Here is a 113,337-nt window from a genome sequence, read left to right on the forward strand (position 1 = left end):
GGCAAAGCGACTTGTCCACCGTAGCTCGAAGAGCGAAGGCGGAAGCGTGCCCACCATTGCGTGCCGAGGCAGCGGAGAGATGGTGGGCACGGCGCGCTGCGCCTTTGCCCACCCTACGCCCCCTACTCCGTCCGCCTGAGAAACGCGCCGAACGCGCGCGGGCCGTCGCCGGTCTTGACCTCGCCAATCACCTTCAGCTCGGTGGCATCGATGATGCTCAATGTGTTGCTCTCCCAGCAGGCGACGATGATGCGCTTGCCGTCGGCGGTCGCATTGATGCCTTCGGGATAGTCGCCGACATTGATCCGCTTGACCGGCTTCAGCGTCGCCAGGTCGAACACGCTGACGGTGCCGCCATACTGGTCGGTGACGAAGCCGCGCCCTTGCGTCAGCGCTACCGCATAGGGACGCATCCCGACCGGCACGCGGCCGATCTCGTGGCTCGCGGCGATGTCGATCACCGAGACGTCGTTGGAGCCGACATTGGCGGTGTAGGCGCGTTTTCCCTCGGCATCGATGGTGACGCCGAACGGACGGGTGCCGACCTTGATAATCGCCCTGCGCTCACGCGTCGCGGTATCGACCACCGAGACGCTGTCGTCGTCGCGGTCCGCCGAGAGCAGCAGCCTGCCATCAGGCGTCACAGCAAGGCCGGACGGGGATGCGCCGACCGCGATGCTGGCCGTGATACTGCGCGAGGCCGTATCGATCACCCGCACCGCCGCCGCATACCAGTCCGCGACGTAGACCGTCTTGCCATCGGGCGTCACGGCAATGCCGAGCGGCCCGCCGCCGACCTCGATCCGCCCCGAGACCTGCCGCGTTGCGGCGTCGACCACGGTCACCGCCTTGGCGTCGGGGCTCGTCACATAGGCAAAGCGCCCGTCCGCGCTGACGGCCACGCCGGCCGGCTTGCCCCCGATCGGGATGGTCGCGACGCTGCGCGATGTCGCGAGGTCCACGACCATCAGATCGTCGCTGAGCTGGTTGGTGACGAATGCCTCTTCGGCGGACGCGCCGCCAATACTGGCAGCGCAGAGGCTGGCGGCGAGCGCCGCCAGGATCCCCGCCCGCACGGTCAGCTTCCGCTCTCGATCTTCTTCTTCAGCGCTTCGAGCCCAGCCTGATAGAGCCCCTTCACCGCCTTCACCGCGGCCTCGTCGCTCAGCTCAGGCGGCGGATCGTTGTTGGGGAAGCCGCGGTAGAACGCGCCCGCCCATTCCAGCGTCGCGCCCTTGCCGTCGGCGCTCGGCGTCACCGTCAGCGTCGAGGAATAATTGGTGACCGGCAGCACCTTCACGTCCACCTTGGTGATCCGGTAGGAATAGGTCATCGCGGCAGCGTCGAACTTGTAGAGTTCCTCATCGACGGTGGCGCCTCCCGTCAGGGTCAGCCGCCGCGTCGCTTCGATCTCATTGCCCTTCTCGCCCTCGGTCTTGGTAACAGGCGGGAGCCAGCTCATGTCCTGGAAATTGCCGATCGCGGCCCACACCTTGGCCGGCGGCGCATTGATCTCGATGGATTCGCGCACCTTCTGCCGGGTCGGCCCATGTGCCCAGGCCGGGCCAAACGCCGCCGTCAAAGCCACCGCGCCCGCGGCAGTCAGCACCGCGCCCATGACCATGCGCCGTCCAATCGTCACCCTCATCTCGTTTCCTCATGCGTCTCGTGGATCGTGCGCGACTTGAGGCGCGCTGAGATCATGGTAGCGCATTTTGCGGCCGAGGGGAGACCTGTTCGTGGCGGCGTTGCGGCGCGCGCTCGCGCGTCCCACAACCACCCATTGCGCTGCCCGGCGAGCAAAACACCCAATGGGCGGGTCAACCACACCACGCAGAAATAATTCTCTTTATCCGTATTTCGGATTATCGTATAGAAAGCCACCCCGAGCCGAGGGGCGTTATCGCGATCGTCACGACACGCGGGATGGGACGTGGTGGACGCAGCCAGCATCGGCGCGAAGGTGGTTTGCAGGGCGGGCAACCGTGAGCGAACGCCGCGCGCACACGACCGGTGCAGCCTGTGTACGGTAAAACCGTGCCGTCCTGGCGCCCGGAGCCTGTGCGCCAAGTCTTGCGGTGATGTGGCGGCCCGACCGGGCGCGCACATCGGTCATCCGCAAGGTGACGGGGGCAATAGTGCATCGCTCCCCGGGGAGAGCTCGGCATAAGCCGTAAAACCACTGCGCAGGGAAGGCCGGATGTTTGGCTTCACCTGTATGCCACTGTGCAAACTTCGTAGCGCAATTTCCGCACAGTGGACCGCGGGTGCCAGCCGGCACCCGGCCTTCCCTGCGCCCTCGGCACTTTTGGGGGCGGTGACCACAGCAAAGCTCGGGCGCAGTAGGCCGCGAGAACGAGAAGCCGCGTGTGCGATCTGGATAGGATGCGAGATGAATTCAGCTCTCGTGCCCCGGACGCAGCGCAGCGCCCCTTCGGCGATGCGCTGCAGAGCCGGGGCCCATGCATCAGCGAGTGCCGTGGGAGCGCGCCCTCGCCTACTCCGCCAGTGTCGCCTCCACGAACCCGCGCGGATCGTCACAGAATTCGCGCATCACCCGGTAATAATCGGTTTGCTCCACCGTCGTCGGCTCCAGGCCGTATTTGCCCAACCGCAACAGTCTCGCGTTTGGATAGGCCATCAGCAGAGGCGCATGGGTTGCCATGATGACCTGGCAGATGCGGGACTCGTCCATGCGTCGCAAGAGCTTCAGGAATTCGATCTGACGCGCCGGCGACAGCGCCGATTCCGGTTCGTCGAAGATGAAGATGCCCTGGCGCTGGCAGCGCTCTTCGAAGAAGCGCAGAAAACCTTCGCCATGGGAATGCGACAGGAAGTCGGGGCCGGCCTGGCCGGCATCACGTGCGGCCTTGTCGAGATATCGCGCCACCGAGAAAAAACTCTCGGCGCGAAAAAACCAGCCGTTGGTGATCTTCGGCAGCCAGCTTGCGCGCAAAGCCCTGGAGAGCTGGCCGCCCATCTTCTCCCGCGCTTCGGAATGGTCGACGGGCATGTAGCCCTTGCCTCCACCCGCATCGTCGTAGCCGGCAAGCGCTGCGATACCCTCGAGGATCGTCGACTTCCCGGTGCCATTCTCTCCGACGACGATCGTGACGGCGGCGTCGAAGTTGAGCTCGAAATCATCCGGAAAAATGGGCAGGCAAAACGGATAAGCCTCGCGATCGCGAACTTGCGACGGATCGAGCCAGACCCGCTTCAGATACGGCGCCGGCAGGTTGATGGTGCGATTGCTTCGTCGGCTCATGCTCTGCTTCCAACCCACTCCGGTCGATATTTCGACTGGAACATATCAGGAACACAATCCTCGCGAAAGCAGCACCTGAGAAACATACAGCAACAAAACCCGGCACGCGTCACTTGGACGCAAATTAAAACCTAAGATTGCAGAAAAGAATCGCCTTAAGAAAACGTTGCTGCGAGACAGCTTGCTGGCATGAGGCCAGCCCCCACCCCGCGACCCGGCAATGATTGACGGAAGTCCAGGACCGTAGAGCCGCGAGGAATGCGCGATGGTATCAACGTATTTCAGCTACAACTACATTGCGCACCATCTCAAGCAGTCCCTGACGCGGGTTGAACAGCAACCCGATGTCGCGCGAGAATCCGCCTATTACAAAGCCAACATTGGCAAGGTGCGGACCGTCGATGATCTTATGAAAGATTATCGCCTGTATCATTATGCGATGAAGGCATATGGCCTGGAAGACATGGCCTACGCCAAGGCTTTCATGAAGAAGGTGCTGGAGAGCGACCTCTCCGACCCAAAGAGCTTCGTCAACAAGTTGGTAGACAAGCGCTACCGGGAGTTTGCCGCGGCATTCTCCTTCAATGGCAGTGCCACGCCAGTTGCGCAATCGGGAGACCAGACCGACGAGATGATCGGTCTGTACACGACGACCAAGAAGAGCCAGGTCGATGCGCTTGCCGTAGACTCGAATTACTACAGCGCTGAAATCGGCAAGATCAGCAGTGCAGACCAACTCCTGAACAACGACCGTCTTCGCAACTATGTCTACTCGGCATACGGGATCGATCAAAGCAAGTGGCCGGGTGACACGATAAGTCAGGTCTTGCGCAGCGATCCGTCCGATCCAAACAGCTACGTCAACACCACCTTCGCTTCTCAGTTGACCGGCCTCAATGCCCAGCTTGTTCAAGCCAAATCGGACGCCAGCGCCGCTGATCTAAAGATAACCGGTTACAAGGCCCAACTATCGCAACCGGGCGCCGACGTGACCCAGTTGAACATCCAGATCCTGGTCGAAAAAAGTCACCTGGAGTCATATACGAAAAGCATTTCTAGCCTCAGTGACCAGATAGCGACGATTGGCGGGTTTGTAGACCTGGCCGGCGCGTTCGAGTTCTCGCCCGACGGGTCGCTTCCGTCAGGCGTGTCCGCCCAGACTGCCGCAAATGTCGCGATCACGAAAAAGCGGTTCGACGACAGCAAGGCCGCCGTCTATTCGGCGGCAAGCCCGATATACGAAGCTTTGGCGATCAAGCAATTCAGAACGGACCTCAGCAAGATCAATTCAGTCCAGGCGTTCGTATCGACACCTGGCGTGTATGATTTTGCGCTGGGCGCCGTCGGCCTCGATCCCGGAATGGTCTCGAAGGCGACGATCAAGGCAGTCCTCGAAAGCGACGTCAACGACCCCAAGAGCTACGTCTATACCCTCAAGGACAATCGGTACGTAGAGCTCGCACGCGCCTTCAACTTCGACGCAAAAGGCAATCTGACGACCCCCTTGGTGGCTCAAGACTCGGCTCAGGTCCTCCAGATCGCGAGGGAATACGTCATTGCCGCGCTGAAACAGGCAAGCCCTCAGCAGGAGAAGGCAATTCGGGCACTAGCCACGAAAGATGCGACGGCTTATCAAGAGGCAATCGCAGGCATCGACAGCGTTTCCGAGCTTCTCGCAAACAGGCCGATGGTCGATTTCATTCTCTTGGCCAAGGGTTTGGACCCTAAGAAGGTCAGCACCGAATTTCTCAAGAAGATCTTCAGCTCCGACCTGAACAACCCAAAGAGCTTCGCGAACACGCAGAGCGATCCTCGCTTTGCCGAAATCGTTGCGTCGTTCAACTTCGACAGCAAGGGCAACGTCGCGCGCCTCCCGATGATGGGTCCTCAGAAGAGAGATCAATTCCGGGAAACACAGGCGAACTATCTCCAGCAAAGCCTGGAGCAGCAGCAGGGGGATACGAATCCCGGCGTACGCCTTGCGCTCTATTTCCAGCGAAAGGCGGGAGAAATCACGTCCGCATACGACATCCTTGCCGACAAGGCTCTTTCAGAGGTGTTCAGAACCACCTTCGATTTGCCTGACTCGATGGCCTCGATGCAGATCGATCAGCAAGCCAAGGTCGTGGACAAATTCATGAAGATCAAGGATCTTTCCGATCCGGCGAAGGTTGAAAAACTGTTGAGCCGGTTCTCCGCCATGTATGACGTCAGAAACGGCGAGAGCATCGGCCAGGGTCAATCTCCCTTGCTCAACCTCTTTCAAGGATCGAGCTCGGGCATATCAGGGATAAGTGAATCCACGTTCTTGGCCATCGCCAAGCTGCGTGCTCACTGATGATCGCTCGCCGGTACTAGCCCAACACCTCGAGCACCAGTTCCATGGTCATCAGCACGGGATTATCCCCACGGATCAGACGGCCCTCCGCAATGCCGCCAGTGTAGTCGATCAGGGCAATGTCGAGCGCCGCCTCCGGTGCGCCCGAACTGCCCTGTACGATCGTCCCCGCTGTCACGGCGAGCTCGGTCGCGAACGGCTCGGTCACCCCGCCATGGGTGAAGCGCGCGCCGATGGTCGAACCGACGCCGCCGTGAATCTTCGCGCGTGCGATGCCGTTAGCGCGGCAAAAGCCTTCGAGGCAGCCGGCAAAATCCTGGTTGGGCCGCAGTCGCAGCGCAAAGGCGCGGCTTGTCGTATGTGTTCCGGCGCTCGCAGCGGGCACCGGTCCGAACAGTTTGAAATTGGTCTCGGGATCGGGCTCCGCGGTGAACATCGCACCGTCGATGCCGAACGCTTCGACCTCGAACGGCTCGGCGACAACAGTCTCGTCCGGCAGCATGTGGCCGCCGCTTGCCTTGCCGTCCGCCTCCGTCCAGAACCCGTGGCAATGAAAGAACGGGGCGCCATCGCGCATTCCGAGCGTCATGCAGCCGAGTTTCGTCCGCGTCACGCCGCTGGGGCGAAAAGTGTCACTGTAGAACGCCGCGTTCTCACCTGTCTTCGACAGCGCCGGCATCACGTATGCGAATGGTCCGAGTGCAGCGCTCCCAAAATCCAGCACGCCACTGGCAAACCCCTCTGCCGCAAAACCACGCCGCGCGGCTTCGAGCAGCGGCAGACCCGCTTCGAGCCTGAACGAGAACGCGCGCCCCCTCGCCTCGACCCATTGGATGCGTTCGGCGACAGGCGCGCCCGGCTGCTTGATACTTCGCATCGCGTATGCTCAGCCCGCCTGCTTGTTGTCGAGATCGAGCAGCCCGCGCGCCTCGAGCTCATCGCGCACCATGCGCTTCGGGATCTTGCCATAGCCGGACTTCGGCAAGGCTTCCCAGAAGAAGAACCGCTTCGGCATCTTGTAGCGCGGCACCTTCTGCAGGAGGAACGCCGCCATCTCAGCTTCGCTCACCGGCGTCTCGCCTTCGCGCGCGACGCAGACGGCGACGCCGACCTCGCCCCAGGTCGCATCGGGCACGCCGAGCACGGCGACCTCGCCGACCGCGGGATGCGTCAAGATCTTCTCCTCGATCTCGCGCGGATAGATGTTGGAGCCCCCCGAGATGTACATGTCGGAGGCCCGTCCCGTGATGTAGACGAACCCCTCCTCGTCCATGTGCCCGAGGTCGCCGGTGCGGAACCAGCCGTCGCGGAACGCCTTCGCATTGGCCTCGGGGTTGTCGTAGTAGCCGGCGAGCACGGCAGGCCCGATCACGCAGATCTCGCCACTCTGGTTGGCGGCCAGCTCGCGGCCCTCGTCGTCCTGGATCGAGACCTGCATGGCCGTGCGCTCGAAGCCGCAGGTGCCGATCTTCGCATAGGGCCCGTCCTCGGGATCATGCAGCGCAGCCGGCAGCACGGTGATGTTGCCGGTGACCTCGCCGAGGCCAAAATACTGCACGATGACCTTGCCGAGCTTCTTCAGCGCGGCCTTCTGGTCCTCGCGGTACATCGGCGCGCCGGCATAGATCACGTGACGCAGCGAGGAATGATCGTATTTGTCGGCGGCCGGATGCTCGACCATCATCTTCAGGATCGTCGGCACCGTGAAGAGATTGCTGACCCGATGCGCCTCGATCAGGCGGAACGCCTCGTCGATGTCGAATTTCTCCGCCGGCAGCAGCACGGTGCATACGCCGCGGGCGGTCTGCACCAGCTGATGCACGCCGGCGCCATGCGACAGCGGCGCCACCACCAGCGACGCATCCGCTTCCGTGACGCCGGGGGTGAGATCGGCGAGATGGTTGGTGACGACAAAACCCATCTGGCCGTGGGTCAGCACCGCGGCCTTGGAGCGGCCGGTGGTGCCGGAGGTGAAGAAGAACCAGCAGGGATCGTCGTGCTCGACGGCGACGTTCGCAACGCTTGCACCGGCCTGCGAGGCCATGGCTTCCGCCATCGAGCGCTCGCCGAACGAGCCCTTGCCGTCGACGCTCCAGGTGAACTCCAGCGCACCGCCCTTCACGGCTGCAGCGTGCTCGGGAAAATCGACGTGGCACAGGAACGCCTTCGCGCCGGAGGCCTGCGCGAGATAGGTGACCTCATCCGGCATCAGGCGGAAATTGGTGGGCACCCAGACCGCACCGAGCCGGAACGCGGCGAACATCGAGAAGAACATCTCGTCGCCATTCTTGGAATGGACGAGGATGCGGTCGCCCTTGGCGATGCCGCGCGCGGCGAGTGCGGCGGCCAGCGCCGAGACCTGTGCATCGATCTCGTGCCAGGTCCAGGATTTGTCACCCCAGACGAAACCAGGACGCGACCCATGCCGCCGCGCATTCTGGGTCAGCATGTGAGCGAGATTCATGACGCGGCGGGACATGCGCAGGGGCTGCATCGGGCTTCCTCTTCGACGGCGGGCGGCGCACGAGCCGCCCGCTCCTTGCAGCCCATTTATCGCCATCGAACGCGACGTAGCAAGGCCGCCGGTCGCGCATCTGCCCTACGGCTGCTTGAACGCAAACGGCGTCGCCGTGATGGCCTTCTCCTTCCAGCAGGCCTGCGCACCGAAACCGCCGCAATAGCTGCCGTGCAGTTCGAAACGAATGGTGTGCGCCGCGCCACGCTTCATCGGCGGCGGCAAAATCCTGTAGCTGCGGACATAGCCGTCGAACACGGGGCGCACGCTGCCATCGGGCAGAGACACCAGGACGTTCATGACGCAGCCGCCGGTTCCGCAATAGGTGGTCTCGCGCTCCCCGCATTTGGTGTCGCGGAAATCGACGATGTAGTCCTCACGGCCGTCCCCGGTCAGATCGATCTTGCGCACGGTGTCCGGCGCGAAGGTCACCAGACTACCATCCTGACTGTCGCATTCCTCATTGGCGTAGCGCAACGCCTGCTGCACGGCGGGCGGATAATCGGAGGGATCGAACGGTCTTGCATCATCGGCGCGCGCAGCGGTGGTGAGCAGTGTGAGCAGGAGGATCAGATATCGCATTCGCGTTTGTCGCCGGCGCAGCCGCGACCGTTCAGGGAATTTTAAACATGATCGGCGCAACCTCAGCCAGTTCTCGCGTACAGAGTGCCGCATCATGGTCAAAGCGCCCGCCTTCCTCCTGTTGTCGCTGGCGCTCGCCGGATGTGCCGTGGCGCCTCAGGCGCACCTCTCCGCCGACCCCGCCTTCAAGCCTGCGCGCTATGCCTGGGACGGCGCCGGCGAGGATCCCAACCAGCCACGTTCCGGGGCTCCGCGTGCCACGCGCGCCGACGCCGGCTCCGAGCGCAACAGGTCGCAAGCCGGACTTCAGCCCTATTCGAAGGAATGGTGGCAGGCCCAGGACGGCATCGAGGCCGAGCAGGACGCCAAGGTCACCCGCTCCCTCGTCATCTGCCAGGGTTGCCTCCGTCCGCAGCCGCAATCTGAAGATTCCAGGCTCGCCAAAGCGACCGATTGAATCGAGCGGCCGCTCCATCGGTCTACAGAGATACGCGCTCACGCCGGCCGCTCCGGCCCTGCGGTCGCACGGCATTATCTCAGGGACATTTCATGCTCACCCGTCGGACCTTCGTCGCCGCCTCTCTGCTTGCCACCGCCTCCCCGGCATCCGCCGTGATGCCTGTCTCCAGCGATCCCGTCGCGATCCTGACCGCCATCTACACGCGCGCAGCCAAGGGCAAAGGCGATGGCGGCGCCTTCGTCATCGAGAACAAGGCGGCCAAAACAAAATATCTCTCCAGGGCGCTGGTCGCGCTGTGGGCCAAGGCGGATGCGCATACGCCGAGAGGTGACGTCGGGCCGGTCGATTTCGATCCTGTCACCAACTCGCAGGAACCGGACGTGAAATCCTTCAAGGTTGACGCGGAGAAGGTGGAGGCCGACAAGGCGACGATCGCGGTGACCATCACCGGCCACCGCAACGACCGCAAACCCGCCGACCAGATCGTGCGTTATGACTTCGTGCGCGAGGCCAACAGCTGGCGGATCGACGACATCAAGGGCTCGTCCGACGGCGAGGCCTGGTCGATCCGCAAGATGCTGGCGGACTCGTTGAAGACCTGACGGGAGACACCATGAGCGACGTCATCGATAACAAGGCCGGTCATCGCTTCGTGCTGGAGGTGGAGGGCCATCTCGCGACTGAACACTACAAGCTCGACGGCAACGTCATCACCTTCGAGCATACCGACGTGCCGAAGGAGCTCGGTGGCAAGGGCGTCGGCTCGAAGCTGGTGCAAGGCGCGCTCGACCAGGTCCGCGCGGCCGGCTTGAAACTGATCCCGCAATGTCCGTTCGTGAAGGCGTGGATCGAGAAACATCCGGAGTATGCGGATCTGGTGAAGAGCTAAGCGAGCGCAGGCCCACCGAGCGCGCGGCGGGCCTGTTCAAATCTACCGCCTATTGCCCATGCTTCAGCATATCCTGGTCACTAAGATCCCAGTCCTGCCACAGCTGGAGCACGCCGAGGATCACCGCTACCGCTCCCAGACTCGTATGGTAGATCCGGAGAAAACCTTCGCCGGAATAACCGAACACATAGGGCGAGACGATAAGCCACAGCCCGACCAGGATCGTCGCCACCTCCTGCCAGCGCTGCAACGCGACATATTCGAGCTGGCTGAGGCCGAATACGACGAGGCCGATTGCGACCGTGTTCAGGATCATCGTCTGGCGTTCGACGATCGGCGAGTGATCCTGGATGGGGAACCACGGCGATGCGACAATCAGCGCGCCGAGCAGCATCCCGCACCAATCTTCCCATGTTCGATGAGTCTTGATGAAACTAAAGTCCGACATCGTACCCTCCTCCAAAAGAGGCATACGTCAGCGGCTGGCGATCATGACACTCCGAATGTCTAGCGACCGTGCCGGCCGCATTCGGGCGTATGTCCTGTAACGAGACGTGGGGAACCGGGTGCACGATTGCAAGACGGACTGATGTTTTTTGCCAGCGAGGCGGCATTAGCGAATTATGGCTCACGCGTTGATCGAACGCTCGCTACAGAGCCCCAAGCTTCTGCAGTGCATCATGGGCGGACGGCAGGCCTGGACGCAATTCCAGCGCCTTCCGAAAATCGGCAATCGCGCCCTGCCTATCGCCGAGGCGCAGCCTGGCCTGGCCGCGGTTGTTCCAGGAGAACACGTCGGAGGGATCGTATTGCAGCGCCTTGTCGTAGTCGGCGAGGCCGCCCTTGTTGTCGCCCCGATAGAGCCGGATCATGCCGCGATTGCGCCAGCCGCGTGCGTCGGTCGGCGCGACGCGGATCGCCTCGCCGTAGTCGGCGGCGGCCCGATCGAGCTGCTCGCTGTCGCGGTAGACGTTGCCGCGGTCGATATAGGCAATCAGATCCGGTGCCAGCTTGATCCGCATGCTGTAGTCGGCGAGCGCATGCGCCGTGTCGTGCTTGCGGGCATAGACGAAGCCACGGTTGGCGTAGGCGGTGACATAGTTGGGATCGCGCTTGATCGCCGCGTCGAAATCGGCAATGGCGCCGTCGAGGTCGCCCTTGTTGAAACGAGCCTCGCCGCGATTGCTGTAGGCCTGCACCAGCGACGGATCGAGCTTGATGGCCTGGTCGTATTCGGCGATGGCGCGATCGTAATCGCGCTTGAAGCTGTAGACGCGGCCGCGATTGTTGTAGGCGCAGGCATAGCCGGGATCGAGCCGGACTGCCTCGTCGAGATCGGACAGCGCAGCGTCGAGTTCGCGTTTCTCGGTGAGCCCATGGCCGCGATTGCAATAGGCGCCGGCGAGCCTCTGCCCGCTCTCGCTCCTGGTATCGATCACGGTCGAGCAGGCTTTGATGCGCTCGTCCGGCGTGCTGGCCCGCCCGACGCAGGCCTCCCAGGCCGGACCGCCTTCGGCCGCAGCCGACACCGGCGCGGTCGAGGCGAGCGCCGCAAGCAGCGCCAAGAGGCTGAGCGGGACACGCATTTTCCGGATATCTCCCCTGCGGCAACCTCCCTTGGTCGCACCTTGGCAAGGGCCGGTTCAGGCGCCTAGATCAGAGAACACGCAGCGCTTCGAAGGGATCTGGCATGGCGGTACGGGACAACAAGGACAGGAGTCGCTTCGAGCTCGATGCGGGCAACGAAATCGCCTTCGCCAATTACCGGCTGACGCCGTCGGCCGTGATCATCACCCATACCGAGACGCCGCGCGCGCTACGCGGCCGCGGCATTGCATCCGAGCTGGTCAAGGGCGCGCTGGACTTGATCCGCCGTGACGGCAAGAAGGTGATCGCCGGCTGCGGCTTCGTCGTCGACTATCTCGACAGGCATCCGGAGGAAGCAGACCTCGTCGCCTGAATGCAAAAGGGGCCCGCGAGATCGCGGCCCCCCCTGGCTTACGACCGAGCCATCGGTCAGTGCTTGATCTCCGGCGGCAGCTTGCCGCCATTGGCGGCGAGCTTGGACATCACCTGCTTGTGCAGCCAGACGTTCATGCTCGCCGAGTCGTTCATGTCACCGCTGTAGCCGAGCTCCTTGGCGAGGTCCTTACGCGCAGCAAGGCTGGAGTCGATGTCGAGCGCCTTCATGAGGTCGACGATCGAGGTGCGCCATTCCAGCTTCTCCTTCTGGGCAGCGACCAGCTTGTCGACGATGGCCGCAACGTCAACGGTTGCCATCGGCGCGGCAGCAGGCGCCGATCCGCCCGGCGCGGCGCTGGCGGGCGCGCTACCCGAGGGTGCGCCACCTGCGGGCGCGGCGGAAGCCGGATGGCTGCCGAAGATCGCGCCCATGATTTTCCCGAAAATGCTCATGTCTTCTCCCCGAAAAGGATCCGTTGGAAGGGCCTTGAGTGGCACTTATAAACGAAGTTACTGCGTTGCGCCCGCGAAGTTCTGCGAACCGACAACCAGCATCAGCTTATCTGCGGCGAAATGACGACCGAATGACATAGTTGAGGTTGCGGTGCGGCATCGAATCTCAACCAAGCGTGTGGGACAGGACTCGGAAATGGGCGTACGCTCCACTTTCAGTTCGCGATGACGTCCGGAATTCGCGTCTGGCCGGAATCGCGAAACTCAGAAAAGCGGCCGCTTGCGCCGTTGCCGGCGCCGAATTCGGCTGCATGGCAAGGGAGCTAGCGACCATGGCCACACTCTACCCGGGCAATGTCCCCACTGTGGCCCAGCCCGCGGATGCGGCTGGACCGGTGATTCGAACCATCCAACTGTCCGATCTGCACGACGCGCTCAGGCGCGGCTGGGAAGATTTCAAGGCGGTGCCGAGCCACGCCATCATCCTCTGCGTGATCTATCCGGTGCTGGGCCTCGTGCTCGCCCGCGCGGTGATGGGCTATTCGGTGCTGCCGCTGTTGTTCCCACTGGCCGCAGGCTTCGCGCTGATCGGCCCGTTCGCCGCGCTCGGTCTCTATGAGCTCTCCAGCCGGCGCGAACGTTATGAGGAGGCCAGCGCCTGGAATGCCATGGAGGTGCTGCGCTCGCCTTCGTTCGGCGCCATGCTCGGTCTCGGCACCCTGCTGTTCGCTCTGTTCGTGACCTGGGTTGCGACCGCTCAGGCGATCTATGTCGCGGCGTTCGGCTATGAGGGCGCGACCGGGATCTCTGATTTCATGACGCGCGTGCTGACGACCCAGCAAGGCTGGTGGCTGATCGTGGTCGGCTGCGGCACCGGCTTCCTGTTTGCGCTTGCCGCGCTCTGCATCAGCGCCGTGTCGTTCTCCTTGATGCTCGACCGCCATGCCGGCGCGTTCGAGGCGATGGTGACGTCGCTGCGCGTCGTCGCCAAGAACCCGGTGCCGATGGCGGCCTGGGGCCTGTTCGTCGCGGTGCTGCTGGCGCTCGGGACGATTCCGGCGTTCCTTGGCCTTGCCGTGGTGATCCCCCTGCTCGGCCACGCCACCTGGCACCTCTACCGCAAGGTGATCGTCTCGGAGCCCGGTGCACGTCCGGTGCCGCCCCCGCCGCATCGCCCGCGCAAGCCGGCCGCCGACTTCCCCGCCAACCTCTTCCCCTGGCGCAATCGGACGGACGCCTGACGATATCGTGACATGCGATCCTGCCCGGGCTCGGCTCGGGCAGGATTGCGCGCTTGTCATACGCCTTGCTTTGGCCGCGGTTACAATCGAAATTGCGCCCGCCGGTCAGATCACTTCACGGAATCCATTTCATCTGATGACCCCGACGATTTCTCGTCTCGCTCTCGCGGCCCTCGCCCTCTCCGCGTCAATCCTAACCGCCCAGCCAGCCCTCGCCGCTGTTGCCTGCGGCTCGGGCAATTTCGACGCCTGGCTCGCGGACTTCAAAGCCGACGCCACGGCCAAGGGCGTCTCGCAGCAGGCCGTTGCCGCCGGGCTTGCCGGCGTGACGCTCGATCAGAGCGTGCTCAACCGGGACCGCTCGCAAAAAGTCTTCACCCAGACCTTCGAGGAGTTCTCCGGCCGCATGGTGCCGCCGCGCATGCAGCGCGGCTCCAACATGATGAAGCAGTACGGCTCGGTGCTGTCCCGCATCGAACAGACTTATGGCGTGCCCGGCGAGGTGCTGGTCGCGATCTGGGGTCTCGAGACCGATTTCGGCGTCAACACCGGCAAGTTCGCCACCATCCGCTCGCTGGCAACGCTGGCCTATGATTGCCGTCGCTCCGACCAGTTTCGTGCCGAGCTGCTGGATGCGCTGCGCATCGTCCAGCGCGGCGACCTCGCCCCCGCCGACATGAAGGGCGCATGGGCCGGCGAGCTCGGCCAGACCCAGTTCATGCCGTCGTCCTGGATGAAATACGCCGTCGATTTCGACGGCAATGGCAAACGCGACCTCTTGCACAACGCGCCCGACGTGCTCGCCTCCACCGCCAATTATCTCGCGGGCTACGGCTGGCAGCGCGGCAAGGATTGGCAGCCGGGCAGTCCGAATTTTACGGTATTGCAGCAGTGGAACAAGAGCGAAGTCTACTCCAAGACCGTCGCCTATTTCGCGACCCAGCTCGCACGTGCCCCTTAAATAGCGCCCGACAGGACGCGTAGGGCCGATCGCCCGGCGATCGGCCCTCTCTTGGTGCGTTTACTTCCCCATGGTGGCGTTCATCGCCTTGTTCAGGTGCGCGCCGCACACACCCATTTTGCCGTTGAGAAGCGCGTCCTGCGCAGCCGCGATCTCCTTCTGCGCCACGAACTTGCTGTCGCCGTCGGCCATGTTCTCGATCGCGGTCTCCGTCTTCTCCAGATTGGCCGAGCTGCAGCCGCCCATGGCGTGCTTGGCAGCCTGGGCCGGCGCGACGGCGAACGCGACGGCGGCAATTGCGATAACCCCGAGTAACTTCGTCATGATGTTACTTTCCTTCTCTTGTTCTTGTGACAGAACCAGCGACATTGCCGGAATCTGCGACATGACTTTCCTCCGGGCGCGGCAACTTGCCGCAATAAATTTCTCGCGAGAATTGCGTGATGTTGCGCGCGGCGCAGAGGCACCATGCGAAATTTCTGATTTTCATTACACCCTTGCAATGAACGCCACACGTTCGGCGTGTGTGCACCGCACCAAGGAGGCGGCTGCGGTCTGAAACGAGGCAGGGTGAGTTTCGGCAGGCTCCATGGCCGGTCGCCTGGTGATCCGCCAGCCCTGAGCGAGTCGGATCGGCAGGATCCGGTCGCGTGGCATCTCTCATTTAATGAATTTATATTCATCTCTATAGTTCCGCTAGCATGCGATTCGCGCATGCGAGACTTGGGTGCAGACGCTGACTGATCGCCTTGAGAACAGTTGGAACCCTACCTATTTCCATTTCACCGGTAAAGAGTGGTTGCAGTAAACACGTGAATTCACGGTGATTTACGGCAAAGCATTCCCTATTTCGCCTACCCTTTGGGCGAGAGTGCTCCCGGGTTAATCGTCCGTTACCACCGCTATGCACCTCGCGCTTAGCTGCATCGCAACATCGGAACTTTCGCACTGCACCACTCTCACATATATTCATTTCAACGATGAGGCCCGGGCAAGGGCTGAATCGAACTACAGGAGACTACCAATGCTGCTCTCGCTCATCCGCATGATCCAGGCTTTCCGGGACTATCAGCGCAATGTTGCCGAGCTGTCCCAGCTCAGCGATCGCGAACTGGCCGACATCGGCCTCGATCGCTCGGACATCCCGCGCGTTGCCGCCGGTCAGTATCAGGGCTGATTTCGTTCAGCCCTTCACCGGACGAACCGATAGCGCCCGCCTCGTGCGGGCGTTGTCGTTTCTGATGGCAGAAAACTCCATCTCGGCGATTCCACTGACCGCTGAAAAGCGCTACCTGTCCGCCCCATGACAGGACCCCAATCCAACCTTGTGCACGTGATCGGCGCTGGCCTTGCCGGTTCCGAAGCTGCCTGGCAGGTCGCCAAATCCGGCGTGCCCGTGGTGCTGCACGAGATGCGGCCGGACCGCATGACCGAGGCGCACCGCACCGATGGGCTCGCCGAGCTCGTCTGCTCCAATTCGTTCCGCTCGGACGACGCCGCCAACAACGCCGTCGGCCTGCTGCACGCTGAAATGCGCCGGCTCGGCTCGCTGATCATGCGCGCGGCCGACGCCAACCAGGTGCCCGCCGGCGGCGCGCTCGCGGTCGACCGCGACGGCTTCTCGGCGGCCGTCACCAAGGCGCTCAACGACCACCCCCTGATCGAGATCGCCCGCGGCGAGGTTTCAGGCCTGCCGCCGGCCGACTGGAGTAACGTCATCGTTGCGACCGGCCCCCTCACCTCCGCGCCACTCGCCGACGCTATTCGCGAGCTGACCGACGAGAACGCGCTCGCTTTCTTCGACGCGATCGCGCCGATCGTGCATCGCGAGTCCATCGACATGTCAGTGGCCTGGTTCCAGTCGCGCTATGACAAGGTCGGTCCCGGCGGCACCGGCGCCGACTACATCAACTGCCCCATGACCAAGGAGCAGTATGACGGCTTCGTCGCCGCGCTGATCGCGGGCGAGAAGACCGAGTTCAAGCAATGGGAGACCAACACCCCCTATTTCGACGGCTGCCTGCCGATCGAGGTGATGGCGGAGCGTGGCCCCGAGACGTTGCGCCACGGCCCGATGAAGCCGGTCGGCCTCACCAATCCGCACGATCCCACCACGAAGGCCTACGCGATCGTGCAGCTGCGCCAGGACAACAAGCTCGGCACGCTCTACAATATCGTCGGATTCCAGACGAAGCTGAAATACGGCGAGCAGCAACGCGTCTTCCGCAGCATTCCGGGGCTGGAGAAGGCCGAATTCGCCCGCCTCGGCGGCTTGCATCGCAACACCTTCCTCAATTCGCCAAAGCTGCTCGACGGCCAGCTGCGCCTGCGCGCGCAGCCGCGGCTGCGCTTTGCCGGTCAAATGACCGGCTGCGAGGGCTATGTGGAATCCGCCAGCGTCGGCCTGATCGCCGGTCTCTATGCGGCAGCGGATGCGCGCGGCGAAACGCTGGCGAGCCCGCCTGCTACGACGGCACTGGGATCGCTGCTCGGTCACATCACCGGTGGCCATATCGAAACCATCGAGCCCGGCACGCGCTCGTTCCAGCCGATGAACATCAATTTTGGCCTGTTCCCGCCGCTCGCGAGCGCTCCGACGAAGAAACCCGACGGCACCCGCCTGCGCGGCAACGAGAAGACGGTGGCCAAGAAGCAGGCGATGAGCGCACTGGCGCTCGCCGATCTCGATCGCTGGATCGCCGATCACCTGCGCATCGCCGCAGCCGCGTGAGTTTTTCGATGAGTCTTCCCAAAGACGACGCCGCGACACTGTCGGCGCGCTGGACCGAGGGCGTGCTGCTCAAGCGCGACGTGTTCTCGACCGTCGAGCGCGGCCGCTTCCGCGGCGACAGCGGCGAGGTCGACGCCGTGCTGCGCCGGCTCGACGAAGTGCCGTGGTGGTCATTTCCCTTGGCGCGCCACCTGTTCGCGCGTGAGAAGCACGCGCTGGCGCTGGCCAAAGGTCTCAATGTCGGCCCCGATTTGCTGTGGGCCGGTCGCCGGGCGCTCGTGCGCGGCTTTGTCGACGGCGTCGCGCTGCATCTCGCCAAGCCACATGGCGACCTCGCCTATTTCCGCTCGGCCAAGGCGGCGCTACGCCGGCTGCGCCGCGCCGGCATCTGCCACAACGATCTCGCCAAGGAGCAGAACTGGCTGGTCGGCCGCGACGGCCGCGCCTATGTGACCGACTTCCAGCTCGCGGCCTGCTTCAACCGACGTGGCCGGCTCTACCGCATCCTCGCCTATGAGGACCTGCGGCATCTGCTCAAGCACAAGCGCTCCTACGCGCCCGAGGCGCTGACGCCGCGCGAGCGAAAAATCCTGGCGAAGAAATCATTCGCCGCCAGCCTGTGGCTCGCGACCGGCAAGAAGGTCTATCGCGCGATCACGCGCGGCCTGTTCAACTTCACCGACCGCGAGGGCGGCGGCCGCCGGCTGGTCAACGACGCGCCGGTGCTGGCCGAGCTGATCCGCAAGAACCCGGCCGTGCGCGACACCGCCATCGTCGCCTTCGCCGACCGCCGCTCCGGCGTCGGGCTCTATGCCTTCGTCGAGGCCGATCAGGCCACGCTTGAAGGCGAGCTTCGCAGCGAGCTTTCGGCCGCCAAGGGTCCCAAGCCGCCGGAGCACATCCAGATCGTACACGCGCTGCCCCGCGATACCAGCGGCAAGCCGCGGACCGAGATCCTGCAACTGGTCGCGATGAACCAGCTCGACCTGATCGAGCCGATGATGAAGAACGACCAGGACCGCGCCTTCCTCAAGGACATCCTGGAACAGCGGAAGAACCTGCGGGACCGTTTCAACTTCGAGGCCGACCTGCCGGCGAGCTGACGGGTTGCTCGCGCCTTGAAGCGTCCACATTGGCGATAGAGAAGCGATCGGATCATTCGGGCGGCGGGTCATGGGCATTCGGGGGATGATGATGCATCGTGTGGTTGTGGGCGTGATCGCTGGCCTTGTGCTGCTCGCGGCCGCGCCCGCGATGGCCGACTCCCCGGCCGATCTGATCTCCAGCTTTCGCCTCAAGCACGGCGAGATCCGCGTCGCCCGCGATTCGACCCTCGACCGCATCGCCATGGACCAGGCCCGCGCGATGGCGGCGAAGGACGACCTCAGCCACGACGCGCTCGGCCCGTTCAACCGGCGCGTCGCACCGGCCGGCGCGGGCCGCGCGGCCGAGAACATCGCCTATGGCTACGACAATTTCGAGAAGACGCTGGGACAGTGGATCGACTCGTCCGGGCATCGCAAGAACCTGCTGCTGCACAACGCCTCCCGCGTCGGTATCGCCAGCGCCAAGAATGCCAGCGGCAAGCGAACCTATTGGGCCATGGTCATCGCGGGCGACTACGAGCCGAAGGGCAAGGGCAAAGGTAAAGGCAAGAAGGACGAGGAGCCGCTGGTTGCCGTGAAGCGCGAGGCCGCGCCCGCCAGCAAGCCCAAATCCAGCGGCTGCCACGTCAAGCTGCTCGGCCTCTGTATCTGAGGCGAGATAATTTCAGCCGCGGCGCGCGGCCTCGATCGCGGCGACATCGATCTTCGTCATCCCCATCATTGCATCGAAGGCGCGCTTTGCCTCGGCACCGCCGGCCGCCAGTGCCTCGGTCAACACCCGCGGCGTGATCTGCCAGGAGAGGCCCCATCTGTCCTTGCACCAGCCGCAGGCGCTCTCCTGCCCGCCATTGCCGATGATGGCGTTCCAGTAGCGGTCGGTCTCCTCCTGATCGTCGGTCGCGATCTGGAACGAGAAAGCCTCGTTGTGCTTGAAAATCGGACCGCCGTTGAGGCCGAGACAGGCAACGCCGGCAACCGTAAACTCGACGGTCAGCACATCGCCCGCCCTGCCGGAGGGGTAATCGCTGGGCGCGTGATGGACGGCGCTTACGGCGCTATCGGGAAATGTTTCGGCATAGAAGCGGGCGGCCGCCTCGGCGTCCTTGTCGTACCAGAGGCAAATCGTGTTCTTCGCCATTGCGCGTCCCCTTCGGTTCCGGGCCATCACACCGCCATCTATTGAGAATGGACGGCGGTGTGATGTCTTTCGCCTAGATACCCTCTTGAATGCGCCTCACCAAGGCGCGCCAATGCCGCGGCCTATGCGACCCGGGGTTCCGCCACGTCCCTGGCTTTCAGGTCTCGCGGAAGCACCGTCAGCAGCAGCAACGCACAGAGCACGCACATGCCGCCGATGACATAGAGCGCGGGTGTCGTGCTGCCGGTCACATCCTTGACCGAGCCAACCATGACCGGGCTGACGATGCCGCCGACCTGCCCCAGCGTGTTGATGAGCGCGATCCCGCTCGCTGCCCCCGCCGGTGAGAATTTTCGGAGGCAGCGTCCAGAATGTCGGAATGGCCGCAACCACGCCGGCACCAAGAATGGCGAGCGCGCCAACCAGCGTGACGACGTTCCTGTCGAATACGCCCGAGGCGAAGAAGCCCACCGCCGCCGTCAGCACCAGACCCGCGACGAATTTGGGGCGCTCCCCCGATGCATCCGACAATCGGCCTACGACGATCATGCAGATGGCGCCGCAGATATAGGGAACGGCGGTCAGGAAGCCGATCGCAGCCGCGCTTCCGCCCCCGGCCGCCTTGATCAGGTCGGGCGCCCAGAAATTGAGGCCGTAGGAGGCGATCTGGATCAGGAAGTAGATGAATCCGAGCAGCAGCACGCCGGGCATGAGCAGCGAGCGCCATGCCGAATGCTCGCCGATCTCGCTCTTCTGGCGGTCCAGCTGAACCGAGATCAACCGGCGCTCGTCGTCGCTCAACCATTCGGCGTGCTCGATCCCGTCGTCGAAGCGCAGCAGCACGACGAAGCCCAGCGCAACGCAGGGAATGCCGCCGGCCAGAAACAGCCATTGCCAACCGGCCAGACCGTGCAGCCCGTTCAGGTAGTTGAGGATGAGACCCGAGATCGGCGCGCCGATGATCCCCGAGAACGCAGTGGCGAGAAAGAACACCGACGTCATGCGGCCGCGATGCGATTTTGGAAACCAGAGTGTCAGGTAATAGAGAATGCCAGGCGCAAATCCCGCCTCCATGGCGCCAATCACGAAGCGCAGCGCATAGAACTGCCACTCGCTATGAACGAAGACCATCGCCGCCGTCGCCAGCCCCCAGGAAATCATGATGCGGGCGATCCAGCGCCGCGCGCCGAAGCGATAGAGCAGCATGTTGCTCGGTACTTCCAGCAAGACGTAACCAACGACGAACAGGCTGGCGCCAAATCCGTAGGCGGTGTTGCTGAGGCCGAGATCGGCCTGGAGCGCAGCCTTGGCGAAGCTGATGTTGACGCGGTCGAAGAACGCAAAGAAGTAGCAGACGATGATCAGCGGCATCAGTCGCCACGCAATCTTCTTGATGACCTGATGCTCTGTGAGCCCAGTATCGAGGTCGGCCGTCGTCGCCGTGGCAATCGTCATGGTTTCCTCCAATGTGTTTTGAATTTTGATCGTGGTCGCTCAGCCCGAGCGTCGCAGCCGCTCGGGTATGGGATGCAGATCGAGAGGACGGCCGGCCTTGGCGACCTGTCCCGGCACCTCATGTCCGACCAGTCCAGGCAATCGGAACGAGAGATCGATCAAGCGCTGCAGGTCGAGACCGGTCCGCAAGCCCGTCTCGTGGCAGAGATTGACGAGGTCTTCGGTACAGACATTGCCGGTGGCACCCGGCGCAAATGGACATCCGCCGAGGCCGCCCAGTGCAGCGTCAAAGCGGCGAACGCCGTTGTCATAGGCCGCGAGGACGTTAACCAGCCCAAGACCGCGCGTGTTGTGGAAGTGAAGCGTGAGCATGTCCGCAGGGATCAGCATCAAGACCTCGGCAACCAGCTGCGAAACCTGATTGGGATTGGCCATGCCCGTGGTATCGGCGAGCGTGACGCCGTCGACCCCGAGATCGAGATAGCGCTTGACGATATCGAGCACCTTCTCGAGAGGCTGCAGGCCTTCGAACGGACAGCCGAACGCGGTCGCAACCGTCGCGTTGACCAACGCGCCGCCTGCATGGGCCGGCTTCACGATCTCGCCGAGCGACGCCAGCGACACCGCATGCGTCATGTTCATGTTGGCGCGGTTGTGCGTTTCACTCGCCGACATCACGAAATTGAGCTCGTCGGCACGCGCCGCCAGGGCCAGTTCGGCGCCCTTCCGGTTCGGGATCAGCGCCGCATAGATCGTGCCGGGCCGCCGCTCGATGCCAGCGAAGACGTCCGCGGCGTCGCGCAGCGACGGCACGGCCGCCGCTGACACGAACGACGAGACCTCAATGCGGCCGAAGCCGATCGCAGAGAGCGAATTGATCAGCCGGATTTTTTCGCTGGTTTCGACCCATTTCGCTTCGATCTGAAGGCCGTCGCGCGGAGCGACCTCCTGGATCAGGATGTCGGGTGGCGGCGTCGTCATTGCACCGCTCCGCTGCGGCGCAGCTGCGCGATATCGCCTGCCTGCAAGCCGAGGCCCGCGAGCACCTCGTCGGTATGCTGTCCCAGCGTCGGGCCAGGCCATTTGACTGCGCCCGGGGTGTCGGAGAGTTTTGGCGCGATGCCCGGCATCTTTACGGTGACGTCGCCCGGCAGTTCGGTCGGCAGGATCATCTCGCGGGCGGCGTAATGGGGATCGTCGACAATATCGGCGACGGAATAGATCCGGCCCGCGGGAACGTCGGCCGTATCGAGGCGTGCGAGGATCTCGTCCATCGTTCGCTGCGAGGTCCATGCCGTGATGGCCGCATCGAGCAAGGCGTTGCTGCGGACGCGTCCGTCATTGCTGGCAAGGGCCGGATCGTCGGCAAGGTCCGGCCGCCCGATGACCAGCATCAAGCGCTTGAAGATCGCGTCGCTGTTGCCGGCGATCACGACATGGCGCCCGTCGGAGCTTGGATATGTATTGGATGGACTGATGCCCGGCAGGGCGCCACCGGTGCGGGTCCTGACATGACCCATGAGGTCATATTCGGGGACGAGACTCTCCATCAGGTTGAACACGCTCTCATAGAGCGAGACGTCGACCACCTGCCCTCGTCCCTGCCCTGTCTTGACACGAAGCAGCGACATCAGCGCGCCGATCACGCCATGAAGCGACGCAAGGCCGTCGCCGATGCTGATGCCGACCCGGGCCGGCGGGCTGTCGGGATCGCCGGTAGTGAAGCGCAGCCCGCCCATGGCCTCTCCGATCGCGCCGAACCCGGAGCGGTCGCGGTAAGGGCCGGTCTGCCCGTAGCCGGAGATGCGGACCAGTGTCAGGTCCGGATTGAGCTTTGAGAGCACGTCCCAGCCGAGGCCAAGCTTCTCGAGGCTTCCTGGCTTGAAATTCTCGATCACGACATCGGCTTGCGCGGCCAGCCGCAGCGCGACGTCGCGGCCGTCAGGCGATTTCAGATCGATCGCGATCGACTTCTTGTTGCGCGATTGCAGGTACCACCAGAGCGAGGTGCCCTGATGCAGCTTGCGCCATCTGCGCAACGGATCCCCGCTGCCCGGCTGTTCGATCTTGATGACTTCGGCGCCGAACTCGGCAAAGAGCCGCGCGGCAAATGGTGCCGCGATCAAAGTTCCGAACTCGACGACTCTTATTCCGGATAATGGTCCGTCCACGTCTGGCGCTCCTCGATCGTCTTTGATCGTGGTGTCGCCGAGCGCAGGGCCTTAAGTCCAATATCCTTTGATGAACACGCGTTCGCGGATGACGAACGACACGAAGGCCGCCATCAGTGAGGTTTGGTTCCGGGCAATCGCAGATGATCGAGCATCAACTGGCTTGTCGCCGACAATCCCGCGGGATCCCTAGCCACCAGCACCAGTTCGCGATCGGCCCAGTCGTCGCTCAACTCGACGGCCGTCAGGTTCATGCCGTGACTGAGGACCTCGAACGCACGATCGGGAATGAGGCCGATGCCCATGCCGGCCTGCACCATCCGGCACACCGCATCAAAACCCGGGACGTGGACCCGCAACCGGATCGACTTGCCGATCTGCTGCGCGGTGTATTGCGAGCGCAGATAGATCGAGCTGGTCGCAAACAGGCCGACATGGTCGTAGTCGAGTGTGTCGGCGAACGATACGTCTCTTGCCGACGCAAGCGGATGATCGGATCGCACCACGATAACGAGGCGGTCCCGCCGATAGGTGAACCGCTCCAGCCCGCGCGTCGACACGTCGGCCGAGCAGATGCCGATTTCGGCCACGCCCTCCTCGACGCCCCGAACGACATCGGCGCTCGGACGCTCCTGCAGATCGAGCCGCACCAGCTCGTGGGAGCGAAAGAAGCCGGGCAGATCGTCGGGAAGGAATTCGACGATCGACGACAGATTGGCCAGCATCCGTACATGCCCGCGCACGCCGCGTGCATGCTCGGCCATGTCGACGGCGATCTTCTCGACGTTGAGCAGCGTCACGCGCGCATGATGCAGCAGCGATTCACCGGCCGGCGTCAGCGCCATGCCGTTCGGATGCCGCTCGAACAGCGCGACCTCGAGTACCTCCTCGAGGTCATGCATGCGTTTGCTGACAGCGGAGGGCGCGATCGCCTCGCGCTGCGAGGCGCGCGTCAAATTGCCCTCCTCACAGATGGCGATGAACAGCCTGAGGGTCGTGAGGTCGATCCGTCGGGTGATGTTGGTCCTGGGCGTCCCGGTCATTGAGCGGGATTGCGTCTTCTCTTGCATGGTCTGTTTCCCGATCCGGGAAGATATATCGTCCGAAGTCACCGGGTTTCTCAAAATCCGGGGAGAATGGCCGCCGATTTGGAATCCAGTACCAACACGACGAAATAATCCGCCATTTTGTTCCAAGCTGCACATAAGCTTGCTCGCGCTCGTCAACGCGCCTAATTCATGGGATCGGGATAGCAGAGGCGGAGACCAGCACTTGATCGACATCGACCGGATACGTTCCGACACCCCGGCCGCCTCCCGCCTCGCTTATCTCCACAATGCCGGCGCGGCCCTCATGCCAACTGCCGTCGTCGCGGCAATGAAGGACCACATCGATCTGGAGGGCGAGATCGGAGGTTATGCCGCTGCCGACCGCGAGTCCGATCGGCTCGATGCGGTCTACGGCTCCGTAGCGCGCCTTCTGAATGCCGCCCCCGATGAGATCGCCCTCATGGAGAACGCGACAATTGCCTGGCAGATGGCGTTCTACGCGCTTCCGTTTCGCCAGGGCGATCGGATCCTGACCGCCGAAGCGGAATACGCTGCCAACTACGTCGCGTTCCTTCAGGTCGCAAGGCGCACGGGCGCGATCATCGATGTCGTGCCGAGCGATGCCAGCGGCGAGCTCGACGTCCACGCGCTCGAACGCATGATCGACGAGCGCGTGAAGCTGATCGCCGTCACCTGGGTTCCGACCAATGGCGGATTGGTCAATCCCGCGGCGGCGATCGGCAGGATCGCGCGGGCGCACGGGATTCCCTATCTGCTCGACGCCTGCCAGGCGGTCGGCCAGATGACGGTCGACGTCGAAGCCATCGGCTGTGACATGCTGTCGGCGACGGGGCGCAAATTCCTCCGCGGCCCGCGCGGCACGGGCTTTCTCTACGTCCGCCGCGGGATGCTGCAACGGCTCGAGCCGCCGATGATCGATCACTTCGCCGCGCCCTGGGTCTCGCGCGATGAATATCGGCTGCGTGACGACGCGCGCCGCTTCGAGACCTGGGAGAACAATTACGCAGCGCGGCTCGGTCTCGGAGCCGCCGTCGATTACGCGCTCGATATCGGTCTCGGCCCGATCGAACAGCGCTGCCGTCTGCTTGCGGACCGTCTTCGCGGCGGCCTCGCCTCCGTTCGCGGCGTGACCATTCGCGACCTCGGACGCGCACCGGGCGCCATCGTCAGCTTCACGCTGGATGGGTATGAGGCGGACACGATCGTCGGCAGCGCCGCTGCGGCGGGCATCACCATCGGCGCTTCAGATCCGGCGAGCACCCGCATCGATGCCGAAGTCCGCTCGCTGCCGCCGGTCGTGCGGGCCTCACCGCATTACTACAACACGGAAGCCGAGATCGATCGGCTGATCGGCCACCTCGCGGGTTTGGCGCCGCGATAGCGGCGCGCGCCACTCAGGTGCAGCGCGCGCTCAAGGCGGATGCACCGAGCTTGGCCATGACCTCGTCGAGATGCGCGCTGTCGCGGGTCTCGATGACGAGCTGAAGCAGCGTCGCCTTGGCCGGCAGATCGGAGAAGGTCCGCTGATGCGAGACCTCGATAATGTTGGCGCCGGCCTCGGCCAGCAGTGAGGCCACGGCAGCCAATTGCCCCGGCCGATCGGGGATATCGAGCGACAGCTGGGTCAGCCGACCCTCGCGCGCCAGCTCACGCGTCAGAACGGAGGCGATCAGCCGCGTGTCGATGTTGCCGCCGCTCAGGACGAGGCCGACTTTCTGGCCGGCGAAGCGGGACGTATCGGACATCAGCGCGGCAAGCCCGGCGGCGCCGGCGCCCTCGACGACGGTCTTCTCGATCGAGATCAGGGTCGCGACCGCACGCTCGAGCTCGGCTTCGTTCACCAGCGCGATGTCGTCGACGAGGCGGCGGACGATCTCGGTCGTGATCTTGCCCGGCGATTTCACCGCGATGCCTTCGGCGAGCGTGTCGCCGCGCGCCGGCAGATTGCCGTCATGGATGGCGTTGTACATCGAGGGGTAGAGCCAGGCCTCGACGCCGAGAATCCGCACTGTCGGCTTGATCGATTTCGCGGCAATACCGATACCGCTGATCAGGCCGCCGCCGCCGATCGGGACCACCAGCGTATCGAGCTCCGGCACCGCCTTCAGCATCTCGAGCCCGACAGTGCCCTGCCCCGCGATGACGAGCGGGTCGTCGTAGGGGTGGACGAAGATCATGCCGCGGGCCTCGCCATGGCTGCGCGCATAGACGGCCGCCTCCTCCAGCGTCGCGCCCGTCACCACCACCTCGGCGCCGTGGTGCTTGGTGTTCTCGACCTTCACCATGGGCGTGCCGACCGGCATGACGATGGTGGCGGGAATGCCGAGCCGCTTGGCGTGATAGGCGACGCCCTGCGCGTGGTTGCCCGCCGACATCGCGATGACGCCGCGCGCACGCTCCTCCGGCGTCAGCGCGGTGAGCCGGTTGAGCGCCCCCCGCTCCTTGAACGAGGAGGTGAACTGGAGGTTTTCGAATTTCAGCCAGATGTCGCAGCCGCAGATGTTGCTCAGCGTGCGGCTGTAGCTGCACGGCGTCTCGACGACGGCACCGCGGATGGTGTCGGCGGCGGCATGAATGTCGCCCAGAGCGACCGGCAAGCCACTGAGATCGGGGGATGTATTTTGGGACAACTCAGCCATAGGACAGCATAGGGCATTTGGCCGTTTGAGGCGATAAGCCGGCCGCTATTTGGTAAATTCCCGGGAACGTGAAGCCCGCCACAGCGTCCATAGCGTGCGCAGCCTCGACGGGGGCTGCGGCGCAAACGGATTGCGCCCGGGTTGCGACAGGCGCTTGAGGTCACCCCGCACCTGGCTCAGCAGCAGAAACGCTGGCCGTGCCGGCGCCGGCACCTCCGGCAACAACGACAAGGCCGTCGTCAAATGCTGCTCGGCTTCGCCCACGAGCTGGTCCAGCACCGCATGCAGATTTGGCGTCTCCTTGCCGGCGAACACGTCCTCCATCTGGCAGCCATGGGCCGCCAGCAGCTGCTGCGGCAGGAACAGTTGCCGGTGCGCCGAGTCGCGCGGCAGATTCGCGATCACCTGCGCGATGCCCTGGGCGAGCCCGGCATGCCTTGCGACATGCTCGGCCGCCTCCGAAGGTGGCGCCATGACCCCCGCCGCGAGGGCAAACAATGCCGAACAGGTCGCGTCCAGATAGCCCTCCAGAGCCGCCATGGTCGGCATCGGATCGTTGTAGAGATCGAACTGATGCTCGTCGGCGAGCAGCGACAACGGCTCGACCGGCAGGTCGAAATCGCTGATCGCACGCAATAGCTCCGCCGCCACCGGGTTGCCCTCGGCGCTGCCGTGGACGTGGCCCGACAGCATGTCGGTCCACCATTGCAGGCGGACTTCGCCGGGCAAGGGCTGGCTCACCTGGTCGCGGACGCGGACGATCTCGACATTGAAGGCATAGAGCGCCAGCAGCGCCTGGCGCTCGGCGGCCGGCGCAAACAGCGTTGCTGCATAGCGCGGAAAGTCATGGCTGCGCACGAGGCCGGCGCAGAAGGCGACGGAATCGGCCGGAGGCGCAGCGCTGCTCATGGCACGGCGATCAGCGCGGCCGCGACGCGGCGCCGCTCGCCGATCATGATGTTGTAGGTGCGCACGGCGGGACCGGTCTGCATCGTATCCAGCACCACCCTCACCGCCTTCAGCGCTTGCCGCAGGTCCGGCGGCGGCAGCCAGACGCCGGTTCCGGTGCCGATCAGGAGCGTGTCGATGCTGTTGGCCGCCGTGAAGACGCGATCCAGCGAATAGCGGTCGATCTTCGTCGGGTCCGTCACGTCCCAGGCCCAGATCGCGTCGGGCAGGCAGAGCAGCGATCCCCGATGCGACATGCCGGCAAAGGCGAAGCCGCCCTTGCCATAGGCTTCGATCGGCGCCGAGCGGGGAAAATGCGGTGCGTTGGGATCGCCGGCCATGTGCTTCGTCCGAATGAGCTTACTGCCCTCGCAAACGCCCGCGAGGGCATGCGGTTCGGATCATGCCTTGTTTTTCTTCGCCGGCGTAGCCGTATCGGGCGCATCTTCGCGATGCTCGCCGACGCCGAGATAGATCAGGATCGGGGCCGCGATGAAGATCGAGGTATAGGTGCCGACCAGCACCACGCCGAACATCATCACCGCGGTGAAGCTGTGGATGGCATGGCCGCCGAACAGCAGCAGAGCCAGCAGCGCCAGCGTCACGGTGAAGTGGGTGATGATCGAGCGCGACAGGGTCGAATTGATCGACTCGTTGAGCAGCTGCGGCATCGGCATCTTCTTGTAGCGGCGCAGCATTTCGCGGATACGGTCGTAGATGACGACGGTGTCGTTGAGCGAATAGCCCAGAATGGTCAGAAGGGCCGCGATGCTGGTCAGGTCGAAATCGACCTGGCTGATCGACATGAAGCCGATCGTCAGCACGATGTCGTGCACGTTGGCGATCATGGCGCCGAGCGCGAACTGCCATTCGAAGCGGAACCAGAGGTAGATCAGGATCGAGACGATCGCGAGCATCAGGCCGAGCATGCCATAGGCCAGCAGTTCGCCGGACACGCGCGGTCCCACCACCTCGACGCGGCGATATTCGACGGAATCGCCGAGCGCGCCGCGCACCTTCTGCACGGCTTCCTGCTGGGCAGCGTCGCCGCCCGGCTGCTCCGCGACGCGGATCAGGACGTTCTCGGGGCCGCCGAACTGCTGCAACTGGACTTCGCCGAGATGCAAGGCATCGAGCGTCGTCCGCATCGCGGCGATGTCGGCGGCGCCGGACTTGGCCTGCACTTCCAGCAGCGTGCCGCCGCGGAAGTCGATGCCGAAATTCAGGCCATGGGTGAAGAACAGCGTGATCGCGACGATCGACAGCGCCGCCGAGATCGGGAAGCTGATCCGGCGGAAGCGCGTGAAGTCGAAATGCGTATCGTCCGGGACGATGCGCAGCGACGGCAGCAGCCCGAGCGCTGCGACCACGGTGAGAACGGCAATGAGAATGCCAAGCCCGATGAGAACGTAGTGAGTCACGGTCTTAGCTCCTAGATCGGCACGCTCTGCGGCCGCTTCCACCGCACCCACCAGGCTACGATCAGCCGGGTCAGCGTGAAGGCGGTGAACACCGTGGTGATGATGCCGATGCCGAGCGTCACGGCAAAGCCGCGCACCGGGCCGGTGCCGATGTAGAACAGCACGGCGGCGGCAATGAAAGTGGTGATGTTGGAATCGAGGATGGTCGCAAGCGCCCGCTTGAATCCGGCGTCGATCGCCGAAATCGCATTGCGGCCACCCCGCAGCTCCTCACGGATGCGCTCGTAGATCAGCACGTTGGAGTCGACCGCGATGCCGACGGTGAGCACGATGCCGGCGATGCCGGGCAGCGTCAGCGTGGCGTTGAGCAGCGACAACAGGCCGAAGATCATGGCGACGTTGATCGCCACCGCGATGTTCGCGAACACGCCGAACAGCCGGTAGGTCAGCAGCATGAAGATGATGACGAGGATCGAGCCGACGTAAGCCGCAAGCTCACCCTTCTCGATCGAGTCCTGGCCGAGGCCCGGACCGACGGTGCGTTCCTCGACCACCGTGAGCGGCGCCGGCAGCGCGCCGGCGCGCAACAGGATCGCGAGATCGTTGGCCGATTGCACCGTGAAATTGCCGGAGATCTGGCCCTGGCCGCCGGTGATGGGCTCGCGGATGACGGGCGCCGAGATCACCTTGTTGTCGAGCACGATCGCGAAGGGCAGTCCGACGTTTTCCTGCGTGGCCTGCGCGAACTTGCGCGCGCCCGAGGTGTTGAACTTGAAGCTGACGACCGGCTCACCCGTCCGCTGGTCGAAGCTCGCCTGGGCGTCGGTCAGGTCGCCACCGGCGACCAGCACCTGCTTCTTGACCACATAGGGCGTGGGCGGCGGCGAGGCGCTCATCAGCAGCTCGGATTCCGGCGGCAACCTGCCCTGCTGAGCCTGATCCGGCGGCACGGACGCATCGACCATGCGGAATTCCATCTTCGCGGTCTTGCCGAGCAATTCCTTCAGGCGGGTCGGATCCTGAAGACCTGGGACCTGCACCAGGATGCGGTCGTTGCCCTGGCGCTGGATGACCGGCTCGACGGTGCCGAGCTCGTTGACGCGGCGCTCGACGATCTGAATCGACTGCTCGATGGTCTTGCGCATGCGGTCGAGCATCGCAGCCTGCGGAATCGCCAGGCGGATCACGCCGCCGCCGGCATCGGTCACCTCAAGGTCGCGCTGACCGCTGGATCCCATCAGTCCGCCCAGTGGCTGGGACAGCTCGCGAAGCTTGGCGAGCGCCGGCTGCACGTCGGATTCCTTGGTGATGCGAACCTCGGCCGCGTCGTTGCGCACGGTCACGCCGCCGGTGAATCCGATCTTGGCATCGCGCAGCGTCCGGCGGACGTCGTCGCGGACCTGGTCCAGCCTCTCCTTCTTCACATAGCTCGAATCGACCTCGAGCAGCAGATAGGAGCCGCCCTGGAGGTCGAGGCCGAGCACGAGCCGGCGCTGCGCCCAGGCGGGCCAGGTCTTGACCTGCGCTTCGGGGAAGACGTTCGGCACCGCGCAGAGGCACACGATCAGCGCCGTCAGGATAATCCCGAGCGCCTTCCACCGCGTGAAATACAACATCGACTGGACCTGTCAGATCAGGAGATTGGGATGCTCGCGGAAGCGCTCACTTCGACGCGGCGTCGTCCTTGGCGGCTTCCTTGCTATCCTTGGATTCCTTGGCCGGCTCGCCCTTCGCGCGCACGCCCGAGATCATCTGGCGCATCTGCCGCACGCGCACGCCGTCGGAAATCTCGAACTCGATCTGGTCGTCGTCGACGACCTTGGTGACCTTGCCGACGAGGCCGCCCGAGGTCACGACGGTGTCGCCGCGGCGGATGTTCTTCACGAGGTCGGCATGGTCGCGCACCTTCTTCTGCTGCGGGCGCAGAATCAGGAAGTACATGATCACGAAGATCAGGGCGAACGGCAGCAGCGACATCAACATGCTGTTGGTGTCGCCGGCGCCCGCGGCCTGGGCATACGCAGGGGTAATGAACATTCGGACGATCCTCGTGGAAACGGGGGAAAACCGGTCAGGCCCTCAAAGGCGACCGGTTCGGTCAAATTCGCGCGGACTATAGCGGCCATTGCCCCAATTGCAACGCTGCCAGACCGTCGATTTGGCCACCTTGCGGCGCGCCCTCAGGCCCGATAAGGCTGCGTTCTCAGGAACTTCGGACATGCCCAAAAAACCAAGCAAAAGCCCGGCCGGCAAAGGCCCCCGCACCCCTGCCAGGACGCCTGCCCGCGTCGCGGCAAAACGTCCCAAGGCCCCCCCCAAGGCAGTCGCTAGCCCTGCCCCGGACCTCCCCCAGGATCGCATCGTCCGCGCGCTGGAGACGATCGCGGCGCACCTCGCCGCCCAGGGCAAGCCGGCCGTCGAACGCGAATCGTTCGAGCGGGCGGACGCCTATGTCTGGCACCCCGACGGCCGCCTCGCTGCGGTGCCGCGGGTCAGCCGCGTCGAGCTGTTCCTGCTGAAGGGAGTCGACCGGATGCGCGACATCCTGATGGAGAACACCGAGCGTTTCGCCAACGGCCTGCCGGCCAACAATGCCCTGCTCTGGGGCGCGCGCGGCATGGGCAAGTCGTCGCTGGTGAAGGCGGCGCATGCCAGCATCAACGCGGAGCGCAAGGCCGCCGATAAGCTGAAGCTGATCGAGATCCATCGCGAGGACATCGAGAGCCTGCCCGCGCTGATGGAGCAGCTGCGCGCCTCGTCCTTCTACTTCATCGTGTTCTGCGACGACCTCTCCTTCGACGGCAATGATGCGTCCTACAAGTCGCTCAAGGCGGTGCTCGAAGGCGGCATCGAGGGCCGGCCCGAGAACGTCATCCTCTACGCCACTTCCAACCGCCGCCATCTGCTGGCGCGCGAGATGATCGAGAACGAGCGTTCGACCGCGATCAATCCCGGCGAAGCGGTCGAGGAGAAGGTCTCGTTGTCGGATCGCTTCGGCCTGTGGCTCGGCTTCCACCGCTGCAGCCAGGACGAATATCTCGCCATGGTGCGGGGCTATTGCAGCCATTTCGGCATTGAGGTCGACGACGAGGCGCTGGAGCGCGAGGCGCTGGAATGGTCGACCACGCGCGGCTCGCGCTCGGGCCGTGTTGCCTGGCAGTTCGTGCAGGAGCTTGCGGGGCGGCTCGGCGTGAAGCTGACGGTGAATTAGCGGTCGGATCGCCACCCGGCTACGTGCCGCCCTTCCCCGAAGGCGGAGGGTCAAGGGCGCGTGCCTCGCTTCGTCACCATGTGCCGGGTCGGCGTGGCGGTACTTTCAGGCGCGGCGGGCGAGATCGCAAAGGAATCGCGCGCGAAGGCGACGCCTGCTACGCGCCGGCACTACGGCCTCGGTGGTGGTCACCGGAGCGAGCTTCGACGGGGACCAGGTGCCACCGGTTGCCCGCGTGTTGCAAAGAATGATCAGCAAACTGACAAGCCGCAGCTTGATTGCTGCTAGTATTTTCTGACGATGGGCTTTGTCGTCGGAGGTGCTCCGGGCGCGGGCGGCGAGATAGAGAAGGTGACCCAGGTATTCCAGCCTGATGGCCGGTTTTCCGCAGCGAACTCACCGTAGGCCTTTAAATTGAGATAGCCCTGCATGTCGCCGACCGGAAACAGGAATCCAATCTGGGGGCCGATGCCGACCACTTGGGACTGGAAGCAGCCGACGCGGTCGCCTGAACCGCTGTCGCAGCCGAGCTCCTTGTAGACATACCCCACGAGTCCAACCATGACCTGCTTCGACAGGAATTGCGATGCACCCCAGTCGAAGTGCATGTCGACGCCATTCTGATACTGCGTTGCAGTGTTCTTGAAATTGTAGGTGAAGCCGAGCACGCCGGAGAATTCGTGGCCGGTCTGCGGATTGAAATAGGTGTAGCCGCCGCCGACGTCGATCGCGCTGTGTCCGATGCCTATATTCGACAGGCGATCGGATTGGTAAGCGCCAACCGGGATGTCGCCCATGATATAGGTCATGTAGTTGTGGACCCCGGCGTTCCAGCGCAATTGGAATACCGGCGCGACATCCCCAAAGCCCCATGTGGTGTCGCTGATGGTGTCGGACCGCGCGAAGGGGACGTTGTTGCCGAGAGGGCCCGTGAGCACGCCTGACAAGGTGCCTGCCAGGCTGGTGCCGACGACGCCGTAGGCTGCTAACAGGGACACGGACGCCTGGCCGCCGAGAACCGGCGTCGCGAATACATAGGTTGGGATCACAAAGCCAAGATCGCCCGTGGCGTTGACGTTCAAATTCAGTTTTGCGTCGAGGGTAACATTGGCCGGAACCCTGTTGAGCGTGAACTCGCGCGCACGCGCGACGTCGGCGCCGGCGGAGACAGAGGTGTGATAGTAAATGTTTGCCAGCGACCAACCCGGCTGCTGCGGCGTGGCCGCCAGACTTCCAAAGAAACCGGGGACCCAGAAGCTGACGCCGCCTTCATCGGCCAACGCACAATGGTAAAAACCAACGATCGCGGACGTCAAGACGAATGCAGCAACGCCAAGTCTGCGTCGACGTGCTGATTTCGATCGCTCACTCTGCCCCGCCGCCAGTGCAATGCTCACCGTCATGTCGTGCCTCGTAAGATGTGTTACCTCCGAATACAATCCGGCGACAGCGTACCCCCGAGGCGATCGGGGCTCATCATGTAAAATTCAACGGGGATAGATCTGTCGCAAGAAAGATCAATGCTGCGACCAAAGAGCCACATGCGATAACCCAAGTCCGATCGGGTGCCACGGCAGACCTGCTGCAACCCTCTCAGCTGGAATTGTTGAGTATGCAGTTTGTGCCACTGATTCTATTTTCGGACCCCACCAACGAGTGAAAAAAAAGCAAGCTCGCATCGCCGTTCGCCGGCGTCTCTTGCTGCAACGCGATGCCAGCCGTTGCTAGGTCGCATATTGAGCCTCACGACTGCTTATTGGTAATCGAGTGTGACCAAGAGCAAAGTTGCCAGACGGTGAACCTCAAGCTCACGCTCGTCTGCGTCATTCTAGCGTAAGTCTTCGCCGCACCTGTGGCCGCTGGCCCATTCGAGGATACCGTCGATGCTCACGCCAGAAGCGATTACGCCAAGGCCCTGTACGGCCAAAGCGTGGGGAAGCCGGCTAGGCAGCAACCTCCTCGTTAGCCGAAACTTCTATTGCGGTGCTGATGACCGCCTTGGGCACAAATTCCAATGCTTCACTGCCAGATCGCCCAGCGCGTTCTCAAACAGGAGACGATCGCAAAGTCAGACAACGATGTTCACTTAAAGAACACGAAGCGGCACGAAGACTCAATTTCGTTGTGGCCGAAATGTCACCTGCATCGACATAGCAAGCTAGGCTTGATGCATATCAAACAAGTTGATTGGTCAGAGACCTTCTTGGTCATATGTTTGCGAGTTGTGGCCGACCTTGAGGAGGCGACAGTGCAGAGAGTTTTCCTCATTTGCATCGCGGCAGGATTGTTGAGCGGACCCGCTCTTGCGTCCGACCTGCCCATCAAAGCTCCGATATACAAAGCACCAATCGCGGCACCATTGTATAATTGGGGAGGGTTTTATGTTGGTGCCAACTTCGGTGGAGGATGGTCCAACGGCAGCCTGAACATTCCCGGCAACAATCTGTATGGCGGCCTGACCGAATTCGTTGGAGGCGTGCAGGCGGGCTATAACTTCCAGGCCGGCCACTTTCTGTTTGGTGTCGAAGGTGAGTTCGATGGAGCCGGCTTCGGTCATCCGGTCTTTCCTGCTCCGACATTAGCCTTTGTAGACCAGCACTGGATCGGCACCGTGGCGGGCCGTGTCGGCCTCGTGGATGATCGATGGCTCGTATTCGCCAAGCTTGGCGGCGGCTGGGTCAACAGCAGCGCTACTTTGAACCTCCCCGGCGCCGCTTGGAACGGGACCAGCACGAACACCGGCTGGTTGGCGGGCGCTGGCATCGAATACGGCTTCAAGTCGCATTGGACCGTCAAACTCGAATACGATTATCTTGGGCTATCGAACTGGCGTTCTCCCACCGTCCCCTCGGTCGCTTTGAACCGCGACCTACAAATGGTCAAAGCTGGCATCAATTATAAATTCGAAAGCGGCCTTCCTGCGGTGGCCGAGGCGCCGAAGCATTCCCACGAGCCTTCGGACGACGAAGATCTACAGAAGAAATCACAAAACCCGATCGCGGATTTGGTCAGCGTGCCGTTTCAGAGCAACACCAATTTCAATACCGGACCATTCAATCGCACTCAGGAAGTACTCAACATTCAACCCGTCGTGCCCATGCATTTAAACGATGACTGGAACGTAATCTCACGTACGATCATTCCGCTGGTGAGCCAGCCGAGTCCGTTCTTCGACAGTAGCACCAACGGGATTGGCGACGTTACTCAATCGTTGTTTGTGTCCCCCGTGCATCCCGGGCCGCTGATCTGGGGCGTGGGACCAGTCTTCACCGTTCCGTCCGCAAACGATCCCATCCTCGGGACCGGTAAATTTTTGTTCGGCCCAACGGCCGTGTTAGTGGTCACGCCGCCACATTGGGTGATCGGTGTATTGCTCAATAACCAGTGGTCGGTCGGCGGCAATCCGCTGCGACCGCCTGTCAACGCCTTCCTCGCCCAGCCCTTCGCCAACTACAACATGGCGCACGGCTGGTACCTGAACACGTCACCCATCATCACCGCGGATTGGCTCGCGGCGTCGGGGGAGCGGTGGACAGTGCCGGTCGGCGGCGGTATCGGTCGGGTTTTCAGAGTGGGTGATCAACCGATCAACGCATCGATTCAAGCCTATTACAACGTGATACGTCCGACTGGCGCTCCGGCCTGGTCACTGCGAACTACTGTCGCGTTGCTGTTCCCGGTTAATTGACACGGCAACCTGGCGCGCAACGAGACTTGTGTCTCGGTGTCCGAAGTGGATGATCGCGTCCTTTGTACTGTGGGCGGACAATTTCCCGACGCCGCGTAATACGGTCCACCTTGGACTCGGTTCGGTTCAGAACAAATCTCCGATTGGCAGAATACATCCGAGGTCAAGATCGCTCCGGAATTTGCGTGGCGCCACCAACAGCTAGTTCAACGCAGAATCGTCACACCATGCGTCTGCAATGCCTCAATGATACCGTCGAAGATCAGCGCAACGCCCATCGCAGAGACGAAGAAGCCAACTATTCGGGTGATAGCATCGATCCCCATTGCGCCGAGCTTGTCGAAAAGTTTCCCGGCATATGCCAGACACAGGTAGGTGACGACCATCGTCGCGAAAATAGCCACGACGATCGCTACGAAAGAGGCCAGTTCCGCTGATGATCGCTTAATCGTGGCAGTCATGCCGAGGATGGTGGCGATAGCGCCTGGTCCGCACATGAGCGGCATCGCAAGCGGCACGAAAGCTATGTTACCGCTCTGATCCGCGCCGCTGGCCGGAATCACGCCACCGGAAGCGGATGGTGAAAATAGTTCAAAGCCGATCTTCATCAGGATGATCCCGCCGACGATGCGGACCATGCTCAGCGGCACGCCGAACAAGCGTAGGATCAGCGTTCCGAAGATCAAGAAAAAGAGAGATAGAAGCAGCGCATAGAGGCAAGCTTTCCATGCCACCTTGCGATGTGTGGCGGCGTCCTTGCCTTCCAGCATCTTCAGATAGACCGGCAGGACCTCGAACGGATTTATTATCGCGAGCAAAGTCGCGAACGTACCCACGAACAGCGAGAGTTCATGACCCATTATGCCTGCGCCTCACCCTTTCTCCGGGTGCTCGACTTCGGTGAAAAGGCTCCCCTGTGCCGCACCTGAGCCTGCGCGGCCGCCGCCGGCACCGCGGAGCACCCATGCTGCACCCACTGCGAGAACTGCACCCACGAGTGGACCTGCGACATACACCCAATAGCTCGTGAAGTCGGTCGCGATTAAGTTCGGGCCGAACGTGCGCGCTGGGTTCATCGACGCTCCCGAGATAGGGCTCCCCCACAGCCCGGCGAGTGCAATGTACGCGCCGACGCCGATCGCGCCGATGATCCCGATGTTCTGAGCGCCTGACGCCGTGCCGAGAATGACACTGACGAGACCGAGGGTCAGCACGGCCTCCATCAGGAACGCATCGGACGCGGAGTATCCCGACGCGGGATAGTTCGACCCGTAGCTGGCCGACACGTTGATCACGGCGTGCAGGAACAGTGCCGCGAGCGTCGCCCCGATCAACTGCACGACGATATATCCCGGTACGCGACGCCATGGGAAGTCGCCACGCACCGAGAACGCGATACTGACCGCGGGATTGAGATGAGCGCCGGACACCTTGCCCATGAAGAGGATGATCGCCATCACCATCAGACCGGGTGCGACGACCGCAGCGGCACGGCTGATCGTGCCGGGAAAGGCCTGCCCCATCATGCCGCCACCGGCGGCCACGAGGACGAGGAAGAACGTTCCGAGCAGCTCCGAGAAGAGGCGGCGCCACTCTTGGTTCGGATCGTGGAAGTCGTTTAGCGACGCGACAAGCTCGTGATCCAGATGGCTCAGTGTTCTATCGGCCACTGTTTGCGCCATGAGCTACTCTTTCCTCTGGTCGATGCCGCTGTCCGTTAGCCTCTCGCACCAAGCCTGCACGGCTCGTCGGGTCATCGGCGCGCTTGCGGATTTTTCGAGCGGGATAGGCATGCCTTCAATCCTCCAAGACGGGACCACACCAGCCGGGCAGGTAGCTCGCCTCCTCGTTTTTGGACAATTCCAGGGCTTGCTCGAGGGCTTCCTCGAAGTGGGTGTCTACGGTTTTGCGCTTGACCCGGCGACGCAAAAAATCCGCCCACAAGAACTCGCTGAACGGCGTCGTGTCCTTGGCGTCCCCGCCGGCGCGCCGCAGTTCGCCCGCCAACGAGCGGAACGGATCGTCAATAAGCCCGGCCACGGTCTTCGGCAAATCCTTGTAAGGGCGCAGACGGCCCTCGTCGTCGTACGAATGCATCCAGCTTTGATTGTCCAAGACGAACCAGAACGAATCGGGCTCCAGCGTCCTGAGGTTTTTCACCACGGTAACCAATACCTCTTCGACCCCTTCTTCATGGAGCGCACGCGCCAGGTGGTGATGATCGATGACGTAGTGGCGGTCCTTCGGGCCAAGCACGACCGGGATCATGTGCTTGCCCAAGAACTCGGCTCCTTTCTCTTTGCTCTCGTCGCGCCAGCGCTTGCGCTTCTCCTTGACCTCCCGAATGCCGACCGTCATCTGGGTCGGGCGCAGGTCTGCGATCGCAACGGGCTTGAGAATGGGTTCACGGTCCGACATCGTGCAGACTTCTTTGATCACTAGTCCGGAAATGTTCGCTTTTAGAAGACGTCATCGCCTCGTCAGCAACCGACCGCGAGGCCAGCCGCGTCCGGTTCGGTCCCGATCACCGGACATTCTCAGCGCCCGTCGGCAAAGCCCGCCTTTATAACAACGACCCTTCGTCGTGCTCACGGTGGACTATTCCATTGATCTGGATCAACGGTCGGCCAAGACTCTTGGCGCACGCCCGTACCGGGGCTACACGGACATGATGGCGCTTCGTGATTGTGGTCGATGACGATGCGGCCATCCTGAAGCGTGTGGCGCATGCTGTTCGCAGGTTTAGCTTCGAATAGTCAATTCGAGGGAGTCTGACCGTGAACATCACTCCCACCATGCGCGCATTGGTATGGTCGACCTCCGTTCTGGCTCTCACAATTGGTCCGACCTTCGCCCAGCAGATCTCGGGAACGCCGGCTGATGTCCTCCTTGCGTTAACAGCGGACGTCCGCGCCTCGAACGCGGTGCCGCCGGCGACAAAGATGGTCGGTGTGCAAGTCCGGAATGCGTTGGGTGCCTCTTGCCGGTAACCATGTCCGCTGGCTATTGCCGTCCAGATGGCACTTATGGGTCCTTAGAGGATGTCAGTCGAAGGCAAAGATGCGCTTCCAGTCCTTCTTCATGTCGACAACCGCCCACTTGTTGACGGCCGCGGCGTCGAGCGCGACGTCGAGTTTCCCGAAATGCGAGTCGCGGTCATAGGCATATTCGCGTTCCGCATCGGTATGGTGGACGATCAGGCCGAACCGCGCGCCACTGGCGCCGAGCGTCGTCCATTGCAGCATTTCGAGATCGCCGTCGGAGTTGCCGAAGGCGGCGATCGGACGCCGGCCAATGTGCTCGTTGATGCCGATCGGCTTGCCCGCCTTGTCGTCGATGAAATTGATGTCGGGCAGCCGGAATAGCGTTGGCGCACCGTCCTTGATCTCAAATCGGGTTTTGATCGACGATCCGACCACCTGTTCCGACGGCACCCCGTAGATCCGCTCGGTCCAGGGCCGCATGAACTCGATGCCGCCACCCGACACGATGAAGGTCTTGAAGCCGTTGGCCCTGAGGTAGGCAAGCAGTTCCAGCATCGGCTGATAGACGAGCTCAGTATAAGGGCGCTTGAAGCGACGGTCGCGCGCGGTCGCGAGCCAGTCGGTCACGATTTTTTCGAACTCTGCCGTCGTCATGCCGGCATGAGTTACCGCGATGATCTCGACCAATCCTTTTTCGCCTGAAGCCGCAAGCGCCTTCAGGTCGCCGTCCAGCACCGCCGCGAACGGCTGCTTGGTCTTCCATTCCGGATGCATTGGCGCCATGGCCTTCACGCGGTCGAGGGCGAAGGCCAGTTGCACATACATCGGCTGCTCGACCCATAGTGTGCCGTCATTGTCGAAGGTCGCGATGCGCTGCTCGACCGGCACGAAGAAAGGCCCGCCTTGCGTCGTGACCCGCGCGACGAAATCGAGGATCGAAGCCTTGGTCGCCCCCTCGTTCCAGGACGGGAGTGGATCGCGTGCCTGTGCCAGCGCGGAGGTGGAGCGGAGTGAGGCGGAGAGCAAGGGAAGGACGGCCAGTGACGAGAGCAGGATGCGGCGATCGATAGCAGGAAAACGGATGATCGGTTTCAAGGTCGACTCCTTTCCGTTGCCAAGCGGGCGCACAGGAGTTCGGTGCGCCCGCCATGAAACCAGTCGATGCCAGGCGCTACTTGCCCACCGCCGCCCGGGCCGCCTCGATTTTCGCCTTCACGGCATCGAGGTTGAAACTCGCGCCCTTTTGCATCGGCGGAAACTCGATCGCCGTCATCGCCAGCTTTTCCACCTGCTGCTGAACAAATACAAAGCGCCAGAATTCGTATTTGAACCAGTCGAAGTATTGCTGCGCGCCTTCTTTACTCCCGTTATCGGGCCAGCCGGTGCGCTCGAATGGATCGAGGCGAAGATTGGTCAAATAGGGCACGTCAACCTTGGTTTTTTCGCCGAGCCAGCCTTTTGGCTGGTCGATAAAGCGATACTTGAAGTCGTCGATGCGCACGGCACCGAGTTCGCTCTCTCCGAAGTAAAAGATTTCGTGCCGGTTCGACGGCCCCTTGCCGGTAATCATGTCCATCTGGTTATAGCCGTCCAGATAGCACTTATAGGTCGTGTCACCGATCTGTTTGCCCTTCTGCAGCTCCTCTGCAATGTTCGGGTTGCCGGCGGCCGCCAGCAAGGTCGGAAACCAGTCCAGACCGGAAATGATGCCGTTCTCGACCTTGCCGGCCGGCACCTTGCCCGGCCAACGGATCATGCAGGGCACGCGGAAGCCACCTTCCATGACGGTGCCTTTGCTCTGCGCGAAAGGCGTCTGCCCGCCATCAGGCCAGGTGAAGACCTCGGTGCCGTTGTCGGTGGTGAAGACCACGATGGTGTTGTCGTCCACGCCCATATCCTTGAGCTTCTGCATCACCATGCCGACGTCGTCATCGAGCTGCGCCATGCCGGCTTCATGTATCGACCAGCCGTTCTTGGAGTTGCGCGTTGCCTCGTACTTTGGTGAAAGATGCGTGACGATGTGCATCCGGGTCGGGTTGAGCCATAGAAAGAACGGCTTGTTGTCGGCCTTGGCCTTCTCGATGAACTTGATCGCCAGGTCGCGGATTTCGTCGTCCACGGTCTCCATTCGCTTGGGATAGAGCGTTCCAGCATCCTCGATCTTCTGCTTGCCAACCTTGCCCCAACGCGGGTCCACCGTGGGGTCATCCACGTTGGTCGCATAAGTATGAAGCATGTTGCGTGGACCGACGACGTTCAGCAGATCCTGCGGGTAGTTTGGGTGCGCGGGGTCTTCCATTGCGTCGAGGTGATAGAGGTAACCGAAGAACTCGTCGAAGCCGTGCACTGTCGGCAAGAATTCATTCTTGTCGCCAAGGTGATTCTTGCCAAACTGGCCGGTGGCGTAACCCATTCCTTTCAACGCCGTGGCGATGGTCACGGCCTGCGCCGGTATGCCTATGGCAGCGCCGGCCTGACCGACCGTGGTCATACCAGTGCGGATCGGCAGCTCGCCGGTAATGAAGTTGGCGCGACCTGCCGTGCAACTCGCCTCCGCGTAGTAATCCGTGAACAGCATGCCTTCGGCGGCGAGCTTGTCGAGATTGGGCGTCCGGCCGGCCATCAGGCCGCGGTGATATGCGCCGATATTCCACATGCCGATGTCGTCACCCATGATGAATACGATGTTCGGCCGCTGCCCGGCTGGCGCTGGTGACGGTGTTGGTTGCTGCGCATGCGCAGAACTTGTTAGCCCGACCGCGGTGAGTGCCGAAGCGGCGACAAGAGAACTCCCGCTCAGCAAAAGATCGCGGCGTTTCATTCCGTTGCCCGATTGCGGAGTAGCGTCGTGGGAATCTCCAGGCGGAAGCTTATTGCTCATGACGTACTCCTCCCGTTGTTACGCAATTGGCTCTGTTCGCTTGACGCATCGGAAGCCGGCGTGGCTTGTGGAGGTGGCGACCGGCCCGACGCGGCCTCTTTGATCACTTGCTCGCTATTCCGTGGGCGGGCGCCCCAACGCGGAGCGCCCGCCCACCGCACATTCTACTTGCCAGCGTGCGACTGCATGGCCTTCTCGATCTGTTCCTTGACGGCTTCGAGGTTGAAGCTCGCGCCCTTCTGCATCGGCGGAAACTCGATCGCCGTCTGGGCGAGCTTGCCGACCTCCTGCTGCACGAACTGGAACCGCCAGAACTCGAAAACAAACCAGTTATAGAATGCCAACGACCCCTGCGCGCCGTTGGGCAAGTTCGTGCGTTCGAACGGATCAAGCCGAATGTTGGTGAGGATCGGCCAATCAACCTTGACCGTGCCGCCTAACCAGCCGCTCGGCTGATCGGTGAAGCGATATTTGAAGTCGTCGATGCGTACCGCGCTCAGTGTGCCCTCGGTGAAATAGAAGACCGAGTGGCGGGCAGACGGGCCCTTTCCGGTAATCAGGTCCATCTGGTTGAACCCGTCGAGGTAGACCTTGTAGGTCTTGCCGGCGAGTTGCTTTCCTTTCCTCAACTCGTCGGCAATATTCGGATTGCCCGCTGCGGCGACGAAGGTCGGGAACCAGTCGAGTCCGGAGATAATGCCGTTCTCGACCTTTCCCGCCGGCACCTTGCCCGGCCAGCGGATCATGCAGGGCACGCGGAAGCCACCTTCCAGGGCCGTTCCCTTGCCGCCCGCAAATGGCGTCTGTCCACCATCCGGCCATGTAAAGTTCTCCGCGCCGTTGTCGGTCGTGAACGCGACGATCGTGTTGTCGTCGAAGCCCTCGTCCTTGAGCTTCTTCATGACGGCGCCGACGATATCGTCCAGTTGGGCGAATCCGCCCTCCGAAACCGACCAGCCGTTGTCGGAGTTGCGCATGTTCTCGTACTTCTCGGAGAGGTGGGTGACGACGTGCATGCGCGTCGGGTTGAGCCAGACGAAGAACGGCTTGTTGTCCCGCTTGGCCTTGTCGATGAAGTCGAACGTGATCTTCAGGATTTCGTCATCCACCGTCTCCATCCGCTTTGGATAAAGCGGTCCGGAGTCCTCGATCTTTTGCTTGCCGATCTTGCCCCAGCGCGTCTGCACCGTCGGATCGTCGACGTCGGTCGCCCAGGAATGAACCATATTGCGCGGACCGACGGTGGCCAAGAGCGCTTGCGGGTAGTTGCGGTGGGCCGGGTCTTCCATCGCGTCGAGGTGGTACAGATAGCCGAAGAACTCGTCGAAGCCGTGCATGGTCGGCAGGAATTCGTTGAGGTCGCCGAGGTGGTTCTTGCCGAACTGCCCCGTGGTGTACCCCATGGATTTCAATGCGGTCGCGATCGTCGGCGCCTGCGCCGGCATTCCGATCGGGGAGCCGGCCTGGCCGACCGTGGTTAGCCCGGTGCGGATTGGCAGTTCGCCTGTGATGAAATTGGCGCGGCCCGCCGTGCAACTCGCCTCGGCGTAATAGTCGGTGAAGCGCATGCCTTCTGCGGCGAGCTTGTCGAGGTTTGGTGTCCGGCTCGCCATGATACCCTGATAGGCACCTATATTGAACCAGCCGATGTCGTCACCCATGATGAAGACGATATTCGGCCGCTGGCCGGCCGCTGCGGGGGCTGGAGCGGGCTGCTGCGCGTGTGCCGGCGTTGTCAGCCCGACGGCCGAGAGCGCCGAAGCGGCCACAAGCGAACTGCCGCTCAGCAGCAGATCGCGGCGTTTCATTCCGCCGCCCGATTGCGGCGCAACGTCGTGCGATTCTTCTGGCGGAAGCTTGCTACTCATGACGTGCTCCTCCTGTTGTTATGCAATTGGCTCTGTTCGCTTGATGCATCGGAAGCGGACGTGGCTTGTGGAGGTGCCGACCGGTCGGGCGCGGCCTCCTTGATCACTTTGCTCGCTATTCCGTTGGCGGGCGCCCTATGTCGGGCGCCCGCATCACCCGCAAGCATCCGAGCTACTGGCTCGGGTGCCCCTGACCCTTCTTGAGCTGTTCCATGACCTGATCCAGGTTGTAGCTCGCGGGATCCTGAAGGGGGGGAAACTCCCTGTAGGATTCCAGCTCCTTCAGCCAAAGCACCTGCCCGATGGGCAGCAGGTTCCAGTCGTATATGTAAGCTGTGACCGGCCCGGCGAGCGCGCCGCTGAACCAGAAGCTCGCCTTTTTCTCATCGCCCCACGACGTCTCGAATGGATCGCGCTTGAGGTTTACCATGCCGGCTGCGAACTGGGTCTGGACTCCCGGGGAGAGGAAGCCCGTCGCGGTTTCGGGCGCGATCGCGAAATACATCTTCCAATTCTTGTAGCGCACAGCCGACGGGTGGCTGCTTGAATAGTAGAAGAAGGTGTCGCGCGCCGACTTTTCCGAACGTCCGGAAAGGTACTCGGTCTGATCGACGCCATCGAGCTTGGTCTTGACGATGCCCGGATAGGCGCCGGCCATGATCCGCTTGTTCAGCGCATCGCCCTTGGCTCCGCCGGCAATGTTGACAAGCGTGGGCAGCCAGTCGAGCGACGCGAAGATGTCGTTCTTGACGGTCCCGGGCTTGATGACGCCCGGCCAGCGGATGACACAGGGAGCGCGCATGCCGCCTTCCCAGGTGTTCATCTTCGAGCCCTTGAACGGGGTCGTGCCGCCGTCCGGGTAGGTGAACGTCTCGGCACCATTGTCGGTGGTGAACACGACGATCGTGTTGTCGAGCTGGCCCATGTCCTGGAGCTTCTTCAGCACGTAGCCAATGTTGTCATCCATCTGCTTCATGCCGGCTTCGTTGACGCCCCAGTCCTTGCCGCCGGGCTCGCCGACCATGGCCATGTACTTGTCGTTCAGCACGGTTGTGACGTGCATGCGCGCCGGGTTGTACCAGACGAAGAAAGGCTTGCCCGTCGTCTTCGGGTCGTTGCGATCGATGAAGTCGATGACCTTGGCCGAGATTTCCTCGTCGACCCCCTTCGATCGCTCGAGCGTCAGCGGGCCCTGGTCGATGCACTGCTGAGTCCTGGATGTACCATCCGACTTGCACGCCAGCACGTTGCGCGGAGGCGTCAGGCAAACCGTCGTTTGCGGATCGACCGCGCCCGGTACTTCCGGGATGCCGGGGATCGGCGTATTCTTGCAGGGCGGGGCAACCGTCTGCTGGGTGGGGGACTTGTTGATGTCCGGGAAGCTCACGCCCTGCATCGCATCGAGGTGATACAGGTAGCCCCAGAATTCCTGGAAGCCGTGCGCGGTCGGCAGCGCGTCGGTGTGATCGCCGAGATGGTTCTTGCCGAACTCGCCGGTGTTGTAGCCGAGATCGAGCAGGAATTTGGCGAGCGCCGGGGTGCCGGGCCGCAGATAGGACGGGCTGCCGGGCAGTTGCGGGGGGATCATGCCGGTGCGCAGCGGATTCATGCCGGTGAAGAAGGCATTGCGACCGGCCGTGCAGCTCTGCTCGGCGTAATAGTGCATGAAGATCGCGCCTTCGTTGCCGATGCGATCGATGTTGGGCGTTTCGCCGACCATCAGGCCGCGGTGGTAGATGCTCGGCTGCATCCAGCCGATGTCGTCGCCCATGATGAAGAGGATATTGGGTTTCGGTGCCGGCTGTGCGGTCGCCGGCGTGCTGGCTGCCCCGGACAGCGACATCAATATCGTCGCGCCAAGCAGCGAGGCGCAGGACCTCTTGTGGCAACGGGACGTCTTGAACGGTGGAATTGCGGCAAAGGGTGGCTTGTCATTGAATATGCAATTCAACATGGCCTCGCTCTCCCATTATGATGCGTTAGAGACACCTCGCCTGATGCACCGAAATCCAAGGTGACTCGTGGATGTGTCGATCGGCTCCGCATGCCGCGCAGCCGGCCGGTAGCGTCTGCAGTAGTTCGGCGCGCACAAATGCGAGCCGCCTTTGATGACCTTGCGTGGAATCTTGACGTTGGTCGTTCTGGGGTCGTAGCTGTCGGCCTCGCGGCCGCCGCGCGGGTTCTCTGGAATGCAGCAGGCTTTTGCAGCGTCGGCCTCATGCCGAGGCGAGTACCAGTCGGACGTCCATTCCCAGACGTTGCCGATCAGATCGTGCAGCCCGTAACCGTTCGGCGGAAATGCGTTGACCGGCGATGTCCGTTCGTATCCGTCGTCCCTGGTGTTCTGGCGTGGAAATTCGCCCTGCCAGGTGTTGGCCATGTGACGGCCCTCGGGCGCAAATTCATCTCCCCATGCGAACTCGGCGCCGTCCAGTCCGCCGCGCGCCGCGAACTCCCATTCCGCTTCGGTTGGCAAATCCTTGCCGGCCCATTTTGCGTAGGCGAGCGCATCGCTGAAGGCCACATGCACGACGGGATGATCGTCCAGCCCACGGATGTCGCTGCCCGGCCCGTAGGGATGCCGCCAGTTCGCGCCTTTGGCGAAGGTCCACCACTGGCTGAAGTCCCGGAGACTGACCGGATGCGCGGGCGGAGAGAACATCAGCGAGCCCGCATAGACCATGTGCGGGAGTATTCCCGGATAGTCCTTTGGATCGGGCGCGATCTCGGCAACGGTGACGTGGCCGGTAGCCTTCGCGAACGCCTTGAATTGCCGGTTGGTCACTGGATGGCAATCCATCCAGAACGCATCCACGGTGACACGGTGGACCGGCGCTTCTTCCGGATAGTGCCGATCCGAACCCATGCGAAACGTGCCACCCGGCACGAACAGCATCCCCTCACCTGTTGGATGCTGGTACGATTGTCCGGAATCAGGCGGCGATTTCGTATCAGCCAGCTTCATGCCGAACTCCGGACCCGTGCGTCATTGGCCTGCGCTGCTACGGACACGGAACGCGAGGCTTCCAGGTTGATCTAAATCAAAGGGTGTCCCGGTCGGGTTATTCGCGATGTTGCCGGGTCCGGCCTGCCATGTCCGCTGCGCCATCGAAACCGAAGCAGCTTCAGGACATTAGGACATTTCACCGGCAGCCATCGGCTACTTTGCATGGGGTTGTTTTTCGAAAATTGATTGTCCGGACACAAAGGCCTCAGTACGCCACGATTCGAGGCAGCTTCTCGGCTTGGCAACCGCCGCCTCTGGAATACTGGATCGCCCGCACCAGTGCGCAATGCGCACAAGGCGGGCGATGACAGCATACTCGTGGTGATTGCGTGCCCTACTCTGCGGGCCCGCGCCTCACGCCCCGTTCAGGAATTGAAGCGGGTCAACCGGGCTCGATCCCTTACGGATCTCGAAGTGGAGCTGCGGCGACGCCACCTCCCCGGATTGACCCGACTTGGCAATGACCTGACCGCGCTTGATGGTATCGCCGCGCTTCACCATCAGCTCACTCGCATGGGCATATGCGGTGACGTAGCCGTTGGAGTGCCGAACCAGGACCAGATTGCCGTAACCTTTGAGCTCGTTGCCTGAATAGGCGACGACGCCGTCTTCTGCCGCCTTGACCGGCGTACCCTCGGGTACCGCGAGATTGATGCCGTCATTGGACTTGCCATTGGTCTTGGCGCCGTAACTCGTGACCACCTTGCCGCGCACCGGCCAGCGGAAGGTCGGCAGCGCGCTCGTGGTCTCCGCAGCTTTCGCCGGAGCCTCGGCGGCCTTCTCCTCGACATTGGCCGTGGCCTGGGCCAGACGCGCGCTTTGCACGGGTGCGGCGACAGCGGCCATCTTGGTGGCGGGCGCGGGAGCAACTGCAACGGGCTGCAGCGTGCCCGCGACAGGAGCCGCAGCAACCGGCGCCGCGACGGCGGCGGTCTTGGCACCCGGCACGGTCAGCCTGGTGCCGAGCTTGAGCTTGGCCGACGGAGCAAGACCGTTGGCGCGGGCGAGTTCGACAGGCGAGATATGGTTTTTGCGGGCAATGCTGGCGAGCGTGTCGCCGTGGTTGACGAAGTGCGTGCTCGGCGGCGCGGCGACAGCTGCAACCGGCTTCGCAGCTGGTGCCATCGCGGGAGCCGCCGCGACAGGAGCCATCGCCGGTGCGGGCGCAGCCGCTGTGGCCGGATGCGGGATGATCAATTGCTGGCCGGGCGAGAGCGCGCGCGGGCCCTTGTAGCCGTTGGCGGCGAGGATCGCCTGCGGCGTGACGCGATAGCGCTTGGCGAGCACGTCGAGCGTGTCGCTGGTGCCGACGATGATCTTGGTCCCGCCGGGCGGCTGGGCGGCCGCGACCGAGCGCGGCGGCACGGTGGCCGTGGTCTCCAGATGCGGCTGTGCCGGGGGCGCGTAGGAGCTGACGCCGCGACCGCCTCCGGACACCCCGCCACCCGCCGCAACCGGATAGGATTGCGGCGCGGAGACCGCCGGCGGCGGCAAGGGCTGCGACTGATAATAACCGGGCTGCGTCTGCGGCCGCGAATATTGCGGCAGCTCACGCTGCGGCGGCGGTGCCTGCTGCACCGAGCCGGTCTGCTCAGACGCGAAAGGATTGGAGAAATTCGACTGGGACAGCCGCGACTGCATGTCGGCGCTGCACCCTGCGAAGCTGAACGAGATCAGCGCCAAGACCGCAACCTGCGGCACGCGGCGCGAGTAAAGCAACTCGGCGACTACAGACATGGTTACTCACTCGTACGCAACAGAACTGGTCTTTTAAGTAAACACGTCGCGAGTAAATAACGGCTTAACCCTCCCAATAAGATGTTGGCGGCACAGCCGATCCGGAAATCTACAGCTCCCGCGCCACCCCGGGCAGCGCCGGCACGAAGCGGACCTCGACGAGTTCCTTGCGCTCGATCCCGGCTTCGGTCCGGCTGAGACGGACCAGCGTCTGCACACCATGGTGCGGGCCGATGGGCGCGATCAGGATGCCGCCGACCTCCAGCCGCTCGACCAGGTTCTCCGGAAGCTGCTCCATCGCGGCGGTCACGATGATGCGGTCGAACGGGCCGATATTGGCCGGCAGGTTGAGGCCGTCGCCGAGCATCACCTCGACATTGTGACAGTTTAGCTTTTCGAGCCGGGCGCGTGCCGCCTCCGCGAGCTTGCGGTAGCGCTCGACGGTCAGCACCTGGCCTGCGAGACGCGACAGCACGGCGGCCTGATAGCCCGAGCCGGCGCCGATCTCGAGCACGCGGTGCTTCTTCTGGAGCTGCAGCTGCTCGGTCATGTAGGCGACGACGAAGGGCTGGCTGATGGTCTGCCCGCAGGCGATCGGCAGCGCGCTGTCACGATAGGCGGCGTCGCGATCGGTCTCCTCGACGAACAGATCGCGCGGCACCTCCTCCATGGTTCGCAGCACCGCCTGATCGCTGATGCCCCGGCGCCTCAGCGAGAGCTGAAACATCATCTTTTCCGGCGGGTGCTGATCGGAGGTCATCGCTGCTTATCGTCTCGTCGGGTCCGGGGCCACGTGTCTCGTTAAGACCCGGGGCAGGAATCCTGTTCCTACCCAGGAACCCATGATAGCCGTTCGGGCGCGGTATTGGACCATAAATCGGCTTGCAACGGGTTGGCTGCAAAGACCATTTTCGGGTGTCCGCTCGCTGAAACGCGCATTGCGTCGATTCGCGTTATCTGCGAACGTTTTCCGCAAATGGGCAAGGACTCAACGACTATGACCGCGACCGGACCTTCGGGCCGCTCTGTATTCCTCGTCGAGGACGAGGTGATGATCAGGATGATGGTCGCGGATATGCTCGAAGAGCTCGGCTACAAGGTGGCTGCCGAGGCCGGCGATATCACCGAGGCCCTGCGGCTCGCCCAGGCGACCGAGTTCGACATCGCCATCCTCGACGTCAACGTCAACGGCAAGGTCATCTCTCCGGTCGCCGATGTTATCAGGGCGAAGGGCTGCCCGTTCATCTTCGCCACCGGCTACGGCTCCTCCGGCCTGCCCGAGCAGTACCGTGACCGGCCGGCCTTGCAGAAGCCGTTCCAGCTCGACGCGCTCGGCAAGACCATCGAAGCCGCCCTTCGCGGCGGCTAGCGATTACTTCAGCGTCGCGCTCAACGCTTCGGAAAACGCCTCATTGGTGCGGTCGAGCCGGAGCGGCGTGACGGAGACATAGCGCTCGCGCAGCGCCGCCAGATCGGTGCCTTCGGCAGGCGTATCCATCATCGCGGCGCGCTCGAAGCCGATCCAGAAATAGGGATTGTTGCGGCCGTCCCTGCGCTCGTCGATCCTGAGGAAGCCGAGATTGCGTTTGCCCTGGCGCGTGACGCGAATGCCGAGCACCTCTTCCGGCGTACAGGCCGGGAAATTGACGTTGATGACGGTGTCCTTCGGGATGCCGGCGGCGATCACCTTGCGCAGGATGTCGGGTCCGAATTTGAGCGCGGTGTCCCAAAGCGGGCGCTCGCGCGTCTCGACGCTGAACTCCTGCGACAGGGCGAAAGACGGCAGCCCCAGGATGGTGCCCTCCAGCGCGCCGGCGATGGTGCCGGAATAGACCACGTCCTCGGCGACGTTGCGGCCCTTGTTGACGCCGGACAGTACGAGGTCCGGTGGCTTGGTGCCGAGGATATGGCGCGCGCCCATGATGACGCAGTCGGTCGGCGTGCCGCGCACGGCGAAGTGCTTTGGTCCGACCTCGCGCAGGCGCAGCGGATCGTTCAGCGAGAGCGAATGCGACACGCCGGACTGGTCGAGCTCGGGCGCAACGACCCAGACGTCGTCGGACAATGCGCGCGCGATCTCCTCCACGACCTTGAGGCCGGGGGCGTGAATGCCGTCGTCATTGGTGCAGAGAATGCGCATATTAAAAATCGTTCCTGAAGCGGATCTGAGCCGTCTTATCCGGCCGGCGCCGATCAGGCAAACCGGCCGACTGGGTCCGGCGGCGGGTTCCCAGCCTGGTCCTGCTACCTGCGGATGCGCCATTGCGGCAGGAAGCGTGCGAGCCTGCCTTCCGCACGCAGCTTCATCGCCGGCACCACCAGGCTCACGACCGGAGCCTCGATCACCCCGAGCGCCTCCAATTGCGCGAGGATCGGGTCCGGGTCCGGCTCCGGCGTCTGCGGAAAGCGTTCGCGCGCCACGGTCAGCGCCTTGTCGAAATCCGCAGCATTCACGCCGGGCTTGGCCCGCCGGCTGCACACGAGATCGTCATCCCAGAGCCGCGCGATCGCGATGTCGAACACACCACGCAGACGCTGATCGACGGCCTGGATACCGGCACCTGTCACCGCCCATTGTCTGCCGACCCAGAAGATGTCGCGGTGCAAGGCCATGAACAGTGAGTTCGTGTTGTCGGGTGGCGGGCAGAATAACCAGCCGCCCGATCTTCGCAACCAAACGTTTCTGCGTGACAGCCGGGCAACACGCCCCGGACTCCCGTTCCGATAGAATCGGAACGGGACTTCAGATTTTTATCTTGTTTGACGCGCTTTCTCGACGCGAACCGGTATCCACTTCGCTCGAAAACGCCCTACTCGCGCGCGACCACCTTCAGTCCGCCCATATAGGGCTGGAGCACGCTGGGGACGGCGATCGAGCCGTCCTCCTGTTGATAAGTCTCCATCACGGCGATCAGCGCGCGGCCGAGCGCGGTGCCGGAGCCGTTCAGCGTGTGCACGAATCGTGGCTTGCCGTCCGGACCGCGCGAGCGGGCGTCCATGCGACGGGCCTGGAAGTCACCGCAGACCGAGCAGCTCGAGATCTCGCGGAACGCGCCGCCCTCGCCCTGCCCGGGCATCCAGACCTCGATGTCATAGGTTTTTTGCGACGAAAAGCCCATGTCTCCGGTGCAAAGCGTCATCACACGGTAGTGCAGATCGAGCCGGCGCAGCACTTCCTCGGCACATGCCAGCATCCGCTCATGCTCGTCCTTGCTGGTCTCCGGCGTCGTGATCGACACCAGCTCGACCTTGGTGAACTGGTGCTGGCGGATCATGCCTCGGGTATCACGTCCTGCGGCGCCCGCCTCCGCGCGAAAACACGGCGTCAGCGCAGTCAAGCGCATCGGCAGCTGCTTCTCATCGAGGATGGATTCGCGAACGAGGTTGGTGAGCGCCACCTCCGCTGTCGGAATGATGCCGAGACGCTCGGTCCGCAGCCGCTCCAGTTCGGGTGCGGCGAGCAATTCGCCCTTGATCGCCCAGAACTGGTCGTCCTCGAATTTCGGCAATTGTCCCGTGCCGAACATGATCTCGTTGCGGACCAGCAGCGGCGGATTGATCTCCGTATAACCGTGCTCGTCGATGTGCAGATTCAGCATGAACTGGCCGAGCGCGCGTTCGAGCCGCGCCAGCCCCTTCTTCAGCACGACGAAGCGCGCGCCGGAGAGCTTGGCCGCCGTCTCGAAATCCATGTCACCGAGCGCGCCGCCGAGATCATCATGGGGCTTGGGCGCAAACGCGTAGTTGCGCCGGTTGCCGAAGACATGGCGTTGCACGTTGCCGTGCTCGTCGACGCCGTCGGGCACTTCGCCGAGCGGCAAATTGGGGATCGCCGACAGCGCCGTGGCAAGCTCCTCGTCGGCGGCTTTCGCAACGGCCTCGAGCTGCGGCATCGTTGTCTTGAGCTCGGCGACCTCCGCCATGAGCTTGGCGGCACGCGCGTCATCCTTCGCCTTCTTGGCGTCGCCGATCTCCTTGGAGGCCGCATTGCGCCGCGCCTGCGCCTGCTCCGAGGCCAGGATCGCCGCCCGCCGCTTCTCGTCGATCGCGAGTAGCGACGCCGACAACGGCTTCAGGCCACGCCTGGCGAGGCCGGCGTCGAAGGCTTGCGGATTGTCGCGGATCGATTTGATGTCGTGCATGGCGGTGGTCCTGGATCAGCGCATAAACCTACAACGGCGAACGTTGTACGTCAGCGCGTTCCCCCTAGCACAGCTGTCATCGCCCGCGAAAGCGGGCGATCCAGTATTCCAGAGGCGCCCGTGATTCCCCGAGAGGCTGCGGCGTACTGGATTCCCCGCCTTCGCGGGGAATGACACCGGTGGACGTGGCGCCCTACTCCGCCGGATTAGCCGGCGTCGACACGTCGGTCCCGGTGGCGGCCTTCGACGCCGCCGCCTTCTTCTCCACCATCCCGACCGCGATGATCGAGCCCTCGTAGAGCAGGAGCAGGGGGATCGCCAGCGAGCACTGGCTCAGCACGTCGGGCGGCGTCAGAACGGCCGCGATGACGAAGGCGATGACGATGAAATAGCGGCGCTTCTCGCGCAGCATCTTCGAGGTCACGATCCCAATACGCCCGAGCAGCGTCAGGATCACCGGAAGCTGGAAGGCGATGCCGAAGGCGAAGATCAGCGACATCATCAGCGACAGATATTCGCCGACCTTGGGCAGCAGCTGGATCTGCGCGGTCTCGTCGCTGCCGGCCTGCTGCATGCCGAGCGAGAAGCGGACCAGCATCGGCAGCACCACGAAATAGACCAGCGCCGCGCCCAGCACGAAGAAGAACGGGGTCGCGACCAGATACGGCAGGAAGGCCTGCTTCTCGTGCTTGTAGAGCCCGGGCGCGACGAACTTGTAGATCTGCGTCGCGATGATCGGGAACGAGATGAAGCCGGCGCCGAACAACGCGAGCTTGAGCTGGGTGATGAAATATTCCAGCAGCGCCGTGTAGATGAACTTCGAATTCTCGGGACCCGCGACCCACACGAACGGCCAGACCAGCACGTTGTAGATCTGCTTGGCGAAGAAGAAGCAGAAGATGAAGGCCACGCCAAAGCCAAGCAGCGCCTTGATCAGCCGCGACCGCAGCTCGATCAGGTGGTCCATCAGAGGGGCTTTGCTGGCCTCGATATCGGCGTCGCTCATGACGCTTTGACGTCCTTGATCGCCTCGGGTGGCGCAGTGTCTTGAATGACCTGGGCCTGCTCGACCTCGCGGGTGATCGCGAGCGGCCCGTTCGCAGCCGCATGCGCCTCGGCTTCCACGAAAGTCTCGGGCGTCGGCGCTTCCGGCGTGGTTGGTGTCGCCGGCGTTTCGCTTGAAATCGCCAGCGCTTCACTTGAAGTCGCTTCGACGGCGGTGGTCGTGGAGGTCTCGGCCGGCTTGTCCAGCGCATCGACGCGAAGCGCGTCGCTCACGTCCTTCTGGAGCGAGGTCATCAGATTGTTGCCGGCAAAGCCGGAAGCGGCTTCCTTGACCTCGTCAAAGCTCTTCTTGAGGTCGGCCATTTCGGCCTCGCGCATCGCTTCCTGGAACTGGCCCTGGAATTCGGCAGCCATCTTGCGGGCCTTGCCCATCCACTGCCCGACCATGCGCAGCACGCCCGGCAGCTCTTTCGGGCCGATGGCAACCAGGGCCACGACCCCGATCAGGACCAGTTCACTCCACCCGATGTCGAACATGAGGTCTTCCGTTCACGCCAGCCGCGACCGGCCCAATCCTTCGCGCTTAGGATCGGCGCCGTCACCCGCGTCTCGCGTACGCTTACTCAGACGGCCTTGCTGCCGACGTCGGACCGGGCCGCGGTCGGCGGCGCGGCGGCGTGCTCGATCGACTTGGCCGGCTCGGGCTTGTCGGCGACCTTGTCGTCGTCCTGCATGCCCTTCTTGAAGGCCTTGATGCCCTGGGCCACGTCGCCCATCAGATCCGAAATCTTGCCGCGGCCGAACAGCAGCAGGACGACTGCGATCACCAGGATCCAGTGCCAAATGCTAAGCGAACCCATCCTGCAACCCTCCAAACACACTTGGCCGGGGACCCGGCCGATCTTCCCCGAAACCTAGGCTCGGCAGGCCTCAAAAACAAGGACCAAGGCAGCGCCAATTCGCTGTTGGCGCTACGTAATCTTGCCAGTGTTAACTGGTCGCAGGGAGCCTCTAAACGACCGGGACGTCAGTCCTCGCTGCCACCCTCGCCGCCCTCATTGCCGCCTTCCGGCGTCTCGGGCTCGACCGCAGGCGCCAGCGCCAGATCCAGGTCCTCGCCCGGTTCCAACGGATCCTCGTCCTCGCGCAGCTGCGGATCATCCGAGGGGGTCGGCACGCTGAATCCGGTCGGCAGGCGCGAATCCAGCAGGCCCGTGCCCTTCAGCTCTTCCAGGCCCGGCAGATCGCCAAGCTGTTCCAGGGTGAACTGCGACAGGAAGTCCTCGGTGGTTCCGAACGTCAGGGGGCGGCCGGGCGTCTTGCGACGACCGCGCGGCTTGATCCAGCCGGTCTCCAGGAGCACGTCGAGCGTACCCTTCGAGGTGACGACGCCGCGGATCTCTTCGATCTCGGCGCGCGTCACCGGCTGGTGATAGGCGATGATCGCCAGCACCTCGATCGCAGCGCGCGACAGGCGGCGGGTCTCGGTGCTCTCCCGCGTCATCAGCCAGGCGAGATCGCCGGCGGTGCGGAAGGTCCATTTGTTGGCGACGCGCACGAGATTGACGCCGCGCAAGGCATAGTCGGCCTGGAGCTGTTCGAGCGCAGCCTTGACGTCGACCCCATCAGGCATGCGCTTGGCCAGCGTCGCGGTGTCCAGCGGTTCATTCGAAGCAAACAGCAGCGCTTCCAGCAGCCGCAGCTCTTCGGGACGCGCCTGGGACTCGTTCTCCATCGGCTCGGCCTCTTCTACCCGCACTTCAGCCAGGCTTGCCATGGTAGCTTCTCCTTCTTGCACTTAACCGACCGGCGCATCAGGCGCAGGAGCTGCGTCCACGACCGGTTTCGGGCGCCCCTTCCGGAAATAGATGGGCGCGAACGCCTCTTTCTGGTTCAACTCGAGCTGACCCTCACGCACCAGTTCGAGCGCAGCCGCAAAGCTCGAGGCGAGCACCGTCGCGCGCTGCGTCGGATCGGCAACGTGCCGGAGCAGAAAGTCGTCGAGAACGCCCCAGTCGTCCTGTTCGCTGATGCTGCCGACAAGCCGCTCCAGCGTGGCGCGCGCCTCAGCGAGCGACCACACCGTGCGCTTGGCCAGATGCACGCTCGCAAGCACGCGCGACTGGCGCTGCGCGGCATAGGCGGTGAGCAGGTCGTACAGCGTCGCGGTGTATTTCGGGTGCTTGATCTCCGCGATCTGCTCAGGCTCGCCGCGCGGAAAGATGTCGCGCAGCAATTGCTGCCTGTTCATCAGCCGGTTGGCGGCTTCGCGAATGGCTTCCAGCCGGCGCAGGCGGTTGGCGAGCGCGGTCGCCATCTCTTCTGCGCTCGGGCCTTCCGCACTGGGCGGCTCCGGCAGCAGCAGGCGCGACTTCAGGAAGGCAAGCCAGGCCGCCATCACGAGATAATCGGCAGCAAGCTCCAGCCGGATCTTTCGCGCGGCTTCGATGAAGTGGAGGTACTGGTCGGCCAGCGCCAGGATCGAGATCTTGGCGAGATCGACCTTCTGCTGCCGCGCCAGCGCGAGCAACAGGTCGAGCGGGCCCTCATAGCCCTCGACGTCCACAACCAACGCCGGCTCACCCTCGGCGAGCTCTGCAGGCCGCCCGGTTTCAAACGATAGGATTTCTGCGGTCATGCGGATGCCGTGTTTGCCCGTGCGATCAATGCGTCCAGTTCGGCGCGTGCGGCCGCCCGGTCGAACGGCTGCGGTACCCTGCGCGACGCAAGTGCGGCCTTCGCGCGCGCCAGCGCCGTGCCGGACAGCTCAGGTGTCTGGCCGGCGACCTCGCGCATCTCCTCGATGTTGCCGTTGCAATGCAGGGCCATGTCGCAGCCGGCCGCGAAGATGGCGCGGGTCCGTTCGGCGATATTCCCCGACAGCGCGTTCATCGACACGTCATCACTCATTAACAAACCCTGGAACCCGATCACGCCGCGAATCACCTGAGTGATCATTGTCGCAGAAGTCGTCGCCGGATGGGCGGGGTCGACCGCGCTAAACACAACATGTGCAGTCATGGCCATCGGCAGGTCGGCCAGCGGCTTGAATGCCGCAAAGTCGGTCCGGTCGAGTTCGTCCCTCGGAGCATCGACCGTCGGCAGTTTGAAATGGGTGTCGGCGGTGGCGCGTCCATGTCCGGGAATGTGCTTCAGAACCGGCAGCACGCCGCCCTGCTCCAGGCCCTCAGTGACCGCGCGCGCGATCGCGGCGACCTTGCCGGGCTCAGTGCCGTAAGCCCTGTTCCCAATGACGGCATCGGCACCCGGCACCGGCACGTCAGCCAGCGGCAGGCAATCCACGGTAATGCCGAGATCGGCAAGATCAGACGCAATCAGCCGGGCGCTGAGGCGCGCAGCCGTCAATCCAAGTGCCGAATCAGCGTCGTACAAGGTCGAGAAAATCGCGCCCGGCGGATAGACCGGCCAGTGCGGCGGGCCCAGCCGCTGCACCCGGCCACCCTCCTGGTCGATCAGGACAGGCGCGTCAGCTGCGCCAGCAGCCGCCCGCAATTCCTCAACCAGCGCAGCAACTTGAGCCGGCGCCTCGACATTGCGCTTGAAGAGGATGATGCCCCATGGGCGTTCGGCACGGATAAACTCCCGCTCGACGGCGGTTAGTTCCGTTCCGGATACACCGGTAATGAAGGCCCGCGTGCTCATAACGGCCGATTAACCCTGCCCCGCGAGGGGGTCAAGGAAACGGCCGTTAATTCCTCTGGACGAAGCAGGCGGACAGGCCAGCGGACTTCAGGCTGTTGCAAGCCTGCGTCGCTTCCTCGGCCGAACCATAGGGTCCGGCGAAAGCGCGATAGACGACCCCCTTGCCCTTGTCGGTCAGATCGACCCGCTTGATCACCGGCGAGCGCGATCCAAGCACGCTGCCATATTTGCTCTGAAGCACCCGGTAGGACGCGGCCGCGCTGTCCTCGCTCTGCTGCGAGGAGACCTGCACGACGTAGCCGCCGCCACCATTGCTGGCGGGCGTGATTTGCGTCGGGTTGGTCGCAGCCATCCGCTGCGGCACCTCCGCAACCGGCGTCGATTGCGGCGCAAGCGAGAGCGGCTGGTTGGCACTGGCATTGGCCGAAGTCGGCGGATTGCGCGGCGCTGGCGGTGCGGCGGGCGCGGCAACGGGCTTCGGCGCGGCTGCCGCCGGCTTGGCGGCCGCGGATTGCGGCGCGGTGCTATCGGTCTGATCGGCCCTCACGGCCACAGTCCTGATCGAGCGCGGCGTGTTGGCCGGCAGCGTGCCGTTGCTCGGGATCGGACCCGCGCTTGGCGGCGGGATCGTGGACGGCGCGACGCTCGCCACCGACGGCGGGTTCGCGTTCTGGTTCAGTGGCGGGAACACCACGCGCGGACCGCCCGCCTTGGCAGCGACGTCGACAGGCGCCTCTTCACGCGGCACGATCCTCTCGGAGCCATCGCCGCTCGCCATGCGATCCGGCACCTTCGCCGAGGAGTCGGTCGGCGCCGGCACGATCTTGGTTGGCGTGTTGTCCGCCTTGATGATCGGCGGCTCGCCGCTGCGGGGCGAACCGACATAGGTCTTGTAGGCGAAGGCCGCGCCAGTGCCGACCACGGCAAGCGCGAGGATCGCTGCGACCGTCATCATGCCGCCGCGCGGCTTCTTCGGCTCGTCGAGATCGGCCTCGGGATAGTCGCTCTGGAACGCGTAAGGATCGTCTGGATAGGCGGGGTCGCGCTGATAATCCTGCTCGCCGCCCTCCAGCCGTCCATAGAGCGCGTCGTCGTAGCGTGCCGGATCGGGCGGCTGATGCGGCTCCTGATAGGCTTGCTCCTGGTAAGCCTGATCATGCTGCTGGTGAGCGCGGCCCTGATGGGCCTGATCCTGATAGGCCTGCGCTTGATGGGCCTGATCCTGGTAAGCGTGGTCCTGATAGGCCTGCGGCTGATGGAAATCAGGCTCGGGCGCGGTCGGCTGGGCTGAATAGCGGTGCAATGGATGAACCGGGTTCACAGAAACGGGATAGTCGGGCTGCTCGGGCGCGGGCTGCGGCTGCACGTTGGCGCGCCGCATCCATGAGGGCGGCCCGGGCGGAGCCGGCGGCGCCTGCTCGGCATAATCCTGCCGATAGTCGTCCTGCGGATAGTCGTGGTCCTGATAGCTCTGCGTTGGCGGTGCCGGCGGCTGAGCGCTCGGCCGTCCCTGCGCTGCGAATGGATCGGTCTGTCCGATCAGGCGGGCGAGTTCGGCCAAGGGATCGTTGTCCGCCTTCCCATGCTGATCGCCACCGCGACCATAGCCATCGGAAGGAAACGTTCTGTCCTGATATCGTTCGGCCATCGTGATGATGCGTCCCTTCGGGAAAGCCGCGCGCCCCTCGACCAAGGCGCGGCTTTCGACCCACAAGGCATTCAACCAAGTCTAAGCGGTCCGGCTTCTGCCGGTTACCCCCAAAATTCCCCTTAAGTAGTTCGCCCCAAACTACCGCATCTCGTCCGGAGCATGGACGCCGAGGATGGCGAGGCCCGATGCCAGGACAGAGACGACGCCCTGGACCATGGCCAGTCGCGCCTTTGTAAGATCTGCATCATTATTGATAATGAAGCGTAAATAGGGCAAATCGCGCCCCTTCGTCCAAAGTGCGTGAAATTCGCTCGCTAAGTCATAGAGATAGAAGGCAATTCGGTGCGGCTCATGGGCTGCGGCGGCGGCCTCCAGCATGCGCGGAAAAATTGCGAGGCGCTTGAGCAGCTCGAGCTCGACCGGGTCCGATAGTCGTTCCACCGCCGACTCGCCGAGCCACGCGATGCGCTTGCCGGTATCCTCAGGCAGTTCCGGGAACACTTCGGCCCGGGCGTTGCGGAAGATCGAGTGGCCGCGGGCGTGGCCGTACTGGACGTAGAATACCGGGTTGTCGCGCGACTGCTCCATGACCTTGGCGAGGTCGAAGTCGAGCACCGCATCGTTCTTGCGGTAGAGCATCATGAAGCGGACGGCGTCCTGGCCGACCTCATCCACCACTTCGCGCAAGGTGACGAAGTCCCCGCTCCGCTTCGACATTTTCACCGGCTCGCCGTTGCGCAGCAACTTCACGAGTTGGACGATCTTGACGTCGAGCGCGCCCTTGCCTGATGTCGTCGCCTTCACCGCCGCCTGCATGCGCTTGATGTAGCCGCCATGGTCGGCGCCCCACACGTCGATCATCTCGGCAAAGCCGCGATCGAACTTGTTCTTGTGGTAGGCGATATCCGAGGCGAAGTAGGTGTAGGAATTGTCCGACTTGATCAGCGGACGATCGACATCGTCGCCGTAAGCGGTCGCCTTGAACAGGAGCTGCTCGCGGTCTTCCCAATCCTCGACCGGCGCGCCCTTCGGCGGCGGCAGGCGGCCTTCATAGATGTCGCCCTTGGCCTTCAGGAAGTCGATGGTCTCGGCGACCTTGTTGTTGCCGGTCTCGATCAGCGAGCGCTCCGAGAAAAACACGTCGTGGCGGATGTTGAGGGCGGCGAGATCGTCCTTGATCTCGTCCATCATCATCGCGATTGCCTTGGCGCGCACCGTCGGCAGCCACTCGGCCTCGCTCATCGCGAGCAGCTTGTCGCCGTGCTCCTTCGCCAGCGCCGCGCCCACCGGCTTCAGATAGTCGCCGGGATACAGCCCTTCCGGGATCGCGCCGATGTTTTCGCCAAGTGCCTCGCGGTACCGCAGGAAGGCAGAACGCGCGAGCACGTCGACCTGGGCGCCGGCATCGTTGATGTAGTATTCGCGGGTGACGTCGTGGCCGCCGAACTGGAGCAGGCTTGCGAGCGCGTCGCCAAACACGGCGCCGCGGCAATGGCCAACATGCATCGGTCCGGTCGGGTTCGCCGAGACGTATTCGACATTGACTTTGGAGCCACCGCGGACGCGGCCGTAGTCAGCCCCCTCGCGCAGCACCGTCCGCAGCGCCTCGGCCCAGGCGGTCGGCTTCAGCGTCAAATTGATGAAGCCGGGGCCGGCGACGTCGACCTTGGCAATCAGCGCGTCGGCACGGAGCCGCTCGGCGATCTGCTCGGCGAGGTCGCGGGGCTTTGCCTTTGCCTCTTTCGCAAGCACCATGGCGGCGTTGGTCGCCATGTCGCCATGGGAGGCGTCGCGCGGCGGCTCGACCACCACGCGCGAGAAATCGATACCCTCGGGCCAGTTGGCGTCCGCTGCGAGCGCGCGGCAGGCGGCGTGCACGCGTGCGAGCACGTCGGCGAACAGGTGCAGTGCTGAGGATGTGTCGGGCATGGCCGCCGCCTAACGCAAATCCGGGGTCGAGTCAAAGAGCCGCTGGTGCTCGGTCAGGGCGAAACGGTCGGTCATTCCGGCAATGAAATTGCCGATCCGGCGGGCCCGGTCGCCCTCATTGTCCGCCTCCGCCCCCAGCAGCCATTCCGGTGGCAGCTCTCCGGGCGATGTCAGGTATTTTGCGAACAGGTCGAACAGGATCTGTTCCGCCTCCCCCATCACCCGCATCACCCGCTTGTGGCGGTACATGTGCTGATAGAGAAAGCGCTTGATGGCGGCCTCCTCCTCGGCAACCGCCGCCGGGAACGTGACCAGCGCCCGGCTCTGCCGGCGCACGTCCTGGGCCGACTGCGGTTTCACGGCGGCGAGGTTCTTCTGCGCCTCCGAATACACCGCACCGATCAGGTGTGAGATCAGCTCGCGCACCAGCTCGGCGCCGCGCCGGACGTCTTCGAGATCGGGATAATGCGCTGAGGTCTCGGCGATGATCTCCGCGGTCAGCGGCATCACCTTGAGATCATCGAGATGGAACAGGCCGGCGCGCAGACCGTCATCGATGTCGTGGGCGTCATAGGCGATGTCGTCGGCGATCGCGGCGACCTGCGCCTCCAGCGAGGCGAAGCTCCACAATTCAAGATCGTAGGTCTTGATGTAGTCGGCGATGCCGACCGGAATGCCATGCTCGCGATAGGGCCCGACCGGCGTGCCGCTGCGATCCGTCAGCGGGCCGTTGTGCTTGACGATGCCCTCCAGCGACTCCCAGGTCAGGTTGAGACCGTCGAACTCCGGATAGCGGTGCTCGAGCGACGCGACGACCCGCAAGGTCTGGGCGTTGTGGTCGAAGCCGCCAAAATCCTTCAGGCAGGCATCCAGCGCCCGCTCGCCGGCGTGCCCGAACGGCGGATGGCCGAGATCATGAGCCAGCGCCAACGTTTCCGTGAGGTCCTCGTCCAACCCGAGCTGCCGGGCTAGGGCGCGAGCGATCTGCGCCACCTCCAGCGAATGGGTCAGCCGGGTGCGGTAGTGGTCGCCCTCGTGGAACACGAAGACCTGGGTCTTGTACTTCAGGCGGCGGAACGCGGTGGAGTGGATCACCCGGTCGCAATCCCGCCGGAACGGGCTGCGGGTCCGGCTCGGCGGCTCCACGACCAGCCGGCCGCGGCTGCGGTCGGGGTCGCAGGCATAGGGCGCACGGGGGGCTGCCATTCCGACGGACACGACGAATTTAGTCCCTATCCATTTGATTCTGCGTATGCTTGCACTTAACTATGCCGGACGCGGGATACCAAATGAATTGGGCAAGTGAACTTGGTATGACCGCGGGACTATCGGAGACGAGCTATGACGACTGACGTGACCATCAGTGACCGCGCCGCACGCCGGATTGGGGAGATCCTCAAGGGCGAAGGTTCTGGCGCGATGCTGCGCATCTCCGTCGAGGGCGGCGGCTGCTCGGGCTTCCAGTACAAGTTCGACATCGACCGCGACCGCACCGACGACGATCTCGTGATCGAGCAGGAGAATGCGGTCGTGCTGGTCGATTCCGCCTCCCAGCCGTTCCTGGCGGGCTCGCAGGTCGATTTCGTCGACGATCTGATCGGCGCCTCGTTCCGCGTCAACAATCCCAATGCCACCGCCTCGTGCGGCTGCGGGACCAGCTTCTCGATCTAGCCCGACTTAAAATCTGAAAAACAACCCCATGCAAAGTAGCCGGGAGCCGGCACAATGCATTTCGGACTTCACGAAAATCGTTTGACGCGTCGGGCAAATCAGGGGTAATTTGTGATCATCGCGAGGTCCCCAAGGGGGCTCGGCGGGTCCGATACAGTCTGACGCCGAAGCGGCCCCTGCCGCAGTCCAATCATTCTAGAAAGTTCGAATCTCGTCAGCGGCGCCATTTTACGACAGGGCACGCTACTACGCCCTTCCCGCGGTGGCGCCCGCGTCACGAATGATTCCGGCGTCGTGCGGCTCGCCAGGGCGTGAGCCGCGGAATCCAGCGCGGGACATTGGCCCGGAAATCCTCGTACTCCGTTCCGAAGCTACGAACGAGCGCCGGCTCCTCGTACCCCACGACAAACGCGTGGAAGGCGAGCCACACCAACACACCGTACACAAGAAGGCGCTGGTCGCCGAACAAGGCCGCTTGGCCCAGAATGACGGCGACAAGGGCAACGTAAATAGGATTGCGCACATAGCGATAGAGACCCGTCACCACGAGGTTCTGCGTCGGTGCGATCGGCGCCGGCGTGCCCAATCCTTGCAGCGCAAAGCGTGCAAACGAGTCGACAAGCCCGGGTAGACCGGCGACGATCAACAGGATCCCGACGGCGCGTGTCGCGTCGAGATCGAAGAAGGGCGGCCGAAACTCCCAACGCGTAATCCACCAGGGAACGAGCCCCGCCACTGTGGTGGGCGCAACCGCAAAGAAGAGGGCGGAGCCCAATATCGCGATCGTTTTCGGCATGGCACCTCCTTCCAGTCCTGTCGCAATGTTAATGCAGCCATGTCCGGTCAGCGCGTTCAGCGGAAGTAGGCGGTGGCCCATCCAAAATCCGGTTGCTCATCATAGCAGCATCGGCGGCTCACGCCCGCCCTGGGCAGCAGTCGAGCAAAATTGAACGTTGCATCATAGCGCCACGACGAAGCAATAGTGCCCATCTTCATCTGCCGTGGCATCTGCCGTGGCGCGCCAATAGCGGTAGTAAATTATCCAATGCGAGTTATTGATCGTCTGTTCTCTTGCCTCGCTCTATTCCTTGCAATCGCAGCCGTCCCGGTGCTTCACGCGCGCGCGGCCGAAACCTGCCCGTTCATCAGCGCCCAGGAGCTCGCCCGCGCGATGCCGGCGCTCAAATGGTCACTGATTTCAAATCAGGACGGCCGCGGCTGCATCTACCAGGGCGGGCGCGGCGACACGATGATGTTGACCGTGTTCCGCAATCCCGACAAGGACCGCGCCAGGGAATTGTACGCGACCTTCGTCAAGACGCTTGGTGAGCGCATGCCGCTGAACGCGGTCGCGGGGATCGGCGACGAAGGCCAGGGCGGAACGAGCGCCGCCGGCGCGGAACGCCAGGAAGCCTCGGTCGTCGCCTTGTCCGGCGATTACATTCTGCAGATCAGCGTCTATCCGATCGGCCGCCGTGCCGACGACGCGCTGCTCGGACCGCTCACAGATGCCGCGCGCGTTGCCATCGCCAACGTGAGCAAGAGCAGCGAGCGGTTTGGCAATTGCGAGTGGCTCACGGCCGCCGATGCCGACGGCTTTCTCGACAAGAGCACGCTGACGGTCCAGCGGACCGGCGCCGGCAGCTGCATGATGTTCGATCGCGAGGCCAATACCATGACCGTCGCGGTGATCGCGATGTCGCGCGACACGGTCATCGGCATGATGAAGCGCGCGGGCCCCTGCAAACATTTGACGATACCCGAGCTCGGCAGTGAAGCGTTCGGCGAGCATTCCTGCACCAAGGGCAACGGCAACGCCGTCAACATCTATGTCTGGAAGAACGGCAGGCAGGCTTCGATCCTGTTTGCGCCGGTCAAGCCGCATCCCGAGTCCGGCTCGGTCGAGCGCCTGAGGGCGGTCGCCGGGCGCGTCTATGGAAAACTGTAACGGCGCCGCGTTACATTGCCGGCGCACGCGCCCGTAGCCGTCCTGCGGCTGCGGGACCAGCTTCTCGATCTGACCGGCTAGACGCCGGTCATCTGCCTTTCCTCGTCCGTCCACGCGACGTCGATCGGCGTCAGCTCCGGCTGAAGCGGCGCGTCCTCCGACATCGTGTGGCCGTCGAGCGCGCGCAGCAAGGCGGCGGCAAGCGCGGGCTTACGTAGCGGCTTTGCCAAAAAGTCAGACATGCCGGCCTCGCGGCAAATCTTGACGTCCTCGGGGAAGGCGTTGGCGGTCAGCGCGACGATCGGCAAGGCTTCGAAGCGCCCGCCTTGCGCGCGGATCGCCCGCGTCGCGGCAAGGCCGTCCATGTCCGGCATGCGCACATCCATCAGCACGACATCGTAATCGCTCTCCGAGGCAGCCTCGACCGCCTGGACGCCGTCGGTGACGACGCGCAGCTCGACGTCGAACGCCCCCAACATCTTGGTCACGACCATGCGGTTGACGGCATCGTCCTCGGCAACCAGCACCCTCAGCGGCCGGTCGAGTCCCGCGATCCGCGCCTTGAGCTCGTCGGCTTCATCGCTGCCCGCGGCCTGGTCGGAGGCCTGCGCCTGGCTCCAGGGCAGCACCAGCGTGAAGCGGAAGGTCGAGCCCTCGCCCGGCGTCGAGGTGACGCCGATGGTGCCGCCCATCTGCTCGATGATGCGCCGGGAGATTGCAAGCCCAAGCCCGGTGCCGCCGAAGCGGCGACTGATCGAGGCGTCGGCCTGCGCGAAGTCGGAGAACAGCTCCCCGAGCTTCTCGGGCGCGATGCCGATGCCGCTGTCGGTCACGGTCCATTCGACGGTCGCAAGCAGATCGCGGCGCGCCTGGCAGGTGGCCTTGATCGTCACCTCGCCTTCGTCGGTGAACTTTACCGCGTTGGAGGCGAGGTTGAGCAGCACCTGCCGGATCCGCGCGACATCACCGCGCAGCGTCGGCGGCAGGTTCGGGTCGAGCTCGACCTTGACGGCGAGCCCCTTGCTCTTGGCGCCTGCGCGCACGACGGTCGCAACCGTCTCGACCAGCGCCTGCGGCGCAAAGTCGATCGCCTCGAACGCGAAGCGTCCGGCCTCGAGCTTGGACAGATCAAGGATATCGTTGAGGATGCGCTGGAGATTGTCGCCGGACTCGCGGATCGAAGTGACGGCCTCGTGCTGCTCCGGATCGAGCTTGGTTTCCAGCAGCATGCTGGCAAGCCCGAGCACGCCGTTCATGGGCGTGCGGATCTCGTGGCTCATCACCGCGAGGAAGTCGGACTTCGCGCGGCTCTCGGCTTCGGCCTTTTCCGCGCGCCAGCGCTCGGTGACGTCGCGGCCGAAGCCGCGATAGCCGAGGAACTGGCCGTCGCGGTCGTAGGCCGGCTTCGCAGTCAGCGACCACAGCCGCGCCTCGCCGCCGGCGACGACCTTGAGGTTCATCTCGTGCAGCGGCTCGCTCTGCTCCATCAGGCCGACGACGTTGTAGGCTGCGCTCTTGTCGTCGGGACAGAGCATGTCGAGCACGTCGACGAAATGCGAGCCCTTCAGCAGCGGAAGCGGAAGCTGCGCCACTTCGGCGAAGCGTTGGGGCACGTCGACGAGATGCCCTTCGGCGTCGGTCTGCCACAACCAGTCGCTGGCGTTCTCCTGAAAGTCCTTCAGCAGCAGCGAGATGATCTCGGTCTGACGTTCGAGCTCGAGCCGGGCCTTGAGATTGCCGAGGAACAGATTGCCCTGCGAGACGATGTTACGCGCCATGAAGAACGCGAACAGCAGCAGGAACACCGCGGTTAGCAGATACGGCCCGGTGCCGCACAGGAACAGCGCGCCGGCGCAGGCCATCGTCACGGTCGCGAGATAGACGAGGCCCGCGCGCGGGAAGGTCGACAGCGTGACGGCGCCGCCGGACATCATGCCGACCATCAGGCAGGCCAGGATGAGCTGACTGGTCGGCTCGACCCGGCTGAACAGCGCGAGCGGCAGCGTGCCCCAGATCGCCGCGAGGAAGAACGCCTGCCGCAGCATCTGCCGCGCGGCGCGCGGTGATGCTTCCTGCGGCGGGTTTTGATGCGACCGCCGCCACGCGCGCACGGCAAGCGAAGCGGTGACGGCGAGGGTCATGCCCCAGATTGCGAGGAAATCGTTCCAGCCCCTGCCCCAGAACAGGATCAGCACGATGGCGACGTTGAGCATGGTGACAGCCATGGTCACCGGGATCGCGCGCATCACCGCGTCGATCTGCTTGGCGCGGATGCGGCGCAGCTCGCGCTCGCTGAGATTGGCAGTCAGGCCGTCCTCGATCTCGAAGCCGCCGAGCCAGTACAGGAACGCGCCGATCAGGCCGTCGCGCGGCTCAGCTTGCTTCATGGATTTGTCCGGCCATCCCATTCGAAAAACCTTTTCGGTATCAATGGCCCGAGCCCGGCTTAAGCCGGGTTAATTTTGTGGGAGATTTTGCGGCGTCCTTGACGGGCGCGTTTGCAGTTTGTTCTAACCATGACCCCTGCCCGGAGCCCCACCAATGCCCATCAGAGTTGCTACCTGGAACGTGAACTCGGTCCGGCAGCGGATCGACCTGCTGCTGACCTGGCTGAAGGAATGCCAGCCGGACATCGTCTGCCTCCAGGAGATCAAATGCATCGACGAGGCCTTCCCGCGGCTGGAGATCGAGGCGCTGGGCTACAACGTGGTCACCCACGGTCAGAAGACCTTCAACGGCGTCGCTTTGCTTTCGAAGCTCCGCTTCGACGAGACCAAGTCGGGCCTCGCCGGCGACGACGAGGACGCCCATGCCCGTTTCCTCGAGGGTGTGGTCACGCTCAAGCACGGCGTGCTGCGCATTGCCTGCCTCTATCTGCCCAATGGCAACCCGGTCGGGACCGAGAAATATCCCTACAAGCTCAAATGGATGTCGCGGCTTCTTGAGTATTCGAGGGAGCGCCTCAAGGCCGAGGAGCCGCTGATCCTCGCAGGCGACTTCAACGTCATCCCGCATGCCCGCGACGTCCATAATCCCGCCGCCTGGACCGAGGACGCCCTGTTCAAGGCCGAGACGCGGGAGAGCTTTCAGTCCCTGCTGGGCCTCGGCCTCACCGACGCCCTGCGCGCGGTCACCGACGAGCCCGGGCTCTACACCTTCTGGGACTACCAGGCCGGCGCCTGGCAGAAAAACCATGGCTTGAGGATCGACCATCTGCTGCTGTCGCCGCAGGCCAGCGACCGGCTCGCCAATGTCGGCATCGACAGCTATGTGCGGGCCTGGGAGAAGCCGTCGGACCACGTGCCGGTATGGGCGGATCTGGATCTGGAGGCGGCTTGAGCAGATGGCGCCGGCGGACTGCGCTTCGCGCAGCCGCGGGCTAACCTACCCGGCGGGGTACCTACTACCGGCGGCCCTGAACGCCCTGCACCCACTGTTCCAGCATTTGCAGGCACATGGCGCGGTCGTCGTCCGAGGCCTTGGCGAAAGCGCGATTGTAGCTTTCCTTGATCCAGGTTTCCTCAATACCGGCGCTGTCACGCGCCAGCGTCAGCCACATCAGGCCACGCGCGGCCTGCCGCGGCAGGCGGTCGCCATTGAACAGCATCTGGCCGAGCAGCGCCTGCGCCTCGTGCTGGCCCTTCTGGGCGGCAAGGCCGAGCCAGCGCGCGCCATAGCGGAAATCCTCGCGCGAGGCGTCCGGGGTCTTCAGATACAGCCGGGCGAGATCGTACTGCGCATCCGCATTGCCGAAATAGGAGGCCGCATAGGAGAACATCTCCCGCGCCCGGTCCGGATCCGACTTGATCTTCGAGTTCGGGATACCGCTCAGATAGTAGCGGCCGAGCGCGACGAAGGCGTTGGCCACGACCTGCGCCTGCGGCGCCGACGGGCTGTCCTCGGCATGCGCATTGGCGATGCGGCTGAAATATTCGAAGGCGCGCACATCGTCCTGGGCGACGCCGTCGCCATCGGCATACATGCGGCCGAGCTTGAACTGAGCGCCGGGATGACCGCCTTCGGCGGCATATTGCAGGGCGCTGAGCGAGGTTTCCTGGGGCGTGGTCGCCGGTGCCGCCACCTTGCTGCGCACGGCACCCGCGGCGCCCGGCAAGGTGGTCACGACCGGGAGGGCCGCATCCTTGCTGGCCGAGCCGTCAAAGGCGAGCGCCGGCGCGGCCAGTGCACCGACCCCCAACACAAACGCAACTATGGCACGCCTAGATGTCCGCATAGCACTGTTTCTCGTGCGCGCCGCCCGGATGGGTCACTGCCCCACCGACCGCTGGTCCAACCTGCTGAGCATACTTCCAGAGCGCACCCGACGTGTGGTTAGTCGCGCGAGCGCTCCATTTGGTCTTGCGCTGGGCGAGCTCTTGGTCGCTCAATTTTACGTTAAGGGTACCTGCGACCGCGTCGATCTCGATGATGTCGCCATCCTCGAGCAGCCCGATCGGGCCGCCGATGGCGGCTTCCGGCCCAACATGACCGATGCAGAAGCCGCGGGTGGCGCCGGAGAAGCGGCCGTCGGTGATGAGCGCGATCTTGCCGCCCATGCCCTGGCCGGTCAGCGCCGCGGTGGTCTGGAGCATTTCCCGCATGCCGGGACCGCCCTTGGGGCCCTCGTAGCGGATCACGATGACTTCGCCTTCCCTGTAGGTGCGGTTCTGGACGGCCTCGAAGGCGTCCTCCTCCCGGTCGAAGCATCGCGCCGGACCGGTGAACCTCAGGTTAGACATTCCCGCGACTTTCACGATCGCACCTTCTGGCGCCAGATTGCCCTTCAGACCAACCACACCACCAGTGACGGTGATCGGCTTGTCTGCCGGGTGCACCACATCCTGGTGCGGATTCCATTTAACGCTTTTGAGGTTTTCGGCGATCGTTCGACCGGTGACCGTAATGCAGTCGCCGTGGAGAAATCCGTTGTCGAGCAGCGTCTTCATCAGAAGCGGTATGCCACCTACTTCAAACATGTCTTTGGCGACATAACGGCCACCCGGCTTCAAATCCGCGACATATGGTGTCTTTTTGAAGATTTCGGCGACGTCGAACAGGTCGAACTTAATGCCGCACTCATGCGCGATTGCCGGCAGGTGCAGTGCAGCATTAGTCGAGCCGCCGGACGCCGCGACCACGGCGGCGGCGTTCTCCAGCGCCTTCCGTGTCACGATGTCGCGCGGCCGGAGGTTGGAGGCAATCAGGTCCATGACCTTCTCGCCCGCGGTCATGCAGAAAGCGTCGCGGATTTCATACGGCGCCGGGGCGCCGGCCGAGTACGGCAGCGCCAGGCCGATCGCCTCGGAGACGGTCGCCATAGTGTTGGCGGTGAACTGCGCACCGCAGGCGCCCGCCGAGGGGCAGGCCACGCGCTCGATCTCGTCGAGGTCCTCGTCCGACATGGCGCCGACCGAGTGCTTGCCGACAGCCTCGAACATGTCCTGCACGGTGACCTGCTGTCCGCGGAAATTGCCGGGCAGGATCGAGCCACCGTAGATGAAGATCGAGGGCACGTTGAGACGGACCATCGCCATCATCATGCCCGGCAGCGACTTGTCGCAACCGGCAAGGCCCACGAGCGCATCATAGGCGTGGCCGCGCACGGTCAGCTCGACGGAATCGGCGATGCACTCGCGCGACGGCAGCGACGAGCGCATGCCGTCATGGCCCATGGCGATGCCGTCGGTGACGGTGATGGTGCAGAATTCACGGGGGGTGCCGCCGGCCGACGCGACGCCCTTCTTCACCGCCTGCGCCTGGCGCATCAGGGAGATGTTGCAGGGGGCGGCCTCGTTCCAGCAGGAGGCGACGCCGACGAAGGGCTGGTGGATCTGCTCGGTGGTCAGACCCATGGCGTAGAAATAGGACCGGTGCGGCGCGCGCGTCGGGCCTTCCGTCACGTGACGGCTCGGCAGCCTCTGCTTGATGTCGGTCTTTGCGTCCATCGCAAACCAGTTTCCCCGGCCAACCCTTTCAGACCCGAAAAATCAGAGCCAAGATTTGAATCGACCTTGGGATTTTCCGTCCTTCGAAGACCGCCGATGCCCTTCAAACTTTAGAGCGATTTTATTCATGTTCGGGTGTGGCTAAAAAGCGGCGCTGATGCGAACGGACGGAGATAAGGGTTTAATCCAAGATGAGTGTTGCAGAGACAGCACAATCGTTACCGGGAAGACACGGGTTGGCTTACTGCAATACCCTCGTGATTATGACAATCCACAACTTGAGATTTCAAAGCCGCTCCGGCGCGCCCCAGCGCGGGTCTCGGGAACGGAGCGTGCCTCACCTGAGTCGCGGCGGCCCGCAGTACCAACCCCGTCATCCTGAGGCAGGAGTGATGAGCGCGAAGCGCCCAGCTCAATCCGTCAGGTCGAGCCGCATGAACTGGTTGTGCGGGCTTGCCTCATAGTCAGCGAACGGCGCGCAGGAGACAAAACCGGCGCTGCGGTAGAGCGAGATGGCGGGCGCGTGCAGGGCTGCCGTGCCGGTCTCCAGGCTGAGGTGCACGTAACCCCGCCTGCGGGCTTCAGCGATGATATGGCCCAGCAGTGCGCGCCCTACCCCGGTGCCCCGTGCAGCCGGCGCGGCACGCATCGACTTCACCTCGCCATGCGTATGATCCAGCTCCTTCAGCGCACCGAACCCGAGCAGGACATCGTCCTGCCAAGCCGTCCAGAAGGTCACGGTGGCAGCCGAAAGGCCGGTGGCATCGAGAGCGAAGGCGCGCTCGGCCATGAGGCTGCGCAGCTCCTCGAGATGATGTGCCAACAAGTCGGCGACATAGGGCGCCGTCGGATCGTCTCGTCTGATCTCCACCTCATCCCCCTGCTGTCGCACGCGTGCCACCGTTTAAGCACAGGTGACACGCCCGCGGCATAGCCATGACCGGTGCTATTCCCAAGTCAGCGCACCACCATTCTGGTATTCGATGACGCGGGTCTCGAAGAAGTTCTTCTCCTTCTTCAGATCCATTGCCTCGGACATCCACGGGAACGGGTTCTCGACCTCGGCGAACACCGGAGCCAGCCCGATCTGCGCACAGCGCCGGTTGGCGATGAAGTGCATGTACTGCTCGCACAGCGCCGCGTTGAGCCCAAGAAAGCCGCGCGGCATCGTATCGCGTCCGTAGGCGGCTTCGAGCTCGGCGGCATCCCGGATCATGCCGCGGATCTCGTCCTGGAACGCTGCCGTCCACAGATGTGGGTTCTCGATCTTGATCTGGTTGATCACGTCGATGCCGAAGTTGAGATGGATGCTCTCGTCGCGCAGGATGTATTGATACTGCTCGGCGATGCCGACCATCTTGTTGCGGCGGCCGAGCGATAGGATCTGCGCGAAGCCGGTGTAGAACCACATGCCCTCGAACACGACGTAGAAGGCGACGAGATCGCGCAGGAAGGCGCGGTCGCTATCCGGCGTCCCCGTCTGGAACGACGGATCGTCCAGGTGCTGCGTGTGCTTGAGCGCCCAGGCCGCCTTGTCCGTGATCGACGGCACCTCGCGGTACATGTTGAACAGCTCGCCCTCGTCGAGGCCGAGGCTTTCGACGATATACTGGAAGGTGTGGGTGTGCACCGCCTCCTCGAAGGCCTGCCGAAGGAGGTACTGCCGGCACTCCGGATTGGTGAGGTGTCGGTAGATCGCCAGCACGATGTTGTTGGCGACGAGCGATTCAGAGGCTGCGAAGAAGCCGAGATTGCGCTTGATCGCGCGCCGCTCGTCCTCCGTCAGCCCGTCCCGCGACTTCCATAGCGCGATGTCGGCCTGCATCGAGACTTCGGTCGGCATCCAGTGATTGTTGCAGCCTGAGAGATACTTCTCCCAGGCCCATTTATACTTCAGCGGAAGCAGCTGGTTGACGTCGGCGCGGCAGTTGATCATCCGCTTCTCGTCGACCGAGACGCGGCCGCCGGCGCGATCGATCGCACCTAAGCCGGTCGGGTCGGTCGGCTCGAGCTTGAGTTGGGTCTGCGGACGCAGTGCGGTGGCGAGACTTGAGACGGCAGGAGCGGCTGCTGTGGTTTCGGTATCGGACCAGTCGAGCATCGTCATCTCCTCACTGGCACGCTTCGCATTCGGGATCGTCGATCCGGCAGGCCTTGATGCCGTCGAGGTCCGGTGCCGCTGCGGTCGGGATCACGATCGGCGCGTGCGACACCGCCACTGACGCGGACACCGCATTGAGCTTTCCGTCGGTGCCCTTCAACGTCGATTTCTCGACATGCGTGGCGCTGCGCGAGCGCAAATAGTAGGTCGTCTTCAAGCCGCGCCGCCAGGCCAGCCGGTAGAGCGCATCGAGCTTCTTGCCGGAGGGATTGGCGATGTAGAGGTTGAGCGACTGCGACTGGTCGATCCATTTCTGCCGGCGCGCGGCCGCCTCGATCAGCCAGGCGCTGTCGATCTCGAAGGCGGTGGCGTAGAGCGCCTTCAGATCGTCAGGAACGCGGTCGATCTGGCCCACGCTGCCGTCGAAATATTTGAGGTCGGAGACCATCACCTCGTCCCAAAGCCCCCTCGCCTTGAGGTCGCGCACCAGGAACTCGTTCACGACCGTGAAGTCGCCGGACATGTTCGATTTCACGAACAGGTTTTGGTAGTTCGGCTCGATCGACTGCGAGACGCAGCAGATGTTGGAGATCGTCGCCGTCGGCGCGATCGCCATGACGTTCGAGTTGCGCATGCCGCTGGACGTGACCTTCTTGCGCAGGCGATCCCAGTCGAGCGTTGCGGAGCGATCGACGTCGAGACCACCGCGCGCGTCGGCGAGAAGCTGGATGGAGTCGAGCGGCAAGACGCCCTTCGACCACAGCGAGCCCTCGAAGCTCGGATAGCGTCCGCGCTCCGCGGCGAGATCGGACGACGCTTCGATCGCGTGGAACGAGATTGCCTCCATGCTGGTGTCGGCAAACGCCACGGCCGCGTCGGACGCGGTCGGAATGCGCTGGACCTGAAGCGCTTCCTGAAAGCCCATCAGGCCGAGCCCGACGGGACGATGACGCATGTTGGAGCGGCGCGCTTCGGGGATCGTGTAGAAATTGATGTCGATGACGTTGTCGAGCATCCGTACTGATGTCGTCACCGTCCGCTTCAGCTTGGCATGGTCGAGTCCATTGGGACCGACATGGTTGAGCATGTTGATGGAGCCGAGATTGCAGACCGCGACCTCGTCGGCCGAGGTGTTGAGCGTGATCTCGGTGCAGAGGTTCGAAGAATGGATCACGCCCACGTGGCGTTGCGGCGAACGCAGATTGCAGGGGTCCTTGAAGGTGATCCAGGGATGACCGGTCTCGAACAGCATGGTCAGCATGCGACGCCAGAGGTCGCTCGCACGCACGGTCTTGAAGACGCGCATGCCGCCGGCTTTCGCCTTGGCCTCATAGGCCTCGTAAGCCGACTTGAACGCCTCGCCGTAGAGATCGTGCAAATCGGGCGTCTCGTCCGGCGAAAACAGCGTCCATTCGCCGTCGATATCGACGCGCTGCATGAACAGGTCCGGCACCCAATTGGCCGTGTTCATGTCGTGGGTACGACGGCGGTCGTCGCCGGTGTTCTTGCGCAGGTCGAGGAATTCCTCGATGTCGACGTGCCAGGTCTCCAGATAGGCGCAGACGGCGCCCTTGCGCTTGCCGCCCTGGTTGACGGCAATCGCGGTGTCGTTGGCAACCTTCAGGAACGGGATGATGCCCTGGCTCTCGCCGTTGGTGCCCTTGATGTGGGCGCCGAGACCACGCACCGGCGTCCAGTCGTTGCCGAGACCGCCGGAATACTTTGCCAGCAGTGCGTTGTCCTTGATCGACTTGAAGATGCCGTCGAGGTCGTCGGACACCGTCGTGAGGAAGCAGGACGACAATTGCGGACGCAGCGTACCCGAATTGAACAGCGTCGGCGTCGAGGCCATGAAGTCGAACGATGACAGCAGATCGTAGAACTCGATCGCCTTGGCCTCTCGGTCGATCTCGCGAACCGCAAGACCCATCGCGACGCGCATGAAGAAGGCTTGCGGCAATTCGATCCGCTTGCCGCGGACGTGCAGGAAGTAGCGGTCGTACAGCGTCTGGAGGCCGAGGAACTGGAAGTTCAGGTCGCGCTCGGGCTTGAGTGCAGCCGCGATCCGGCCGAGGTCGAAGCGGGTCAGTTCAGGATCGAGCAGTTCGGCAGCGATGCCGGTCTTCACATAGGCCGGGAAATATTCGGCATAGCGCACAGCCATATCGGCCTGCGAGGCGGAGATCGGCACGGCATGGACATAGGACAGCACCTCGCCGCGCAGCTTGTCGAGCAGCAGGCGCGCGCTGACATAGGCGTAATTCGGCTCCTGCTCGACCAGCGTGCGCGAGGCCATGATCGAGGCCAGCGCCAGTTCGTCCTGGCTGATGCCGTCGTAGAGATTGCGGGTGGTCTCGGTGAGCACGGGTGCCGCGGAGACGCCGTCGAGACCGGCGCAGGCTTCGCCGATAATCAGCGCGAGCCGCTTGGTGTCGAGACCAACGCGCGAACCGTCGGCGAGCGTGACATGAAGTGCCGGCGCGACAGCGGGCGTCGCTTCCGCGGCCGCCTCCTCGGCTCGCTGGCGCGACCGCTCCTCGCGGTACAGCACATAGGCGCGTGCGACCTTGTGATGCTCGCTCCGCATCAAGGCGAGCTCGACCTGGTCCTGCACGTCCTCGATATGGAAGGTGCGTCCCTCGCCTGCCCGCCGCATCAGCGCAGCGACGACTTCGGCCGTGAGCTGCTCCACGCTCTCATGGACGCGACGCGAGGCGACCGCGCTGGTGCCTTCGACCGCAAGGAAAGCCTTGGTCATGGCGACCGCGATCTTGGCGGAATCGAACGGCGAGACCTTGCCGTTGCGACGGATGATCTGCATGGCCGGCTCGCTCGAAGCAGGCGCAAGCGATTGTGGACGCAAATGAACGATGGGTGCGGAAGCGGTGTCCGCGTCGTGCAGGTTGAGTAACATCAAAGGGCCCCGTGATGCGCGCGTTGTGTTTGAACGGGGCTGTAAGGAAGGACGCTGCAGAAACGCCGGCGGCAGAGTTGCCGGGCGGTGCATGCAAGCGACCGCCGGACACCCCGCCCGTGGACGTTCAGATCGTCGCGGCAGGTCTCCTGGCTCGCAGGTCATCGCCCACTTCCCGTCTTCCCGGCGCGAAAGGCACCAGTGACGATTGTTCGGAAGCAGCTCGCTGCTGACAGTTGCGGGGGCAGCGCCGGAATTCCACGCTCTCGCGCGGTTCACCGGCTTCCCTCTTAGCCACTAAATCTTGCGATCCAGCGGAACCGTGACGCCCACATGTGGTGACATATGCAGCCGGGTGTCAACGATTCGTTGGCAGGCTTGGCGCGGATTTCCTGTGGAATGCGGTGATGGCGGGCGTGAAGCCAGGCAGGATTCTAGGCACGCACATCCGTACTATGATCGAAGCGCGCGAAGATCGCACTTGTCACAGCACCGAGCAGGCTCCAGAAAATCAAGCTCGTCACCGTGACCGCGGTGACGAACTGATGCGACAGCGAGGACGGCACGTTGGTCTCGACGTGCGCCAGCTCGGGCGCGCCGATCATATGGGGCAAGATCAGCAGGATGACGCCCGCAATTGCCGCCGGCACCGAGTGGCGAAAGACGATCAACGCCAAGCCAGCAGCCGTCGCAAATATGGCGGCCAGCCACCAGATCTGGCGCGACAGCAGCGGTGCAGCCGGCACGCCCGGCAGCTCCGGCGGCAAGCCGAGGCCGGGGGCAATGGTGAACACGGCAAAACCTGCCAATCCCCACATCAGGCCTTCATGCCAGGAGACGCCCGCGCCGGTCGCGCCGCTGCGAACAGCAAAGAAGCCAGCCAGGAGCAGTGCGAAGCCGATCGCGGTCAGCACGTTCGCGGCCGCCGTATAGGCGTTGCGCTCGAATCCGTCTCGCGGCTCCCACGCCTCGGCGCCATGATCATGGTCGGCGTGATCATGGCTTGCATGGTCATGGCCAGCCGCAGCCGCCTGCGGCGCGTCGTGCTGATGGGTCTCCGCCGCCTTCTCGAAGACCTCGGCTTTCAGGATCAGGGGAACGGTGCCGAACTGCTGGGCGACCGTGACGATGAGACCAACGATGAAACCGGCAATGACCGACGAGAAAACGATCGAACGAAACGTACTCATGCCGCCCCGGTTAGTGGCAGGGGAATGCGTTCGAGTGGCGCACGTCGTGCGCGGCATTGTGAACGATGTCGATATGCGAGAATCCCACGACGCCGACGATGAACAAGCCGAGCACCATGGCCATCAGGGCTTGCGAAAGCCGTCCCGCCTGTCCGACTGCGATCGGAAGATGTGCGACATGGGACTGGCTCATAGCTATTCTCCGTTAGCGATTTGGTCGTTTTCTAACAGCTTCCGGGTGATATCGCGACTGGTAAGATGCAGGCTCGTCCCTGCCGAAATGCCTTTACGGGCGATCTTGGCGCCAGCGGCCTCCCGAAATACAGCCTCAAAACGCCGGAAATAGCTGAGGCAATCCTCCGCAGAGGGCTCCACGCCGATCAAAGTCCGGAATGCGCCGCGATGCACGGCGCAAATCGCGCCGTGTCCCCTGACTGCAAAGACAAGGGACGTGATGTCATCACGCCAATGGGCCTCGTCGTTCAAGCCGACATCGCGCGTCCGCGCCCGAACGGATCGACCAGGCGGACAATCTCGCAGGCGGCGACGAGGCCGGCGAGCCAGACGGCGCTGGTCAGCCCGATGCGCGTCACGATGGCCGCAGTGAACGCGCCCTCTCCGCCAAGGAACGGCGTCGCGGCAAGCAGCGCGAGCTCATAGGCGGCGTAGGCGGCGACGAGCGCGATGGCCAGCATCAGCGGCGTGCGGCCCTGCGGCAGCAGGCGGAGAACGGTCGATGCCGCTGCCGTCGACAGCAACGCGGCAGCACCGATGACAAAGCCCCAGGCGATGGTGCTGCCATCGATGGGATAGTGCAGCACGCCGAAGCCGATGGTCTGGTTCACGAGCCAGGCGCCGGTGACGACGAGCAGCGCCGGACGCATCGGCAGCATCGCGGCGGCGACGACGGCGAACGCCGCAAACGGCGTCGCGCAGGCAAGCGCGAAGCTCGCGAGCGCGCATGACATCGTCAGCAGTGCAAAGCAGAACATCTGCGCGAGGCGCGAGGTGACCGGATGAAGGCGGAAACGGTCGGCGTGGGGCGGCAGGATGGTTACAGTCATGGAACGATCTCCTTGTGGGATTTGTAGCACAATTTTGCTGGAACGCGGCAGCACGTCTGACTCAGTGAAGAGCCTCCATGGGATCTTCAGTCTCGGCTGGATCGCGCCGGTCGTAGGCGGCAAGCCAGGCGGCGAGTGTCGCGGTGTGCGGCTCCATGGCCGCCAATTGGCGCAAGGCCACGCGAACGGTGGCGCGCGCTGTGCGATCGGGCGGAAGCGTCACTATCTCAGGTCCCCGCCCCTTCGCGACCGCCTCGACCACGGCCCTCTTGCACGCCATCAGCTCCGGCAGCCCATAGAGTTCGAGCAGCGCCTGGAAGGCTGCGTGATGATCCGGCCGAAAAGCGCGCTTGCGGCCGAGCTGATCGCGGAGCGGATGGGCCGGATAGAGATGCGCGCAGGGGATCCACCCCTCAGGCAGCGGCTCGGTGGCGGCATGGGTGCGGCGATGCGCGAGCAGCTTTGGCAGGACGTGGGTGTGCGGGCCGTCAGGGCTTCGCCCACCCGGCGGCGGGATCGGCTGGAATACCTCGGCGCGCCCGATGCGGCTGGTGAAGACGCGGTGCGGATTGGCGGCCAGAATGATCCGCATGGCGTCGCTTTCGGGTGCGAACACGGATTGGCCCGTGCGGCTCCTGAGCGCGGCGACGGCATCGGCATCGCTGACGCGGATGCAGGCGTCGATCTGCAACGTTCCGAGACCAAGGTCGAACAGGATGCCGCTGCGATCCCTCGTCAGGAGCGCCTCGATATCCGGACCGAGCTCGGTCAGCACGGTACGACCACTCATGGCGCTGGCTTCATGCGGAAGGCACAGCGCGATGCGGTGGCTCCAGCTATCCGTGGTCGGCGATTCCGACGCGATCAGGCGCAGATCCGGGTGGGAGACAACGCGCATCCCACCCTTCTGCGTCACGACGCTGATCCCGTTGCGCGACTGCTCCATATCGAAGGCCTCACCGGGCTCGCGTGTGAACTCGGCAATGGCACCGAACGTGCCGACGCTCCAGCCGGCCTCAGCGTCGGCAAGCTGGCTTGCGATCAGGTCCATGAGCGGATCGGCCGTCGTCATGAGGCTTCTCTCTCTCGCTATCTGGCGTCGTAATTCGCCAGGCGAATGCCGCCATAGACGCCCAGTCCCGGCTGCAGAAAGCCAGTCGGATTTTGATAGTGCACATTGGCGAGATTATCGACCCGGCCGAACACCTTCACCTGGTCGGTGACCAGATATTCGGCTGCGACGTTGACGACAGTGTAGGCCGGAGCCAGCAGACGCAGAATGCTGAAGTCGCGGTTACCATCGACGAAACTCCCGACGTGCAACACGGTTGCGGAAAGTGTCAGCGGATCGATCGGAAGAGCTGGCCCCGCAAATTCGGACAGTAGCTTGAGTGGATTTTCTGCCTGACAGCGGCGAGGATTCTTGCTGCGAATCAGGAGCGAAGATGACGAAGAAGAGCCGCCGGACGCATTCTCCGGCATTCAAGGCGAAGGTTGCTTTGGCTGCGGTCAAAGGCGACAAGACACTGGCGGAGCTGGCGCAACTGTTTGATGTTCATCCGAACCAGATCACGATCTGGAAAAACCAGCTCCTGGAAGGCGCCGCCGGCGTGTTTGGGCATGACAAGACATCGGCCGAGACGCCGGTCGATTTGAAGGCGTTACATGCCAAGATCGGCGAGCTGGCGTTGGAAAACGATTTTTTGTCCGGCGCGCTCACCAAGGCGGGCCTGCTGAGCGCAAAGCGATGATCGACCGCGATCATGATCTTTCTATCGTGCGCCAGGCGAAGGTCCTGAAGCTGGCTCGCAGCACGGTCTACTATGAACCTCGGCCAGTTTCGGCCGAGGACCTTGCCTTGATGCGTCGGCTCGATGAGCTGCATCTCGATTATCCCTTCGCGGGAGCGCGTATGCTGCGATCGTTGCTGCGGCGGGAGGGCGTATACGCCGGTCGCCGCCACATCGCGACGCTGATGAAGCGCATGGGGATCGAGGCGGTCTATCGTCGCCCGAACACGAGCAAGCCGGCTCCGGGTCACAAGATCTACCCGTACCTGTTGCGCGGATTGAAGATCGAGCGGCCCGACCATGCGTGGGCAATGGACATCACCTACATTCCGATGCGGCGTGGCTTCGTCTATCTCGCGGCGGTCGTCGATGTGTTCAGCCGACGGGTCCTGGCCCATCGCGTCTCGATCACAATGGAGGCGGCCTTCTGCGTCGAAGCGGTCCAGGAGGCGTTGGCGAAGCACGGCAGGCCCGAGATTTTCAACACGGATCAGGGCAGCCAGTTCACCAGCCTCGAGTTCACCGATGTGCTGCTGGACGCGAAGATCGCCATCAGCATGGACGGCAAGGGCGCCTGGCGCGACAACGTGTTTGTCGAGCGGCTCTGGCGCACGGTCAAATACGAAGAAGTATATCTCCGCGCCTACGACAGCGTGTCCGAGGCGCGAGCGTCAATTGCCAAGTATCTGGCCTTCTACAATCAGGGACGCCCTCACTCGAGCCTTGACGGGCGCACGCCCGACGAGGCTTACTTCGGCACGCAAGCTATGGTGATGGCCGCATGACCGTCGCCGACGGTTTTGTCGTCGCTCTGGTCGGGCTACGCCCTCCCGACGCAACGACAAAACCGTAAAGCCCCGCGTTCAGCATAACCCGGCAGGAATCCACTTAAATCCAGCGGGGCGCTGTCCAAACAACCGGGGCCAGCTCTGGATTCCAGATGACATTTGCGCTCCACTTCTCCTTCGGACGCCTCAGGAGCTCCAGTCCTGCCGTCGCATCGACCGCGCGGGTAAAAGTGTAGTCGGCACGAACGCGAAGCCGGTCGGTGATCGCAGCCGCGACGAAGCTCTCCGTGCCCTCCGTGATCGCCTTGCCGATATTGGTGTTGGTGCTCGTGAATGTCAGGGGATCGAACGTGCTCTGGATCAGGTCCGTGATGTTGTTGCGGAAGTAGGTCGACCCGAAGCGAACGCGATCGCCAAACAAGGGTTGCTCGAAGCCGGCGTCGTATCCGACGCTTTCCTCGGGCTTGAGGTTGGGATTTGCAAAGAAGAAGAACGCGGGAAAGCTGACGTAAAGCTGGTTGAGCGTTGGCGCCTTGAACCCCGTGCCGTAGCTTCCCTTGAACTTCGTATCCGTGACCAGGCACGATCACGGCAGACGCCAGACGAAAGGTCGGATGCTCTCCAAACCGCTCGTTGTCGTCCTGCCGGACGTTGGCCGTGAAGAAGATGCGATCCCGGAACTGGGACTGCAGCTCCATATATCCGGCCTTGTTGACGTTTTGCGCCGAGACCGTCGCCGTTTGCAGTGTTTCGGTCTCATGTTCCGCGCCAATGATGACATTGTTGTTGGGCGCGAGCTGGGTCGTGGTGTGCCAATCATACTTGACGCGATCGCCGGTCGTGATCGTGGGCATCACGTCGCCGGGCGAGATGTTGTAGTTCCAGTGATTGGTGTAGTTGACGCCGAAATAGCTTTTCATCCGGTCGTCGAGAGCGGACCAGACCGCCTCCCCGCGCGTGAAGAGCTGGTGCACCGTCTGCGTGCTTTGCGCGGCCGCGGGAAAGCTCGCGGATGTGACGGGATCGAAGGTGTCTCCGGTAAAGCGCAGGGTGGCGTCGGTGTACCGCGCCACGCCGTTGAGCGTCAGGTTTTCGCTCAATTCGGCGCCAAGCTTCGTCGAATAGGTCATGTTGTCGTAATAGTTGCCGATCGCCTTCTGCCCCGGCGGCAGCAATTCGACCGGTGTCACCGGCACGTCGTTCGCGTGGAAATGCGCGACGTTGAAGGCATAGTTGAAGTGGTCCTGTGAACCGCTCAGACCTGCGGTCTGGTTGAACGTTCCGAACGAGCCTCCCTCGACCGAGCCGGTCGCGCGGGCGGGACCGTCACCCTTCTTCGTCACGATGGAGATCACGCCCCCCAGCGCGTCTGCGCCGTAGAGACCGCCCTGCGGACCGCGCAGGACTTCGATCTGCTGAATGTCGGAGGTGAGCAACTGGCCGAAATCAAACGAACGGTTCGGGTTGCTGGGATCGCTGACGTCGATGCCGTCGATCAGGACCTTGGTGTGGTTGGAATTCGTTCCGCGCATGAAGATCGACGTCTGTCCGCCGGGGCCGCCGGCTGCACGAGGTTGAGGCCAGGAACCGCGCTCAGCGCATCGGATGCGGTCCGGCGCTGATCGCGCTCCATGTCTCTGGCGGTCAGAACCGTCACCGAGCTCGCAACCAGATTGGTCGGAGTGACAACGCCCGTCGGACTGACGACGACCGTCGGAAACAGGTTGGCCGCGGATACCCCGGCAACCGGGGGCGAGGCCGGCACCAGCCCGGGTTTCGGCAGCCGAGCGACGCGCTGCCGCTCGGGCTTGTCCGGCGCAAGCCGCACGACTTGCGGCTTGGCCGCACGCTCGGTCGGCGCGACCTCGACCGGCGGCAGCAGATCGGGCGATGCCGACTGCTGGGCCTGGGCCATGGTCAGATCGAGCGAATACAGGGAAACGAACGCGACAACGCCGGCGCGGAAGCGCCTGGCGGCAAAGACAATACGGGACACTCTTGTAACCTCGGTATGACGTCAGTGGCACGTCACAGCGAACGAGGTTTCACGGCGGAGCGTTCGATTGCTTCGGTGAAGCTAATGTCTGTACTCCCCGACCGACATCTTCGCGTGTGACCACGGCTGACGGCAGGTCTCCTGGCTCGCGGGTCGTTACCTTACGTCGCCTTCCCAGGACCGAGATTCCCAGTGGCATATGACGAAAGATTCACCGCTTACAGTTGCGGGGGCAGCCGTGGCGTTGAGAATATCCCGGTATCGGGAAAACCTCGCACCACGTTCCCTTTTGATCTCCGTGAGGAGAACCGTCACCGGCCAATCTACGGGGCGGGCAAGCGGAGAGTCAATCGGCCGGTTGCATGACGGGCAAAGCACCGCACCGGAGATTGAGCCGGCGCAATCAGGCCGGCTCCCGCTCCGAACGCGTCCTGATCACCGCCCGCTCGCCGGCATCGACGAGCTGGCCGATGCCGGTGCGGCCCGTGAGCGCGCAGCGGATGATGTTCTCGGCAACGGACCTGCGAAAGCAATGGTCCTCTCCGACCGGGCGATTGCGGCAGACCCGATCCAGCGCCAGCTTCATGTTGATCCGGGTGCGGGTGTCGAAATACTCGCTGATCATTTCGCAGGGCCTCGGTGCGTTGATGTCGGAGCGGAAACGCGTCGGCGTAGGCCGGGTTCCAAAAACGGACCGCGCAAGGTGTTGCGCAGAGCTGACTGCGCCCGATCTCTTGGTCCTGTGACGGGCGGGTTACGCCCGCCCTCTTGGCCGCTGGGCCTGAGCCCAAGCCGCGGTGACATCGCGCAGCGGGGCGTCGATGCGCCGGATCGGGGTCAGCTCACCGGAGGCCGAGATGATGGCTGTCTCCTCGCGGCGACAGCGCGGGCATACGAAGCGGACCTCGTGCGGCGACGCCGACCAGCTCGAACGTTTGACGTTGGCCGCCATCGGCCATGCATCGCAATGCGAGCACGACACCAGGAACCGACCGGGATCGAGCATACCCATTCCATAGGACTCCGCGTCCTGCCTGCCCCTTCAATGACTAACCCATGTGAATCGTTCCGGTGCCCGAGCACCCTCAGCGCTAGCTCCAGCCAGCGCCGCCGCTCAGTGGGCACCCTTGAGGGTGCATGACGTGGTGCAGGTGACGGTGTTGCCGTGGTCGCACGCCTTGCAGGCGGCAACGCACTGGTTCATGTCGCGGGGATTGTAGGAGCTGTAGTTCCGCATCGCACAGACCGGGGTCGAGCCGGTGATGTCCTGCTCCTGATTGCAGGCGGCCGTCATGAGCGCGAAGATGAGGACTGCGAGAAGGCGCATGGGATTGCCCTGGTGAGGAGCGGCAAAGCGACGTCAGCGAGATGCGCTGCACCGCAACGGACCTCGGCATTCCCAATGCGAGCAATCATGATCGCGACGCTCGCATCCTCAAAGGAGGCGCGCCAAACATTAAGAACGGATTGCAGGCGGCGTCAGGCCGCGGCCTTGGTCGCGATCGCCTTCCGCATATCCACCGCCAGCTGACGATACTGCTCCGAGAGTCTCAGATAGAACTCGCGCTTGGTGCTGTCGGTGGCGAGCTTGGCAATCAGCTCGCATTCGGCGGTGAGCGTCTCGAACCGTTCCAGCCTGTCATGAAGTTCTGTCATCGGCGTGTCCCCATCAAACGCCACAAGGGACGTCAAACCTAAGCCTGAGAAATAGGTCACGGCGAACATCGTTATCGAGTAGAAACGTTTTTTCCAGCAAGGGCGGTGCAAGCCCAGCAAGAACGGCTATTTCTGCTCCAGCCGCCAGGCACCATCCCAAGCTGCGTCCGGCGGATTGGCCTCGAACTGCGCGATGCGGCCGAGCAGCGTGCGCGAGGGGCCGTCGCCGGGCACCGCTTCGAGCGCTGCATTGAACGCGGCGCGAGCCTCGTCGAAGCGCTGCGCGCGGTAGGCGGCGAGGCCTTCGGCGTAGCGCGCGCGCAAGCTCTCCTGCGGGACGCTGAGCCCGTGCGCCTTGCTCATCACCTCGAAAATGGCCTGCGATGCGCTTTGGCCGGCCACCGCCAGACGATCGATCTCGCGCAGCTCGAGGTTCGAGCCGATCGCGTCCGCCGTCGCCTGCGCGATCAGGATCCGCGTGCCGTAGATCTTGTTGACCAGTTCGAGCCGCGAAGCGAGGTTCACGGCATCGCCCATCACGGTGAAGCTCATCATCAGCTCGGAGCCGATGCTGCCGGTCAGGACCTCGCCGGTGGCAATCCCGATGCGCAGATCGCAAGGGCCTGGCATGGCGCGGATACCGAGCAGGTCAGGCAATTGCTTCTGCAACGCCGGCACCTCATCGGCCATGTCGATGGCGGCGTAGCAGGCGAACAGCGCCGGCTCGTCCTCCTCAATGAAGGGAGGGCCCCAATAGGCCATGATGGCATCGCCGATATATTTGTCGATGACGCCGCGATGGCCCCGGATCGGCGCGGACATCACCGTGAAATAGTGGTTCATCACCTTGACGAGGCCACGCGGGGTCATGCCCTCGCTCATCGAGGTGAAGCCGCTCATGTCGGAGAACATGATGGTCATCACCCGGCGCTGGCCGTCGATGGCAACCTCGGGCCGGTCGATCAGCCCCTGCGCCACCTTGGGATCGATATAGCGGCCAAAGGTCTCGCGGATGCGCTCGTTGTGCCGCAACTGCTCGATCATGCGATTGAAAGCGGCGGCGAGCTCGCCGATCTCGTCCTGGGTCGAGACCGTGATGGTCTTGTCGAAGCGCCCCGCCTCGACCTCGCGGGTGCCGGCGAGCAACAGCCGCACCGGTCGCGTGATGCCACTGGAGACGAGGAGCGCGAAAGCAAATCCGACCACCGCCGCGAGGATGGTGACGATGCCCGAAATGATCATCGCCTGGCGCTGGCGACCGATCACTGTCGCCGTACTGGCGAAGACCTGCTTCAGCATGTCGGCGCGGATCGCGTCGATCTTCTGGTTGAACTGGTCGCGTATGGTGTCGAGATGCTCCAGGGTCCCGCGCGCCTCCGTCATCTGCTTGCCTTCGACCTGCTTGAGGAGTTTTGCGTGGTCCTCATTCATGTCGTGACGCAGCTCGGTGAGAGTGGTTTCGATGCGGGTCTCGATCCGCGCCAGCCCGGCATTGTCGGAAGGCGTCCTCTTGTCGTCGATGATCGCGTTGATGTGCGTGCGCGCGGCCTCGGCTTCCTCGTCGATCTTCCGATCGGCCTCCTCGAATTCGCGCAGGCGCGCCGCATAGGCCTCCTCCTCCGAGGGTGCCTGCATCTTCATCATGACCATCCGCCGCAGCGCCACCGAGCGCTCCAGCGAGCGGATGTTGGCGCGCGCCAGATGGCCGTAGGCCGGAATGTAGCGATCGGTCAGCTCGTCGAGCAGGACGCCGACCTGGCTCGACATCACCATCGAAAGAATCGCGGTGACCAGCATCAGGACGATCAATCCGAGGGCTATCCCGACGATCTTGCGCCTGATCGACTGGTTGAAAAGTGGCATGAGCGGTGGGGGTAAGAGCTGAAAGGACCGGTTGGGAACTCAATACACCGGTTTTGGCGGCGGGAACACGCGCAATCTGGCCCTCGCGACGCCCCTGACCGCGCGCAACCGTCGCGCGAGCCCCATTCGTTAACAAAGGTTGAAGGCATTACCTTTCCGCCATTTCGGAAGTTCCCGAGTTCCCATCGGTATTTTGCCGCATTGTTGAAGGAGCGTGAGGACTGCGAAACGATGTCGTGGCATCGTTTTGGGTGTCGTCTTTGATTCTCAAGCCGCATGTCGTCGCGGACCTTGGTTTGTAGTGGTTTCGCAGGGGGACCATCGAATGAACCAGTGCCTACGCTCGCTCGCGTGTGTCGTTGCCGTGGCCGCATTGGCCCTTCTTCCTGCCGAGTTGGCAGCGAAGAGCAGTCACAAATCGTCGGCGTCAAAGAAAACGCATGAGACGAAAGCCGGCGGCAAGCAGCGTCACGCTGCCGCGAAGTCGCGCCACGGCAAGCATGCCGACGCCAAGCGCAAGCCCAAGAAGGACGACGAGCCCTTGGACAAGCCGGCGCCGCCGCCGCTCACCGGCGACCTCGCCGCGCTGAAGGACGCCATCGATCTCGCGCGCAAGGGCAAGACCGACGATGCGAGCGCCGCGCGCGACCGCATTGCCGATCCGGCCGGACAGAAGCTCGCCGACTGGTTCCTGCTGCGCCATTCCGAGAGCACGGCACCCTTCAAGCGCTACGCCGCCTTCCTCGCCGCCAATCCGGACTGGCCGAGCAGCGCCCTACTCCGCCGCCGCGCCGAAGCGCGGCTGTGGCAGGAGAAGAGCGGCGCGGCGGCCGTGCACAAGTTCACGATGGACCGGCCGACCAGCGCCAAGGGCAAGTTCGCGCTCGCCCGCGTGCTCCTGAGTGAAGGCGACAATGACAGGGCTACGCGCCTGGTGCGCGAGGCCTGGCGCACGGACGAATTGTCCGAGCGCAGCGAGGAGGATTCCTACGAGGCGTTCCGCGATCTCCTGACCGCTGACGATCATCGCGCCCGCATGGACAAGCGCCTCGGCGCCAAGGACTACGCCGGTGCAAGGCGCGCCGCAAAACGGCTTGGCGAAGACGCGCTCGCGATCGTCAAGGCCTGCTCGGCGGTCACCGGCAAGGCCAACAAGGCCAAGGATTATCTCGAGGACGTCTCGACCGAAGCACGCCGCGATCTCGGCTATGTCCTGTGCCGCGCGCAGTGGCATCTCCAGAACGACCGCATCGACGACGCCGCCGAGTTGATCCTGGCCGCCGCGCCCGACACGATGGCGGCCCAGGACACCGATGCCTGGTGGCGCGAGCGCCGCCTGCTCGCGCGAAAGCTTCTCGACCAGGGCAAGTTCAAGACCGCCTACGACGTGGTGCGCGCGGCGGCGGTGCCCGTGATGGAAGTCTATCGCGTCGACTACCACTTCATGTGCGGCTGGATTGCGCTGCGCTATCTCGACGATCCCAAGGCGGCCATGGTGCATTTCGCCGCGATCGATGAAGGCTCGGCCAATCCGATCGCACTGTCGCGGGCGCATTACTGGCGCGGCCGCGCGGCCGAGGCGATGGGGGCGACGGCGGATGCGCGCATGAGCTATCAGGCCGCCGCGCGCTATCCGACCGCCTATTACGGCCAGCTCGCACGCGCCAGGCTCGGCGTCGACGGGATCGAGCTGCGCCCGCCCTCGCCCGTGCTGGCCGCGGCCGATACACAGCCCGCGGACGAGCGCGTCCGCGCTGCCGAGATGCTCTACGGCATCGGCGAGCGCGACATGGTGTTCTATTACGCCGAGGATTTTGCCAAAGAGAGCACCGACGTCGCAGCGCTGGAAGCGCTCGGCGAGCTCGCCGGCCGGCGCAACGATGCGCGCGTGATGCTGGAGGTCGGCAAGTCGGCGCTGGCGCGCGGGCTTGCGCTCGACCATTACGCCTTCCCGACCATCGGCATTCCCGAGCACAAGCAGGTCGCGCCCGCGATCGAGACCAGCGTGATCTATTCGGTGGCACGCACCGAAAGCTCGTTCGACCAACGCGACAAGTCTGCCGCCAACGCGGTCGGGCTGATGCAGGTGACCCCGGAGGCGGGACGCGATACCGCAAAGCGCTTTGGCCTGACCTATGACTGGGACAGGATGGTGTCCGATCCCGTCTATAACACCCAGATGGGTGCGGCCGAGCTCAGCGCGCTGCTGTCGGAATATCGCGGCGACCAGATCATGACCTTCGCCGGCTACAATGCCGGCCGCGGCCGGGTGCGCGAATGGGTGCAGGCGCGCGGCGACCCGCGCGACCCCAAGGTCGATCCGGTCGACTGGGTCGAGCGCATCCCGCTGTCGGAGACACGCAACTACGTCCAGCGCGTGATGGAGAATGTGCTGGTCTACCGCGCCCGGTTCGAGGGCAGTGGCACGGCCACGGCGAAGTCCGAGCAACGCGTCACGACGCACGAAGTCAGCGCGGCACCCACGGCAGCGGCCGCAGCCGCCGCGCCCTAGCTTCGCAACGCCGGGGCTGGACGCGGCGCGAAGCTGGATGCAGTGACTGCGGCCGCCGACTCTGCGCGGCCCGCATCGTTAGGCTAGCCGTCACCTCCTTCCGTGGTCAGAAGGTTCGTGCGCGCGCAGAAATGCTTCCGTCAGCGCGCCCGAGAGCGCGCCGAATTGCATCATCCAGCTCCAGCTCGAAATGGCCGCTAACACCGTGACCATCTCGAGCGAACTGCGGTAAGGCCAGAGCGCTTCCATGCTCGTCTGCTGATACCGGCGGTAGCAATCATACTCGCAGTACTGCCGTTGCGTGGACACATGCCGGACGTAGCTCGAGCCCAGCGGCCGGGCGCACGCGCTGCAGGTGACGCCATGGCGCGGTTGGTCCTGGTTGACGAGCATGAATTTCAACGTCCTGTCCTCCCCTGCCAGCAGCTGCATCGGCCCATGCGCCTCGCCCACCCGTCAGCTCAAGACGCCGCTTGCGCTCGCCTCTCGATCAACGGCGCCGCTTCGTGATGGAGCGCGTAACACTCGTAGCCGCAATAGGGCAGCAGCGTCTTCGCGTCGCGCAGATAGCCGCCGCTGATCTCCTCGCAGCACCATAGACAGAATGTCTTGCGGAAAGGGGTCCTGCCGTTCACCAATATGAATCTCACGTGGCACCTCCCAACGCGAAGCAGTAGACCGTGTCGACCAGAGAGGCGGACGGCGGCGGCGCGCAAAGATGGTTGCGGCCGTCGGGATTGTCCCTGTTTCGCTCGACCTTCTGGGATGGAATGAGGATGTACTTCCCGTCCTCCCGGCGCCGCGCGTAGATCCGGCCGTCGACATATCGCACCTCGGTCGGGTAGCAATCCGCGCTGTTGCAGCAGCTGAGCACGGGATTATCGGGCATGTGCCAGCTGGAATAGAACTTCTCGTGCAGGAGCTGATCCTGGAGTGGATGATGACGATGTGCACCATCCTGTCCGAGCTCGTCGGCCTTCACTCCCGTTACCAACGGAAGCGGCAGCGCGATCATCAAGAGGAGCTTGCAAGCACGGTTCAGCACGCAGCCTCCGGTTCAGAATTGCCGAATGGAGCCGATCGAAGGGCTAATCCTCATGCCGCCTGAAATCGAAACAACCATCGGCGGTCGCGTTCGCGGCGCGCCCTGAAGCGATCGAGACATTTTCTGGAGCACAGCGGCGCTCGCCACGAATAATATCGGATCAGGCCAAACTTGCCGCTACAGACAGCGCAAGCTTTTACGGCAGGGCCACGCTCGGAGTGTTCAGGCGTATCGCACATCATGCTCTCCTCCCGGCTCTCATGGGCGTGGCTTCGCGCGTACGCTGACGCCCGACCATCCACGCTCGTTACTGAAATGCGGCCTCTCAATCGCGACCAGCCAATCGTGCAGCAGGTCGGGCAATGGACGCGGAGCCATCAGCAGCACATCGAGCTAATCGCCGGCTTGTGGCCTTGCACATCGCGTCCCTTCGATGGTTGTGAGACTAGTCCGCATGCAACGGACGACTCAATTGTACGGAGGTAAATGTGCGCTATGACTTGGGATGCGCGAGCTATACGTAGGTTTGTCCCGTAGTTTTCCGGGCCTTCGCCGCACCTTCGCAACGAGACGGCGCAAGGCCGGCAGGCTGCACGGCTGCCGCGAGTTTCGGCGCGGAGTCTACTTTGGTCGGAGGGAATTGCTCCCCTGATTGCAAAGTGCTCTACTTGCTTCGACCCCTGCGAGCCGGGACGCCCGCGATGATGCCTGGCCAAATCGCGAAATTTGGTAATTCGGCCGCACAATTGCTGCTCGGCGGCCTCGCGGCGCTTCGATCTTTCGGCACCGGCGAGAAGGACAGTTCCGCGGTCGGTGATGACTCGCGACAGGACATCGTCGATCTACGCGACGCCGTGAAGCAGTGGCGCGAGGTGTTCGAGCATAATCCGGTCATGTATTTCATGGTCGATCCGGCCGGGACGGTGCTCAACGTGAACACGTTTGGCGCCGCACAGTTGGGTTACACGGCGACCGAGTTGACCGGCCAATCCGTGCTGAACGTCTTTTTCGAGGAAGACCGCGACTTCGTCCGTCAATGCGTAGGGTTGTGCCTGGAAACCGTGGACCAGTCGCACACCTGGGAGATTCGCAAGATCCGCAAAGACGGCTCGGTTCTCTGGGTCCGTGAAAACGCCAAGGCGATGCTGCGCGGCGACGGCACGCCGGTCGTGCTGGTCGCCTGCGAAAACATCACCCAGCGCAAGGAGGCGGAGGATGCGCTGCGGCAGAGCGAGGCCTACCTCGCCCAGGCTCAGGAACTGAGCCGCACGGGCAGCTTCGGCTTGAGCCCCGCGACCGACGAGATCTTCTGGTCGAGGGAAACCTTTCGCATTTTCCAATGTGCCCCGGCCATGCAGCCGAACCTGAGCTTCGTTTTTCAGCGCATCCATCCCGAGGACCGCGATGCGGTCCGCAAGACCCTTGATCGAGCCTTCCGCGAAGCGGAGGATTTCGACCATGAATATCGCCTGTTGATGCCGGATGGATCCATCAAATATCTCCATTCCGTGGCACGCGCGGTGAGACGTGCATCCGGGCGCATCGAGTTCGCCGGCGCTGTCACCGATGTCACGATTGCAAAGGAAACAGAGAAGAGGCTGCGCCGCAGTGAGGCCTATCTGGCCGAAGCCCAGCGCCTCAGCCATACGAGCAGCTGGGCCTGGGACGTGCGTCGTCAGGAGTTTGCCTACCGATCGGCTGAGCTCTACCGCCTGTTCGGATTTGAGCCGGACCAGATCGATGTCCCGGCGCGGGCTTTCCAGCAACGGATCCTCGCCGATGACTTTCGACGAATTGCCGACGTGGAACGTCGCGCAATCCATCAGGGGGAGCCCTTCGAAATCGACTTTCGGATTGCGCGTCCGGACGGTTCGATACGACGTGTCCATACGGAGGGACATCCTGTGAAAGGCGGCGATGGCGATGTGATGGAAATCATCGGCACGCACGTGGACGTCACCGAGCAGTTCGCCGCAAAAGAAGCACTGCAAAAGGCCTTTGACGAGCTCAAGCAATCCGAGCAGCGCTTCCGCGACTATGCCGAAACCGCATCGGACTGGTTTTGGGAGACCGGACCGGATCACCGCATCACCCGGATATCGGAACACGCCGACACGGCCAGTCCGGTGCCGACGGGCTTGATCGGGCTGACCCGTTGGGACATTCCGCCCGATGCCGAGTTCGAGCCCGAGAAGTGGGAGCAGCATCGCGCGGCGCTCGATGCCCACCTTCCGTTCCGCGACCTGGTTTACCGCAGCAGGGATCGCAACGGATCTCAGATTTACGTGCGCACCAGCGGCAAGCCCTTCCATGACGAGAATGGTAACTTTCTCGGCTATAGGGGCGTCAGCAGCGATGTGACGGCGGCAATCCGCACCGAGCAGGCCGAAGATGCCCTGCGCAAAGCGCAAGCCGAGCTCGCTCATGTCACGCGCATCACGACGCTCGGCGAGCTCACCGCCTCGATTGCCCACGAAATCAACCAGCCTCTCGCCGCCGTCATTTCCAATGCCGACGCCTGTATCGGTTGGCTCGGCCGCGACCCGGCCGATCTCGACGCTGCGCGCCGTTCCGTCGAATGGATCGTCGAGGACGCCAATCGGGCCAGCGAGGTGATCCGCCGGATCCGGGCGCTCGCGAAAAAGACCGAAATCGAGATGGTCCCAGTCGACATCAATCAGGTCGTGAGGGAGGTGATGGCCCTCGTTCGGCGCGAGCTCGCTACCCATGCCGTGTCGGTGCGGATGGAGTTGTCGTCGGGCCTGCCCAACATTTGCGGCGATCGGATCCAGCTCCAGCAGGTGCTGATCAACCTCGTCATGAACGGGATCGAAGCCATGCAAGCCAATGTCGAGCTCCCGCGCGAGCTGGCAATTCGCTCCAGTCGGGACGGCGACGAGCACCTGCTTCTTACCGTGACGGATCGCGGTCTCGGCCTTGACGGCGACGTGACAGACCGCATGTTCATGCCGTTCTTCACCACAAAGTCGAGCGGCCTGGGGATGGGACTATCGATCTGCCGATCGATCATCGAGGCTCACGCGGGCCGGCTTTCGGCATTCCCAAATGAGGGGAGCGGTGCAACATTCCAGATTGCCCTGCCCTTCCCACACGAGGCCGCGTCGTGACCGACCACGCCAAGCCAACGCAGGCACAGGCACAGGCGGGGGCCGATGATCCGATCGTCCTGATCGTCGATGACGATCCGTCGATGCGGCGGGCGCTCACCAATCTCTTCCAATCGGTCGGCCTCAGGGTGGAGGCCTTCGGCTCGGCGGCGGAGGTCATGGAAGCCAAGCCGCCGGGGGTCCCCAGTTGCCTCGTGCTCGACATCCGCCTGCCCGGCTCGAGCGGCTTCGACCTCCAGGCGGACCTCGTGAAGGCCGACATTCGCACGCCTATCATCTTCATCACCGGTCATGGCGATATCCCTATGACGGTCCGGGCCATGAAGAGTGGCGCCATCGATTTTTTGACCAAGCCGGTGCGCGACCAGGACATGCTGGACGCAGTCCAGGCTGCGATCGAACGGGATCGCAAGCGGCGCGATGCCGAGAAGTCGGTCTCAAGCGTGCGCGCTCGCTTTGAAGGCCTGACGGCGCGTCAGCGCGACATTCTCGCCCTGGTTGCGTCCGGCCTGATGAACAAGCAAGTCGCTGCCGAGCTTGGATTGGCTGAGATTACCGTCAAGATCTATCGCGGGCAGATCATGCGGAAAATGGGTGCGAAGTCATTGGCCGATCTCGTCAGAATGACCGAGGTGCTCGGAATTCCACGCCCGGGGGGAAAGGTGCAAACCTAAGTATGCTTTCCAAGGTCGCTCCGGGGGCCCATTTTCCGATGGGCGGCTGCGCCGCGCGCGGCCGCTCCCCGATCAGGAGCGATCATCTTGTCAGTCCCTTCGGTCATTTCCGTCATTGACGATGATCCATCCGTCCGCCTTGCGACCAACAATCTGCTGACGTCGCGGGGATACACCGTCTACATCTTTGGCTCCGCTCTCGAATTTCTCCAGTCGGCCGAACTGAGGACGACGTCCTGCGTGATCGCGGATGTGCAGATGTCGGTCATGAGCGGCGTTGATCTCCTGATGCATATGCGCGGCCTCGGTCACCGCACGCCGTTTATCTTCATGACCGCCTTTCCCGACGATGCCGTGCGCGACCGCGCGCTGAAAGCTGGCGCCATCTGCTTTCTCGCGAAGCCATTTTCCACGCCGGCTCTGATCAATTGTCTGGAGACGGCCCTGTCGAAGCACAGCGAAGCCAAGACGTAACGCGGCGCCGCGTGAACCTGATTGTTCCACAGGGTGCGGCCACTTGACGTTGTGGCCCCATCCGAAGAGGCAATCCGCCTCAATCCACCTTGATGTCGGCGGCCTTGATAATCGGCCACCATTTTGCGATTTCCGCCTTCTGGCGCGCGCCGAGCGCTTCGGGCGTGAGCTGATCCTTGGGCGTCATCTCGAGGCCCTGGCTCTCGAGCTGCTTCTTCACGGCGGGATCGTTCAGCGCTTCCACGGCGGCCGCATTGAGCTTGGTGACGATCTCCTTCGGCGTGCCCTTCGGCCCCCACAGGCCCGACCACAACGTCATGTTGAAGCCTTTAAGCCCCGCCTCGGCGGCCGTCGGAATGTCCGGCGCCGACGAGAGCCGCTTGTCGTCGGTAATGGCATAGGCGCGGATCGTGCCGGCGCGGACCTGGTTGATGGAGTTGGAGGTCTGATCGATGATGACGTCGATCTGGCCGGCGATGAGATCGTTCAGCGCGGGAGCCGTGCCGCGATACGGCACATATTGCAGCTTGATGCCGCTGACGCTCTCGAAATAGACACCGGCGATATGGCTGCCGGAGCCCGCGCCGGCGGTGCCGGCGGTCGGCGGCGACGGCCGCGACTTCAGCCACTCGATGAGCTCCTTCAACGAGGTCGCGGGCACCGCGTTCTTGCTCACCACGATCATCGGATTGCTCGGCAGCAGCACCACCGGCTCGAGATCGGCGACGAGGTCGTATTTGAGCTTGTAGACGGCGCCGTTGGCAACATGGGTGCCGAGATGGCCGAAGGAGATGGTGTAGCCGTCCGGCGCCGATTGCACGGCGCGACCGACGCCGATCGAGCCGCCCGCGCCCGTGACATTCTCGATCACCAGCGGCTGGCCGAGCGTCACCCGCATGCGCTCGGCGAGCACGCGCGCCATCGCATCCGACGGGCCGCCGGCGGCAAAGGGAACGATGACGGTGATGGGATGCGAGGGATAGTCGTCGGCGCGCGCGGCGCCGGTCACAGCGAGAATACCGAACAGCCCAGCCCAGATGGCCTTCTTCATTGTCTTCTCCCCAGCGATGTCTTTGTTGTTTTTTGTGCCCTCCCGCGTACGGGAAGAGGGATCGGTCGTGAAGAGACGAAATGACGCGCCAGAGCGCGATCATCGCGCTCCGGCGGTCTGGTCGTGCCTAGAACTGCGTGTAGTCGATCGGCTTGTGGCGATCGAGCGTGCGGGTCACCGGCGGCAGCGGGTATTTCAGGCCAGTCGCGCAGTTGAACAGCATCACGCGGTCGGTCTTGCTGACGCGGCCGTCGGCAAGGCTGTCCTTGTAGGCGGCGTAGGTCGCGGCGCCCTCGGGACAGAGCAGCAGCCCCTCCTCGCGCGCGACCTCGTTCAGCGCCGACGAGATCTTGTCGTCGTCGACCGCGATGGCAAAACCCTTGCTCTGACGCACCGCGCGCAGGATCAGGAAGTCGCCGATCGCCTGCGGCACGCGGATGCCCGACGCAATCGTGTGGGCGTCTTCCCAGCGCGTCGCATGCTCGGTGCCGGCGTCATAGGCCCGCACCATCGGCGCGCAGCCCGACGCCTGCACCGCGACCATGCGCGGGCGCTTGGAGCCGATGAACCCGATCTTCTCCAGCTCGTCGAAAGCCTTCCACATGCCGATCAGGCCGGTGCCGCCGCCGGTCGGATAGAAGATCACGTCGGGCACGTCCCAGCCGAGCTGCTCGGCGAGCTCCAGGCCCATCGTCTTCTTGCCCTCGATGCGGTACGGCTCTTTGAGCGTAGACGTGTCGAACCAGCCGACTTTCGCCTTACCTTCGCCGACGATCTTGCCGCAATCGTCGATATAGCCGTTGACGCGATAGACGGTCGCGCCCTGAAGCTCGATCTCGCTGACGTTCACCTCGGGCGTGTCGGCCGGGCAGAAGATCGTGGTCTTGATGCCGCAGGAGGTCGCGTAGGCCGCGAGCGCCGCGCCGGCATTGCCGTTGGTCGGCATCGCCATGTGCTTGATACCGAGCGCCTTGCCCATCGACACCGCCATCACGAGGCCGCGCGCCTTGAACGAGCCGGTCGGCAGGCGTCCCTCGTCCTTGACGATGATCTCGCCGCCGCCAAGCTTGGCGCCGAGCTTCGGCAGCCGGATCAGCGGCGTGGTGACCTCGCCGAGCGAGACGATGTCCTTGCATTTGCGCACGGGCAAGAGTTCGCGGTAGCGCCACATGTCGCCGGGACGCTGGGCAAGCGCGTCCTTGGTCAGCGCCTTCCTCACGCCCGCGAGGTCGTAGCGCACCAAAAGCGGCTTGCCGGCCTTGGAGAGATTGTGGACCTGGTCGGCAGCGTAATGATCGCCCTCCATCGCGCATTCCAGGTGCGTGACGAAGGTCGGGCGTTCGATGGTGAGATTGTCGTTATCGTGCATGGGTTGACCCCTCTTGTTGTTCTGCTTGGTTGCTATTGAACTCGTCACCCTGAGGTGCCGGAGCGAAGCGGAGGCCTCGAAGGGCGACGAGCCCGGCTGCTGCATCTCGGCCGTTCACCCTTCGAGGCTCGCTTTGCTCGCACCTCAGGATGACGGATCGGGCACGGCGCCGCCGTCCAATCCTCAAATATTCAAAACCCTTCCATACGCATCGAGCACGGCTTCCTTCATCATCTCCGACAGGGTCGGATGCGGGAACACCGTGTGCATCAGCTCTTCTTCGGTCGTCTCCAGATTCATCGCGACGACGTAGCCCTGGATCAGCTCGGTGACTTCAGCACCGACCATATGGGCGCCGAGGAGCTGACCGGTCTTCTTGTCGAAGATCACCTTGACCAGGCCCTGATCCTCGCCCAGCGCAATCGCCTTGCCGTTGCCAACGAAGGGGAAACGGCCGACGCGGATCTCTCGGCCGCTTTCCTTGGCCTTGGCTTCGGTGAGGCCGACAGAGGCGACCTGCGGCTGGCAATAGGTGCAGCCCGGGATCAGGTTCTTGTCCATGGGATGCGGATGCAGGCCCTTGATGGCCTCAACGCAGATCACGCCCTCATGCTCGGCCTTGTGCGCCAGCATCGGGGGACCGGCGACGTCGCCGATGGCGTAGATGCCGGGGACGTTGGTCTTGCCGTAGCCGTCGATGACGATACAGCCGCGGTCGGTCTTCACGCCGAGCTTTTCCAGGCCGAGATTCTCGATATTGCCGACGACGCCGACCGCCGAGATCACGCGCTCGAACTCGGTGGTGACGGGCTTGCCCTTGCCGTCGTCGATGGTGGCGACGACGCTGTCGGCCTTCTTCTCCAGCTTCGTGACCTTGGTCGAGGACATGATCTTGATGCCCTGCTTTTCCAGACGCTTGCGGGCAAGGCCTGCGATCTCGGCGTCCTCGACGGGCAGGATCTGCGGCAGCACCTCGACCACGGTGACCTCGGAGCCCATGGTGTGGAAGAACGAGGCGAACTCGATGCCGATCGCGCCGGAGCCGACGACCAAGAGCGACTTCGGCATTTTCTCCGGCACCATCGCTTCAAAATAGGTCCAGATCAGCTTCTTGTCAGGCTCGAGCCCGGGCAGCACGCGCGGCCGCGCGCCGGTTGCAATAATGATGTGCTTGGCCTGGTAAGCCCCCTCGCCCAGCGCGCCCTTCGGGCCCTCGACGTCGGACTTCTTCACGGTCACCTTGCCGGGCGCGTCGATCGAGGCCGCGCCCCAGATCACGCTGACCTTGTTCTTCTTCATCAGGAAGCCGACGCCGTCGTTCAGCCGCTTCGAGACGCCGCGCGAACGCTGCACCACCGCCTTCGGGTCGAACGAGACCTTCTCCGCCGACAGGCCGTAATCCTTGGCGTGCTGCATGTAGTGGTAGATCTCGGCGGAGCGTAAGAGCGCCTTGGTCGGGATGCAGCCCCAGTTCAGGCAGATGCCGCCGAGATAGGACTTCTCGACGATCGCGACCTTGAGGCCGAGCTGGGCGGCGCGGATCGCGGTGACATAGCCGCCGGGGCCGGAGCCGATGATGATGACGTCGAAGGATGTATCGGCCATGGCGGCTCCCGTTCAACTCAAGCGGTCGTTGCGCCGCGGGCGCGGCGATTGCGGATGTAGGTTCTGATCAGCCATTCCGAGAGAATGGCGGCCGCCATGACGGCGAAGATGGTGAGCGCGATCGGCGCCCAGATGTTGCGCGACAGCGCCTCGCCGGCGAAGAAGGCGGAGTCAACGATGTCGCGGCCGAGCGGGCTGAGCGTGAGGATCAGCGAGACCAGCATCGAGATCCAGGGCCAGCGCGTCGTCATGCGCCATCTCAGACCATCATCATGACGGGATTTTCGATCAGCTGCTTGAAGGCGCCGATCAGCTCAGCGCCGAGCGCACCGTCGATGGCGCGGTGATCGCACGAGAGCGTCACGCTCATCATGTTCGCGATCTCGATCTTGCCGCCACGCACCACGGGACGCTCCTCGCTGGTGCCGACCGCGAGGATCGTGGCGTGCGGCGGGTTGATCACGGCGGTAAAATGGCTGATGCCGAACATGCCGAGGTTGGAGACCGCGGTGGTGCCGCCCTGGTATTCCTCGGGCTTCAGCTTGCGCGAGCGGGCGCGCGCGGCAAAATCCTTCATCTCGTTGGAGATGGTGGAGAGCGTCTTGGTCTCTGCCTTGCGGATGATCGGCGTGATCAGGCCACCGGGCATCGCCACGGCAACACCGACATCGGAATGGTGGTGCTTGACCATGCCGCTTTCAGTCCAGCTGACGTTGCAGTTCGGGATCCTCTGGAGCGCAACGGCCATCGCCTTGATGACGAAGTCGTTGACCGAGATCTTGTAGAGCGGCTTCTTCTCCTTGTCCTTGGGAGCAGCCGCATTGATCTCCTCGCGCGCGGCGAGCAGCTTGCCGATGTCGCAGTCGATGGTGAGGTAGAAGTGCGGGACGTTCTGGATCGACGCAGTCAGGCGCTGCGCGATCGTGCGGCGCATGCCGTCATGCGGGACGATCTCGTAGGAGCCGGGCTCGAACAGCGACAGGATCTGCTTGTCCGACATGGTCGGCGCGATCGAGGGCGCCCCGGACGGCGCAGCGGCAGGCGCCCTCAGGCCCTTGCCGGACTTGGCCTGCTCGACGTCACGCGCGACCACGCGGCCGTGCGGGCCGGTACCGGTCACCATCGACACATCGATGCCGGCGTCCTTGGCGAGACGGCGCGCAAGCGGCGATGAGAACACGCGGCCGCCATGGCCGTTGCTCTGCGGCGCCGGTGCAGCGGCAGGCGGCGGCGCAGCCTTGGGCGCGGCAGGCGCAGCTGCGGGAGCCGGCGCGGCGGCGGGCGCTTCAGCAGCTTTCGGAGGTGCGGCCGAGGCGCTGGGCTTGGCGGCACCAGCCGCCTTCACGTCCTCGCCTTCGCCGGCGAGCACGGCGATCACGTCGTTGACCGGGACGTCCTGCGTGCCCTCGGGCACGAGGATCTTGGCGATCGTGCCTTCGTCGATCGCCTCGACCTCCATGGTCGCCTTGTCGGTCTCGATCTCGGCGATGACATCGCCGGATTTGACCTTGTCGCCTTCCTTCTTCAGCCACTTGGCGAGGTTGCCCTTCTCCATTGTCGGCGAGAGAGCGGGCATCAGGATGTTGATGGGCATGCTGACCTCAAGAAGAACTTTGCAATACGTCGTCTCCGACAGCGAAGACGACCAGGTTTAGTTGCCGATGTCGCCCTGCCACAGGCGCTCGTTGGCAGGGATGGAACGCCAATTCTTCATCATGGTGATGGAGCGGTCGTCGGCAAGGTCGATCCAGGGGATGCCGAACTTGTCGAGGATGTCCTTGGAGCCCGGGAAGGTGACGGATTCTCCGATCACCACCAGCTTCACCTTGAACAGAGCGAGTGCGCCAGCGCACATCGAGCATGGCGACAGCGTGGTGTACATGACGGTGTCGTGGAACGAGATCACGCCGGCTTCGCGCAGGCAGCTCATCTCGCCGTGGAGGATGACGTTCTTTTCCTGCACGCGGTTGTTGTGGCCGCGGGCAATGATCTCGTTGCCGCGCGTCAGCACGGCGCCGATCGGCAGGCCGCCCTGCGCGATCGAGGCATCCGCCTCGCGGATCGCCTCCAGCATGAAATCGAAATGATGGGCTTCGATCGCCACGATCAGTGCCCCTTCCCGCGCGGTGTCGTCGTGCCCGTATCGGTCGGCCGTTCAATCTCCGCCTGGAACATCTCGAGGATCCGGCTCAGCGCATCCTCCTCGGTGTATTCGCTCTCACGCGCATAGGCGCGCGCCGCGTGACGGGCGAGATCGACGAGCAGGAGGCCCCACATGTCGGGCTCCTCGAAGGCGCGCTGGAACGCCATCGACAACCCGCCGTCCAGCACGAATACGCGCAGGATCTCGACCGCATCGTCGCGGGCGAGGACGTCGGGTGGCAATGGCTGCTCCTTCGGGCCCGCCATGATCTACCTGTAGCAGACGGCTTTGGCGGCCTCGACCACTTCGGCTGCCGACGGCAGCGCGAGCTTCTCCAGGTTCGCGGCATAGGGCATCGGGACGTCCTTGCCGGAGACGCGCGCGACCGGCGCATCCAGATAGTCGAAGGCGTTCTCCATGATGCGCGCGGCGATCTCGGCGCCGACGCCGCTCTGCGCCCAGCCCTCTTCCACCGTGACCGCACGGCCGGTCTTCTTGACCGAGTTGACGATGGTCTCGGTGTCCATCGGCCGCAGCGTGCGCAGGTCGATCACCTCGGCCTCGATACCGTCCTTGGCGAGTTCGTCGGCGGCTTTCAGCGCATAGGTCATGCCGTTCGACCAGGAGATGATGGTGACATGGCCGCCCGAGCGCACGATGCGCGCCTTGCCGATCGGGATCACGAAGTCATCGAGCTTCGGCACTTCGCCGGTATGGCCGTAGAGCACCTCGTTCTCGAGGAAGATCACCGGATTGGGATCGCGGATCGCGGCCTTGAGCAGGCCCTTGTAGTCCGCTGCGGAGAACGGCGCGACCACCTTGAGACCCGGGACGTTGGAATACCAGGACGAGTAGTCCTGGCTGTGCTGGGCGGCGACACGCGCGGCGGCGCCGTTGGGCCCGCGGAACACGATCGAGCAGCCCATCTGGCCGCCGGACATGTAGAGCGTCTTGGCCGCTGAGTTGATGATCTGGTCGATCGCCTGCATGGCAAAGTTGAAGGTCATGAACTCAACGATCGGCTTCAGCCCGGTCATGGCAGCGCCGACGCCGATGCCGGCAAAGCCGTGTTCGGTGATCGGCGTGTCGATGACGCGCTTGGCGCCGAATTCCTGCAACAGGCCCTGGGTCACTTTGTAGGCGCCCTGATATTCAGCGACTTCCTCGCCCATCACGAAGACGTCGGCGTCGCGGCGCATTTCTTCGGCCATGGCGTCGCGCAACGCTTCGCGGATGGTCTGCGTCACCATCGCGGTGCCGGCGGGCACTTCCGGATCGGGCTCGGCAACGGCCTGAGGGGCAGCCGCGGCCCTCGGCGCCGAGATCATCGGCTTGCCTTCGCCGACCGGCGAGCGGGATTCGGCGACTTCCTGCGCGACGCTCGGCGGCGGCGCGGCCGGCGCCTTGGCGAGATCGGCGGCCGTCTCGCCATCGGCGAGGATGGTCGCGATCGGCGTGTTCACCGCGACGTCGGCGGTGCCCTCGGGGATCAGGATCTTGCCGAGCGTGCCCTCATCGGTCGCCTCGACCTCCATGGTCGCCTTGTCGGTCTCGATCTCGGCGATGACGTCGCCGGACTTGATCGTCTCGCCCTCTTTCTTCAGCCACTTGGCAAGGTTGCCCTTCTCCATCGTGGGCGACAACGCGGGCATCAGCACTTGAATTGGCATATCGACTCCAAAAGAAAGCTTGCGCGCGTTCAGCGGTAAATGTCGGTCCAGAGCTCGGCGGCATCCGGCTCGGGATCATGCTGGGCGAAGTCGGCGGACGCATTGACGATGTCGCGGACCTCGGCGTCGATCGCCTTGAGATCGGCCTCGCTCACCTTGGCCGCGAGCAGGCGGTTGCGCACCTGCTCGATCGGGTCCTGGTCGTGGCGGACTTTTTCGACCTCTTCGCGCGTTCTGTACTTGGCGGGGTCGGACATCGAATGGCCGCGATAGCGGTAGGTCTGCATCTCCAGGATGAAGGGGCCCTTGCCGGCACGGCACCAGGCCGCCGCCTCCTCGCCCGCGGCCTTCACGGCGCGGACGTCCATGCCGTCGACCTGCATGCCGGGGATGTTGAAGGACGCGCCGCGCTTGGAGAAATCCTGCTGCGCCGAAGCGCGCGACACCGAGGTGCCCATGGCGTAGCGGTTGTTCTCGATGACGTAGATCACCGGCAGCTTCCAGAGCTCCGCCATGTTGAAGCTCTCATAGACCTGGCCCTGGTTGGCCGCGCCGTCGCCGAAATAGGTGACGCTGACATTGTCGTTACCACGATAGTGGTTGGCGAAGGCCAGACCCGTGCCGAGCGAGACCTGCGCGCCGACGATGCCGTGGCCGCCGTAAAAGTGCTTCTCCTTGCTGAACATGTGCATGGAGCCGCCCTTGCCCTTGGAATAGCCGCCGCGCCGGCCGGTGAGCTCGGCCATGACGCCGTTGGCCTCCATGCCGGTGGCGAGCATATGACCGTGGTCGCGATAGCCGGTGATGACCTGATCGCCCTGCTTCAGGGCCATCTGCATGCCGACCACCACGGCCTCCTGGCCGATATAGAGGTGGCAGAAGCCGCCGATCGCGCCCATGCCGTAGAGCTGGCCGGCCTTTTCCTCGAACCGCCGGATCAGGAGCATGTCGCGGAGCGCTTTGAGCTCCTGCTCTCTGGTGAATTCCGGGGGCGAACCGCCGTCGGTCTTGTCCTGTGGAGTGCTTGCGGCGGCTTTCTTGGGTGCGGCCATGGGAATTCCGGGTCAGAGAAAACTTCAGCCCTCTCTAACCCAAGTCAAACGCCCTTGGAAAGGACCGCGGCGGCATGGCGCGACTTTCATTATGCCGCACTGCAACGTGACCGAAACTTTGCAAAACCTTTGGCGCCGATCGGGCAACTTTAGCTCACCGGTCAGCGAAGGGAACGTGGGCAGCCAACGCAGAGAAATCGGACGCGCCGTTTTGTATCCGAAATCCCACGCGCGTCCGATTCGCCGTGCCGGCTTTACCAGCCCAACTCGCGCAAATACGCCGCACGGGCGGCAACGCCGGTATGCGTGAAGTCGCTGAAGACCCCATCGACGCCGAGCCGGTAGAATTTGAGATATTCAAGGCTCGGGTCGCCGCGATAGTCGGCGGCAAGATACTTCTTCTCGTTCCGAAACGTGAAGACATGGACGAAAAGACCGAGCTTGTGCGCGTCCGCGACAAGGCTGGTCGCGTCCTGCGTCGAAGCCTCCGGCGTCGATCCCTTGTAGGGCGTGCCATCGGCGTTGCTGTCCTTCCACGGCGCGATCTTGAGCGGAACGATATAGGCCTTCCACGGACCGATGCCCTCGGCATAGGTCTTGATCTCGGCAAGCCCCTCGGGCGTCAGCATCGCATCGTACAAGCGCGCATCGCCCGCAACCGTCCAGTCGAACGGGCGCGAATTCGTGATGTTGTTGAGGAGAACCTTGCCGGTTTTGAAGTCAATTCCGTTGCCGTCGACGAGTTGGACCTGCCGCGTCTGGAGGCCGTGGCTGCGCATATATTTCAGGCTGCCGGGTTCGAAGCTCTGGACCAGGATGGGAGCGTCCTTGGTGTTGAGGCCGTTATCCCTGATGATCTTGATCAGGGCATCCTCGAGCGGACGGCTGCCGGCCGCGCCGCAGCCATTGGCGATCGCCTGGGCATTGTTCCATGTCGGGTTCTTGGTTTCGGGATAGACGAGGATGGTCCGCCCGGTCTCCTTGCTCTTGACCTTGGCGATGTCGATGACGTCCTGGAAGCTGATGATAGGGAGCTTGCCGTTGAAGACTTTCGGCCGCTCGTTGGCCGCGTCATAGGTGGTGCCGCCGATCCATTGCTTCAGCTCGGCCATGGTGAAGTCGCTGATCGACCAATCGTTGGTATGATCCTCGCCGTCCACGATCAGCGACTTCAGCACCGATTTGGGATCGGCCGGGTCGCTGAGATCCGTCAGGTAGTCGGCAGGCACGCCGGTGGCCGACGGGGCCTTGACGCGCACACCGGGCACGGTGCGCTTGCGGGCAGCGACGGCCGCATTGGTCTTCGTAACCTCGGCAATGTTGGTGTTGTCGCTCAGCCAGGGGTTATGACGCACGACCAGAACGCAATCCTTGGTCAGGTGCAAATCCTCTTCGAGCGCATCGGTCCCGAGCGCCGCGGCGAGGTCGTACGACGCCTCGGTCTCTTCAGGTACCAGGCCCGGCAGGCCGCGATGGCCAAGGACCAGTGGCGCCTTTCCATCGACGGTCAGGAAGGGCTTGGCGCCAGCTGGCGCCGGGCCGGACTGTGCAAAGGCCATCGACAGCGGCAGCACTGCCGCGCCGAACAGCATCGCTGCGACACCCATTGTCCGTCCTGAACGACTGTTCCGCATCACCAAGCCTCCGTCTTTGCCCGGCATCGCTTCGAATGCCGCGGGCGCCGAACCGAATACGGTCGGCGCTGTCGTATTGTCTCAAGACTCTGACAGACGGATGACGACGGAGAGGGCAGCGCAAAGGTTGCGCCGCCCTCTCCTGCCCCATCAGATCTTGCCCAATCAGATCTTGCCCGATCAGAAGAAGCCAAGCTTCTTCGGGCTGTAGCTGACCAGGAGATTCTTGGTCTGCTGGTAGTGATCGAGCATCATCTTGTGGGTCTCGCGACCGACGCCCGACTGCTTGTAGCCGCCGAACGCGGCATGCGCAGGATACGCATGGTAGCAGTTGGTCCAGACCCGGCCGGCCTGGATAGCCCGGCCGAAGCGGTAGCAGCGGTTGGCATCGCGACTCCAGACGCCGGCTCCCAAGCCGTAGAGCGTGTCGTTGGCGATCGCGAGCGCTTCGTCATCGGTCTTGAAGGTCGTGACCGAGACGACGGGACCAAAGATCTCCTCCTGGAAGATTCGCATCTTGTTGTGGCCCTCGAACACCGTCGGCTGGACGTAGAAGCCGCCGGAAAGATCGCCGCCGAGCTCGGCACGACCGCCGCCGGCCAGCACCTTGGCGCCCTCCTGCTTGCCGATGTCGATATAGGAGAGGATCTTGGCGAGCTGCTCGCTAGATGCCTGCGCGCCGATCATGGTGTCGGCCGCACGCGGGTCGCCCTGCTTGATCGCGGCGACGCGCTTCAGCGCCCGCTCCATGAAGCGGTCATAGATATCGGCGTGGACCAGCGCCCGGCTCGGACAGGTGCAGACCTCGCCCTGGTTCAGCGCGAACATCACAAAGTCTTCGATCGCCTTGTCGAAGAAATCGTCGTCCTCGGCGGTGACGTCGTTGAAGAAGATGTTCGGCGACTTGCCGCCGAGCTCCAGCGTGACCGGGATCAGGTTCTGGCTGGCATATTGCATGATCAGCCGGCCCGTGGAGGTCTCGCCGGTGAAGGCGATTTTCGCGATCCGCGGGCTGGAGGCGAGCGGCTTGCCGGCCTCGAGGCCAAAGCCGTTGACGATGTTGAGGACACCGGGCGGCAGGAGATCGCCGATGATCTCGGCCCAGACCATGATCGAGGCCGGCGTCTGCTCGGCGGGCTTGAGCACCACGCAATTGCCGGCGGCGAGCGCCGGCGCGAGCTTCCAGCAGGCCATCAGCAGCGGGAAGTTCCAGGGGATGATCTGGCCGACCACGCCGAGCGGCTCGTGGAAATGATAGGCGATGGTGTCGTGGTCGATCTCGCCGATCGAGCCTTCCTGCGCACGCACCACGCCGGCGAAATAGCGGAAATGATCGATCGCGAGTGGCAGGTCGGCGGCGCGGGTCTCGCGGATCGGCTTACCATTGTCCCAGGTCTCGGCAACCGCAAGGCGCTCCAGATTCTCTTCCATCCGGTCGGCGATCCGGTTCAGGATCGCGGCGCGCTCGGCGACGCTGGTGCGTCCCCAGGCGCCCTTGGCGGCGTGCGCCGCATCGAGGGCGGCCTCGACGTCCTGCGCATTGGAACGCGCGATCTTGCAGACGATCTGGCCGTTCACCGGCGAGGCGTTGTCAAAGTACTTGCCGGAGATTGGCGCGACGAATTTGCCGCCGATGAAATTGTCATAGCGTTCGGCGAACGGAACCTGGGTGACGCCGAGGAATTCCACCTTGTTCATTGATCACTCCCGATGTTTGCTGTTTGCGCAATTCGTCGCGTGGTCACGACTTGCGCCAACGATGTCGCGGGAGCGTTTTCCTGTCAGCCCGGACGTGAGCGATGGCCGGCCCGACCTGTCGCAGTTCTGCGACAGGTGACGCAGCTGCCCCCACACACTCAGCCCTCATCCTGAGGAGCGCGCTCTTGCGCGCGTCTCGAAGGATGGCCGCGAGCACAGCCAGGCCTGCATGGTTCGAGACGGCAGCTTCGCGGCCTCCTCACCATGAGGGTTGAGTTGGTGGGCGCGGAAGAAAAATAGAGCCCCAGCTCAGTGCTTCAGTTCGAACCGCTTGAGCTTCCTGTGCAGCGTGGCGCGGCTGACGCCGAGGGCCTTGGCGGCGGCCGAAACATTGCCGCCCGCGCGCAGCAGCGCCCGCTGCAACACCGCGCGCTGGCCGCCGGCAAGATGGTCATGCGCGGGTTCGCCGCCGAGGAGGTCAGCCGCGGGCACCGGCTGCAAGGGACGGCCGGGCGCAATCCCGAGTCCCACCCGCGCGGACCGGGTCGCGCCGATCACGAGATCATCTGCATCGACCGCGACGAGGCCGCCGGCCTGGCCGTCCGCGCCTTGCGTCAGCACAATGCGGGCATGGGCGAAGGCGCGGCGAAACAGATCGGCCTCGATGCGCCTCGCCGCCTCACCTGCCGCGAGCGCGATCAGATTGGAAAACGCATCGGTCCGGTCGGCGCGGCAGGAGGAGACATCGAGCACGCCCGCAAACGCCGCCTCGTGATCGTAGATCGGAACGGCGGTGCAGCTCAGAAGCGTGTTGCGGGTGAAGAAATGCTGGTCGCGGTCAATCGTCAGCGGGCGCTGCTCGACGACGCAGGTGCCGATACCGTTGGTACCTTCATGCTCCTCGCTCCAGAGCGCGCCGGTCCACAGGCCCCAGGATTGGAACGTCGCATCGTCCACTGCTGTGCCACGGCGGTCGACCGGCACGCCCGCACCGTCGGCGAGCAGCACGCAGCAGCCGCTCGCGCCGACCGCCTGATAGAGCCGGTCCATCGCGCCTTGCGCGGCGGCGAGCAGCGGCGCGACGCGCTCGCGCGCCTGCCGCAACTCGACATCGCTCAGCCGCATCGGCGCGCTGCGGCCGGCGGGATCGAGATGATGCAATCGGGACGAACGGCGCCACGAGGCCAGCAGCGCGGAGCGCGCGGCCTGGCCTGACGCAATGGCGGCCTCGACGCGGGCCGCGTGATGCCGGGACATTGGCCCATTCATCACTGTTTCCTCCGGGTGGCAGTCTAGGCTGCGCCGGCACGGCCCGGTTGATCTGCGTCAACTCAGGCAGACGGCGGCAGAAGCCATGGGGCCGTTGCTGCGTTGCCGTCAAGGCGGCAGCCCGGTTCCAAGCCTAAGACTTTCGGTAGAATTGCTACACGGTTGCGGGATTTCGGCAGCGGCTTTCGATGCCGGTTTCGAATGCTGCGGAAAGCGCTACTTCGCCGGGATCATCCGAACGAGATCGTGCGGATTGACATAGTCGAGCTGATAGCGCGCCCGCTCGTCCAGCATGTCAGGATCGATCCGCGATGTCCGCAGCAGCGACACGCGCTGCTCGCTCTTCGCGCGCTCGCGCTTGAGCTGGGCGAGCTCGCTCGTCAGCGCGATGATCTCCTGGTCGAGTTCCTGACGGGCGTTGAGACCGTATTTGCCGGTGTAGGCGTTGACGCCGAAATAGCCGACGATAGCGGCCGCCATCGCATAGAGGGCAAGGCCGGTCAGGATCGATTTCAGGCGCGCGCGGGAGACCATCTTGGGAAGATGCGGCAAGTTGGTTAAGGGAGTGCTAATCGCCTCCCCCTTCGCGTTCCAATCCATACCCCCAGCCGTCATGCCCGGCCTTGTGCCGGGCATCCACTTTCTTCGTCACCACGAGCCAAGACGTGGATGGCCGGGACAAGCCCGGCCATGACGAAGAAAGACCTCAGCCGTGGTGCTTGGCCACGTGCGCGGCAAACGCGTCGATATAGGCCTGGAGTACGGGCTTCAGAGATTCCTTGGTCAGGTTCCCCTCCGCATCGAAGGCATCGCCGACCGCGTTCAGATAGGTCTCGGGCTGCTGCAGGATCGGGCCGGTAATGCCCGGCAGGATGTTCTGCAGCGTCTTGGCGGCGCTGACGCCGCCGAGCGGGCCCGGCGAGTTCGAGATGATGCCGACCGGCTTGCCGTTGAACGAGCTCTTGCCATAGGGGCGCGAAGCGACGTCGATGGCGTTCTTGAGCACGCCCGGGATGGCGCGGTTGTATTCGGGGGTGACGAAGATCACGCCGTCCGACTTCTGCAGCTTCTCGCGGAAGGACAGCCAGTCCGCGGGCGGCGCGCCCTCGAGGTCCTGGTTGAAGAACGAGATGCCTGCCAGCGTGATGACCTCGAGCTTGAGCGAGGCCGGCGCGAGCTTTGCGAGCGCGTTGGCGACCTTCAGCGAGAAGCTGTCCTTGCGCAGGCTGCCGGCGATCACGACGATGTTGTAGGCCATGGATTGTCCTTGGGGCTTGAGCGGAAGTTCCGGGGCGGCACTTAAGCGATCCCGGTCGATGGATGCAAGTGCATGAACCGGTCCCGTTTGGAAACGCTGAGTTTCTCGAAAGCAGATGGTCGCTACGATCCAAAAACAATCAGGCCGCCCGAAGGCGGCCTGACGTTTCTCGCAAACCCCTAGCCCGGTTCAGATCGTCGGATTCCACGCCGACGGGACCAGGCGGTATTTCGCGCCGTCCTTCTCGACATGGCCCACCGAGGGGAAGGTGAAGTGGAAGCCGATCACGGTCGCCTTCTCGGCTGCCGCCATGTCGTAGAATTTGTGGCGCGTCGCCTGCGCCATCGCGCCGTCGTTGTCGAACGCCACGTGCCAATCCGGATTGCGCAGGAAGAACTCCGGAATGTTGGTGACGTCAGATTGGATCAGCACCTTCTTGTCGCCAGAGGCCACCGCGAACGAGGTATGACCCGGCGTGTGGCCGGGCGTCGCGATCGAGGTGATGCCCGGGGCGACCTCCTTGCCCCACTCGTATTTCGTGACCTTGGATTCGAGGCCGGCAAAGGTCTTCTTCACGTTGGCGAAGTAGTTCTTCGTCATGTCGTTCGGAGCCTTGGCCGCGTTCTCGTCGCTCGCCCAGAACTCCCAATCCTTCGCCGGCACCATGATCTCCGCATTCGGGAACGCCAGCGCGCCGTCGGCGAGACGAATACCGTTGGTGTGATCAGGATGGAGATGCGACAGCAGCACGACGTCGATGTGCTTCGGGTCGACGCCGGCAGCGGCGAGGTTCTGCAGCGTACGGCCGACCGCGCCCTTGCTCGGCTCGAGATTGGCAACACCGTTGCCGGTGTCGATCAGGACCAGCTTCGAGCCGGTGTTGATGAGCTGCGGATTGAACGGCACCGTGACCATGCCCTTCGGCATGTACGCCGCCTCGCCCGCGGCCAGCGCTTCCTCCTTCGGCAGGTTGACCACGAACTTGTCGGGCATCGGGAAGGTGCGCGCGCCGTCGTTGATCGAGGTGCACTCGTAGCTGCCGACCTTGTAGCGATAGAAGCCGGGCGCCTGTGCCCCGCTTTGCGGCACCGAGGCACTGGCGGTGGTCGGTCCAAGTCCGGTTACGGCCGCCGCGCCCATAGCGGCAGCGCCCGCGAGCAGGTCGCGGCGATTCAGATCAGTCATGGAAGTGTCCCCTTCTTTGCTTGCGGTTGCCCCGCTTTCAATTGCGGCGCAAATGTTCCCGCGCTTCGCTCAGAAGGCAAGTCCTTCTTTGGATGGTGTGCCGTGGCACATCACGAAGATTTATTTGGGTTGATGAGGAATTTTTCGCCGGTGGCCCGTTTGGCGTAGACCCCGATGTTGGCGGGATCGAGCGCCTCCTGAAGCGACACCACTTTGGTGTAGTGGCTGGCGAAGGTCGTCTTCAATTCGTCGACGACGCGCTGGCGCAGCCTGGCTCCGTCGGCCTGCCCGATCTTCATCAGGAACGGAAACAGCAGCCAGCCGCCGACGCCCCAGGCCATGCCGAAGCCGCGCGGCAGCTCGATCGGGCGGATATCGAGCGCGCCGTAGACGTAGACCTGCTTGTGCACGTTGGAGCCGTAGCGGCTGTATTCCTTGGCGGTCTTGTTGATCGCGGCTTCCATGCAGTTGAGGATGTCGCCGGCCAGCTTGCCGCCGCCGATGGCATCGAAGGCGATGGTGGCGCCGGTCTCGACCAGCGCATTGGTGAGATCGCCGAGGAAGCTCGGTGCGGTGGAATCGACGACGTATTTGGCGCCGATCTTGTGCAGGATGTCGGCCTGCTCCTTGCTGCGCACGATGTTGACCAGCGGAATGCCGTCCTTGATGCAGATCTTGTTCAGCATCTGGCCGAGATTGGAGGCGGCCGCAGTGTGCACCAGCGCCTTGTGCCCCTCGCGCCGCATGGTCTCGGTCATGCCGAGCGCCGTGAGCGGATTGACGAAGCAGGAGGCGCCTTCGGCCGGCGTGGTGCCCGCCGGCAGCGGCAGGCACTCGCGCACTTTCAGCGTGCGGTACTGCGCGTACATCGCTCCGCCGATCATCGCGACGGTCTTGCCCATCAATGCTTTCGCGGCATCGGACGAGCCGGTCTTGATGACGACGCCCGCGCCTTCGTTACCAACCGGCATGGCTTCGTCGAGCCGGCCGGCCATCGCCCGCATCGCACCCTCCGGCACCTTCGCGGTGATGACGGGAGCGTCCTTGCTGCCGGACGCCTTCGCCGTGCTCATATCGGCCGCGCCGACGAGAAGGCCGAGGTCGGACGGGTTGATCGGCGCCGCCTCGACGCGGACGACGACCTCGTCCGCGGCGGGCTCGGGAGTCGGCACGTCGACGAGCGAGATTTCCAGTTCACCGCTCTTCTTGATCAGCGAACGCAGTTGCAGTCCGGTCTTGCCGTCGCTCATGTCGATCCTCCCCTGTCCTAGCTGGAGCGCTGGCTTATGCCAGCGCCTTCAATGCCGCCTTGCCGCCGTAGAGCGCCTGCTTGCCGAGCTGTTGCTCGATGCGCAGGAGCTGATTGTATTTGGCGGTGCGGTCCGAACGCGCAAGGGAGCCGGTCTTGATCTGCCCGCAATTGGTGGCGACCGCGAGGTCGGCGATGGTGGAATCCTCGGTCTCGCCGGAGCGGTGCGACATCACCGAGGTATAGCCGGCCTTGTGCGCCATCTCGACGGCAGCGAGCGTCTCGGTCAGCGTACCGATCTGGTTGACCTTGATCAGGATCGAATTGGCGCGGCCGGCCTTGATGCCTTCGGCCAGGCGCTTGACGTTGGTGACGAAGAGATCGTCGCCGACCAGCTGGCACTTCTTGCCGATCAGGTCGGTGAGCTCCTTCCAGCCGTCCATGTCGTCTTCCGACATGCCGTCCTCAATGGTCACGATCGGATAGCGCGACACCAGGTCTGCGAGGTACTTGGCCTGCTCGGAGATCGAGCGGGTCTTGCCCTCGCCTTCATAGACGTACTTGCCATCCTTGAAGAACTCGGTCGAGGCGCAGTCGAGGCCGATCACGATGTCGGTGCCGGCCTTGTAGCCGGCCTTGCCGATCGCGTTCATGACGAATTCGAGCGCGGCGTCCGCCGACGGCAGGTTCGGGGCGAAACCGCCCTCGTCGCCGACATTGGTGTTGTGGCCGGCCTTCTTAAGTTCGGACTTCAGGGTGTGGAACACCTCCGCGCCGTAGCGCAGGCCCTCGGCAAAGGACGACGCGCCCACGGGGAGGATCATGAACTCCTGGAAGTCGATGGGATTGTCGGCATGCACGCCGCCATTGATGATGTTCATCATCGGCACCGGCAGCAGACGCGCCGAGGTGCCGCCGACGTAACGATAGAGCGGCATGTCGAGCGAGTTCGCGGCTGCCTTGGCGCAGGCGAGCGAGACGCCGAGGATGGCATTGGCGCCCAGCCGGCTCTTGTTCGGCGTGCCGTCAAGGTCGATCATGATCTGGTCGATCTGGGCCTGCTGCTCGACATCGAGGCCGCTCAGGGCCTCGAAGATCTCGCCATTGACAGCGCCGACCGCCTTGGTGACGCCCTTGCCGAGATAGCGGGCCTTGTCGCCATCGCGCAGTTCCACCGCCTCGTGGGCGCCGGTGGAGGCGCCGGACGGCACCGCGGCACGGCCGAGCGCACCATCTTCCAGCACGACGTCGACCTCGACGGTGGGATTGCCACGGCTGTCGAGAATTTCGCGGCCGATGATGTCGATGATGGCGGTCATGATGTGCACTTCCGTTCGTTAGGGCTGATCGGTGCCGGGGGTCTTACACGGGCCGCAAGCAAATGTGAACGCTTGGACGGCGTGCTTCGACTGACGCGTGAGCAGGCTCGGACTATCCTTGAAGTCGCCTGCTCTGCGCGTCCAACCTCAATCTGAAACAGTCGGGGTAACGCCATGAACCGCCGCCAGTTTCTTGCCTCGAGCGCTGCCCTCCTCGCCGTCCGCCCAAGTTTTGCGCAGGAAGGCCTGTTCCGGACAAAATATTTCCCCATCAGCGCCGGCATCGGCCTGCACGACCTCGCCCCCGGTCGCGACGGCACGGTCTGGTTCACGGCGCAGGGCAAGGGCATGCTGGGCAGGCTCGACCCCCGGGATGGCAGTTTCAAGACAGTCAGCCTCGGCCAGGGCGCCGCGCCGCACGGCGTGACGATCGGCCCCGACGGTGCCCCCTGGATCACCGAGGGCGGCCAGAACGCGATCGCCCGGGTCGATCCCGGCGATCTCAAGGTCACGCTGTTCCGCCTGCCCGAAAAGTTCGCCTCCGCAAATCTCAACACCGGCGTGTTCGACAAGGACGGTACCTACTGGTTCACCGGCCAGTCCGGCTATTACGGCCGGCTCAAGCCGGGATCGGGCGAGATGGACGTGTTCAGGGCGCCCAAGGGTGTTGGACCCTACGGCATCGCGGTGACGCCCAAGGGTGAGGTCTGGTACGCCTCGCTGGCCGGCAGCTATATCGCGAAGATTGATCTTGCGACCGGCAATGCCCATTGTCGAGCCGCCGACGCCGAGCCAGGGGTCGCGGCGGGTCTGGTCAGATTCGCAAAGCCGGATCTGGGTCAGCGAGTGGAACAGCGGTCACGTCTCGGTGCACGATCCCGCCAACGGCTCCTGGAAAACCTGGAAGCTGCCGGGCGATCGCCCTCGCACCTATGCCGTCTATGTCGACGACAAGGACAAGGTCT

At 63.7% G+C, this 113,337-nt stretch carries 107 protein-coding genes, 2 pseudogenes and 2 riboswitches (1 of these 111 cut by a window edge); of the genes and pseudogenes, 24 read left to right on the forward strand and 85 right to left on the reverse strand.

Annotated elements, in window-relative coordinates; genetic code table 11:
- Positions 1–122: 122 nt before the first annotated feature.
- From J4G43_RS28375 to J4G43_RS28385, 3 genes are all read right to left on the reverse strand, one after another.
- The gene (locus J4G43_RS28375; RefSeq protein WP_208086994.1) at positions 123–1,076 is read right to left on the reverse strand and encodes a YVTN family beta-propeller repeat protein; all 954 of its coding nucleotides are present in this window, start codon (positions 1,074–1,076) and stop codon (positions 123–125) included.
- Between the two features lie 2 nt (positions 1,077–1,078).
- Complete coding sequence (locus J4G43_RS28380) at positions 1,079–1,648, reverse strand: SRPBCC family protein (RefSeq protein ID WP_063983150.1); 570 nt, start codon at positions 1,646–1,648, stop codon at positions 1,079–1,081.
- Positions 1,649–2,497: 849 nt separating this feature from the next.
- Positions 2,498–3,265 carry an AAA family ATPase gene (locus J4G43_RS28385; protein WP_208086995.1) on the reverse strand — a complete coding sequence of 256 codons (768 nt, stop codon included), beginning with the start codon at positions 3,263–3,265 and terminating at the stop codon, positions 2,498–2,500.
- Between the two features lie 265 nt (positions 3,266–3,530).
- On the opposite strand from J4G43_RS28385, the gene J4G43_RS28390 reads away from it, so the two are divergent.
- Positions 3,531–5,603: a DUF1217 domain-containing protein gene (locus J4G43_RS28390; RefSeq protein ID WP_208086996.1), complete on the forward strand. Its 2,073-nt coding sequence runs from the start codon at positions 3,531–3,533 to the stop codon at positions 5,601–5,603.
- Between the two features lie 16 nt (positions 5,604–5,619).
- Here J4G43_RS28390 and J4G43_RS28395 read toward each other — a convergent pair whose 3' ends face one another.
- The 3 genes from J4G43_RS28395 to J4G43_RS28405 form a co-directional block, all read right to left on the reverse strand.
- Positions 5,620–6,480, reverse strand: coding sequence for a PCC domain-containing protein (locus J4G43_RS28395; protein ID WP_208086997.1), 861 nt, complete (start codon positions 6,478–6,480; stop codon positions 5,620–5,622).
- 9 nt (positions 6,481–6,489) lie between these two features.
- On the reverse strand, positions 6,490–8,097 hold the full coding sequence (locus tag J4G43_RS28400; RefSeq protein ID WP_208086998.1) for an acyl-CoA synthetase: 1,608 nt from the start codon (positions 8,095–8,097) through the stop codon (positions 6,490–6,492).
- Positions 8,098–8,202: 105 nt separating this feature from the next.
- Positions 8,203–8,700 carry a hypothetical protein gene (locus tag J4G43_RS28405; protein WP_208086999.1) on the reverse strand — a complete coding sequence of 166 codons (498 nt, stop codon included), beginning with the start codon at positions 8,698–8,700 and terminating at the stop codon, positions 8,203–8,205.
- Positions 8,701–8,794: 94 nt separating this feature from the next.
- Here J4G43_RS28405 and J4G43_RS28410 point away from each other — a divergent pair, with 94 nt between their 5' ends.
- From J4G43_RS28410 to J4G43_RS28420, 3 genes are all read left to right on the forward strand, one after another.
- The gene (locus J4G43_RS28410) at positions 8,795–9,157 is read left to right on the forward strand and encodes a hypothetical protein (protein ID WP_014495092.1); all 363 of its coding nucleotides are present in this window, start codon (positions 8,795–8,797) and stop codon (positions 9,155–9,157) included.
- A gap of 92 nt (positions 9,158–9,249) precedes the next feature.
- Entirely contained in the window at positions 9,250–9,762 is a 513-nt protein-coding gene (locus J4G43_RS28415) for a DUF3828 domain-containing protein (RefSeq protein ID WP_208087000.1), read from the forward strand.
- A gap of 11 nt (positions 9,763–9,773) precedes the next feature.
- A complete protein-coding gene (locus J4G43_RS28420; protein WP_208087001.1) occupies positions 9,774–10,049 on the forward strand; it encodes a GNAT family N-acetyltransferase in 276 nt (91 codons plus the stop codon).
- A gap of 49 nt (positions 10,050–10,098) precedes the next feature.
- Here the strand turns inward: J4G43_RS28420 and J4G43_RS28425 are convergent, their stop codons facing one another.
- Together J4G43_RS28425 and J4G43_RS28430 are read right to left on the reverse strand one after the other, a co-directional pair.
- Positions 10,099–10,497 carry an SPW repeat protein gene (locus J4G43_RS28425; RefSeq protein WP_063986354.1) on the reverse strand — a complete coding sequence of 133 codons (399 nt, stop codon included), beginning with the start codon at positions 10,495–10,497 and terminating at the stop codon, positions 10,099–10,101.
- Positions 10,498–10,699: 202 nt separating this feature from the next.
- Complete coding sequence (locus J4G43_RS28430; RefSeq protein WP_208087002.1) at positions 10,700–11,635, reverse strand: tetratricopeptide repeat protein; 936 nt, start codon at positions 11,633–11,635, stop codon at positions 10,700–10,702.
- A gap of 104 nt (positions 11,636–11,739) precedes the next feature.
- Here J4G43_RS28430 and J4G43_RS28435 point away from each other — a divergent pair, with 104 nt between their 5' ends.
- Positions 11,740–12,009, forward strand: a complete 270-nt coding sequence (locus J4G43_RS28435) for a GNAT family N-acetyltransferase (RefSeq protein WP_014495087.1) — start codon at positions 11,740–11,742, stop codon at positions 12,007–12,009.
- A 56-nt stretch (positions 12,010–12,065) separates the two neighbouring features.
- Here J4G43_RS28435 and J4G43_RS28440 read toward each other — a convergent pair whose 3' ends face one another.
- The gene (locus tag J4G43_RS28440; protein WP_028156132.1) at positions 12,066–12,464 is read right to left on the reverse strand and encodes a DUF3597 domain-containing protein; all 399 of its coding nucleotides are present in this window, start codon (positions 12,462–12,464) and stop codon (positions 12,066–12,068) included.
- Between the two features lie 332 nt (positions 12,465–12,796).
- Here J4G43_RS28440 and J4G43_RS28445 point away from each other — a divergent pair, with 332 nt between their 5' ends.
- Complete coding sequence (locus J4G43_RS28445; protein ID WP_208087003.1) at positions 12,797–13,705, forward strand: DUF2189 domain-containing protein; 909 nt, start codon at positions 12,797–12,799, stop codon at positions 13,703–13,705.
- Between the two features lie 136 nt (positions 13,706–13,841).
- Positions 13,842–14,666 (forward strand): lytic murein transglycosylase, encoded by an 825-nt coding sequence (locus J4G43_RS28450; protein ID WP_208087004.1) that lies wholly within the window; start codon positions 13,842–13,844, stop codon positions 14,664–14,666.
- A 60-nt stretch (positions 14,667–14,726) separates the two neighbouring features.
- Here J4G43_RS28450 and J4G43_RS28455 read toward each other — a convergent pair whose 3' ends face one another.
- Positions 14,727–15,053: a hypothetical protein gene (locus J4G43_RS28455; protein WP_071913656.1), complete on the reverse strand. Its 327-nt coding sequence runs from the start codon at positions 15,051–15,053 to the stop codon at positions 14,727–14,729.
- 637 nt (positions 15,054–15,690) lie between these two features.
- On the opposite strand from J4G43_RS28455, the gene J4G43_RS28460 reads away from it, so the two are divergent.
- The 4 genes from J4G43_RS28460 (at position 15,691) to J4G43_RS28475 (ending at position 19,155) form a co-directional block, all read left to right on the forward strand.
- Complete coding sequence (locus tag J4G43_RS28460; RefSeq protein ID WP_007590701.1) at positions 15,691–15,843, forward strand: DUF1127 domain-containing protein; 153 nt, start codon at positions 15,691–15,693, stop codon at positions 15,841–15,843.
- A 126-nt stretch (positions 15,844–15,969) separates the two neighbouring features.
- Entirely contained in the window at positions 15,970–17,397 is a 1,428-nt protein-coding gene (gene trmFO / locus J4G43_RS28465; RefSeq protein ID WP_208087005.1) for a methylenetetrahydrofolate--tRNA-(uracil(54)-C(5))-methyltransferase (FADH(2)-oxidizing) TrmFO, read from the forward strand.
- 8 nt (positions 17,398–17,405) lie between these two features.
- Entirely contained in the window at positions 17,406–18,500 is a 1,095-nt protein-coding gene (locus J4G43_RS28470) for an AMP-binding enzyme (RefSeq protein WP_208087006.1), read from the forward strand.
- A gap of 70 nt (positions 18,501–18,570) precedes the next feature.
- On the forward strand, positions 18,571–19,155 hold the full coding sequence (locus J4G43_RS28475; protein WP_408581367.1) for a CAP domain-containing protein: 585 nt from the start codon (positions 18,571–18,573) through the stop codon (positions 19,153–19,155).
- Between the two features lie 12 nt (positions 19,156–19,167).
- Here J4G43_RS28475 and J4G43_RS28480 read toward each other — a convergent pair whose 3' ends face one another.
- The 5 genes from J4G43_RS28480 to J4G43_RS28500 all read right to left on the reverse strand — a co-directional run bounded on the left by J4G43_RS28480 (position 19,168) and on the right by J4G43_RS28500 (position 24,310).
- Complete coding sequence (locus tag J4G43_RS28480) at positions 19,168–19,641, reverse strand: VOC family protein (RefSeq protein WP_063983137.1); 474 nt, start codon at positions 19,639–19,641, stop codon at positions 19,168–19,170.
- Positions 19,642–19,737: 96 nt separating this feature from the next.
- Positions 19,738–21,096 carry an MFS transporter gene (locus J4G43_RS28485; protein WP_225005172.1) on the reverse strand — a complete coding sequence of 453 codons (1,359 nt, stop codon included), beginning with the start codon at positions 21,094–21,096 and terminating at the stop codon, positions 19,738–19,740.
- Positions 21,097–21,135: 39 nt separating this feature from the next.
- Positions 21,136–22,077: a hydroxymethylglutaryl-CoA lyase gene (locus tag J4G43_RS28490; RefSeq protein ID WP_208087007.1), complete on the reverse strand. Its 942-nt coding sequence runs from the start codon at positions 22,075–22,077 to the stop codon at positions 21,136–21,138.
- Positions 22,074–23,267, reverse strand: a complete 1,194-nt coding sequence (locus tag J4G43_RS28495) for a CaiB/BaiF CoA transferase family protein (RefSeq protein ID WP_208087008.1) — start codon at positions 23,265–23,267, stop codon at positions 22,074–22,076. The genes J4G43_RS28490 and J4G43_RS28495 overlap by 4 nt, the downstream gene beginning before the upstream one ends.
- Positions 23,268–23,380: 113 nt before the next feature.
- Positions 23,381–24,310 carry a LysR family transcriptional regulator gene (locus J4G43_RS28500; protein WP_208087009.1) on the reverse strand — a complete coding sequence of 310 codons (930 nt, stop codon included), beginning with the start codon at positions 24,308–24,310 and terminating at the stop codon, positions 23,381–23,383.
- Between the two features lie 229 nt (positions 24,311–24,539).
- On the opposite strand from J4G43_RS28500, the gene J4G43_RS28505 reads away from it, so the two are divergent.
- Positions 24,540–25,718, forward strand: coding sequence for an aminotransferase class V-fold PLP-dependent enzyme (locus J4G43_RS28505; RefSeq protein WP_208087010.1), 1,179 nt, complete (start codon positions 24,540–24,542; stop codon positions 25,716–25,718).
- Between the two features lie 13 nt (positions 25,719–25,731).
- Here the strand turns inward: J4G43_RS28505 and J4G43_RS28510 are convergent, their stop codons facing one another.
- The 6 genes from J4G43_RS28510 to yajC are packed head-to-tail and all read right to left on the reverse strand — an operon-like array spanning position 25,732 to position 31,382.
- Complete coding sequence (locus J4G43_RS28510; protein WP_208087011.1) at positions 25,732–26,976, reverse strand: threonine ammonia-lyase; 1,245 nt, start codon at positions 26,974–26,976, stop codon at positions 25,732–25,734.
- Positions 26,977–27,021: 45 nt separating this feature from the next.
- Positions 27,022–27,885 (reverse strand): phytoene/squalene synthase family protein, encoded by an 864-nt coding sequence (locus J4G43_RS28515; RefSeq protein ID WP_208087012.1) that lies wholly within the window; start codon positions 27,883–27,885, stop codon positions 27,022–27,024.
- The gene (locus J4G43_RS28520; RefSeq protein ID WP_028152342.1) at positions 27,882–28,265 is read right to left on the reverse strand and encodes an Mth938-like domain-containing protein; all 384 of its coding nucleotides are present in this window, start codon (positions 28,263–28,265) and stop codon (positions 27,882–27,884) included. The genes J4G43_RS28515 and J4G43_RS28520 overlap by 4 nt, the downstream gene beginning before the upstream one ends.
- Before the next feature lie 60 nt (positions 28,266–28,325).
- Positions 28,326–29,345, reverse strand: coding sequence for a protein translocase subunit SecF (secF, locus tag J4G43_RS28525; RefSeq protein WP_028152341.1), 1,020 nt, complete (start codon positions 29,343–29,345; stop codon positions 28,326–28,328).
- 11 nt (positions 29,346–29,356) lie between these two features.
- The gene (gene secD, locus J4G43_RS28530) at positions 29,357–30,961 is read right to left on the reverse strand and encodes a protein translocase subunit SecD (protein ID WP_208087013.1); all 1,605 of its coding nucleotides are present in this window, start codon (positions 30,959–30,961) and stop codon (positions 29,357–29,359) included.
- Positions 30,962–31,007: 46 nt separating this feature from the next.
- Positions 31,008–31,382: a preprotein translocase subunit YajC gene (gene yajC / locus J4G43_RS28535; RefSeq protein ID WP_071913636.1), complete on the reverse strand. Its 375-nt coding sequence runs from the start codon at positions 31,380–31,382 to the stop codon at positions 31,008–31,010.
- 181 nt (positions 31,383–31,563) lie between these two features.
- On the opposite strand from yajC, the gene J4G43_RS28540 reads away from it, so the two are divergent.
- On the forward strand, positions 31,564–32,556 hold the full coding sequence (locus J4G43_RS28540) for an ATP-binding protein (protein ID WP_208087014.1): 993 nt from the start codon (positions 31,564–31,566) through the stop codon (positions 32,554–32,556).
- Positions 32,557–32,840: 284 nt separating this feature from the next.
- On the opposite strand, the gene J4G43_RS28545 is transcribed toward J4G43_RS28540, so the two are convergent.
- Positions 32,841–33,959 carry a SphA family protein gene (locus tag J4G43_RS28545; protein WP_225005762.1) on the reverse strand — a complete coding sequence of 373 codons (1,119 nt, stop codon included), beginning with the start codon at positions 33,957–33,959 and terminating at the stop codon, positions 32,841–32,843.
- A gap of 845 nt (positions 33,960–34,804) precedes the next feature.
- Between J4G43_RS28545 and J4G43_RS28550 the strand changes: the two genes are divergently transcribed.
- A complete protein-coding gene (locus J4G43_RS28550) occupies positions 34,805–36,244 on the forward strand; it encodes an outer membrane protein (protein ID WP_225005175.1) in 1,440 nt (479 codons plus the stop codon).
- Between the two features lie 206 nt (positions 36,245–36,450).
- On the opposite strand, the gene J4G43_RS28555 is transcribed toward J4G43_RS28550, so the two are convergent.
- The 10 genes from J4G43_RS28555 to J4G43_RS28600 all read right to left on the reverse strand — a co-directional run bounded on the left by J4G43_RS28555 (position 36,451) and on the right by J4G43_RS28600 (position 49,481).
- On the reverse strand, positions 36,451–37,104 hold the full coding sequence (locus tag J4G43_RS28555) for a MarC family protein (RefSeq protein WP_071913630.1): 654 nt from the start codon (positions 37,102–37,104) through the stop codon (positions 36,451–36,453).
- A gap of 12 nt (positions 37,105–37,116) precedes the next feature.
- Positions 37,117–37,926 carry an MIP/aquaporin family protein gene (locus tag J4G43_RS28560; RefSeq protein WP_063983122.1) on the reverse strand — a complete coding sequence of 270 codons (810 nt, stop codon included), beginning with the start codon at positions 37,924–37,926 and terminating at the stop codon, positions 37,117–37,119.
- A gap of 115 nt (positions 37,927–38,041) precedes the next feature.
- Complete coding sequence (locus tag J4G43_RS28565) at positions 38,042–38,662, reverse strand: ParB-like protein (protein WP_208087015.1); 621 nt, start codon at positions 38,660–38,662, stop codon at positions 38,042–38,044.
- A gap of 626 nt (positions 38,663–39,288) precedes the next feature.
- A complete protein-coding gene (locus tag J4G43_RS28570) occupies positions 39,289–40,269 on the reverse strand; it encodes an HAD family hydrolase (protein ID WP_408581446.1) in 981 nt (326 codons plus the stop codon).
- Between the two features lie 130 nt (positions 40,270–40,399).
- Positions 40,400–42,049 (reverse strand): arylsulfatase, encoded by a 1,650-nt coding sequence (locus J4G43_RS28575; RefSeq protein ID WP_208089440.1) that lies wholly within the window; start codon positions 42,047–42,049, stop codon positions 40,400–40,402.
- Positions 42,050–42,273: 224 nt separating this feature from the next.
- Positions 42,274–43,917, reverse strand: a complete 1,644-nt coding sequence (locus J4G43_RS28580; RefSeq protein WP_225005763.1) for an arylsulfatase — start codon at positions 43,915–43,917, stop codon at positions 42,274–42,276.
- A gap of 232 nt (positions 43,918–44,149) precedes the next feature.
- Complete coding sequence (locus J4G43_RS28585; RefSeq protein WP_208089441.1) at positions 44,150–45,820, reverse strand: arylsulfatase; 1,671 nt, start codon at positions 45,818–45,820, stop codon at positions 44,150–44,152.
- A gap of 126 nt (positions 45,821–45,946) precedes the next feature.
- Positions 45,947–46,942 carry a formylglycine-generating enzyme family protein gene (locus J4G43_RS28590; RefSeq protein WP_208087018.1) on the reverse strand — a complete coding sequence of 332 codons (996 nt, stop codon included), beginning with the start codon at positions 46,940–46,942 and terminating at the stop codon, positions 45,947–45,949.
- A 396-nt stretch (positions 46,943–47,338) separates the two neighbouring features.
- Positions 47,339–48,721 carry a LysM peptidoglycan-binding domain-containing M23 family metallopeptidase gene (locus J4G43_RS28595; RefSeq protein ID WP_208087019.1) on the reverse strand — a complete coding sequence of 461 codons (1,383 nt, stop codon included), beginning with the start codon at positions 48,719–48,721 and terminating at the stop codon, positions 47,339–47,341.
- Between the two features lie 109 nt (positions 48,722–48,830).
- A complete protein-coding gene (locus J4G43_RS28600) occupies positions 48,831–49,481 on the reverse strand; it encodes a protein-L-isoaspartate(D-aspartate) O-methyltransferase (protein WP_208087020.1) in 651 nt (216 codons plus the stop codon).
- A gap of 237 nt (positions 49,482–49,718) precedes the next feature.
- Between J4G43_RS28600 and J4G43_RS28605 the strand changes: the two genes are divergently transcribed.
- Positions 49,719–50,090, forward strand: a complete 372-nt coding sequence (locus J4G43_RS28605) for a response regulator (RefSeq protein ID WP_028152469.1) — start codon at positions 49,719–49,721, stop codon at positions 50,088–50,090.
- Between the two features lie 3 nt (positions 50,091–50,093).
- On the opposite strand, the gene surE is transcribed toward J4G43_RS28605, so the two are convergent.
- From surE to J4G43_RS28665, 12 genes are all read right to left on the reverse strand, one after another.
- Positions 50,094–50,861: a 5'/3'-nucleotidase SurE gene (gene surE / locus J4G43_RS28610; RefSeq protein WP_063983116.1), complete on the reverse strand. Its 768-nt coding sequence runs from the start codon at positions 50,859–50,861 to the stop codon at positions 50,094–50,096.
- A 104-nt stretch (positions 50,862–50,965) separates the two neighbouring features.
- Positions 50,966–51,334: a hypothetical protein gene (locus J4G43_RS28615; protein ID WP_208087021.1), complete on the reverse strand. Its 369-nt coding sequence runs from the start codon at positions 51,332–51,334 to the stop codon at positions 50,966–50,968.
- Between the two features lie 197 nt (positions 51,335–51,531).
- Complete coding sequence (gene serS, locus J4G43_RS28620; protein ID WP_208087022.1) at positions 51,532–52,863, reverse strand: serine--tRNA ligase; 1,332 nt, start codon at positions 52,861–52,863, stop codon at positions 51,532–51,534.
- 193 nt (positions 52,864–53,056) lie between these two features.
- A complete protein-coding gene (tatC, locus tag J4G43_RS28625) occupies positions 53,057–53,869 on the reverse strand; it encodes a twin-arginine translocase subunit TatC (protein ID WP_166096776.1) in 813 nt (270 codons plus the stop codon).
- Positions 53,866–54,405, reverse strand: coding sequence for a Sec-independent protein translocase protein TatB (tatB, locus tag J4G43_RS28630; protein WP_208087023.1), 540 nt, complete (start codon positions 54,403–54,405; stop codon positions 53,866–53,868). The genes tatC and tatB overlap by 4 nt, the downstream gene beginning before the upstream one ends.
- Before the next feature lie 86 nt (positions 54,406–54,491).
- The gene (locus J4G43_RS28635; RefSeq protein ID WP_028156107.1) at positions 54,492–54,728 is read right to left on the reverse strand and encodes a twin-arginine translocase TatA/TatE family subunit; all 237 of its coding nucleotides are present in this window, start codon (positions 54,726–54,728) and stop codon (positions 54,492–54,494) included.
- 167 nt (positions 54,729–54,895) lie between these two features.
- Positions 54,896–55,645: an SMC-Scp complex subunit ScpB gene (gene scpB / locus J4G43_RS28640; protein WP_063983111.1), complete on the reverse strand. Its 750-nt coding sequence runs from the start codon at positions 55,643–55,645 to the stop codon at positions 54,896–54,898.
- Between the two features lie 21 nt (positions 55,646–55,666).
- Positions 55,667–56,506, reverse strand: coding sequence for a segregation and condensation protein A (locus J4G43_RS28645; protein ID WP_063983110.1), 840 nt, complete (start codon positions 56,504–56,506; stop codon positions 55,667–55,669).
- Positions 56,503–57,531 (reverse strand): beta-N-acetylhexosaminidase, encoded by a 1,029-nt coding sequence (gene nagZ, locus J4G43_RS28650; protein WP_208087024.1) that lies wholly within the window; start codon positions 57,529–57,531, stop codon positions 56,503–56,505. Before nagZ ends, J4G43_RS28645 begins: the two co-directional genes overlap by 4 nt.
- A gap of 46 nt (positions 57,532–57,577) precedes the next feature.
- Positions 57,578–59,179, reverse strand: coding sequence for an SPOR domain-containing protein (locus J4G43_RS28655; RefSeq protein WP_208089442.1), 1,602 nt, complete (start codon positions 59,177–59,179; stop codon positions 57,578–57,580).
- A gap of 141 nt (positions 59,180–59,320) precedes the next feature.
- Positions 59,321–61,111 (reverse strand): arginine--tRNA ligase, encoded by a 1,791-nt coding sequence (argS, locus tag J4G43_RS28660; RefSeq protein WP_208087025.1) that lies wholly within the window; start codon positions 61,109–61,111, stop codon positions 59,321–59,323.
- Between the two features lie 9 nt (positions 61,112–61,120).
- Positions 61,121–62,329, reverse strand: coding sequence for a deoxyguanosinetriphosphate triphosphohydrolase (locus tag J4G43_RS28665; protein WP_208087026.1), 1,209 nt, complete (start codon positions 62,327–62,329; stop codon positions 61,121–61,123).
- A 123-nt stretch (positions 62,330–62,452) separates the two neighbouring features.
- On the opposite strand from J4G43_RS28665, the gene erpA reads away from it, so the two are divergent.
- Positions 62,453–62,782, forward strand: coding sequence for an iron-sulfur cluster insertion protein ErpA (gene erpA, locus J4G43_RS28670; protein WP_014495044.1), 330 nt, complete (start codon positions 62,453–62,455; stop codon positions 62,780–62,782).
- Between the two features lie 274 nt (positions 62,783–63,056).
- On the opposite strand, the gene J4G43_RS28675 is transcribed toward erpA, so the two are convergent.
- On the reverse strand, positions 63,057–63,578 hold the full coding sequence (locus J4G43_RS28675) for a methyltransferase family protein (protein WP_085404644.1): 522 nt from the start codon (positions 63,576–63,578) through the stop codon (positions 63,057–63,059).
- Positions 63,579–63,827: 249 nt separating this feature from the next.
- Between J4G43_RS28675 and J4G43_RS28680 the strand changes: the two genes are divergently transcribed.
- Positions 63,828–64,730 carry a hypothetical protein gene (locus J4G43_RS28680; RefSeq protein WP_208087027.1) on the forward strand — a complete coding sequence of 301 codons (903 nt, stop codon included), beginning with the start codon at positions 63,828–63,830 and terminating at the stop codon, positions 64,728–64,730.
- Between the two features lie 77 nt (positions 64,731–64,807).
- Here J4G43_RS28680 and J4G43_RS28685 read toward each other — a convergent pair whose 3' ends face one another.
- Positions 64,808–67,138: a hybrid sensor histidine kinase/response regulator gene (locus J4G43_RS28685; protein WP_208087028.1), complete on the reverse strand. Its 2,331-nt coding sequence runs from the start codon at positions 67,136–67,138 to the stop codon at positions 64,808–64,810.
- 133 nt (positions 67,139–67,271) lie between these two features.
- Between J4G43_RS28685 and xth the strand changes: the two genes are divergently transcribed.
- Positions 67,272–68,069, forward strand: coding sequence for an exodeoxyribonuclease III (xth, locus tag J4G43_RS28690; protein WP_208087029.1), 798 nt, complete (start codon positions 67,272–67,274; stop codon positions 68,067–68,069).
- Positions 68,070–68,133: 64 nt separating this feature from the next.
- Here the strand turns inward: xth and J4G43_RS28695 are convergent, their stop codons facing one another.
- From J4G43_RS28695 to J4G43_RS28745, 11 genes are all read right to left on the reverse strand, one after another.
- Complete coding sequence (locus tag J4G43_RS28695; protein WP_071913596.1) at positions 68,134–68,964, reverse strand: tetratricopeptide repeat protein; 831 nt, start codon at positions 68,962–68,964, stop codon at positions 68,134–68,136.
- Positions 68,951–70,675 carry a dihydroxy-acid dehydratase gene (gene ilvD, locus J4G43_RS28700; RefSeq protein ID WP_038976266.1) on the reverse strand — a complete coding sequence of 575 codons (1,725 nt, stop codon included), beginning with the start codon at positions 70,673–70,675 and terminating at the stop codon, positions 68,951–68,953. The genes J4G43_RS28695 and ilvD overlap by 14 nt, the downstream gene beginning before the upstream one ends.
- A 412-nt stretch (positions 70,676–71,087) precedes the next feature.
- Positions 71,088–71,546 carry a GNAT family N-acetyltransferase gene (locus tag J4G43_RS28705; protein WP_208087030.1) on the reverse strand — a complete coding sequence of 153 codons (459 nt, stop codon included), beginning with the start codon at positions 71,544–71,546 and terminating at the stop codon, positions 71,088–71,090.
- A 75-nt stretch (positions 71,547–71,621) separates the two neighbouring features.
- Positions 71,622–72,776: a ribonucleotide-diphosphate reductase subunit beta gene (locus J4G43_RS28710; RefSeq protein WP_208087031.1), complete on the reverse strand. Its 1,155-nt coding sequence runs from the start codon at positions 72,774–72,776 to the stop codon at positions 71,622–71,624.
- A 10-nt stretch (positions 72,777–72,786) separates the two neighbouring features.
- Positions 72,787–75,690 (reverse strand): ribonucleoside-diphosphate reductase subunit alpha, encoded by a 2,904-nt coding sequence (locus tag J4G43_RS28715; RefSeq protein WP_208087032.1) that lies wholly within the window; start codon positions 75,688–75,690, stop codon positions 72,787–72,789.
- A gap of 122 nt (positions 75,691–75,812) precedes the next feature.
- A riboswitch (cobalamin riboswitch) is annotated at positions 75,813–76,030 on the reverse strand.
- 94 nt (positions 76,031–76,124) lie between these two features.
- The gene (locus J4G43_RS28720) at positions 76,125–76,880 is read right to left on the reverse strand and encodes a CbtA family protein (RefSeq protein WP_071913587.1); all 756 of its coding nucleotides are present in this window, start codon (positions 76,878–76,880) and stop codon (positions 76,125–76,127) included.
- A 10-nt stretch (positions 76,881–76,890) separates the two neighbouring features.
- Positions 76,891–77,073, reverse strand: coding sequence for a CbtB domain-containing protein (locus J4G43_RS28725; RefSeq protein ID WP_208087033.1), 183 nt, complete (start codon positions 77,071–77,073; stop codon positions 76,891–76,893).
- Positions 77,074–77,075: 2 nt separating this feature from the next.
- Positions 77,076–77,366: a hypothetical protein gene (locus J4G43_RS28730; RefSeq protein WP_208087034.1), complete on the reverse strand. Its 291-nt coding sequence runs from the start codon at positions 77,364–77,366 to the stop codon at positions 77,076–77,078.
- Positions 77,363–77,944 (reverse strand): hypothetical protein, encoded by a 582-nt coding sequence (locus tag J4G43_RS28735; RefSeq protein WP_208087035.1) that lies wholly within the window; start codon positions 77,942–77,944, stop codon positions 77,363–77,365. The genes J4G43_RS28730 and J4G43_RS28735 overlap by 4 nt, the downstream gene beginning before the upstream one ends.
- A 61-nt stretch (positions 77,945–78,005) precedes the next feature.
- Positions 78,006–79,016, reverse strand: a complete 1,011-nt coding sequence (locus J4G43_RS28740) for a DUF6925 family protein (RefSeq protein WP_208087036.1) — start codon at positions 79,014–79,016, stop codon at positions 78,006–78,008.
- Positions 79,017–79,033: 17 nt separating this feature from the next.
- The gene (locus J4G43_RS28745; RefSeq protein WP_208087037.1) at positions 79,034–79,270 is read right to left on the reverse strand and encodes a TonB-dependent receptor; all 237 of its coding nucleotides are present in this window, start codon (positions 79,268–79,270) and stop codon (positions 79,034–79,036) included.
- A 119-nt stretch (positions 79,271–79,389) separates the two neighbouring features.
- Between J4G43_RS28745 and J4G43_RS28750 the strand changes: the two genes are divergently transcribed.
- Positions 79,390–80,519, forward strand: a protein-coding gene (locus J4G43_RS28750) for an IS3-like element ISRj2 family transposase (RefSeq protein ID WP_129557670.1) whose coding sequence is annotated in 2 segments (ribosomal slippage) — positions 79,390–79,642 and positions 79,642–80,519 — 1,131 coding nt in all. Because the reading frame shifts where the segments join, the coding sequence is not laid out codon by codon here.
- Between the two features lie 103 nt (positions 80,520–80,622).
- Here the strand turns inward: J4G43_RS28750 and J4G43_RS28755 are convergent.
- From J4G43_RS28755 to J4G43_RS28790, 8 genes and pseudogenes are all read right to left on the reverse strand, one after another.
- Complete coding sequence (locus J4G43_RS28755) at positions 80,623–81,102, reverse strand: TonB-dependent receptor plug domain-containing protein (RefSeq protein ID WP_225005765.1); 480 nt, start codon at positions 81,100–81,102, stop codon at positions 80,623–80,625.
- An 832-nt stretch (positions 81,103–81,934) separates the two neighbouring features.
- Positions 81,935–82,054 (reverse strand): annotated as a pseudogene (locus J4G43_RS55145) (hypothetical protein); the annotation flags it as partial.
- Complete coding sequence (locus J4G43_RS28765) at positions 82,018–82,518, reverse strand: hypothetical protein (protein ID WP_225005888.1); 501 nt, start codon at positions 82,516–82,518, stop codon at positions 82,018–82,020. The gene J4G43_RS28765 and the pseudogene J4G43_RS55145, both read right to left, overlap by 37 nt.
- Positions 82,519–82,632: 114 nt before the next feature.
- A riboswitch (cobalamin riboswitch) is annotated at positions 82,633–82,846 on the reverse strand.
- 75 nt (positions 82,847–82,921) lie between these two features.
- Entirely contained in the window at positions 82,922–83,143 is a 222-nt protein-coding gene (locus tag J4G43_RS28770) for a hypothetical protein (protein WP_208087038.1), read from the reverse strand.
- Between the two features lie 129 nt (positions 83,144–83,272).
- Positions 83,273–83,530: a hypothetical protein gene (locus J4G43_RS28775; RefSeq protein ID WP_071913574.1), complete on the reverse strand. Its 258-nt coding sequence runs from the start codon at positions 83,528–83,530 to the stop codon at positions 83,273–83,275.
- Between the two features lie 102 nt (positions 83,531–83,632).
- Positions 83,633–83,845, reverse strand: a complete 213-nt coding sequence (locus J4G43_RS28780) for a hypothetical protein (RefSeq protein ID WP_063983092.1) — start codon at positions 83,843–83,845, stop codon at positions 83,633–83,635.
- A 152-nt stretch (positions 83,846–83,997) separates the two neighbouring features.
- A complete protein-coding gene (locus tag J4G43_RS28785; RefSeq protein WP_166341944.1) occupies positions 83,998–84,174 on the reverse strand; it encodes a hypothetical protein in 177 nt (58 codons plus the stop codon).
- A 126-nt stretch (positions 84,175–84,300) separates the two neighbouring features.
- The gene (locus tag J4G43_RS28790) at positions 84,301–86,037 is read right to left on the reverse strand and encodes an adenylate/guanylate cyclase domain-containing protein (RefSeq protein WP_208087039.1); all 1,737 of its coding nucleotides are present in this window, start codon (positions 86,035–86,037) and stop codon (positions 84,301–84,303) included.
- Between the two features lie 325 nt (positions 86,038–86,362).
- Between J4G43_RS28790 and J4G43_RS28795 the strand changes: the two genes are divergently transcribed.
- Positions 86,363–88,549, forward strand: coding sequence for a lytic transglycosylase domain-containing protein (locus J4G43_RS28795; RefSeq protein WP_208087040.1), 2,187 nt, complete (start codon positions 86,363–86,365; stop codon positions 88,547–88,549).
- Positions 88,550–88,639: 90 nt separating this feature from the next.
- Here the strand turns inward: J4G43_RS28795 and J4G43_RS28800 are convergent, their stop codons facing one another.
- Genes J4G43_RS28800 through J4G43_RS28810 form a run of 3 tightly spaced genes read right to left on the reverse strand, consistent with a single transcriptional unit; the run spans position 88,640 to position 89,594 of the window.
- Positions 88,640–88,981, reverse strand: coding sequence for a hypothetical protein (locus tag J4G43_RS28800; protein ID WP_223153535.1), 342 nt, complete (start codon positions 88,979–88,981; stop codon positions 88,640–88,642).
- Between the two features lie 29 nt (positions 88,982–89,010).
- Positions 89,011–89,199, reverse strand: coding sequence for a hypothetical protein (locus tag J4G43_RS28805; protein ID WP_084795121.1), 189 nt, complete (start codon positions 89,197–89,199; stop codon positions 89,011–89,013).
- The gene (locus J4G43_RS28810) at positions 89,196–89,594 is read right to left on the reverse strand and encodes a hypothetical protein (RefSeq protein WP_014495024.1); all 399 of its coding nucleotides are present in this window, start codon (positions 89,592–89,594) and stop codon (positions 89,196–89,198) included. The genes J4G43_RS28805 and J4G43_RS28810 overlap by 4 nt, the downstream gene beginning before the upstream one ends.
- A gap of 701 nt (positions 89,595–90,295) precedes the next feature.
- Here J4G43_RS28810 and J4G43_RS28815 point away from each other — a divergent pair.
- From J4G43_RS28815 to J4G43_RS28825, 3 genes are all read left to right on the forward strand, one after another.
- On the forward strand, positions 90,296–92,722 hold the full coding sequence (locus tag J4G43_RS28815) for a PAS domain S-box protein (RefSeq protein ID WP_208089443.1): 2,427 nt from the start codon (positions 90,296–90,298) through the stop codon (positions 92,720–92,722).
- The gene (locus tag J4G43_RS28820) at positions 92,719–93,396 is read left to right on the forward strand and encodes a response regulator transcription factor (protein ID WP_071913561.1); all 678 of its coding nucleotides are present in this window, start codon (positions 92,719–92,721) and stop codon (positions 93,394–93,396) included. The genes J4G43_RS28815 and J4G43_RS28820 overlap by 4 nt, the downstream gene beginning before the upstream one ends.
- Before the next feature lie 87 nt (positions 93,397–93,483).
- Positions 93,484–93,870 carry a response regulator transcription factor gene (locus tag J4G43_RS28825; RefSeq protein ID WP_208087041.1) on the forward strand — a complete coding sequence of 129 codons (387 nt, stop codon included), beginning with the start codon at positions 93,484–93,486 and terminating at the stop codon, positions 93,868–93,870.
- Between the two features lie 79 nt (positions 93,871–93,949).
- On the opposite strand, the gene J4G43_RS28830 is transcribed toward J4G43_RS28825, so the two are convergent.
- The 17 genes from J4G43_RS28830 to eno all read right to left on the reverse strand — a co-directional run bounded on the left by J4G43_RS28830 (position 93,950) and on the right by eno (position 112,372).
- Positions 93,950–94,921 (reverse strand): tripartite tricarboxylate transporter substrate binding protein BugD, encoded by a 972-nt coding sequence (locus J4G43_RS28830; RefSeq protein WP_208087042.1) that lies wholly within the window; start codon positions 94,919–94,921, stop codon positions 93,950–93,952.
- 127 nt (positions 94,922–95,048) lie between these two features.
- Positions 95,049–96,290, reverse strand: a complete 1,242-nt coding sequence (locus J4G43_RS28835; protein WP_208087043.1) for a threonine synthase — start codon at positions 96,288–96,290, stop codon at positions 95,049–95,051.
- 183 nt (positions 96,291–96,473) lie between these two features.
- The gene (lpdA, locus tag J4G43_RS28840; RefSeq protein WP_208087044.1) at positions 96,474–97,895 is read right to left on the reverse strand and encodes a dihydrolipoyl dehydrogenase; all 1,422 of its coding nucleotides are present in this window, start codon (positions 97,893–97,895) and stop codon (positions 96,474–96,476) included.
- A gap of 17 nt (positions 97,896–97,912) precedes the next feature.
- Positions 97,913–98,146: a hypothetical protein gene (locus J4G43_RS28845; RefSeq protein WP_014495017.1), complete on the reverse strand. Its 234-nt coding sequence runs from the start codon at positions 98,144–98,146 to the stop codon at positions 97,913–97,915.
- A gap of 8 nt (positions 98,147–98,154) precedes the next feature.
- The gene (locus J4G43_RS28850; RefSeq protein ID WP_208087045.1) at positions 98,155–99,489 is read right to left on the reverse strand and encodes a pyruvate dehydrogenase complex dihydrolipoamide acetyltransferase; all 1,335 of its coding nucleotides are present in this window, start codon (positions 99,487–99,489) and stop codon (positions 98,155–98,157) included.
- Between the two features lie 57 nt (positions 99,490–99,546).
- Complete coding sequence (locus J4G43_RS28855; protein WP_208087046.1) at positions 99,547–99,999, reverse strand: nucleoside deaminase; 453 nt, start codon at positions 99,997–99,999, stop codon at positions 99,547–99,549.
- Positions 100,000–100,001: 2 nt separating this feature from the next.
- On the reverse strand, positions 100,002–100,304 hold the full coding sequence (locus J4G43_RS28860; protein WP_028149595.1) for a DUF5076 domain-containing protein: 303 nt from the start codon (positions 100,302–100,304) through the stop codon (positions 100,002–100,004).
- Between the two features lie 3 nt (positions 100,305–100,307).
- Positions 100,308–101,708, reverse strand: coding sequence for a pyruvate dehydrogenase complex E1 component subunit beta (locus J4G43_RS28865; RefSeq protein ID WP_208087047.1), 1,401 nt, complete (start codon positions 101,706–101,708; stop codon positions 100,308–100,310).
- Between the two features lie 29 nt (positions 101,709–101,737).
- Positions 101,738–102,760, reverse strand: coding sequence for a pyruvate dehydrogenase (acetyl-transferring) E1 component subunit alpha (gene pdhA, locus J4G43_RS28870; RefSeq protein ID WP_063983080.1), 1,023 nt, complete (start codon positions 102,758–102,760; stop codon positions 101,738–101,740).
- Positions 102,761–103,014: 254 nt separating this feature from the next.
- The gene (locus J4G43_RS28875) at positions 103,015–104,367 is read right to left on the reverse strand and encodes a glycerophosphodiester phosphodiesterase family protein (protein ID WP_208087048.1); all 1,353 of its coding nucleotides are present in this window, start codon (positions 104,365–104,367) and stop codon (positions 103,015–103,017) included.
- A gap of 207 nt (positions 104,368–104,574) precedes the next feature.
- Positions 104,575–106,092: an aldehyde dehydrogenase gene (gene adh, locus J4G43_RS28880; protein ID WP_208087049.1), complete on the reverse strand. Its 1,518-nt coding sequence runs from the start codon at positions 106,090–106,092 to the stop codon at positions 104,575–104,577.
- Between the two features lie 309 nt (positions 106,093–106,401).
- Complete coding sequence (locus J4G43_RS28885) at positions 106,402–107,361, reverse strand: helix-turn-helix domain-containing protein (RefSeq protein ID WP_208087050.1); 960 nt, start codon at positions 107,359–107,361, stop codon at positions 106,402–106,404.
- 216 nt (positions 107,362–107,577) lie between these two features.
- Positions 107,578–107,895, reverse strand: a complete 318-nt coding sequence (locus J4G43_RS28890) for an FtsB family cell division protein (protein ID WP_028149600.1) — start codon at positions 107,893–107,895, stop codon at positions 107,578–107,580.
- Between the two features lie 172 nt (positions 107,896–108,067).
- The gene (locus J4G43_RS28895; protein WP_208087051.1) at positions 108,068–108,619 is read right to left on the reverse strand and encodes an NADPH-dependent FMN reductase; all 552 of its coding nucleotides are present in this window, start codon (positions 108,617–108,619) and stop codon (positions 108,068–108,070) included.
- A 189-nt stretch (positions 108,620–108,808) separates the two neighbouring features.
- A complete protein-coding gene (locus tag J4G43_RS28900) occupies positions 108,809–109,804 on the reverse strand; it encodes an MBL fold metallo-hydrolase (RefSeq protein WP_208087052.1) in 996 nt (331 codons plus the stop codon).
- Between the two features lie 110 nt (positions 109,805–109,914).
- Positions 109,915–111,054 (reverse strand): zinc-binding dehydrogenase, encoded by a 1,140-nt coding sequence (locus J4G43_RS28905; RefSeq protein ID WP_208087053.1) that lies wholly within the window; start codon positions 111,052–111,054, stop codon positions 109,915–109,917.
- Between the two features lie 34 nt (positions 111,055–111,088).
- Positions 111,089–112,372, reverse strand: coding sequence for a phosphopyruvate hydratase (gene eno, locus J4G43_RS28910; RefSeq protein WP_028149603.1), 1,284 nt, complete (start codon positions 112,370–112,372; stop codon positions 111,089–111,091).
- A 174-nt stretch (positions 112,373–112,546) separates the two neighbouring features.
- On the opposite strand from eno, the pseudogene J4G43_RS28915 reads away from it, so the two are divergent.
- Positions 112,547–113,337 (forward strand): annotated as a pseudogene (locus J4G43_RS28915) (Vgb family protein); it runs 185 nt beyond the window's last position.

The organism is Bradyrhizobium barranii subsp. barranii (assembly GCF_017565645.3).
Classification (GTDB): domain Bacteria; phylum Pseudomonadota; class Alphaproteobacteria; order Rhizobiales; family Xanthobacteraceae; genus Bradyrhizobium; species Bradyrhizobium barranii.

Coding starts and splice junctions, on each gene's coding strand:
- eno (WP_028149603.1), bottom strand. CDS start 112,372: ATGACCGCCATCATCGACATCATCGGCCGCGAAATTCTCGACAGCCGT.
- J4G43_RS28600 (WP_208087020.1), bottom strand. CDS start 49,481: ATGACCTCCGATCAGCACCCGCCGGAAAAGATGATGTTTCAGCTCTCG.
- adh (WP_208087049.1), bottom strand. CDS start 106,092: ATGAACAAGGTGGAATTCCTCGGCGTCACCCAGGTTCCGTTCGCCGAA.
- J4G43_RS28440 (WP_028156132.1), bottom strand. CDS start 12,464: ATGAGCATTTTCGGGAAAATCATGGGCGCGATCTTCGGCAGCCATCCG.
- serS (WP_208087022.1), bottom strand. CDS start 52,863: ATGCACGACATCAAATCGATCCGCGACAATCCGCAAGCCTTCGACGCC.
- J4G43_RS28515 (WP_208087012.1), bottom strand. CDS start 27,885: ATGAGCAGCGCTGCGCCTCCGGCCGATTCCGTCGCCTTCTGCGCCGGC.
- J4G43_RS28675 (WP_085404644.1), bottom strand. CDS start 63,578: ATGCCGAAAACGATCGCGATATTGGGCTCCGCCCTCTTCTTTGCGGTT.
- J4G43_RS28770 (WP_208087038.1), bottom strand. CDS start 83,143: ATGATCAGCGAGTATTTCGACACCCGCACCCGGATCAACATGAAGCTG.
- J4G43_RS28560 (WP_063983122.1), bottom strand. CDS start 37,926: ATGGCGCAAACAGTGGCCGATAGAACACTGAGCCATCTGGATCACGAG.
- J4G43_RS28720 (WP_071913587.1), bottom strand. CDS start 76,880: ATGAGTACGTTTCGTTCGATCGTTTTCTCGTCGGTCATTGCCGGTTTC.
- J4G43_RS28835 (WP_208087043.1), bottom strand. CDS start 96,290: ATGCACGATAACGACAATCTCACCATCGAACGCCCGACCTTCGTCACG.
- J4G43_RS28860 (WP_028149595.1), bottom strand. CDS start 100,304: ATGGCGGGCCCGAAGGAGCAGCCATTGCCACCCGACGTCCTCGCCCGC.
- J4G43_RS28410 (WP_014495092.1), top strand. CDS start 8,795: ATGGTCAAAGCGCCCGCCTTCCTCCTGTTGTCGCTGGCGCTCGCCGGA.
- J4G43_RS28510 (WP_208087011.1), bottom strand. CDS start 26,976: ATGGCTGAGTTGTCCCAAAATACATCCCCCGATCTCAGTGGCTTGCCG.
- J4G43_RS28830 (WP_208087042.1), bottom strand. CDS start 94,921: ATGAAGAAGGCCATCTGGGCTGGGCTGTTCGGTATTCTCGCTGTGACC.
- J4G43_RS28590 (WP_208087018.1), bottom strand. CDS start 46,942: ATGAAGCTGGCTGATACGAAATCGCCGCCTGATTCCGGACAATCGTAC.
- J4G43_RS28385 (WP_208086995.1), bottom strand. CDS start 3,265: ATGAGCCGACGAAGCAATCGCACCATCAACCTGCCGGCGCCGTATCTG.
- J4G43_RS28775 (WP_071913574.1), bottom strand. CDS start 83,530: ATGGGTATGCTCGATCCCGGTCGGTTCCTGGTGTCGTGCTCGCATTGC.
- J4G43_RS28400 (WP_208086998.1), bottom strand. CDS start 8,097: ATGCAGCCCCTGCGCATGTCCCGCCGCGTCATGAATCTCGCTCACATG.
- J4G43_RS28500 (WP_208087009.1), bottom strand. CDS start 24,310: ATGACCGGGACGCCCAGGACCAACATCACCCGACGGATCGACCTCACG.
- tatC (WP_166096776.1), bottom strand. CDS start 53,869: ATGAGCGACGCCGATATCGAGGCCAGCAAAGCCCCTCTGATGGACCAC.
- J4G43_RS28540 (WP_208087014.1), top strand. CDS start 31,564: ATGCCCAAAAAACCAAGCAAAAGCCCGGCCGGCAAAGGCCCCCGCACC.
- pdhA (WP_063983080.1), bottom strand. CDS start 102,760: ATGGCCGCACCCAAGAAAGCCGCCGCAAGCACTCCACAGGACAAGACC.
- J4G43_RS28635 (WP_028156107.1), bottom strand. CDS start 54,728: ATGGGTTCGCTTAGCATTTGGCACTGGATCCTGGTGATCGCAGTCGTC.
- J4G43_RS28430 (WP_208087002.1), bottom strand. CDS start 11,635: ATGCGTGTCCCGCTCAGCCTCTTGGCGCTGCTTGCGGCGCTCGCCTCG.
- J4G43_RS28740 (WP_208087036.1), bottom strand. CDS start 79,016: ATGACGACGGCCGATCCGCTCATGGACCTGATCGCAAGCCAGCTTGCC.
- J4G43_RS28420 (WP_208087001.1), top strand. CDS start 9,774: ATGAGCGACGTCATCGATAACAAGGCCGGTCATCGCTTCGTGCTGGAG.
- J4G43_RS28580 (WP_225005763.1), bottom strand. CDS start 43,917: ATGAAACGCCGCGATCTGCTGCTGAGCGGCAGTTCGCTTGTGGCCGCT.
- J4G43_RS28575 (WP_208089440.1), bottom strand. CDS start 42,049: ATGAAACGCCGCGATCTTTTGCTGAGCGGGAGTTCTCTTGTCGCCGCT.
- ilvD (WP_038976266.1), bottom strand. CDS start 70,675: ATGGACGCAAAGACCGACATCAAGCAGAGGCTGCCGAGCCGTCACGTG.
- J4G43_RS28605 (WP_028152469.1), top strand. CDS start 49,719: ATGACCGCGACCGGACCTTCGGGCCGCTCTGTATTCCTCGTCGAGGAC.
- J4G43_RS28875 (WP_208087048.1), bottom strand. CDS start 104,367: ATGGGTGTCGCAGCGATGCTGTTCGGCGCGGCAGTGCTGCCGCTGTCG.
- J4G43_RS28695 (WP_071913596.1), bottom strand. CDS start 68,964: ATGCGGACATCTAGGCGTGCCATAGTTGCGTTTGTGTTGGGGGTCGGT.
- J4G43_RS28435 (WP_014495087.1), top strand. CDS start 11,740: ATGGCGGTACGGGACAACAAGGACAGGAGTCGCTTCGAGCTCGATGCG.
- J4G43_RS28735 (WP_208087035.1), bottom strand. CDS start 77,944: ATGACTGTAACCATCCTGCCGCCCCACGCCGACCGTTTCCGCCTTCAT.
- scpB (WP_063983111.1), bottom strand. CDS start 55,645: ATGGCAAGCCTGGCTGAAGTGCGGGTAGAAGAGGCCGAGCCGATGGAG.
- J4G43_RS28795 (WP_208087040.1), top strand. CDS start 86,363: ATGAACCAGTGCCTACGCTCGCTCGCGTGTGTCGTTGCCGTGGCCGCA.
- J4G43_RS28685 (WP_208087028.1), bottom strand. CDS start 67,138: ATGGGATGGCCGGACAAATCCATGAAGCAAGCTGAGCCGCGCGACGGC.
- J4G43_RS28520 (WP_028152342.1), bottom strand. CDS start 28,265: ATGGCCGGCGATCCCAACGCACCGCATTTTCCCCGCTCGGCGCCGATC.
- nagZ (WP_208087024.1), bottom strand. CDS start 57,531: ATGAGCACGCGGGCCTTCATTACCGGTGTATCCGGAACGGAACTAACC.
- J4G43_RS28415 (WP_208087000.1), top strand. CDS start 9,250: ATGCTCACCCGTCGGACCTTCGTCGCCGCCTCTCTGCTTGCCACCGCC.
- J4G43_RS28565 (WP_208087015.1), bottom strand. CDS start 38,662: ATGTCGGACCGTGAACCCATTCTCAAGCCCGTTGCGATCGCAGACCTG.
- yajC (WP_071913636.1), bottom strand. CDS start 31,382: ATGTTCATTACCCCTGCGTATGCCCAGGCCGCGGGCGCCGGCGACACC.
- J4G43_RS28890 (WP_028149600.1), bottom strand. CDS start 107,895: ATGGTCTCCCGCGCGCGCCTGAAATCGATCCTGACCGGCCTTGCCCTC.
- J4G43_RS28645 (WP_063983110.1), bottom strand. CDS start 56,506: ATGACCGCAGAAATCCTATCGTTTGAAACCGGGCGGCCTGCAGAGCTC.
- J4G43_RS28480 (WP_063983137.1), bottom strand. CDS start 19,641: ATGGCGAAGAACACGATTTGCCTCTGGTACGACAAGGACGCCGAGGCG.
- J4G43_RS28460 (WP_007590701.1), top strand. CDS start 15,691: ATGCTGCTCTCGCTCATCCGCATGATCCAGGCTTTCCGGGACTATCAG.
- J4G43_RS28785 (WP_166341944.1), bottom strand. CDS start 84,174: ATGACAGAACTTCATGACAGGCTGGAACGGTTCGAGACGCTCACCGCC.
- J4G43_RS28615 (WP_208087021.1), bottom strand. CDS start 51,334: ATGGCCTTGCACCGCGACATCTTCTGGGTCGGCAGACAATGGGCGGTG.
- J4G43_RS28470 (WP_208087006.1), top strand. CDS start 17,406: ATGAGTCTTCCCAAAGACGACGCCGCGACACTGTCGGCGCGCTGGACC.
- J4G43_RS28900 (WP_208087052.1), bottom strand. CDS start 109,804: ATGACTGATCTGAATCGCCGCGACCTGCTCGCGGGCGCTGCCGCTATG.
- J4G43_RS28425 (WP_063986354.1), bottom strand. CDS start 10,497: ATGTCGGACTTTAGTTTCATCAAGACTCATCGAACATGGGAAGATTGG.
- J4G43_RS28555 (WP_071913630.1), bottom strand. CDS start 37,104: ATGGGTCATGAACTCTCGCTGTTCGTGGGTACGTTCGCGACTTTGCTC.
- J4G43_RS28475 (WP_408581367.1), top strand. CDS start 18,571: ATGGGCATTCGGGGGATGATGATGCATCGTGTGGTTGTGGGCGTGATC.
- J4G43_RS28485 (WP_225005172.1), bottom strand. CDS start 21,096: ATGACGATTGCCACGGCGACGACGGCCGACCTCGATACTGGGCTCACA.
- xth (WP_208087029.1), top strand. CDS start 67,272: ATGCCCATCAGAGTTGCTACCTGGAACGTGAACTCGGTCCGGCAGCGG.
- J4G43_RS28895 (WP_208087051.1), bottom strand. CDS start 108,619: ATGGCCTACAACATCGTCGTGATCGCCGGCAGCCTGCGCAAGGACAGC.
- J4G43_RS28545 (WP_225005762.1), bottom strand. CDS start 33,959: ATGACGGTGAGCATTGCACTGGCGGCGGGGCAGAGTGAGCGATCGAAA.
- surE (WP_063983116.1), bottom strand. CDS start 50,861: ATGCGCATTCTCTGCACCAATGACGACGGCATTCACGCCCCCGGCCTC.
- J4G43_RS28380 (WP_063983150.1), bottom strand. CDS start 1,648: ATGAGGGTGACGATTGGACGGCGCATGGTCATGGGCGCGGTGCTGACT.
- J4G43_RS28390 (WP_208086996.1), top strand. CDS start 3,531: ATGGTATCAACGTATTTCAGCTACAACTACATTGCGCACCATCTCAAG.
- J4G43_RS28445 (WP_208087003.1), top strand. CDS start 12,797: ATGGCCACACTCTACCCGGGCAATGTCCCCACTGTGGCCCAGCCCGCG.
- J4G43_RS28715 (WP_208087032.1), bottom strand. CDS start 75,690: ATGTTACTCAACCTGCACGACGCGGACACCGCTTCCGCACCCATCGTT.
- J4G43_RS28865 (WP_208087047.1), bottom strand. CDS start 101,708: ATGCCAATTCAAGTGCTGATGCCCGCGTTGTCGCCCACGATGGAGAAG.
- J4G43_RS28800 (WP_223153535.1), bottom strand. CDS start 88,981: ATGCAGCTGCTGGCAGGGGAGGACAGGACGTTGAAATTCATGCTCGTC.
- J4G43_RS28780 (WP_063983092.1), bottom strand. CDS start 83,845: ATGCGCCTTCTCGCAGTCCTCATCTTCGCGCTCATGACGGCCGCCTGC.
- J4G43_RS28585 (WP_208089441.1), bottom strand. CDS start 45,820: ATGTCGCTGTCCGGGGCAGCCAGCACGCCGGCGACCGCACAGCCGGCA.
- J4G43_RS28850 (WP_208087045.1), bottom strand. CDS start 99,489: ATGCCCATCAACATCCTGATGCCCGCTCTCTCGCCGACAATGGAGAAG.
- lpdA (WP_208087044.1), bottom strand. CDS start 97,895: ATGGCCGATACATCCTTCGACGTCATCATCATCGGCTCCGGCCCCGGC.
- J4G43_RS28905 (WP_208087053.1), bottom strand. CDS start 111,054: ATGAGCGACGGCAAGACCGGACTGCAACTGCGTTCGCTGATCAAGAAG.
- secD (WP_208087013.1), bottom strand. CDS start 30,961: ATGTTGTATTTCACGCGGTGGAAGGCGCTCGGGATTATCCTGACGGCG.
- J4G43_RS28710 (WP_208087031.1), bottom strand. CDS start 72,776: ATGCTCGACTGGTCCGATACCGAAACCACAGCAGCCGCTCCTGCCGTC.
- trmFO (WP_208087005.1), top strand. CDS start 15,970: ATGACAGGACCCCAATCCAACCTTGTGCACGTGATCGGCGCTGGCCTT.
- J4G43_RS28655 (WP_208089442.1), bottom strand. CDS start 59,179: ATGGCCGAACGATATCAGGACAGAACGTTTCCTTCCGATGGCTATGGT.
- J4G43_RS28790 (WP_208087039.1), bottom strand. CDS start 86,037: ATGCCACTTTTCAACCAGTCGATCAGGCGCAAGATCGTCGGGATAGCC.
- argS (WP_208087025.1), bottom strand. CDS start 61,111: ATGCCCGACACATCCTCAGCACTGCACCTGTTCGCCGACGTGCTCGCA.
- J4G43_RS28680 (WP_208087027.1), top strand. CDS start 63,828: ATGCGAGTTATTGATCGTCTGTTCTCTTGCCTCGCTCTATTCCTTGCA.
- J4G43_RS28405 (WP_208086999.1), bottom strand. CDS start 8,700: ATGCGATATCTGATCCTCCTGCTCACACTGCTCACCACCGCTGCGCGC.
- J4G43_RS28885 (WP_208087050.1), bottom strand. CDS start 107,361: ATGAATGGGCCAATGTCCCGGCATCACGCGGCCCGCGTCGAGGCCGCC.
- J4G43_RS28595 (WP_208087019.1), bottom strand. CDS start 48,721: ATGTCTGTAGTCGCCGAGTTGCTTTACTCGCGCCGCGTGCCGCAGGTT.
- J4G43_RS28845 (WP_014495017.1), bottom strand. CDS start 98,146: ATGACGACGCGCTGGCCCTGGATCTCGATGCTGGTCTCGCTGATCCTC.
- J4G43_RS28450 (WP_208087004.1), top strand. CDS start 13,842: ATGACCCCGACGATTTCTCGTCTCGCTCTCGCGGCCCTCGCCCTCTCC.
- tatB (WP_208087023.1), bottom strand. CDS start 54,405: ATGTTCGACATCGGGTGGAGTGAACTGGTCCTGATCGGGGTCGTGGCC.
- erpA (WP_014495044.1), top strand. CDS start 62,453: ATGACGACTGACGTGACCATCAGTGACCGCGCCGCACGCCGGATTGGG.
- J4G43_RS28815 (WP_208089443.1), top strand. CDS start 90,296: ATGATGCCTGGCCAAATCGCGAAATTTGGTAATTCGGCCGCACAATTG.
- J4G43_RS28490 (WP_208087007.1), bottom strand. CDS start 22,077: ATGACGACGCCGCCACCCGACATCCTGATCCAGGAGGTCGCTCCGCGC.
- J4G43_RS28455 (WP_071913656.1), bottom strand. CDS start 15,053: ATGTCGCAGATTCCGGCAATGTCGCTGGTTCTGTCACAAGAACAAGAG.
- J4G43_RS28395 (WP_208086997.1), bottom strand. CDS start 6,480: ATGCGAAGTATCAAGCAGCCGGGCGCGCCTGTCGCCGAACGCATCCAA.
- J4G43_RS28725 (WP_208087033.1), bottom strand. CDS start 77,073: ATGAGCCAGTCCCATGTCGCACATCTTCCGATCGCAGTCGGACAGGCG.